General features: G+C 53.2%; 104 protein-coding genes and 3 pseudogenes (2 of these 107 cut by a window edge). 64 read left to right on the top strand and 43 right to left on the bottom strand.

What is annotated here, in order from left to right:
- From kdpD to EPIR_RS17135, 3 genes are all read left to right on the top strand, one after another.
- Window positions 1-1,358 carry the 3' portion of a two-component system sensor histidine kinase KdpD gene (gene kdpD / locus EPIR_RS17145; RefSeq protein WP_023656752.1) on the top strand. Its footprint begins 1,327 nt before the window's first position, so the window shows 1,358 of its 2,685 coding nt (coding positions 1,328-2,685); its start codon lies off the left edge, out of view; its stop codon occupies window positions 1,356-1,358.
- Window positions 1,359-1,875: 517 nt separating this feature from the next.
- Window positions 1,876-2,454 (top strand): cupin domain-containing protein, encoded by a 579-nt coding sequence (locus EPIR_RS17140; protein ID WP_023656751.1) that lies wholly within the window; start codon window positions 1,876-1,878, stop codon window positions 2,452-2,454.
- A 12-nt stretch (window positions 2,455-2,466) separates the two neighbouring features.
- A complete protein-coding gene (locus EPIR_RS17135; protein ID WP_023656750.1) occupies window positions 2,467-3,483 on the top strand; it encodes an SMP-30/gluconolactonase/LRE family protein in 1,017 nt (338 codons plus the stop codon).
- 68 nt (window positions 3,484-3,551) lie between these two features.
- Here the strand turns inward: EPIR_RS17135 and EPIR_RS17130 are convergent, their stop codons facing one another.
- Window positions 3,552-5,096 carry a methyl-accepting chemotaxis protein gene (locus EPIR_RS17130; protein WP_023656749.1) on the bottom strand — a complete coding sequence of 515 codons (1,545 nt, stop codon included), beginning with the start codon at window positions 5,094-5,096 and terminating at the stop codon, window positions 3,552-3,554.
- Window positions 5,097-5,331: 235 nt separating this feature from the next.
- Between EPIR_RS17130 and EPIR_RS17125 the strand changes: the two genes are divergently transcribed.
- Window positions 5,332-7,167, top strand: a complete 1,836-nt coding sequence (locus EPIR_RS17125; RefSeq protein ID WP_023656748.1) for an ABC transporter ATP-binding protein — start codon at window positions 5,332-5,334, stop codon at window positions 7,165-7,167.
- Window positions 7,168-7,198: 31 nt separating this feature from the next.
- Here EPIR_RS17125 and EPIR_RS17120 read toward each other — a convergent pair whose 3' ends face one another.
- Window positions 7,199-8,326 (bottom strand): GNAT family N-acetyltransferase, encoded by a 1,128-nt coding sequence (locus EPIR_RS17120; RefSeq protein ID WP_023656747.1) that lies wholly within the window; start codon window positions 8,324-8,326, stop codon window positions 7,199-7,201.
- Window positions 8,327-8,514: 188 nt separating this feature from the next.
- Here EPIR_RS17120 and EPIR_RS17115 point away from each other — a divergent pair, with 188 nt between their 5' ends.
- The gene (locus tag EPIR_RS17115) at window positions 8,515-9,417 is read left to right on the top strand and encodes a siderophore-interacting protein (RefSeq protein WP_023656746.1); all 903 of its coding nucleotides are present in this window, start codon (window positions 8,515-8,517) and stop codon (window positions 9,415-9,417) included.
- Here EPIR_RS17115 and EPIR_RS17110 read toward each other — a convergent pair.
- Window positions 9,414-10,322 (bottom strand): LysR family transcriptional regulator, encoded by a 909-nt coding sequence (locus EPIR_RS17110; protein ID WP_023656745.1) that lies wholly within the window; start codon window positions 10,320-10,322, stop codon window positions 9,414-9,416. The genes EPIR_RS17115 and EPIR_RS17110 overlap by 4 nt on opposite strands.
- Window positions 10,323-10,528: 206 nt before the next feature.
- On the opposite strand from EPIR_RS17110, the gene EPIR_RS17105 reads away from it, so the two are divergent.
- A complete protein-coding gene (locus EPIR_RS17105) occupies window positions 10,529-10,861 on the top strand; it encodes a helix-turn-helix domain-containing protein (RefSeq protein ID WP_023656744.1) in 333 nt (110 codons plus the stop codon).
- A gap of 50 nt (window positions 10,862-10,911) precedes the next feature.
- On the opposite strand, the gene EPIR_RS17100 is transcribed toward EPIR_RS17105, so the two are convergent.
- From EPIR_RS17100 to EPIR_RS17090, 3 genes are all read right to left on the bottom strand, one after another.
- Complete coding sequence (locus EPIR_RS17100; protein WP_167337191.1) at window positions 10,912-12,975, bottom strand: peptidase domain-containing ABC transporter; 2,064 nt, start codon at window positions 12,973-12,975, stop codon at window positions 10,912-10,914.
- 34 nt (window positions 12,976-13,009) lie between these two features.
- The gene (locus tag EPIR_RS17095; protein WP_023656742.1) at window positions 13,010-14,284 is read right to left on the bottom strand and encodes an HlyD family secretion protein; all 1,275 of its coding nucleotides are present in this window, start codon (window positions 14,282-14,284) and stop codon (window positions 13,010-13,012) included.
- 287 nt (window positions 14,285-14,571) lie between these two features.
- The gene (locus EPIR_RS17090; protein ID WP_072066060.1) at window positions 14,572-14,817 is read right to left on the bottom strand and encodes a hypothetical protein; all 246 of its coding nucleotides are present in this window, start codon (window positions 14,815-14,817) and stop codon (window positions 14,572-14,574) included.
- 871 nt (window positions 14,818-15,688) lie between these two features.
- Between EPIR_RS17090 and EPIR_RS19345 the strand changes: the two are divergent.
- From EPIR_RS19345 to EPIR_RS17060, 5 genes and pseudogenes are all read left to right on the top strand, one after another.
- A pseudogene (locus tag EPIR_RS19345) lies at window positions 15,689-16,129 on the top strand (DUF8093 domain-containing protein); the annotation flags it as partial.
- Entirely contained in the window at window positions 16,106-17,215 is a 1,110-nt protein-coding gene (locus EPIR_RS17075; protein WP_476729626.1) for a Tle-like phospholipase domain-containing protein, read from the top strand. The pseudogene EPIR_RS19345 and the gene EPIR_RS17075, both read left to right, overlap by 24 nt.
- Complete coding sequence (locus EPIR_RS17070) at window positions 17,212-17,952, top strand: ankyrin repeat domain-containing protein (protein ID WP_023656737.1); 741 nt, start codon at window positions 17,212-17,214, stop codon at window positions 17,950-17,952. The genes EPIR_RS17075 and EPIR_RS17070 overlap by 4 nt, the downstream gene beginning before the upstream one ends.
- A gap of 339 nt (window positions 17,953-18,291) precedes the next feature.
- Window positions 18,292-18,789, top strand: coding sequence for a TIGR00645 family protein (locus EPIR_RS17065; protein WP_023656736.1), 498 nt, complete (start codon window positions 18,292-18,294; stop codon window positions 18,787-18,789).
- Between the two features lie 268 nt (window positions 18,790-19,057).
- Entirely contained in the window at window positions 19,058-19,912 is an 855-nt protein-coding gene (locus tag EPIR_RS17060; protein WP_023656735.1) for an alpha/beta hydrolase, read from the top strand.
- A gap of 33 nt (window positions 19,913-19,945) precedes the next feature.
- On the opposite strand, the gene EPIR_RS17055 is transcribed toward EPIR_RS17060, so the two are convergent.
- The gene (locus EPIR_RS17055) at window positions 19,946-20,860 is read right to left on the bottom strand and encodes a LysR family transcriptional regulator (protein ID WP_023656734.1); all 915 of its coding nucleotides are present in this window, start codon (window positions 20,858-20,860) and stop codon (window positions 19,946-19,948) included.
- 121 nt (window positions 20,861-20,981) lie between these two features.
- On the opposite strand from EPIR_RS17055, the gene hpxD reads away from it, so the two are divergent.
- The 3 genes from hpxD to cybB all read left to right on the top strand — a co-directional run bounded on the left by hpxD (window position 20,982) and on the right by cybB (window position 23,643).
- Window positions 20,982-22,016: a molybdenum cofactor-independent xanthine hydroxylase subunit HpxD gene (hpxD, locus tag EPIR_RS17050; protein WP_023656733.1), complete on the top strand. Its 1,035-nt coding sequence runs from the start codon at window positions 20,982-20,984 to the stop codon at window positions 22,014-22,016.
- Between the two features lie 8 nt (window positions 22,017-22,024).
- Window positions 22,025-22,987 carry a PDR/VanB family oxidoreductase gene (locus EPIR_RS17045; protein WP_023656732.1) on the top strand — a complete coding sequence of 321 codons (963 nt, stop codon included), beginning with the start codon at window positions 22,025-22,027 and terminating at the stop codon, window positions 22,985-22,987.
- A 131-nt stretch (window positions 22,988-23,118) separates the two neighbouring features.
- Window positions 23,119-23,643, top strand: a complete 525-nt coding sequence (cybB, locus tag EPIR_RS17040) for a cytochrome b561 (protein ID WP_023656731.1) — start codon at window positions 23,119-23,121, stop codon at window positions 23,641-23,643.
- 99 nt (window positions 23,644-23,742) lie between these two features.
- Here the strand turns inward: cybB and EPIR_RS17035 are convergent, their stop codons facing one another.
- Complete coding sequence (locus EPIR_RS17035) at window positions 23,743-24,414, bottom strand: hypothetical protein (protein WP_023656730.1); 672 nt, start codon at window positions 24,412-24,414, stop codon at window positions 23,743-23,745.
- 539 nt (window positions 24,415-24,953) lie between these two features.
- A complete protein-coding gene (locus EPIR_RS17030) occupies window positions 24,954-25,775 on the bottom strand; it encodes an alpha/beta fold hydrolase (protein WP_023656729.1) in 822 nt (273 codons plus the stop codon).
- Between the two features lie 311 nt (window positions 25,776-26,086).
- On the opposite strand from EPIR_RS17030, the gene EPIR_RS17025 reads away from it, so the two are divergent.
- The 7 genes from EPIR_RS17025 (at window position 26,087) to EPIR_RS16995 (ending at window position 33,619) form a co-directional block, all read left to right on the top strand.
- Entirely contained in the window at window positions 26,087-26,401 is a 315-nt protein-coding gene (locus EPIR_RS17025; protein ID WP_023656728.1) for a DMT family transporter, read from the top strand.
- Window positions 26,402-26,601: 200 nt separating this feature from the next.
- A complete protein-coding gene (locus EPIR_RS17020) occupies window positions 26,602-27,312 on the top strand; it encodes a PilZ domain-containing protein (RefSeq protein WP_023656727.1) in 711 nt (236 codons plus the stop codon).
- A gap of 395 nt (window positions 27,313-27,707) precedes the next feature.
- The gene (locus EPIR_RS17015) at window positions 27,708-28,241 is read left to right on the top strand and encodes a fimbrial protein (RefSeq protein ID WP_023656726.1); all 534 of its coding nucleotides are present in this window, start codon (window positions 27,708-27,710) and stop codon (window positions 28,239-28,241) included.
- 51 nt (window positions 28,242-28,292) lie between these two features.
- Window positions 28,293-28,976 carry a fimbrial biogenesis chaperone gene (locus tag EPIR_RS17010; protein ID WP_023656725.1) on the top strand — a complete coding sequence of 228 codons (684 nt, stop codon included), beginning with the start codon at window positions 28,293-28,295 and terminating at the stop codon, window positions 28,974-28,976.
- 48 nt (window positions 28,977-29,024) lie between these two features.
- Window positions 29,025-31,613 (top strand): fimbria/pilus outer membrane usher protein, encoded by a 2,589-nt coding sequence (locus tag EPIR_RS17005; protein ID WP_023656724.1) that lies wholly within the window; start codon window positions 29,025-29,027, stop codon window positions 31,611-31,613.
- A 5-nt stretch (window positions 31,614-31,618) separates the two neighbouring features.
- Window positions 31,619-32,695: a fimbrial protein gene (locus EPIR_RS17000; protein ID WP_048697986.1), complete on the top strand. Its 1,077-nt coding sequence runs from the start codon at window positions 31,619-31,621 to the stop codon at window positions 32,693-32,695.
- A gap of 582 nt (window positions 32,696-33,277) precedes the next feature.
- On the top strand, window positions 33,278-33,619 hold the full coding sequence (locus EPIR_RS16995; protein WP_023656722.1) for a hypothetical protein: 342 nt from the start codon (window positions 33,278-33,280) through the stop codon (window positions 33,617-33,619).
- A 119-nt stretch (window positions 33,620-33,738) separates the two neighbouring features.
- Here EPIR_RS16995 and gorA read toward each other — a convergent pair whose 3' ends face one another.
- Window positions 33,739-35,091 carry a glutathione-disulfide reductase gene (gorA, locus tag EPIR_RS16990; protein WP_023656721.1) on the bottom strand — a complete coding sequence of 451 codons (1,353 nt, stop codon included), beginning with the start codon at window positions 35,089-35,091 and terminating at the stop codon, window positions 33,739-33,741.
- 224 nt (window positions 35,092-35,315) lie between these two features.
- On the opposite strand from gorA, the gene rnz reads away from it, so the two are divergent.
- Window positions 35,316-36,230, top strand: a complete 915-nt coding sequence (rnz, locus tag EPIR_RS16985) for a ribonuclease Z (protein ID WP_023656720.1) — start codon at window positions 35,316-35,318, stop codon at window positions 36,228-36,230.
- 66 nt (window positions 36,231-36,296) lie between these two features.
- On the opposite strand, the gene EPIR_RS16980 is transcribed toward rnz, so the two are convergent.
- On the bottom strand, window positions 36,297-37,139 hold the full coding sequence (locus EPIR_RS16980; RefSeq protein WP_023656719.1) for a 23S rRNA (adenine(2030)-N(6))-methyltransferase RlmJ: 843 nt from the start codon (window positions 37,137-37,139) through the stop codon (window positions 36,297-36,299).
- Between the two features lie 150 nt (window positions 37,140-37,289).
- On the opposite strand from EPIR_RS16980, the gene EPIR_RS16975 reads away from it, so the two are divergent.
- On the top strand, window positions 37,290-37,475 hold the full coding sequence (locus tag EPIR_RS16975) for a hypothetical protein (RefSeq protein WP_023656718.1): 186 nt from the start codon (window positions 37,290-37,292) through the stop codon (window positions 37,473-37,475).
- Between the two features lie 474 nt (window positions 37,476-37,949).
- Here the strand turns inward: EPIR_RS16975 and EPIR_RS16970 are convergent, their stop codons facing one another.
- Window positions 37,950-38,774, bottom strand: a complete 825-nt coding sequence (locus EPIR_RS16970; protein WP_023656717.1) for a CPBP family intramembrane glutamic endopeptidase — start codon at window positions 38,772-38,774, stop codon at window positions 37,950-37,952.
- 205 nt (window positions 38,775-38,979) lie between these two features.
- Here EPIR_RS16970 and prlC point away from each other — a divergent pair, with 205 nt between their 5' ends.
- Together prlC and rsmJ are read left to right on the top strand one after the other, a co-directional pair.
- A complete protein-coding gene (prlC, locus tag EPIR_RS16965; protein ID WP_023656716.1) occupies window positions 38,980-41,037 on the top strand; it encodes an oligopeptidase A in 2,058 nt (685 codons plus the stop codon).
- A 7-nt stretch (window positions 41,038-41,044) separates the two neighbouring features.
- Entirely contained in the window at window positions 41,045-41,797 is a 753-nt protein-coding gene (gene rsmJ, locus EPIR_RS16960; RefSeq protein ID WP_023656715.1) for a 16S rRNA (guanine(1516)-N(2))-methyltransferase RsmJ, read from the top strand.
- Window positions 41,798-41,818: 21 nt separating this feature from the next.
- Here rsmJ and uspA read toward each other — a convergent pair whose 3' ends face one another.
- Complete coding sequence (uspA, locus tag EPIR_RS16955; RefSeq protein ID WP_023656714.1) at window positions 41,819-42,256, bottom strand: universal stress protein UspA; 438 nt, start codon at window positions 42,254-42,256, stop codon at window positions 41,819-41,821.
- A 299-nt stretch (window positions 42,257-42,555) separates the two neighbouring features.
- On the opposite strand from uspA, the gene uspB reads away from it, so the two are divergent.
- Complete coding sequence (gene uspB, locus EPIR_RS16950; protein WP_023656713.1) at window positions 42,556-42,891, top strand: universal stress protein UspB; 336 nt, start codon at window positions 42,556-42,558, stop codon at window positions 42,889-42,891.
- A 66-nt stretch (window positions 42,892-42,957) separates the two neighbouring features.
- Here uspB and pitA read toward each other — a convergent pair whose 3' ends face one another.
- Entirely contained in the window at window positions 42,958-44,457 is a 1,500-nt protein-coding gene (pitA, locus tag EPIR_RS16945; RefSeq protein ID WP_157037547.1) for an inorganic phosphate transporter PitA, read from the bottom strand.
- A 242-nt stretch (window positions 44,458-44,699) separates the two neighbouring features.
- Between pitA and EPIR_RS16940 the strand changes: the two genes are divergently transcribed.
- Window positions 44,700-45,884 (top strand): BaiN/RdsA family NAD(P)/FAD-dependent oxidoreductase, encoded by a 1,185-nt coding sequence (locus EPIR_RS16940; protein ID WP_023656710.1) that lies wholly within the window; start codon window positions 44,700-44,702, stop codon window positions 45,882-45,884.
- Between the two features lie 137 nt (window positions 45,885-46,021).
- Here EPIR_RS16940 and EPIR_RS16935 read toward each other — a convergent pair whose 3' ends face one another.
- Entirely contained in the window at window positions 46,022-47,413 is a 1,392-nt protein-coding gene (locus EPIR_RS16935; protein WP_023656709.1) for an APC family permease, read from the bottom strand.
- Window positions 47,414-47,591: 178 nt separating this feature from the next.
- Window positions 47,592-48,425, bottom strand: a complete 834-nt coding sequence (locus EPIR_RS16930) for an AraC family transcriptional regulator (RefSeq protein ID WP_023656708.1) — start codon at window positions 48,423-48,425, stop codon at window positions 47,592-47,594.
- A 178-nt stretch (window positions 48,426-48,603) separates the two neighbouring features.
- On the opposite strand from EPIR_RS16930, the gene EPIR_RS16925 reads away from it, so the two are divergent.
- From EPIR_RS16925 to EPIR_RS16910, 4 genes are all read left to right on the top strand, one after another.
- Window positions 48,604-49,743 (top strand): ornithine cyclodeaminase family protein, encoded by a 1,140-nt coding sequence (locus EPIR_RS16925; RefSeq protein ID WP_023656707.1) that lies wholly within the window; start codon window positions 48,604-48,606, stop codon window positions 49,741-49,743.
- A 17-nt stretch (window positions 49,744-49,760) separates the two neighbouring features.
- Window positions 49,761-50,183 (top strand): RidA family protein, encoded by a 423-nt coding sequence (locus EPIR_RS16920; protein ID WP_048697983.1) that lies wholly within the window; start codon window positions 49,761-49,763, stop codon window positions 50,181-50,183.
- A gap of 20 nt (window positions 50,184-50,203) precedes the next feature.
- A complete protein-coding gene (locus tag EPIR_RS16915; protein WP_023656705.1) occupies window positions 50,204-51,496 on the top strand; it encodes an NAD(P)/FAD-dependent oxidoreductase in 1,293 nt (430 codons plus the stop codon).
- Between the two features lie 440 nt (window positions 51,497-51,936).
- Window positions 51,937-52,518, top strand: coding sequence for a LuxR C-terminal-related transcriptional regulator (locus tag EPIR_RS16910; RefSeq protein WP_023656704.1), 582 nt, complete (start codon window positions 51,937-51,939; stop codon window positions 52,516-52,518).
- A 189-nt stretch (window positions 52,519-52,707) separates the two neighbouring features.
- On the opposite strand, the gene ahr is transcribed toward EPIR_RS16910, so the two are convergent.
- The 12 genes from ahr to EPIR_RS16850 all read right to left on the bottom strand — a co-directional run bounded on the left by ahr (window position 52,708) and on the right by EPIR_RS16850 (window position 67,501).
- Window positions 52,708-53,724 carry an NADPH-dependent aldehyde reductase Ahr gene (gene ahr / locus EPIR_RS16905; protein WP_023656703.1) on the bottom strand — a complete coding sequence of 339 codons (1,017 nt, stop codon included), beginning with the start codon at window positions 53,722-53,724 and terminating at the stop codon, window positions 52,708-52,710.
- Between the two features lie 145 nt (window positions 53,725-53,869).
- The gene (locus tag EPIR_RS16900) at window positions 53,870-54,337 is read right to left on the bottom strand and encodes a hypothetical protein (protein ID WP_023656702.1); all 468 of its coding nucleotides are present in this window, start codon (window positions 54,335-54,337) and stop codon (window positions 53,870-53,872) included.
- Window positions 54,330-55,166 (bottom strand): winged helix-turn-helix domain-containing protein, encoded by an 837-nt coding sequence (locus EPIR_RS16895; protein WP_023656701.1) that lies wholly within the window; start codon window positions 55,164-55,166, stop codon window positions 54,330-54,332. Before EPIR_RS16895 ends, EPIR_RS16900 begins: the two co-directional genes overlap by 8 nt.
- A gap of 387 nt (window positions 55,167-55,553) precedes the next feature.
- Complete coding sequence (locus tag EPIR_RS16890; RefSeq protein ID WP_023656700.1) at window positions 55,554-56,474, bottom strand: hypothetical protein; 921 nt, start codon at window positions 56,472-56,474, stop codon at window positions 55,554-55,556.
- A 33-nt stretch (window positions 56,475-56,507) separates the two neighbouring features.
- Window positions 56,508-57,050, bottom strand: coding sequence for a fimbrial protein (locus tag EPIR_RS16885; protein WP_023656699.1), 543 nt, complete (start codon window positions 57,048-57,050; stop codon window positions 56,508-56,510).
- An 8-nt stretch (window positions 57,051-57,058) separates the two neighbouring features.
- Window positions 57,059-59,614: a fimbria/pilus outer membrane usher protein gene (locus tag EPIR_RS16880; protein ID WP_167337190.1), complete on the bottom strand. Its 2,556-nt coding sequence runs from the start codon at window positions 59,612-59,614 to the stop codon at window positions 57,059-57,061.
- Between the two features lie 221 nt (window positions 59,615-59,835).
- Complete coding sequence (locus EPIR_RS16875) at window positions 59,836-60,579, bottom strand: fimbria/pilus periplasmic chaperone (RefSeq protein WP_240987377.1); 744 nt, start codon at window positions 60,577-60,579, stop codon at window positions 59,836-59,838.
- A gap of 51 nt (window positions 60,580-60,630) precedes the next feature.
- Complete coding sequence (locus tag EPIR_RS16870) at window positions 60,631-61,236, bottom strand: fimbrial protein (protein ID WP_023656696.1); 606 nt, start codon at window positions 61,234-61,236, stop codon at window positions 60,631-60,633.
- A gap of 726 nt (window positions 61,237-61,962) precedes the next feature.
- A complete protein-coding gene (gene proP / locus EPIR_RS16865; RefSeq protein WP_048697977.1) occupies window positions 61,963-63,468 on the bottom strand; it encodes a glycine betaine/L-proline transporter ProP in 1,506 nt (501 codons plus the stop codon).
- A 204-nt stretch (window positions 63,469-63,672) separates the two neighbouring features.
- On the bottom strand, window positions 63,673-65,265 hold the full coding sequence (locus EPIR_RS16860) for an EAL domain-containing protein (protein ID WP_023656693.1): 1,593 nt from the start codon (window positions 65,263-65,265) through the stop codon (window positions 63,673-63,675).
- Window positions 65,266-65,480: 215 nt separating this feature from the next.
- Entirely contained in the window at window positions 65,481-66,518 is a 1,038-nt protein-coding gene (locus EPIR_RS16855; protein WP_023656692.1) for an AI-2E family transporter, read from the bottom strand.
- 167 nt (window positions 66,519-66,685) lie between these two features.
- Window positions 66,686-67,501 (bottom strand): TIM barrel protein, encoded by an 816-nt coding sequence (locus tag EPIR_RS16850; protein ID WP_023656691.1) that lies wholly within the window; start codon window positions 67,499-67,501, stop codon window positions 66,686-66,688.
- Between the two features lie 511 nt (window positions 67,502-68,012).
- Between EPIR_RS16850 and EPIR_RS16845 the strand changes: the two genes are divergently transcribed.
- Window positions 68,013-69,518 carry a CoA-acylating methylmalonate-semialdehyde dehydrogenase gene (locus EPIR_RS16845; protein ID WP_023656690.1) on the top strand — a complete coding sequence of 502 codons (1,506 nt, stop codon included), beginning with the start codon at window positions 68,013-68,015 and terminating at the stop codon, window positions 69,516-69,518.
- Window positions 69,519-69,565: 47 nt separating this feature from the next.
- The gene (gene iolB / locus EPIR_RS16840) at window positions 69,566-70,399 is read left to right on the top strand and encodes a 5-deoxy-glucuronate isomerase (protein WP_023656689.1); all 834 of its coding nucleotides are present in this window, start codon (window positions 69,566-69,568) and stop codon (window positions 70,397-70,399) included.
- A 53-nt stretch (window positions 70,400-70,452) separates the two neighbouring features.
- Here iolB and EPIR_RS16835 read toward each other — a convergent pair whose 3' ends face one another.
- Window positions 70,453-71,304, bottom strand: coding sequence for a MurR/RpiR family transcriptional regulator (locus EPIR_RS16835; protein ID WP_023656688.1), 852 nt, complete (start codon window positions 71,302-71,304; stop codon window positions 70,453-70,455).
- A gap of 217 nt (window positions 71,305-71,521) precedes the next feature.
- Entirely contained in the window at window positions 71,522-73,444 is a 1,923-nt protein-coding gene (locus EPIR_RS16830) for a bifunctional 5-dehydro-2-deoxygluconokinase/5-dehydro-2-deoxyphosphogluconate aldolase (protein WP_023656687.1), read from the bottom strand.
- 527 nt (window positions 73,445-73,971) lie between these two features.
- Between EPIR_RS16830 and iolD the strand changes: the two genes are divergently transcribed.
- The 4 genes from iolD to iolE all read left to right on the top strand — a co-directional run bounded on the left by iolD (window position 73,972) and on the right by iolE (window position 78,906).
- Complete coding sequence (gene iolD, locus EPIR_RS16825) at window positions 73,972-75,912, top strand: 3D-(3,5/4)-trihydroxycyclohexane-1,2-dione acylhydrolase (decyclizing) (RefSeq protein WP_023656685.1); 1,941 nt, start codon at window positions 73,972-73,974, stop codon at window positions 75,910-75,912.
- A 97-nt stretch (window positions 75,913-76,009) separates the two neighbouring features.
- Entirely contained in the window at window positions 76,010-77,020 is a 1,011-nt protein-coding gene (gene iolG, locus EPIR_RS16820; RefSeq protein ID WP_023656684.1) for a bifunctional inositol 2-dehydrogenase/D-chiro-inositol 1-dehydrogenase, read from the top strand.
- A 60-nt stretch (window positions 77,021-77,080) separates the two neighbouring features.
- Window positions 77,081-77,965, top strand: coding sequence for a sugar phosphate isomerase/epimerase family protein (locus EPIR_RS16815; RefSeq protein WP_023656683.1), 885 nt, complete (start codon window positions 77,081-77,083; stop codon window positions 77,963-77,965).
- A gap of 44 nt (window positions 77,966-78,009) precedes the next feature.
- Window positions 78,010-78,906, top strand: a complete 897-nt coding sequence (iolE, locus tag EPIR_RS16810) for a myo-inosose-2 dehydratase (RefSeq protein ID WP_023656682.1) — start codon at window positions 78,010-78,012, stop codon at window positions 78,904-78,906.
- 57 nt (window positions 78,907-78,963) lie between these two features.
- On the opposite strand, the gene EPIR_RS16805 is transcribed toward iolE, so the two are convergent.
- Window positions 78,964-79,518 (bottom strand): DcrB family lipoprotein, encoded by a 555-nt coding sequence (locus EPIR_RS16805; RefSeq protein WP_023656681.1) that lies wholly within the window; start codon window positions 79,516-79,518, stop codon window positions 78,964-78,966.
- A 140-nt stretch (window positions 79,519-79,658) separates the two neighbouring features.
- The gene (locus EPIR_RS16800; protein WP_023656680.1) at window positions 79,659-80,324 is read right to left on the bottom strand and encodes a 7-cyano-7-deazaguanine/7-aminomethyl-7-deazaguanine transporter; all 666 of its coding nucleotides are present in this window, start codon (window positions 80,322-80,324) and stop codon (window positions 79,659-79,661) included.
- A 251-nt stretch (window positions 80,325-80,575) separates the two neighbouring features.
- On the opposite strand from EPIR_RS16800, the gene tusA reads away from it, so the two are divergent.
- Complete coding sequence (gene tusA / locus EPIR_RS16795) at window positions 80,576-80,821, top strand: sulfurtransferase TusA (RefSeq protein WP_023656679.1); 246 nt, start codon at window positions 80,576-80,578, stop codon at window positions 80,819-80,821.
- Between the two features lie 4 nt (window positions 80,822-80,825).
- Here the strand turns inward: tusA and EPIR_RS16790 are convergent, their stop codons facing one another.
- Both EPIR_RS16790 and EPIR_RS16785 read right to left on the bottom strand, forming a co-directional pair.
- Window positions 80,826-83,081 carry a zinc/cadmium/mercury/lead-transporting ATPase gene (locus EPIR_RS16790; RefSeq protein ID WP_023656678.1) on the bottom strand — a complete coding sequence of 752 codons (2,256 nt, stop codon included), beginning with the start codon at window positions 83,079-83,081 and terminating at the stop codon, window positions 80,826-80,828.
- Between the two features lie 92 nt (window positions 83,082-83,173).
- A complete protein-coding gene (locus tag EPIR_RS16785) occupies window positions 83,174-83,800 on the bottom strand; it encodes a lysoplasmalogenase (RefSeq protein WP_023656677.1) in 627 nt (208 codons plus the stop codon).
- 146 nt (window positions 83,801-83,946) lie between these two features.
- Between EPIR_RS16785 and EPIR_RS16780 the strand changes: the two genes are divergently transcribed.
- Entirely contained in the window at window positions 83,947-84,306 is a 360-nt protein-coding gene (locus tag EPIR_RS16780; RefSeq protein ID WP_023656676.1) for a DUF2500 domain-containing protein, read from the top strand.
- Here EPIR_RS16780 and EPIR_RS16775 read toward each other — a convergent pair.
- Both EPIR_RS16775 and rsmD read right to left on the bottom strand, forming a co-directional pair.
- Window positions 84,303-84,572, bottom strand: a complete 270-nt coding sequence (locus EPIR_RS16775) for a DUF1145 family protein (protein ID WP_023656675.1) — start codon at window positions 84,570-84,572, stop codon at window positions 84,303-84,305. The genes EPIR_RS16780 and EPIR_RS16775 overlap by 4 nt on opposite strands.
- Complete coding sequence (gene rsmD / locus EPIR_RS16770; RefSeq protein WP_023656674.1) at window positions 84,562-85,167, bottom strand: 16S rRNA (guanine(966)-N(2))-methyltransferase; 606 nt, start codon at window positions 85,165-85,167, stop codon at window positions 84,562-84,564. Before rsmD ends, EPIR_RS16775 begins: the two co-directional genes overlap by 11 nt.
- Before the next feature lie 177 nt (window positions 85,168-85,344).
- On the opposite strand from rsmD, the gene ftsY reads away from it, so the two are divergent.
- From ftsY to rpoH, 4 genes are all read left to right on the top strand, one after another.
- Window positions 85,345-86,769, top strand: coding sequence for a signal recognition particle-docking protein FtsY (ftsY, locus tag EPIR_RS16765; protein WP_023656673.1), 1,425 nt, complete (start codon window positions 85,345-85,347; stop codon window positions 86,767-86,769).
- A 5-nt stretch (window positions 86,770-86,774) separates the two neighbouring features.
- Entirely contained in the window at window positions 86,775-87,440 is a 666-nt protein-coding gene (gene ftsE, locus EPIR_RS16760; protein ID WP_023656672.1) for a cell division ATP-binding protein FtsE, read from the top strand.
- Window positions 87,433-88,425, top strand: coding sequence for a permease-like cell division protein FtsX (gene ftsX, locus EPIR_RS16755; protein WP_023656671.1), 993 nt, complete (start codon window positions 87,433-87,435; stop codon window positions 88,423-88,425). Before ftsE ends, ftsX begins: the two co-directional genes overlap by 8 nt.
- 296 nt (window positions 88,426-88,721) lie before the next feature.
- The gene (gene rpoH / locus EPIR_RS16750) at window positions 88,722-89,576 is read left to right on the top strand and encodes an RNA polymerase sigma factor RpoH (protein ID WP_023656669.1); all 855 of its coding nucleotides are present in this window, start codon (window positions 88,722-88,724) and stop codon (window positions 89,574-89,576) included.
- A gap of 116 nt (window positions 89,577-89,692) precedes the next feature.
- On the opposite strand, the pseudogene EPIR_RS18825 reads toward rpoH, so the two are convergent.
- The 4 genes and pseudogenes from EPIR_RS18825 to panM all read right to left on the bottom strand — a co-directional run.
- Window positions 89,693-89,893: pseudogene (locus EPIR_RS18825) on the bottom strand (hypothetical protein); the annotation flags it as partial.
- An 83-nt stretch (window positions 89,894-89,976) separates the two neighbouring features.
- Entirely contained in the window at window positions 89,977-90,459 is a 483-nt protein-coding gene (locus EPIR_RS16740; protein ID WP_023656667.1) for a glycosyltransferase family protein, read from the bottom strand.
- A 203-nt stretch (window positions 90,460-90,662) separates the two neighbouring features.
- On the bottom strand, window positions 90,663-91,862 hold the full coding sequence (locus EPIR_RS16735; protein ID WP_202813334.1) for an MFS transporter: 1,200 nt from the start codon (window positions 91,860-91,862) through the stop codon (window positions 90,663-90,665).
- Between the two features lie 503 nt (window positions 91,863-92,365).
- The gene (gene panM / locus EPIR_RS16730) at window positions 92,366-92,779 is read right to left on the bottom strand and encodes an aspartate 1-decarboxylase autocleavage activator PanM (protein ID WP_023656665.1); all 414 of its coding nucleotides are present in this window, start codon (window positions 92,777-92,779) and stop codon (window positions 92,366-92,368) included.
- A gap of 492 nt (window positions 92,780-93,271) precedes the next feature.
- On the opposite strand from panM, the gene EPIR_RS16725 reads away from it, so the two are divergent.
- The 7 genes from EPIR_RS16725 (at window position 93,272) to EPIR_RS16700 (ending at window position 99,036) form a co-directional block, all read left to right on the top strand.
- Entirely contained in the window at window positions 93,272-94,387 is a 1,116-nt protein-coding gene (locus tag EPIR_RS16725) for a branched-chain amino acid ABC transporter substrate-binding protein (protein WP_023656663.1), read from the top strand.
- A gap of 86 nt (window positions 94,388-94,473) precedes the next feature.
- Window positions 94,474-95,400, top strand: a complete 927-nt coding sequence (gene livH, locus EPIR_RS16720) for a high-affinity branched-chain amino acid ABC transporter permease LivH (protein ID WP_023656662.1) — start codon at window positions 94,474-94,476, stop codon at window positions 95,398-95,400.
- Window positions 95,397-96,671, top strand: coding sequence for a high-affinity branched-chain amino acid ABC transporter permease LivM (locus EPIR_RS16715; RefSeq protein ID WP_023656661.1), 1,275 nt, complete (start codon window positions 95,397-95,399; stop codon window positions 96,669-96,671). The genes livH and EPIR_RS16715 overlap by 4 nt, the downstream gene beginning before the upstream one ends.
- Complete coding sequence (gene livG / locus EPIR_RS16710) at window positions 96,668-97,435, top strand: high-affinity branched-chain amino acid ABC transporter ATP-binding protein LivG (protein ID WP_023656660.1); 768 nt, start codon at window positions 96,668-96,670, stop codon at window positions 97,433-97,435. Before EPIR_RS16715 ends, livG begins: the two co-directional genes overlap by 4 nt.
- A gap of 1 nt (window position 97,436) precedes the next feature.
- Window positions 97,437-98,150: a high-affinity branched-chain amino acid ABC transporter ATP-binding protein LivF gene (livF, locus tag EPIR_RS16705; protein ID WP_023656659.1), complete on the top strand. Its 714-nt coding sequence runs from the start codon at window positions 97,437-97,439 to the stop codon at window positions 98,148-98,150.
- A gap of 75 nt (window positions 98,151-98,225) precedes the next feature.
- Window positions 98,226-98,366, top strand: a complete 141-nt coding sequence (locus EPIR_RS18820) for a hypothetical protein (RefSeq protein WP_157037546.1) — start codon at window positions 98,226-98,228, stop codon at window positions 98,364-98,366.
- 100 nt (window positions 98,367-98,466) lie between these two features.
- Complete coding sequence (locus EPIR_RS16700) at window positions 98,467-99,036, top strand: hypothetical protein (protein WP_240987376.1); 570 nt, start codon at window positions 98,467-98,469, stop codon at window positions 99,034-99,036.
- 470 nt (window positions 99,037-99,506) lie between these two features.
- Here the strand turns inward: EPIR_RS16700 and EPIR_RS16695 are convergent, their stop codons facing one another.
- A complete protein-coding gene (locus EPIR_RS16695; RefSeq protein WP_023656658.1) occupies window positions 99,507-100,451 on the bottom strand; it encodes a DUF2971 domain-containing protein in 945 nt (314 codons plus the stop codon).
- A gap of 206 nt (window positions 100,452-100,657) precedes the next feature.
- Between EPIR_RS16695 and EPIR_RS18470 the strand changes: the two are divergent.
- The 8 genes and pseudogenes from EPIR_RS18470 to ugpQ form a co-directional block, all read left to right on the top strand.
- Window positions 100,658-100,873, top strand: a pseudogene (locus EPIR_RS18470) (branched-chain amino acid ABC transporter ATP-binding protein); the annotation flags it as partial.
- 400 nt (window positions 100,874-101,273) lie between these two features.
- The gene (locus tag EPIR_RS16690; protein WP_023656655.1) at window positions 101,274-101,567 is read left to right on the top strand and encodes a BrnT family toxin; all 294 of its coding nucleotides are present in this window, start codon (window positions 101,274-101,276) and stop codon (window positions 101,565-101,567) included.
- Window positions 101,548-101,850, top strand: coding sequence for a BrnA antitoxin family protein (locus tag EPIR_RS16685; RefSeq protein WP_023656654.1), 303 nt, complete (start codon window positions 101,548-101,550; stop codon window positions 101,848-101,850). The genes EPIR_RS16690 and EPIR_RS16685 overlap by 20 nt, the downstream gene beginning before the upstream one ends.
- A 280-nt stretch (window positions 101,851-102,130) precedes the next feature.
- Complete coding sequence (gene ugpB / locus EPIR_RS16680) at window positions 102,131-103,447, top strand: sn-glycerol-3-phosphate ABC transporter substrate-binding protein UgpB (protein ID WP_023656653.1); 1,317 nt, start codon at window positions 102,131-102,133, stop codon at window positions 103,445-103,447.
- An 84-nt stretch (window positions 103,448-103,531) separates the two neighbouring features.
- The gene (ugpA, locus tag EPIR_RS16675; protein WP_023656652.1) at window positions 103,532-104,419 is read left to right on the top strand and encodes a sn-glycerol-3-phosphate ABC transporter permease UgpA; all 888 of its coding nucleotides are present in this window, start codon (window positions 103,532-103,534) and stop codon (window positions 104,417-104,419) included.
- Window positions 104,416-105,261 carry a sn-glycerol-3-phosphate ABC transporter permease UgpE gene (gene ugpE / locus EPIR_RS16670; RefSeq protein ID WP_023656651.1) on the top strand — a complete coding sequence of 282 codons (846 nt, stop codon included), beginning with the start codon at window positions 104,416-104,418 and terminating at the stop codon, window positions 105,259-105,261. The genes ugpA and ugpE overlap by 4 nt, the downstream gene beginning before the upstream one ends.
- Window positions 105,262-105,263: 2 nt before the next feature.
- Window positions 105,264-106,334 carry a sn-glycerol-3-phosphate import ATP-binding protein UgpC gene (locus EPIR_RS16665; protein WP_023656650.1) on the top strand — a complete coding sequence of 357 codons (1,071 nt, stop codon included), beginning with the start codon at window positions 105,264-105,266 and terminating at the stop codon, window positions 106,332-106,334.
- Window positions 106,334-107,074, top strand: coding sequence for a glycerophosphodiester phosphodiesterase (gene ugpQ / locus EPIR_RS16660; protein WP_023656649.1), 741 nt, complete (start codon window positions 106,334-106,336; stop codon window positions 107,072-107,074). The genes EPIR_RS16665 and ugpQ overlap by 1 nt, the downstream gene beginning before the upstream one ends.
- 33 nt (window positions 107,075-107,107) lie before the next feature.
- On the opposite strand, the gene EPIR_RS16655 is transcribed toward ugpQ, so the two are convergent.
- Complete coding sequence (locus EPIR_RS16655) at window positions 107,108-107,395, bottom strand: DUF2756 domain-containing protein (protein WP_023656648.1); 288 nt, start codon at window positions 107,393-107,395, stop codon at window positions 107,108-107,110.
- Window positions 107,396-107,548: 153 nt separating this feature from the next.
- On the opposite strand from EPIR_RS16655, the gene ggt reads away from it, so the two are divergent.
- Window positions 107,549-109,309 carry a gamma-glutamyltransferase gene (ggt, locus tag EPIR_RS16650; RefSeq protein ID WP_023656647.1) on the top strand — a complete coding sequence of 587 codons (1,761 nt, stop codon included), beginning with the start codon at window positions 107,549-107,551 and terminating at the stop codon, window positions 109,307-109,309.
- 44 nt (window positions 109,310-109,353) lie between these two features.
- Here the strand turns inward: ggt and EPIR_RS16645 are convergent, their stop codons facing one another.
- Window positions 109,354-109,848, bottom strand: a complete 495-nt coding sequence (locus tag EPIR_RS16645; protein WP_023656646.1) for a GNAT family N-acetyltransferase — start codon at window positions 109,846-109,848, stop codon at window positions 109,354-109,356.
- 366 nt (window positions 109,849-110,214) lie between these two features.
- Here EPIR_RS16645 and EPIR_RS16640 point away from each other — a divergent pair, with 366 nt between their 5' ends.
- From EPIR_RS16640 to asd, 5 genes are all read left to right on the top strand, one after another.
- Window positions 110,215-110,910 (top strand): pirin family protein, encoded by a 696-nt coding sequence (locus EPIR_RS16640; protein ID WP_023656644.1) that lies wholly within the window; start codon window positions 110,215-110,217, stop codon window positions 110,908-110,910.
- 188 nt (window positions 110,911-111,098) lie between these two features.
- Complete coding sequence (gene gntR / locus EPIR_RS16635; RefSeq protein WP_023656643.1) at window positions 111,099-112,094, top strand: gluconate operon transcriptional repressor GntR; 996 nt, start codon at window positions 111,099-111,101, stop codon at window positions 112,092-112,094.
- Between the two features lie 244 nt (window positions 112,095-112,338).
- A complete protein-coding gene (gene gntK, locus EPIR_RS16630; protein WP_023656641.1) occupies window positions 112,339-112,887 on the top strand; it encodes a gluconokinase in 549 nt (182 codons plus the stop codon).
- Window positions 112,884-114,224 carry a gluconate transporter gene (gene gntU / locus EPIR_RS16625; protein ID WP_023656640.1) on the top strand — a complete coding sequence of 447 codons (1,341 nt, stop codon included), beginning with the start codon at window positions 112,884-112,886 and terminating at the stop codon, window positions 114,222-114,224. Before gntK ends, gntU begins: the two co-directional genes overlap by 4 nt.
- A gap of 187 nt (window positions 114,225-114,411) precedes the next feature.
- Window positions 114,412-115,343, top strand: the 5' portion of a protein-coding gene (gene asd / locus EPIR_RS16620) for an aspartate-semialdehyde dehydrogenase (protein WP_023656639.1). Its footprint extends 178 nt past the window's final position; 932 of the gene's 1,110 nt are visible here — the first part of the coding sequence; its start codon is at window positions 114,412-114,414; its stop codon lies beyond the right edge, outside the window.

Genomic DNA, 115,343 nt, shown 5'->3' with positions numbered 1-115,343 from the left:
GCTGGCCATCGGTGGTGGCAACGTTACTGAATATCATCGCCTTCGACTTGGTGTTAGTCGCACCAACCGGAACGATGGTGGTGTCAGACGTGCAGTATCTGGTGACTTTTGGCGTGATGCTGGCGGTGGGGGTGATCGTCGGGAATTTAACCGCCGGAGTACGCTATCAGGCCCGGGTGGCGCGCTACCGCGAACAGCGGGCACATCATCTTTATGAGACGGCCAAAGCCCTCAGTCGTGCTTTGACACAGCGCGATATTGCCTCCACGTTACAGCGCAGCGTGGAGAGTACGCTACAGGCGCGCAGTGAGCTTTATCTGCCGGATGAGCACGGCGAGCTGGTACCGGTGGGCGCAGCACATCTTAGCGCGGTGCCGGACCGGGCGATTGCGCGCTGGAGCTTCGATAAGGGCCAGCCAGCGGGCGCGGGGACGGATACCCTGCCGGGCGTGCAGTGGCAGATGCTGCCACTGAAAAGCGGCAGCGATACGCTGGGTCTGCTGATTCTGGAACCTCTTAATCTGCGCCAGCTGATGATCCCGGAGCAGCAGCGGCTGGTGGAAACCTTTACCGTGCTGATCGCTAACGCGCTGGAACGTATGGCGCTCAGCCAGCGTGAAGCCGCCTCAAGGCTGGCAGCCGAGCGCGAACAGCTGCGCAATGCGCTGCTGTCGGCGCTGTCGCACGATCTGCGCACCCCGCTGACGGTGCTGTTTGGCCAGGCGGAGATCCTGACGCTCGATCTCGCCAGCGCAAACTCGCCCCACGCCGCGCAGGCCAGCGCGATGCGTGAACAAACGCTGAATACCATCCGGCTGGTGAACAATCTGCTGGATATGGCACGTCTGCAATCTGGTGGCTTTAACTTACGCCGCGAGTGGATGGCGTTGGACGAGCTGATTGGCAGCGCGCTGCGTCAGTTAGCCCCGCTGCTGGCCGACCGTCGCATTGCACTGGATCTACCTTCCGAGCTGCTGCTGATTGACGTTGACGGCCCGCTGATGGAGCGGGTGCTGATTAATCTGCTGGAGAACGCCCTGAAATATGCCGGTGACAAGGCGCAAATCGGTATCCGCGCGCGCGCCGTGGCGCAGCAGTTGGAACTGGAAGTGTGGGACAGCGGGCCGGGCATTGCGCAGGGCCAGCAACAGCTGATCTTTGAGAAATTCTCACGCGGTGATAAAGAATCGACGGTGCCGGGTGTTGGCCTCGGTCTGGCGATCTGTCAGGCGGTTATCACGCTGCATGAAGGCAAAATTCACGCGGAAAACCGGCCGCAGGGCGGGGTACGCTTTGTCATCTCTCTGCCGTTAACGACGCCGCCGGAGCTGGACGATTATACGGAAACCGTTGCGTAGATGGGTCTTTGCGTGTTGGCGGGGCAGCCAGGAAATGAACCGTGCCGGAAGCGGGATCTTTGAGATGAAAAAAAACCCGGTTTGGAAGACCAGGTTTTTTTCAGTTGCGGATACGGTTGGAGACCGCGCTCAGGAACCGGGTGCTGCATGTATCAACTCGCAAATCAATTCTAGCATTTCTGGTTGCCAGGTCAATATAGCATCACATCTGACCTGCCTATATGCTGACCAGGCGTGTTCGAAATGTGCAGTGCCAGCGGGTGAAAGATAACGTATTCTCCCGACCGGAAACGGGTGGAGCCGTCCGGTTTGCTCCCACTAAGAGGGTGCTGCATGTACAACTCGCATTGATACACGTCGCTACCACCAGTCGACAGTTCACCGCCAGACTATCATCCGCCCTCAACCCTCTGAATACCTCCCTTTTAGGCATATACCCTATCTGCCAGGGTTACAAAGCATGCGAGGATACACCTGTCTATAATAAGACTCTGGTGTTAATAACTAAGGGAATGTAATGAAAAACAGCATGCTACGCAGAGTGGCACTTATTTGTGGTTTTAGCGTTATGGCCTCTGCCGGGGCCAGTACTCAGGTGCGTGCCGTCCCGGGCGATTCCCATGAAATCACCGTCAGTGACGGCAAAACCCAGCCGCCGGTCAAATTTGCCACCGTCTGGGCCGACGATAAAGGCGCAACGCATATCGGCCACTGCCGCTTCGAAGGGCTGGAACATAAAAGCTATGCGCCGCCGTCTGCACCACAATGGATTGGCATCTCCCCTGACAAGGTTGAAAGCATTGCTTATGCCGTGTTGCCGCCGGGTTACGTTGGCAGCTGGCATCATGCACCTGGCCCGCAGTGGGTCATTACGCTGTCGGGCAAGTGGTCGGTTGAAACGACAGATGGCAGCACCCTGGTGCAAGGCCCCGGCGAAGTGCAGTTTAATGCCGATACCCCATCCCGGCCGCGTCCCGGCGATGACCGCGTGGGTCATATCACGCGCACCGTCGGGGATGAGCCAAACGTCCAGCTGATTATTAAACTTAAACCTGATGCCGATAAGGCCCGCACTCGCGGCGCATGTGCATATTAAGGAGCGATTGACATGTCTTATAGCTTAAAACCCTGGTTACTGAGTGCCGTTGGCAGCATCATTTTGCTTAATTCAGCCCAGAGCACGGCAGGCGATACGGATATCAAGCTGATTGCCGAACAGCCCGGCTTCTATGATCTTATCGCTAAACATCCCGTCGCACAGAAGATTGCCGATAACGGCAAATGGGTTGAAGGCCCGGCGTGCATCGCGCCTGACACGCTTATTTATAGTGATGTGAAGCGCAACGAGGTGATGAGCTGGTCAGAGAAGGACGGCCTGAAAAGCTGGCTTTCCCCGGCTGATTATCAGAATGGTCATGCCGTTGACGCAGAAGGGAGAGTTATCGCCGCTTCCCACGGAAAACGCGCCGTTGTGCGCCGTGAGCATGACGGTAGCTGGACAACCCTGATTGATTCATGGCAGGGAAAGCGCTTTCACAGCCCGAACGATGTCGCCGTGGCCCCGGATGGCGCGATCTGGTTTACCGATCCTAAATTCGGCATTCTGAGTAAGGAAGAGAGCGACGGAACGGGGAAACCGGAGATTGAAGGGGAATTTGTTTATCGCTATGACCCGGCAGTGAAAAAGCTATCGAAGATGAACACGCCGGATTTATATACGCCTAACGGGCTGGCGTTCTCCCCGGACGGCAAGCTGCTTTACGTGTCGGATGCGCAGCTGGGGCACGATGTTAACAACAAATCGCTGCAACACCGCATTATGGTTTATCCGGTCAACGCGCAGCAGACTGGAGAAGGCCGGGTGTTTACAGAGGTTTCACCGGGCGTTCCCGATGGCATTAAGGTTGATACCAAAGGCAATGTCTGGACCAGCAGCGAGGATGGCGTTCAGGTATTCTCACCGGCAGGGAAGCGCTTAGGGAAAGTACTTATCCCCGCGAAGGCCACCGCGAATCTGGCGCTGTGCACCGATGCGCAGAACCGTAACTGGATGTACGTGACCGCGACCGACCGGGTGCTGCGTGTACCGGTGCTGGTGAAAGGGGCAGATACGCTACACAAATAGCCCGTCAGTAAAGCCGTCAGGACGGTGCGAAAAAATGACGCCGTCCTGGCAGCGCAACAGGCAGCCGTTTACACGCTGAAGCGCTCCACCATCCCGCGTAGCGCATGTGCCTGTGCGGAAAGAGACTGTGAAGCAGAGGAGGACTCTTCCACCAGCGCGGCATTATTCTGCGTCACGCCATCCATCTGACTGACCGCCACGCTCACCTGAGAAATACCCTGTAGCTGTTCTGAAGAAGAAAGGGCTATCTCATCCATCGCGGTGGCCAGCTCGCCGACCCTGGCGACAATGTTCACAATACTTTTCCCGGTTTCCTCGGCGATGGTCGCACCGCTTTCTACCTGTGCTACCGTTCTCTCAATCAGTCCTTTGATCTCCTTTGCTGACAGCGCACTGCGCTGCGCCAGCGTTCTTACCTCCCCGGCGACCACCGCAAATCCACGGCCCTGTTCACCTGCGCGCGCCGCTTCGACGGCGGCATTCAATGCCAGAATATTGGTCTGGAAGGCTATCCCCTCAATGACGCTGATGATATCTCGCACCCTGACGGCGCTAAGAGAGATGTCACTCATGGTTTGAGTCATAAGCTGTACTTCAGCCTCGCCGCTGCGCGCCGCTTTAGCGGTCTCACGAGCTGATTGCGCCGTCTGCTGGGCCCCGGCGGCATTGCTTTTCACGGTTGCGGTCAACTGTTCCATACTGGCTGCGGTTTCCTGTAATGCCGCCGCCTGCTGCTCGGTCCGTGACGACAGCTCCGTATTGCCCGAGGCTATTTCGTCGGAGGCTAGCGCAACGGAAGCCGAGGCATCCTTAACCTGAGATACCAAACTGCGCAGGCGCTCTTGCATCACGTCCAGCGAGGCAAGCAGGCTGCTGCCGTCATGACGCCGTAATACGATCGATGTGGTGAGATCGCCACTGGCAATCGCGGCAGCCAGCTGCTGCGCCTGTCGTGGCTCGCCACCCAACTGGCGCGTCAACACCCGCACGGTGAACAGACAGATACAGACCGCTGCCACCACGGAGAGTAAAATCAGTGCGCTAAGCAGTAATAAAATATGCTGAGCGGCCTCGCTGTCTGCCTGCGCTTTGTCTTCAGCCGCTTTGGTTTGCAGGCTCGTGAGGCTATTCAGACTGGCGACCAAAATCTGTTGAGGGGGCCGCACCACTTGGGTCAGATAATCAGCGAACCCCTCTAGCTGATGCTGCTGGCCCATACGTGCGGCGTTTTCCAGCGCCGATAGGGCGGTTTTCTCGTTATCATTTACCCGACCCAGTAATTCCAGCTCTTCTGTCGAGGGCTGCGCGTGGATCATCGCGGCCAGGGCATCACGTTTTTGCAGGTAAACCGACTTCTGCTGCTGAAAACGCTCCCCCTCTGACGCTATCGCCTGCAGGTCGGAGAAAAGCGCCATATTTCTGACTTCGACCAGCATATTTCTCAAGGCGGTGCCCATTTCATTTGCCAGCACCATTTTTTTCATTTGCTGATTGACCACCTCATCCATGCCATGACGGGCCTTATTCAGGCCACTCCAGGCGATGGCGGAGCAGAGAAAAAAGATGCAAATCAGCAGGGAATAACCTGCTATCAGGCGGGTCGATATTTTCATACGTTTATCCAGATTGGCTGTGTGAAAAAAAGACTATCGGCATTTTATGGCCAGGAAACAGGGGGGAAGCGGAAGTTATTTCTGCGACAGGAACGGCACGCGGTCCGCCGGGCATAGTGGCGTGGTTGACGATTGCCGTGGCAACAATTTTTCACCATAAACCGGAGGGCGACTTCTGTCTGTGCCACTCATGCACTAAGCTGTAGGTTTACTGACCAGCAAGTGAGCCTGCCTTATGCCGTATCGCCGTTTTGAAAGGATCATCGACATCTTCAAGGATGCCCCGGCCGACACACCGCCTAACCGCGTCTGGGCTTTTTATCTGTTTTATCTGCGCCAGGTATGGCCGAGCTTCGCGCTGCTGCTGGTTATCGGACTCGTTGCATCGTTAATCGAAGTGGCGCTGTTCCGCTACCTCAGCCGGATTATCGACCTGGTGAATGCCGGCCCTGCCGTGACTTTTTTCAGCGATCACGGCGGCGAACTGCTGTGGATGGCGGCGGTGGCGCTGCTGCTGCGGCCGCTGTTTATTGGCCTGCACGATCTGCTGGTTCACCAGGCGATTAACCCCGGTATGACCAGCATGATCCGCTGGCAGCATCATAACTACGTGCTGCGCCAAAGCCTGAACTTCTTTCAGAACGATTTTGCCGGGCGTATTGCCCAGCGCATAATGCAAACTGGCAATGCCCTACGCGATTCGGCGGTGCAGGCGGTGGATGCGCTGTGGCATGTACTGATCTACGCCATCACCACCCTGGTGCTGTTTGCCGAGGCAGACTGGCGGCTGACCATTCCGCTGCTGATCTGGATCGTTGGCTATATTCTCTGCCTGCGCTACTTTGTGCCGCGCGTCAAAGCGCGCTCGGTGGCCTCTTCCGAATCCCGCTCACGTCTGATGGGCTTTATTGTCGATGGCTATACCAATATCACCACCCTGAAACTGTTCGCCCATAGCGATCTGGAGCGCCAGAATGCGCGTGAGGCGATTGGCGATCAGACGATAAAAACCCGCGACCAGGGGCGGATGGTCACCGGCATGGACGTGGTGGTCACCACGCTGAACGGCCTGCTGATCGTCAGCACCACCGGCCTGGCATTATGGCTGTGGACCCAGTCGCTGCTCAGCGTGGGGGCCATTGCGCTGGCAACCGGGCTGGTGATCCGCATCGTTAATATGTCCGGCTGGATTATGTGGGTGGTGAACGGTATTTTCGAGAATATCGGTATGGTGCAGGATGGCCTGAAAACGATTACCCAACCGGTCAACGTTAGCGATAAAGCGCAGGCCCCGGCGCTGCGGGTGGAAAAGGGCGAGATCCATTTTGACGCCGTTGACTTCAACTACGGCGGCGAGCGTACGGTGATCGACAACCTGCAACTGACCATCCGGCCGGGCGAAAAAATTGGGCTTATTGGCCCTTCCGGTGCCGGGAAATCGACGCTGGTCAATCTGCTGCTGCGGCTTTATGACCTGAACGGTGGGCGTATTACCATCGACGGGCAGAACATCGCCGACATCAGCCAGGAGAGCCTGCGTGCGCAGATTGGCATGATCACTCAGGATACCTCACTGCTGCACCGCTCAATTCGTGACAACCTGCTGTACGGACGCCCTAATGCCAGCGAAGAGGAACTACAGCAGGCGATCCACCGGGCGAAAGCGGATGAATTTATTCCGCTGCTGTCCGATCCGCAGGGGCGCACCGGTCTGGATGCCCATGTCGGTGAGCGCGGAGTGAAGCTCTCCGGCGGCCAGCGCCAGCGTATCGCCATTGCTCGCGTGCTGTTGAAAGATGCCCCTATTCTGATCATGGATGAAGCCACGTCGGCGCTGGACTCTGAAGTGGAAGCGGCGATCCAGGAGAGCCTGGAAAACCTGATGGGCGAAAAAACGGTGATCGCCATTGCGCACCGCCTCTCCACTATCGCCCGCATGGACAGACTGGTGGTGCTGGAGCAGGGCAGGATTGCTGAAATCGGCAGCCATAGTGAGCTGCTGGCACGCGGCGGACTGTATGCGCGCCTGTGGCGACATCAAACCGGCGGTTTTGTCGCCGAGGCGTCATAACCCGGCCCGGCTGGCCGGGCATAACCTGATTTCAGGGTGTTGCAAGACGATAGGGTAACGCTTCACGCGCCTCAACCACCCAGGCGCGGAGGCTTTCGCGCTCCTGGTGCAAAAAGCGGGCGACCGCATCGTGCAGGCCCGGGTGACGCAGCAGATGCCAGGACTCGGTCAGTACCGGCTCGAAGCCACGGATCAGCTTATGCTCGCCCTGTGCACCGGCATCGAAACGCGCCAGCCCGTGTGCGATAGCATATTCCATGCCCTGGTAAAAACAGGTCTCAAAATGCAGGCGGTTATACTCTTCCAGACATCCCCAGTAGCGGCCATAGAAGGTATCGCCGTCCACCAGGCTGAAAGCCATCGCCAGCGGGTTGCCCTGCTGGCTGGCGATGACTACGCGGATGGCGGCAGGCATACTCTCTGCCAGTAAACTGAAGAACAGGCGGTTAAGATAAGGTTGACGACCGCGCACACGGTAGGTATTGGCGTAGCAGGCATAGATAAAATCCCACTGCGCTTCACGCAGTTCCGCCCCCTGATACCAGATAAACTCTACGCCCTGGCTGGCGACCAGCTGGCGCTCTTTGCGTAGCTGTTTGCGTTTGCGCGAGGTGAGGGTATCAAGAAAATCCTGAAAATCGCGGTAGCCGCGATTGTGCCAGTGGTACTGGCAGCCAAGACGCAGCAGCCAGCGCCTGTCCTGCTGCAACAGCGGGTGCATGCGCCGATCGCTGAAGTTGATGTGCGCACTGTGCAGCGGCTCGGCATCCAAAAAACCGGGCAGCGCCTGCAATAGCCGTGCGGCGGCGGCATCATCACCCAGCAGCCGTGCGCCGCTTACCGGGCTGAAAGGCACCGCCGACAGCCATTTCGGATAATAAGGCACTCCGGCGCGCTGGCAGGCTTCCACCCAGCCCTGATCGAACACGTATTCACCCATCGAATGGCTTTTCGCATAGCCGGGCAGCGCCGCGCGTGGAACGCCATCTTCCATCCACAGCAGGTGCTGCGGCAGCCAGCCGTTGGCGCGGCTCACCGAACCACTCTGCTCCAGCGCATTGAGAAAAGCATGGCGTAAGAAGGGCTGATCGTTCGGCGTCAGGGCATCCCACTGGCTGGCCGGAATATCGGCCAGCCGTGTCAGGAGGGTCAGGGACATCGGTGTGCTCCGCACAGGTCACAGGGAAACCGCTACGTTGAACGCTTTTTGCTCGGGGATCAATCGGTTCTGTAGCGCGCACGGGTAAAGAATCCTCATTCTCATTCTCATTATCATTTGGCTTTGCTATTCTTTGCCCCTTCAGGCGCGTGGTACAACGTGCGGGGTTTTCAGGTTTATAAGGCGGAATGATGGCGGATGTTCAGGAATATCGCTTATTCAACGTAGTGCTGGCGCGTAAGCAGGTGCTTTCTCCTTCGATGCTGTGCTGCGTGTTCAGCGGTGATGATGTGCGCCAGATGAAGATGGAGGCGCCAGACCAGCGCGTCAAGCTGCTGTTCCCATCTCGCAACGGCACGCCTTCGGCGCTGAGTGGCATAAAATCCTGGTGGGAAACCGTCTGCGCCATGCCGGCAGAACTCCGCCCGATAGCGCGCACTTACACCTTGCGTCACGTCAATGCGCAGGCTGGCGAGTTTGAAGTAGAGTTTGTTATGCACGGAACGGAAGGGCCGGCATCTGCCTGGGCGCTGGCAGCGCAGCCGGGCGATCCTTTACAAATCATCGCGCCAAACGGTGCCTGTACCACGGACAGCGGCGGCTACGAGTGGAACCCGCAACGCAACGTTGAGCGGGCGCTGGTGGTTGCTGATGAAACCGCATTTCCGGCGGCAAAGGCCATCCTTGAGCAGCTGGCGGAATGGCGCAATCCGCCGCCACTACAAATGTTTCTGGAGCTACCTAAACGCGCTGACTGTATCGATCTTAGCCAATATCGCTTTGCTGACATTCACTGGCTGCCGCGTGACGAGAGCGGCGCGGCGCACGGTGAAGCGATGCTCAAAGCGGTCAGGCAGCATGCGGTATTGCCAGCGGCGGCGATGGAGCGTCAGGAGCTGTCAGAGGGTGATGAGGGCGACCTGCTGTGGGATCGTGCGGCAGGGGCTGATACCTGCTTTCATGGCTGGGTCGCCGCCGAGTCTAGCGCGGTGAAACAGGTGCGCCGCTATCTGATTGGCGAGCGCGGCCTCTCCCCTGAATGTATCAGCTTTATGGCTTACTGGAGCCGTGGCCCTCGTCGCAAATGTTAAGGTTCCATCAATAGCGGGCAGGCGGTTTTAAGGGTGTTGTAGAACCAGGTTTTGGCGGTGATATCGCCAATTTCAGGGTGACCATACAGGTAAACCTCAAGGTTAGGCAGCTCAAAGGGCAGTTCGACGATGCGTCCATTGCCGCGTGCTGCGTAGACTTTCGCCGCGCTGGAGGGCAACACCACCAGCAGTTCGCTACTGGCTATCAGTTCGCCCAGCGCGGCAAAGTGCGGCACTTCCAGGGCCACGCGACGTTCGAAACCGTACTCTTTAATCCGCTCTTCTACCAGGTAATGCCCGCTGCTGGCCGATACCACAATGTGCTGCTCATTCAGCCAGGCGGGCAGCGTCAGGGTTTCGCCAATACGCGGATGTTGGCAGTTCAGCAGGCAGACATAGCGTTCATCCATAATGCGGTCGCGTTGCGCCAGCGAAATGCGTTCGTTGCGGCTACAGAGCGCGGCATCGACATGACCTGTCAGCAGCCACTCATCCATTTTATGCATCTCCACCGGGATCACTTCCAGCCGCACGTTGGGGGCGACGGTACGCAGGTGTTTCACCAGCCGGGGCAGCAGCAAAAGCTCGCCGAGATCGGAGAGGGCGAGACGAAATCTGTGAAAAGATGTGTCCGGGGAAAAGCTACGCGTATCCGCTACTGCTTTTTCAATCCCGCTAAGCGATTTCTTAAAGACGTCATACAGCTGGCTGGCAATCGGTGTTGGCAGCATCCCTTTGCGACTGCGTTTAAACAGTTCGTTATCGGTCTCAACCCGCAGCCGGGCTAAGGCGTAGCTGGCCGAAGGCTGGGTGATAAACAGCCGTGCGGCGGCTCCACTGACGCTGCGGGTTTCATAAATTGCGATAAACACCCGCACCAGATTGAGATCCATCATGGCTGACATATAGCTCCGGTCTATTAGAGGAGATTCATATTATCTATTTGAACTATTTTAAACACTCCAATAACATCCCTTCCACGTTTTATTGATATTTAACGAGTTTTTTTTCATAACGAGTTTAATTCAATAAAATCAAGATAATAAAAATACGACTTTTACATTTATATCAGGGACAGGGCGGGTAATGCCCCACATCGCGGAGCAGTAAAATGAAAAACGAAATCGTTGATGTCATTGTTGACTGGATCGAATGCCATATCGAAGAAGGGCTGAATATTGAAGCGGTTGCGGCAAAATCAGGCTATTCGAAATGGCATTTACAACGCGCTTTTAAGGCGCAAAAGGGCATAACCCTGGCGACCTTTATTCGTGGCCGCCGCCTTGAACAGGCCGCGCAAAGCCTGGTGAGTTCGACCAAAAGTATTATGGCTATCTCAATGGATCTCGGCTTCTCTTCCCAGCAGTGTTTCCAGCGCGTGTTTAAAAAACATTTCCATATCACCCCACGCGATTACCGCATCCGGCATCGCCAGTTTCACTGAGTTGAATGGCAACAACAGTGCCAGACGGGGGAAAGCCACATCAGGTACGCTTATCCCCCAACCAGTGTTATCACTCTGTCTGCCGAGGCTATTGTCGTTTCACGGTGAGCGATGATAACCCGCGTGATGCAGAGGCTCTTGATGGCCTGATTCACTGCATTCTCGCTTTCCCTGTCCAGCGAGCTGGTCGCCTCATCCAGAAACAGGATGCCGGGTTTTTTATAAAGTGCCCGGGCGATGAACAGGCGTTGCCTCTGGCCGCCGGACAAACCTTCTCCCGGTTCGCCGATAAGCGTTTCATATCCCATAGGCATACGTATGATGACCTCATGCAGGTAGCTGGCTCTGGCACACTCCTGCATCCACTCTTCATCCATCTCATCGGTAAAACCGCATATATTCTCGCGCACAGAACCGGAGAATAGCTTGTCGTCCTGCATCACACAGGCGATCATCTTATGGTAGTTATTGATACCTAATTGCTGAATATCAGTACCGTTAACCTCGATACCGCCGCTATCGGGCGTAAATAATCCACACAAAACCTTCATTAGCGTGGTTTTCCCCACCCCGGACGGCCCGACGATAGCCACGTTTTCCCCCGGTGCAATGGCAATGTTCAGATCGCTGAAAATGGCTGGCGACTGGCTGTCATAACGGAACATCAGCGCGCGCGTAGTCAGCGAAGCCGGCTTCAGTTCGGCCTTGTGGGAGAGGTCAGGTTTGCGCATCTCCGGCGGGTGAAGGGCGATATCGGCAATACGCTCGTTGTGCAGGCTCATCATGCGCAGCCGCAGCAAAAACTCTGTCAGTGAACCGATCCGGTCAGAGAACTGCCCGCGAAAAGCGCCAAATGCGACGAACATACCAATGGTCATCTGATTGTCGATCACCAGGCTGGTGCCGATCCACAGGATCACCACCTGATCACAGGCTGCAACAAAAGTGTTGATACCACCAAACAGCATATCCATTTTTTTGACCCGAATACCGGTATTTACACTGTCGATTTCAAGATTGAGCCAGTGCATACTTCGGCGTTCCGTCATGCCCTGCATCTTGACCGTGGCAATGCCGTACAGTGTTTCCATAAAATACGAACTGGCCCGGGCGCCCCTCACCAGAGACTCCTCCGACAGTTGCCGATAATAACCGTAGGTCAGCAGGCGCAACAGCACGTACAGGGTGGTAAAGGCGATCACTATTCCGCTCAGCCAACCCCCATACAGAATCATCATCACCAGCACGCCGATAACCATAATGCTGTCCATGGTGGCACCGACGATGCTGTCGGTGAACGTGCCGCGTAGCGCTTCCAGCGAACCGAAGCGCGACTGGATGTCACCCAGCTTTCGCCGTTCAAAATAACCCAGCGGCAGACGTAGCAGATGGTTGAATAGTCCTGACTGCCACTGAACTCTAATCAGTGTCGACATCACCAAAGAAGACCAGGCGCGTACCATGCTGACCGACGCCCGCAACAGGATGAACATCATTAATCCGGCACAGATCAGGGTCAGCAGCCCGCGATCTCCGGCAGGTAGCGCGTGATCCATCACCAGTTGTGTGCCGATCGGCATCACCAGATTAATGGTTTCGATCACCAGTGACAGGCAAAATATTTTGCCAAGCACACCTCTCAGGCCGTGCACACGAGCAATCAGCGTACGCAGGCTAAAGCGGCTACGCACGGTGTCGGCGGTGAAATCGCTGCCTGGCCATGCCTCGAGCGCCACGCCGGTAAAGCTTTGCGACAGTTCGGCTTGACTCACAATCCGCCGCCCGCGAGCCGGGTCGTGCAGTACCACCCTGTTGCGCCTGATGCTTACCAGCACCACAAAATGGTTGAATTCCCAGTGCAGTATGCACGGAAGTTTAAGTGCGCCGAGATCGTCGAGATCCAGTGATAGCGGGCGCGTGGCCAGACCCATTCGATCGGCGATACCGATTAGCCCGGACAGCGTAGTGCCACGCGCCGACAGGCAGAACTGCCGACGTAATGCTATTAGATCGATGTTTTTGCCAAAGTGTCCGCAGATCATCGCGAGGCAAGCCAGTCCGCACTCCGAAGATTCGGTTTGATGGACTAGCGGGATGCGGCGACGTAAGCGCATGTCCAGCTGCCCGATTAATGTTTTTAAGCGGAGCTTACTCACTGACCAGCCCCTCTGTGCTGTGTTTCATATCGTAGAAAGGTGACAACATCCATTGATAAATTTTCCTTTTTTCAAGGAACAGGGTGCTTTGCGCCTTCATGCCATTTTCCAGGCTCAGGCGCTTACCGCTGTACGCAACACTCTGCTTTTCTGGCCTGACGATCACCTTGTAGTACGGGATGGCAGCTGTCGGTGCATCCCTGGGCGCGCCCTGCCAGGTCATCATTTCCTGCGGTGAGGCTGGCGTTTTTGAGATGACGGATACCGTGCCAGCGAACTGGCCGAATTTCTCTGCCGGGAAAGCTTCATAGCGAATATTGACCCGATCGCCCGCGTTGATGTAGGGGATGGCGTCATTAGGTACCCAGAGGATAAGTGAGTAATGGTCAACGTTGTACGGGGTGAGCTGCAACAGGCTGTCGCCCGTATTGACCATTTGCCCGACCGTGACGCTGAGCGAATCGATGTGGCCATCGGTCAGCGCACGCACGACGATCGCGCCGTCCGCATCGATGTTGAGCAGCTCTTTCTGTCGTTCGTAACGTTGCAGCTCCATCTGGTAGATCTGATTATCATAATCGGCTGCCTTGATGTGGATTTGGCTTTCCAACGCGGTGATTTGCAGTGCATTTTGCTCGTTTTGTCCGGACAGACCCAGCAGGCTACTTTGCTGCTGGTAATAGAGCGCCACCTGGTTGGTCAGCTGATCTTTATTGATAAGCCCTTTCGCCTGATATTGCCGATAATTCTCCATGTTCTCTTTTATGATGCGGGTCCCTTCCTGGGCACGGTGGATAATGTCGGTGGAGTGCTGAAATGCGCGGGTATACTGCGCTTTTTGCTTCTCCAGCATCTCGATGGTGTCTTTCTTGCTGCTTTCCAGCCGACTAATCATCTGCGTGATACGCGCCAGCTGGTTATTAATATCCCTGCGCTGGTTGTCACTGACCACACCGTTGCGGGTGCTTGTACTGACGTCGATTTGATAGACAGGGGAGCCAGCCTTGATCAGCTCCCCTTCGGTAACGAATTGTTTGACCACAACACCACGGACAGCGGAATAGACGTGAGCTGCACGGGGGTAGGTGGATATCTCACCTGTCACATTCACCCGCCGGTTATAGCTGCCGACGATAACAAAAGTCAGGAAAACGATAATGAAAAAGAGAGACAAACCCGCCACAATCCAAAAAGGAATGCCGGGGAGAAGGAGCGCCCTGCCGCGCCATTTTATCTTCTGATTATCAAGCGCTAACTGGCGAAACAAGGTATATGCTCCTTGATAATTTCATTCATGTTGGTATATAAAATGTGCCTTTTAAAATATCCTTACTAATTTAATTGTTGTTGAGTTTGTGTTAATAAACTCACTCTTTTGATAAAAGGAAATTACAATACCGGTAAAGGTAAAACTCAATAAAAATGAGAGTAAGCTGTTTTTTGTTAATATGTCATTGTGGGGGGGTAATAATATGGTTAAAGGGATCTCAACAATCGCAAATGTTTTTTTAACCGAATGCCGTTCACATGACCTATAGTATTTTCTGAAACCTGCTAGAAACAGACTTGATAACCACGCTCAATGCGGCAAAAGTGCGGGGGCGGTGGTGCTGGCATGGAACTGATAGCGACACCTAAGCCCCCAATAATACCCCCAGCTACCATTCCGTAAGGGCCGCCAGGAATACCAGCAATGATTCCTAAAATCACCATTTCACTAGCAGCATTTGCTACCGTCGCTGGCGCACCACCATCACCACCTGAAATGACACTTATCTCTCCAAAATTCAACGCTTTCATTTTAATCTCCGGTCAATTATTCACTGTGGGTGAAGTTATCGAGTACCTTTGAGAGAGACATTTTGACCAAACTGCGTAAGCCAAAAAAAACCACCAAAATAAGGATAATGTCGGGGAAGTTTTCATTCCCAATTAAACGAATGCTTGATGTATAAGCCAGAAACATTGTTAGTGCCAGGCTGATTAGATTAAAAGTTGCTGATTTCATGTATTCGCCAGTCAATGAATATCCAGTGCCGAATAAAATAGAGATGAGTGAAGAATAAGTAAAGCGTCCGATGATGCATATTTTGAATATTGAGAGGTTACTCACCTATTTTTATATTTACTCTCACCGGGTAATGTTTGTTCTGCTTTGATATTCACCCATTTTTTATTTATAGACCAGAGTATAAATTTCGGCTTCATCCTCTCTTTTAATCGAACGATTTTGATTGAATACAGGTAGTATATGGAATGCTTTTTCTTCGGTTAAGCGTGCTAATCCTGGCGGGTAATTAAATACGAACGCTGTTTTTTCTAAAAAAAAGCAGACTGTATTTTTCTGTTCAGATTCTGAACTGTTCAACTGACGGGAAAAGGCTGCTGCCTGAGGCTTCTCTTAGGTAACAAATGCGGATAAGGCGCTATCGTCTGCGGTATCACCACCTGAACAGTGTGCAGTTTGCCCTGCATGTTATGCGCTAGAATATATGCGACAATCCGAACGCGATGCTGCGGTGAGAAAAAGCGCGTCAGAGCCTGGTTGAACGCATCAAAAGAACACCGGTTGTCCACAAAAGACAGGCGGCAGCGGTTGCTTCAGCCCCGGGCCTGGCACACCATCACCGGTGGCTGCCGGAATACCTGATAGCTGCAATCATGATGTGGCATGAATACATGCAGAGAGAACAACGAAAGCATGAAACTGATATTTTTTTCCTTCGAAAGCACAGAGCCTGAGAACTTTTCACGCATTATCAACCCGGCAAACGTACGCAGTGAACTGGACCGCAACTATCTGTTCGGCGGTGCTGCACAGATGTAGATTTGCAGCCGCTATAACATCATGCGCAAAAGGCAATCGGGCAGAGATGTCCTGGGCTTGGCCGAGAACCCCGGCGTGAAGAGGCAAGTCTTTGATGAGATTAATCATGGCCGCCTGCTGGCGATTGACGAGGTTTTCGCCGTCTGGGCGCCGTTGAAGCACCCATTTTACATTGATGAAAAAGGAAAATTACAACGTTATCCGGGAAGCTACCTTCCTGCGATGTACCCGGTAGCGTGCATCATCAGGCGCTATGAAGAAATGGTCAGCCGTTACGCCAGACGCCCCAGGCCAACCACGCTTCCCTCTCGGCAGAATTTAACGAAGAAATCTCCATTACAGCAGGCGATAGCCACGGTAGCGGCCACCGTGGTGGCGACGGTGGACAGCATGCGCCCGATGACCAAGGCGGAGCGGTGGCAGGAGCGGAAATATCTGATCGATCGGGGAAGTCGTAGCATTTACCCGGATGCGATGATCGCCGCACGGAGGCTGGCAGAGAACAATATTGCCGTTGAAAAAGCGAAGCTGGCTCAGAATATCTATGGTGTTAAGGGCAATGCCATAAATGCCCTGAAATCTATGCCGGACGTTCCTGAGGGTTGGACTGATATCAGCAATGATAACAACGCGTTGTCATCACTTGGATTAACCCCTAAGATGCTTTACGACCAGTCAGAAAACCCGGACTTTTTTGCGCGGGTCTATTCACCGGATAAATCGATATTTGGCTCAGAGATGAATCCTACGCTGGTATTCAGAGGATCGAGAGCTCCGGAGCTTTCGGCTGGCATTGGAGATGTCGCAAAGAAAGTGCTATTCGAAGGGGATTACTCTGGAATTAAAAACATCAATGACTGGACTAATAATATTAACCAGGGGAGCGGATTTAATTCCGATTATTATAGGAAGGCTGTAAAAATAGGGATGAAATTATCTAAGTTACCAAATGGAATAGACATATCAGGTCACTCACTTGGTGGTGGTATGGCTTCTGCTGCTTCTATTGCCAGTGGGAAACCGGCATGGACATTTAATGCCGCAGGGGTAAATGCAGGCACGGTGGAGAAATATGGTGGAAACCTTGTTGGCAGCGCCAGGAACATACAGGCTTACCGGGTAGAGGGTGAGCTGCTGACGAAAATACAGGAAGTCAACCTATTAGAAGATTACAAAAGTGTCAATGGCAACCTTAATTTGTTGTCGGCAAAAGAGGGGGTGTCGTCAGCAATCCCGGATGCCGTGGGGATGAAACACACCCTGCCGGGAGGAAAGGGGTCATTACTCGACAGGCACGGTATTGACCAAGCGATTGACTGTATTGAAGACCAGAAAGACGAGGATATTGCCACAATCAGGGGCCGCATATGAAAAGAATACTAGTTGTAATCACGATATTACTTTCAGCATTGATGGTGCAGGGGTGTAAGAAAGGTATGGATTTAAAAGCGCAGGATTATTTCGAAGGGAAGCAGTTGGCTCTGGCAAAAGAAATTGAAAAAGGAGACGGGGGTGAAATAATAAAAATTTTGCCTGATATGAGCACAGAAGAGCTAAACCGGCCGGGGAAAGCGTCTATGACCCTGCTGTTCTGGGCAATAAACAGCTCACTCTATGATCAGGCCACGCCGGAGAGACTGCAGATAATAACCGAACTGGTTAAAGCAGGCGCAGATCCCTTACAGCCACAGCCCAATATGCCAGGCAGTCCGGCAGAGTCCATGATGCAGGCGGATAAAGGGATTTGGATAAAAGCGATTCTTGATGGAGGGTTATCGCCAAATGCCAGGGACAGAGTTCATCATGAGCCAATTATATTCGAAAGTTTTAATGCTAAAAATACTGAGACATTAAAAGTTTTAATTGATTACAGAGCTGATCTAAATATACAAGATTCTTTAAAAAGAACACCATTAATAAATGCGTTATATTCTGGTAAGATAGAACACATACAGCTTTTGTTATCAAATGGAGCAAACCCATTAATTAATGACAGATTCAGCGATAATTTTGTTTTATTACTTAATAAAGAGATTTCCGAAGGTGATAAAGAAAATAAATATATAAAGTCGTTAATTGAAATAAGGAAGTCCATTGGTGGAAGTTAGATCTGAAGATATAAAGTACAGGGTCTAAATGACTTGTGGGATGAATAGAATCGACCGATCTTACGACGAATGTCCTGGTGCAACATGACATCTGCCTGGCAAACCTGTCGGCGCTGCAAAAGCAGGGCCGGTCGATGCAGAACTGACGGCTGGCGATAAGTCATTTTATTATCGAGTTCGACGCTCGCCAGTGCATCCAATAGCGCCTTTAAGACGTTACTGCTGGTGTTATCATCGTGTAAAAATCATCCGATCCCACGTTTTAACTTTCGTCCGCTTGAAAAAATTCGGCGCTCTTCGGGTATACTATGCGCCCTGTTGAATCGTCATGTGGATGCTATGGAACGTATTGTTGAAAACCTGATTTATGCTTCGCGCTGGCTGCTGGCACCGATCTATCTTGGCCTGTCACTGGGGCTGCTGGCGCTGGCCATTAAGTTTTTCCAGGAGGTGTTTCATCTGCTGCCGCATGTGCTGAGCATGGCGGAAAACGATATGGTACTGGTGCTGCTATCAATGATCGATCTGACGCTGGTCGGTGGCCTGCTGGTGATGGTGATGCTTTCTGGCTATGAGAATTTTGTTTCCAAGCTCGATCTCGCCGAGCATAAAGAGAAGCTTAACTGGCTGGGCAAGATGGATTCCGGCTCGTTGAAGAATAAAGTCGCGGCGTCGATCGTTGCCATCTCCTCCATTCACCTGCTACGGGTGTTTATGGACGCGCGTAATATTCCCGATAACAAACTGCTGTGGTATGTGATTATTCACCTGACGTTTGTGCTGTCGGCATTTGTGATGGGCTATCTGGACAGAATGTCACGCAAAGAGAAGCTGTAACCGCATGCGGCCCGGTGCTTTCCGGGTCGTCATATCCCCTGGCCCCTCGCTTTACCCGCATAACCAAACCCACGAAGACGTCAATAATCTTCCACCAGATGATGAAATAAGTGTGACGGCAGTAGCATTTTTAAGCGCTTATGCTTACTATCGCGCCACTGGGCCAGGCTTCTATATTGCTTAGCATTCACGACTCGTTTCCTGCTGAGAATTCTGTATATGCACCATGATTAGTCGCCGTCGGTTATTAATGGGAACCGGGGCATTTATGTTTGCCATAAATACTGACAGCCTGTTCGCCAGCCAGAACTTTTTCCCGCTATGGCCCAACACGCCGCCGGGCGGCGGCGGGCCAGACGGCGCGCTGCGTATTTCCGCTAACGGCTCCTGGTCCAACATCTCCAGCCCGGGCATTCAGCGTTTTGTGCCGGAAAAGCCAAACGGTAAAGCGGTACTGATCGCCGCCGGAGGGGGATATCGCTGGATCGGCATGGGGCGTGAAGGGTGGCCGGTGGCCCACTGGCTTAACAGCAAAGGCTTCACCGCCTATGTGCTTAGCTATCGTCTGCCCGGCGAAAACTGGCAGGATGGCAAAGGTGTGTCGTTACAGGATGCGCAGCGGGCAATCCGTCTGGTGCATTCAATGGAAGGCAACGTCCATCTGCTCGGTTTCTCGGCCGGTGGTCACCTGCTGGGCATGGCCGCCGCACGGCCCGATTTTGCCTCATATCCGCCCCAGGATGCCATCGATCGGCTGGTGCCGAAAGCTAACAGCGTGGGGCTGATCTATCCGGTGATCACGCTTGAACCTCCTTACACCCATACCAATACCCATTTATCGTTGGTGGGTCATCACCCAACCCCGGCAGACGAAGCGTATTGGTCGGTGCAAAACTACGTCACCCGTGCCTTTCCCCCGCTGTTTCTGGCTCAGGCGGAGGATGACCCCACTTCTAATCCGCAAAACAGCGTCATTATGCATGATACCTGCCGCCGCCACGGGGTGCCGGTACAGATGATGCGTATTTCTCAGGGCGGTCACGGGTTCGGCCTCGGCAAGGTGGGATCGCCCGCCGCCATCTGGGATGAAGCCTGGGCGGTATGGCTGGCGGCACGTCACTGATCTGCCGCCGTGCGCATCAGCATTATTCGGATGTTACCGTTGCTCCCCGGCGAGATCTTCCAGTACCTGGCTCAAGTGCTGGATCACCACTTGGGCGGCGCGTGACAGCTGGCGTTTGGGTGCTACGCACAGCGCAAGGGTGAGCGGGCGCACGGGCTGACCATGCAAAGGTACAAACGCCAGCTCACCGCTTGCCACTTCCTGCCGGACATCCAGCAGGCTTAACACTGCCAGACCGGCTCCGGCGCAGACCAGCGATTTGATCAAACGAATATCGTTACAGCTGATGGTGGATTGCGGCGTGATACCGTATCGCCCGTATAGCATCGCGGTGCGTTCATGCACCATCAGCGGTGCCGTTGGCATAATATGGCGGTTTTCGCTGATTTGGCCGAAGGAGAGCGACGGCTGCCGCGCCAGCGGGTGATCGGCAGGCATCACCACCCCAATCGGCATTTCGCAGAATGCCCGCACTTCCAGCCCGCTGTGCGCCACCGGATCCAGCAGCAGGCCAAAATCGACCTCGGCGCTGACCACCCTGCCAACGATAGTCTGGCTGTCATGCACTGCCAGATCGAAGGTCAGCCACGGATAAACTTCAGCAACCCCGGCAAGAGCATTCACCACCACGCCTTCATTGAGTGCAGCAATCAGCGCCACGCTGACGTGCCCGCGCTTCAGCCCCTGTAGTTCATCAAAGCGCTGCCGGGTGCGGTGGAATTCGCGCTGCCAGCGCCGGATATCGTCATACAGCAGCTCCCCGGCGGTGGTCAGTTTAAGCCCGGCGGGCAGCCGCTCAAACAGCTGGGTGCCCATCATCTCCTCCGCCAGCAGGATCTGTCGATTTATCGCCGAGGCAGAAACATGCAGCTGCTCTGCCGCCTTACGCAGGCTGCCGCTGGTGACTACCGCAGCGAAGTAGTGGGAAAAACGCGAGAAAGGGTCCACGGGCTGCTCCTGTACGAATTTTTGCAGAGGATGGATGCATTATCTCTGATGGACTGCAACACCTCCGAGTATCCACAATGTCCTTAACGATAACAACCGCCCGTTAATCCAGGTGACCATCATGAAAGCCAAAATGACGCCCCCGCCGCACTGCACTTTTGAACCGGATGACTGGGAACGCCTGGCACGTCACTGGCATCCGGTGGCGCTTGCCGCTGATATCGGCCAGGCACCGGTAAAAGCGGTACTGCTGGATGAACAGCTGGTGATTTACCGTGTTAATGGCCAGGTGGTGGTGGCGCGTGACGTCTGCCCGCACCGTGGCGTGCCTTTGACGCTGGGCTTTCATGACCAGGCGGGGATTATCTGCCCCTACCACGGTTTGCGCTTTGGTGAAGGCGGGCGCTGTAATCGCATCCCGTCCAGCCCCGACCAGCCCATCCCGGCGAAGCTGCATCTGCTGACTTATCCGACCGAGGAGCGCTACGGGCTGATCTGGACCTGTCTGGCACCCGATGAAGGGGCCGTGCCGTCGCTGCCGGTGATGCCGCACTGGGAAGATGCCGGTTTCCAGCAGATTGTCTGCCCGCATTTTGACGTGGCCGGATTTGCCGGTCGCCAGGTGGAGGGCTTCCTGGATGTGGCGCATTTTGCGTGGATCCATACGGAAACCTTTGCTGACCCGGAAAATCAGGCGGTTCCGCCGTATAACCCGGTCGAAACACCTTATGGTTTTAGCGTCGATTACTGGAGTTCAGTCAGTAACTATTCTGCCGACTCCGAACGCCAGGCGCCGGAGGGATTCCAGTGGCTGCGCCACTTTGAGATGCATCTGCCGTTTACCGCTACCCTGACTATTCACTTTCCGCAGCAGGAGAGGCTGGTGATTATGAATGCGGCTTCCCCGGTATCAGCCCGCAAAACCCGGCTGTTTGCGCCTATTGCCCGCAATTTTGACCTGCACATCCCGGTAGAAGAGGTGCATGCCTTCAACCACCGGGTATTTGAAGAGGACAGGCTGATGGTGGAGACCCAGCGCCCGGAGCGGCTGCCGCTTGATTTAACGCTGGAAGCCCATATTCCTGCTGACCGCAGCTCAATAGCCTATCGTCGTGGCCTGAAAAAACAGGGCTTTGGCGACTTCTTCCTCGTTTAGGGGGCATTATGCAGACCATTGAAGTGGTGGTAGATGCGCTGGCACGGCAGGGCAATAATAACCTGGCACTGACGCTGGTGAGTGCAGACGGCAGTACGCTGCCCGTGTGGCAGGCCGGGGCGCATATCGATCTGCACCTTGCCGCTGGGCTAATCCGCCAGTATTCACTGACCGGAGATCCACAGCAGCGTGACAGCTGGCTGCTGTGCGTCAAGCGTGAAGAGGCATCGCGCGGAGGATCGCGCCTGGTGCATGAGCAGCTGCGCCCCGGTCAGCGCCTGACGGCCTCTTTGCCACGTTCGCTGTTTGCGCTACAACCCGCGCAGCACACGGTATTAATCGCTGGCGGAATTGGCATTACGCCGCTGCTGGCGATGGCCGAACAGCTGGACGCCAGCGGACAGAGTTTCGAGCTGCACTACTATGTCCGGCAGCGGGGTGATATCGCTTTTCGCCGCCGTTTGCAGCAGGGTTTTCGCCACGGTAGCGTGGCGCTGTGGTCCGGTTGTGAAGGGCACAGTCCGCGCCGCACCCTGCCGCCAGCATTACAGCATCCTGATGGCCAGCGCCTCTATTTGTGCGGCCCGCAGGGGTTTATGGGCCACATTCAGCAGCAGGCGTTGCAACAGGGATGGGCAGCGGATCGTATCCACAGCGAAGCTTTTGCCGCAGTCACCGCGTTGGACGGCCCGGCTGAAGGAGAAGGCTTTACTCTCACCTTGCAGGGCAGCGGGCAGTCGTTTTACGTGCCGCCGGAGAAGAGCATCGCCGTGGTGCTGTTGGAGAATGATATTGCCGTACCGCTCTCCTGTGAAATGGGCATTTGCGGTGCCTGCCTGACGCCGGTGATATCAGGGCAGCCCGATCACCGTGATACCGTACAATCGGCGGCAGAAAAAGCCTGCACCAGCCAGCAAATCGCCCTGTGCTGTTCGCGCAGCCGCACGCCGGAATTGGTGATTGATTTGTGAAAAGCAAAATGCAGAAATCTCTGATTTATCCCGGGATCGATATGAAGAAGCATGAGCAGGAAATTATCCTGATTTCCGGGTAATAACAGGCATGCTAATGTCACCCTGCGATATTTTAAGAGACCAGGATAATGATTAAAAAATATTCAGCGCCGCAAATGATTTTCCACTGGGTGACTGTATTACTGCTGATCGTGGCGTATGCAACCATTGAATTGAGATGGATGGCGGAAAAGGGCACCTGGCAGAGAAACGCGGTGATTGTGACTCATTTCAGCGCTGGCTTTTGCGTATTGCTTATTATGGCGGTTCGGCTGTACCTGCGAACGCGCTACAAAACCCCGCCAATCGTGCCTCCGTCGCCGCGCTGGCAGACCGGGCTATCGCATCTGGTGCATAGCTGCATTTATCTGCTGTTTATCGTGTTGCCCGTGCTGGGAATTGGCTCACGCTATCTTCGTGGTAAGGAGTGGTGGCTGTTCGGCATAAGCATGCCGGTGTCAGATAATCCGGCTCCTGAGCTTGCGAAAACACTGATTGGCTGGCACGAAACCCTGGCGCCGCTCGGTTACTGGCTGATCGGTCTGCATGCGCTGGCAGCCCTGTTTCACCACTATTTCCTGCGAGACAACACGCTGAAAAGGATGATGCCGTAAAGCATGTTAATCAAGAGGGGAAAATAAGTTGAAACTATTTTCTTGGATATATCAGGTGATAGGCTCTTACGAACAGCCTGCCACCGGTCCACAGAGAGATCAGCCAAAGAAAAAATGCTTCACTTTATCGCGCACACGTCCAATATAGTCCTTCAGCGTCAACGTTTTCTGAGGCTGGGTGAGCTGATAGAATTCATCTGCAAATCTGCGTGTCATTTGTTGTACATAGCCAAGCTGTTCATTGGCACGGTGTTTGATGTCAGCAGTAATAGCCAGTGCTTCTGCTTTACTCCGACTTTTCCCCTTCATATCAACCAGTGCGCCTGTTGGTGAAGTTATGAAGAAAAAATCCTCCAAGACCACTAGAGGCATTGTGACATGATATTCCCATCGTATCCTCTCATCGGGATGGTGAAATAACAGCTGGCTGCGACAGCGAGCGAGCAGCTCTGTTTTAAGCTTTCGATCAGAATCATCCAGTTCATCCTTCCAACTTGCAAGCTCAATGGCAGGTACTTGCAGCTCTGACTCCGAGCTCTGTGGATATCTATCGTGTAACAACATGTACTTTGATTCAACGATCATGCATAACGTATTAAGATAATTAGAGACGTTATAAAGAGCTTGAGTGCATTCCGACGACAGTGTCTCCAAGCGTGAAGTGCGGATCTCTAATGCCTTTTTACTGATCTCATTGCGTAGCGTGAAGCGCGCTGCCAGCCAGACACCGGTAAGGGTGACAAGCGGTGTAATCAGATCTTTAAGCTCCATAGGGCGATTATTCCTTCGTCTTTATGGCTGTTGTAGCCATTTGCTGGGATGAGTTGTTCAACGCACCATCATTTGCAGCTGTATTTATCATAATAATAAGCTTATTTTCAATAAACTTGGCTGGTATAACGTATTTGGATAAGGTGCATAACTGCAAAGACATTTCGCGGTGTGACCAAGAGTGCGTAAGCGATCTAAACCACGGCTGATTACTATCCAGTGCAGTAATTTTGAAGTAATAATATTCTGACACGCGTGGTGTATACCTAATCTCGCTGTCAGTATAAAGGTAATCGGCTCAGATGGTTGCCCGTGCGTATCCTGCGTACCGCTTTGCTCCCTTTTGCATGCTTCCGTTAATCAACAGAAAAACGATAATAGCAAGAGGCAGACAGCGAAGAACTTTTTCAGTTTCTTCATTGTCCGTTTACTCAAATGCGTTGATTATCCCAGCCTGTGAACTTGTGGGTCGCACGGTATCGTCAATTTGTTAGCGCCCCGGCCGTCGTAGCTGGGGCACAGTGCAGCTGTGCTGTGCGTTACCTCTGCTGTAAAAACGCCAGCAGATCCTGGTTGAGCTGGTCCTGATGGGTCACCGCAAAGCCGTGCGGAGCGTTGTCATACACTTTGAGTTTAGCGTTTTTAATCATCGTGGCGGCCAGTTTGCCGGTGGTTTCGAACGGGACGACCTGGTCGTGGCTGCCGTGGATCACCAGCGTCGGGACGTCGATTTTATTCATATCCGCACGGAAATCGGTCTCAGCGAAGGCGGTAACACAGTCGATGGTCCCCTTCAGCGAGGCTAACAGCGCGATATTCAGCGTCTGCGCCAGTACACCTTGTGAAACGGTTTGTCCGGCGTTGATCCCATAGAAAGGTGTGGCGAAATCGCTAATAAACTGCGCCCTGTCCTTACGGAGTCCTGCTCTAATTCCGTCAAACGCCGATTTCTCTACGCCTTCAGGGTGATCGGCGGTTTGTCCCAAGATTGGCGTAACCGCTCCGAGCAGTGCCAGCGCGCTGACGCGTTCGCTGCCATAGCGGCCAATATAGCGTGAAACGTCGCCGCCACCCATTGAGAAGCCAATCAGCGTCACCTCGTGCAGGTCCAGATGCCTTATCAGATCGTTAATATCCGAGGCAAAGGTATCATAGTTATAACCTTCCCACGGCTGATCCGAACGACCAAAACCCCGGCGGTCAAAAGCGATAACGCGGTAACCGCGTTCGGCAAGGAAGTTCATCTGGCTGTCCCACATGTCGGCATCCAACGGCCAGCCGTGGCTGAACAGCACCGGCTTACCGCTGCCCCAGTCTTTGTAATAAATTTGCGTGCCGTCCTGAGTATTAAATGTGCTCATTGTTGTCACCTCAAAAAGTTTTTGCGGCCAGGCCGATAAAGAAAATCAGGCCGTCATATGACGGCCTACCGATCAATTTTATCAGATATGACGAATTATGCCGGTAAAGTTGGAAGGGGTGACGCCGGTCGGCGCGTTAATTTTTGCCGCTAAGTGCTTAATCATTCGATGAATAAGTCGCTGATTTTTCTTTGTGGTGCTACATGCTGTTATTAGGTTTACACTCAATGCCTTATCTGGTTGAGGACGACTTCAACATTTTCAGATTTATATGACGGGACGACCCGCTTTCTAAACTTACGGAGTCAGTGATGGCGTGGTTAATCCTGTTCATCGCAGGTATATTTGAAATTGTCTGGTCGTTCGCCATGAAAGAGTCGCAGGGTTTCTCAAAATTGTGGCCTTCAGTGGTGACCATGGTTGGCATGCTGGTGAGTTTCGGCTGTCTGGCATGGGCAATGCGCGTGCTGCCGCTGGGCACCGCCTATACGGTCTGGACCGGTATTGGCGCAGTCGGCGCTTTTCTGCTGGGTATTTTTTTCCTCGGCGAGCCAGCCAGCACCATGCGATTAATCGCCGCAGCGTTAATCATTTCTGGCCTTATCCTGATGAAAGTCTCGTCGTAGGTATTTTCCGCCGTGACCCAACAGTATCGAGACGGTATATTTATTACGTGCTTCGTCATATCGTGTATGGTTATTAACACGGGTCCGTTCGATTTATATGATGGCACGCGGCTGGATGTGGTCGCGATATTTTTAACGGAACATTTGACTTAAGTGTTTATAATATTAAAGCTAACCACATAAAGGAATAATTAGGCCAGATGCCAACATTATCTTATCGGGGAACGACCAAAACTGACCGTTACGAAATCCTTGCTTTACTACGAGAAGCGATGAAAACGAGTGGCAGCGTTGAATTTACGCTTCAGGAGAGAACGCTAAGTTGTCAGTTTCTGCATATTGATTTACAGAGTTTTAGCATTGCCTTCACGGAAGAGCTGCGCGACATCACGACTCCGCTGGAGTTCGTCATTAAAGGGAGTAATGAAAGGATCGGTTTTACTACCGCAAGGCTTACTGAACAAAACGTTCCGGGTGGACTGGCGTTTCATTTTCCAGCCGAAATCACCCTTGCCCAACGTCGTAATGAAATCAGAATAACCATCGCTGAACGCCATCGTTTCTTTTGTGAAGGGCGGTTCCGCGATGGCTTTAGCCACAGGCTGCGGGTCAAAGACCTCTCGCGCAACGGCATCGGGCTGGTTTACGACCGGCCCCTACCCGAACTCACCCGTTCAGGCATGCTATTAAAAAATATGTTGTTGATATTGGGCGATCTCGGCCAGTTTTCGGTGGATTTAGATTTGCTAAGTATTAAGGAAATTACGTCACTGGACGAGGCGGACAGAGAATGTACACATCACATCTTCTCCTGTCAGTTCCACAAACCGTCCGCTGATTTTTCGCGCAAAATGGAAGAAATCGTGATGGATATCGTTCTGGAAGATAAACGGATCAAGCGTCTGCGCTAATGTTTTCATCAGCCAGTATTTCACCTTTCCATCATCGGCAGAGGTGCGTGAGATTTAACCAAAATCGATATAATTTAGCCTGCTTGCAGGTTTTTTTTTATTTTTTCTCCCTGAGAAAGCAAAATTTCTTGTTGTTTTTTTGTAAATATTTAGGTAGGAATATTCTTAAAATCAATTGATTGTATTCTTTGATTGTTTTTCTCTATTAATAAATGCATATAACGCAATTTTACGCATCAATCAGTGAAGGGCTCCAGGGTATATTCCCAGCGGGTAGTTATTTCTCGACAGCCGTCTGCGGTATCTGATTACAAAACAGAATGAAAAGGGATGGCCGGGTCGGGACACTTACATTCGCTTAAAAATTGATGCATTTGTCATTCGTGGAGAAGAAAATGAAAAAAATTTTGTTACCTATTGCTGCCGCAGCACTGACCCTGATGGCCGCTAATGCTCAGGCCGCTAACGGTACGGTTAAATTTACTGGCTCTATCGTGAAATCTGCCTGCGATGTCACTTCAGGCGATGCCAGCAAAGAAGTGTTTATCGGTAAATACCCAACCAGCGCATTCAAAAAAGTGGGTGATGTCACGGCCTCTAAAGCCTTCACCATTAACCTGGCTAACTGTGAAAGCGGTAACTACACGCTGCGTTTTGACGGCCCTACCGTCTCTGGTAACCCAAACTTATTGGCAGTTAACGCCGCCACTGGCGTGGGTATCGAAATTCTGGATAACAACGAAAAAACGCTCCCTATTAACCAGAGCTCCGATGCCAACTCACCGTGGGTCGCTATTGCCAGCACGGACAGTCAGAGTGCTAACGGCAGCGCCGCGTTTAACCTGAAAGCGCGTTACAAATCCTATAACACCGCAGTGACTGCCGGTGATGCTAATGCCAGCTCAAGCTTTACCATCGAGTACAAATAAACGGTCATTTTTGTGCCTGCCAGGGAAGGCACACTTTAAAAGGGTTGATAAATGAGAAAGTTATTCGCTGCCACCTTGTGCTTTTTCTCTCTGAATGCTGTTGCGGGCATTCAGGTCGATCAAACCCGCGTGATTTACAATGGCAATGCGAAATCGGCTTCACTGGATATTCACAACGATCAGCCTGATACCTATATGGTGCAAACCTGGCTGGACTATGGCGACAAAAGTCAAGTTCCACAGAATATGCCTATGCAGGTGATCCCGCCGATACTCAAGCTGGCCGGTAAAAAAGAGGCCGTGCTGCGCTTTGTCTACTCCGGTAATGGATTACCACAGGATCGCGAATCCCTTTTCTGGGTCAATATACAAGAGATCCCGCCAGCACCTAAGAATGAAAATGTATTGCAGATTGCAGTACGTACCCGCATCAAACTGTTTTACCGCCCAACGGGGCTGAATACCACCTTACCGCAGCAGATTGCCGCGCTGAAATGGCAGCGTCAGGGAAATCAGCTGATGGTTGAAAATAATGGGCCGCTGAATATTACGCTTGGTGTGATCAGCCTGACAGGGGGTGCCGGTAACAAACGGGAGATCAATGCCGATATGGTAAAAGCCTTTGATCGCATCAGCATCCCACTTCCAGCCGGGGCAGAAAATGCCAAACGGCTGAACTTTACCTACATCAACGATTTTGGTGGGAATACCCAGGTGAACGATATCAGCCTGTAATGTAACGGCTGGAACCTGGCGATTGATGGCGTTGGACAGGGATATCTTATGTGGTTCGCAGTGAAATATGGAGCAGCCGCAGGTAGAAGGGGCGCGAAATTACGCCTGCTTCAGACGCTTGCCTCAACGTTGTTATTACTTGGTATCTCGTCGGCGTCGGCTGAAGAAACCTTCAATACGTCTTTTATTCACGGCGATGCCTCGGCTGTCAGCGCGTTGTCCAACGGTGATGATATTCTTCCCGGCAGTTACCCTTTTGATATTTATCTCAACGGGCAGCGGGTGGATCATAAAACCGTAGATTTTCGTAAAATCTCGCCGGAAAAACCGATTCAGGTCTGTATCAGCGCCCATGACTACCTCGCGTATGGCGTCCAGCTCAATGAGAACGAAGGAACCCCGTCAGACTGCTTCGATCTTGCCCGTCATCTTGATGGCGCTAAGCTGTCCTATGATGCCAGCGTGCAGAAAATTGATATCCTGGTGCCGCAAATTTACCTGGTGCCGGTGGCTCAAGGCTCGCTTTCACCGCGTCTATACGACCACGGAATCGACGCCGGGTTTATTAACTATAATTTCAGTGGCTCCAATAACCGTTCGCGCACGACAGGCCTTAACAGCAATAATAATTATTATTTTTTGTCTACTAACAGTGGCTTAAATCTGGGGCAGTGGCGGTTACGTAATAATGCTAACTGGCAGCAGCAGTCCGGCAAAAGCCGCTGGCGACCCATCGCCAGCTGGGCAGAAACGGACATCATCCCCTGGCGTTCGCGTTTCCAGTTGGGCCAGCGCAGCACCAGTAACGCGGTATTTGATAGCTTCCAGTTTCGAGGCGTGCAGCTTTCGAGCGTCACCGACCTGCTGCCTGACAGCCTGCGAGGCTATGCCCCGGTGATACGCGGCATCGCCCGCACCAGCGCACGTATCGAGGTTCGTCAAAACGGTTATACGGTGTACAGCACCAACGTGGCCCCAGGGCCTTTTGTCCTCAATGATATTTATCCCAGCACGTCAAGCGGCGATCTACAGGTGACGGTTTTTGAAGCCGATGGCGCGAAGCAGGACTTCAGCGTGCCTTTTTCCTCCGTCACACATATGCTGCGCCAGGGCATCTGGGACTATGCCCTGACGGCGGGTAAATATCAGGATGGGACGACGAACTACCAGCCGCGTTTTATTCAGGGCACGCTCTCGCGAGGGATGAGCCATGATTTGACGCCTTATGGTGGCGTTCTTGTCGCCGATCACTACCGTTCTGGCGTACTGGGCGTGGGGAAAAGTTTAGGCATGCTTGGCGCGGCTTCTTTTGATACCGCCTGGTCGGATACCGAATTATATAATGGCGATCGCCAGCAGGGAGCCAGCTTCCGTTTCCTCTATTCGAAGTCGCTGAATGCGCTCGGGACTCAATTACAGATTGCCGGCTACCGTTACTCCACTTCAGGTTATTACGATTTCAGTGACATGGTCAGTGAACGCTCGAGCTATGAAAATGGCCGCTACCGCAATGAATACAGTGACAATACGCAGCCCGCTCAAGGTGTGCCCGGCTGGGCGGAAGATCGGCGCAAGTACTATTACACCGAGCGCTATAACAATAAGCGCCAGCGACTGGAGCTGACGCTTAATCAGCATCTTGGACCGGTTTCGTTGTATTCGAGTATCACCAATCAGACCTATTGGGGCAGTGGTAACCGTGACCGAACCTTTCAGCTGGGGATGAACAGCGTGGTCAAAGAGATAAGTTATGGCGTCTTTTTACAGGACACGCGCAGTAACTACGGTCAAAAAGATCGCAATATCACCTTTACGCTGTCAATGCCCTTTACGGTGTTCAGCGACAGGCAGGTTACGGCGAATATGAATCTGTCGCACGGCAAACAAAGTGGCGACAGCTATAGCACCGGCGTGAGTGGTACGCTGCTTGATGACAATCGTCTGAATTATTATCTGCAAACCGGCCATTCGCGCAGCGGCGGGCAGACCAGCACCGCCGATGCGGGTTATATGGGCAGCATGGGGAATGTCGAAGTGGGCTATACCCAGAGTGAGAGTTACCAGCAGGGCACGCTGAATCTGTCGGGAGGCGCGGTAGCCCACGGTGGCGGCGTCACCTTGTCTCAGCCTTTGCAAAATACGCTTGTGCTGGTTGAAGCAAAAAATGCCCGTGGTGTGCGTCTGGAGAACCAGCCCGGTGTGGCTATCGATCGTGCCGGTTATGCGGTGATGACTTCAGCTATGCCTTATCGCCACAACCGAGTTGCCCTGCGTACCGAGGATATTGGTGCCGGGCTGGATGTACCGCTGGCCGCTAAAGATGTGGTGCCGACCTACGGTGCGATCACCCGAGTTACCTTTGAGACGCGCAGCGGTCAAAGTTTATTAATCCACTTGCAGGGAACAGAAGAGCGTTCACCGGCGATGGGTGCGGCGGTATTTAATGCGACCGGCAGCAATGTGGGCACCGTTGGCACCAACGGAAGCACCTTTGTTTCCGGCGTCAACAGCGATGAACGTCTACAAATTAAATGGGGCGACAGTGTCGCAGAAACCTGCTGGGTAACGTTACCGGCCATAGAGAGCCGCCAGACGGTGGGCTATCAGGAACTCAATCTCCCCTGCAGGACTCAATAAAAAGGATGCTTTCTATGGTTGCGCAGTTTATCCGTGGATTAACCTACTTCGGCTTCGCATTGATGATGGCGATGTTTAGTCTGTTTTCACCCAGTGCTCTGGCGCTTTCTTGCTCGGACGCATCAAGCGGATCGCTTTCCCAGGTCATCGCTCTGGATCAGGCAATCAGCGTTTCAACCGCAAACTTAACGCCAGGCACCATCCTGTGGCGCTCACCCAGCTACACCTCTACTTTCCAGTGCCGGGATAGCGAAAATTATCCAAAAGGTGAAAACGCCTACCTGTATTGGGACCCGGCCAGCCAGATGCAGGGCATTCACCCGTCAATTGAGGTAGGAGTCACCTGGCGCAGTATTGATATAAAACCCAGTTCCGGCAGCAGAACTGACGTTGGTCGGGGAACCGAATGTCGTGCGGCGTGGGGATTTTGGGGTTGGAGTTGGGGATGGGGCTGCCGACCGCCGGCGCAATCATTAACCGTGACCGTGACCTATTCTGTTTATATTAAAGCGACCGGTAGCGCTCCACCGGCTAACGGCCGTATTAACAATACAGGCCAATATGCTGTGTTTCAGGTTGACGGCTTTTATGGCCTGAACAGTACGCCCAACAGTAATTTTCGTGCTTACGTCACCGGGCTGGGGAACATTCGTTTTATCTCCTGTACCCCGCAGGTCAGTGTCGTGGCAAATAATGGCAACACGGTGAATTTTGGCACCATTCCGGCACGCCGAGCGGTGGCAGGCACCGTTGAAAAACAGATGCCCTTCTCGGTAGTGGCAAACTTAACCAACGCCGGGCAGGATTGTCAGGGGCAGGTGCTGGTTGCCAGCTTCAGTACCACTTCGCCTGTCAGCGGAACGGATATTATTTTGCCCAGCACCAACAGCGGCTTTGGGATCTCGATCTCGACGGCCAGCACACCGGGCAATTTTATTCCGTTTAATACCAGCGTGCCGCTGGGTTCAGTGAATGGCAGCGTGGTGCAGAACGATTTCATTGCCAGCCTACGCTGGCTGAATAATTCACCTCAAACAGGGACATTCAACGCCTCGGCGAATGTCGATGTCACCTTCAAATGACGGAATGACAGTTTATTAGCAGAGATCACATCGTCTGGTGATCCGGCGGACGCGCGCAGAAATCACGCTAAAAGGCGAGTCACTGTCTGCGATGCCGTCCGTCACCGGTTACAGGTTTCATCCCACTTACCATGACGGTGGTCTGAAATGAGTATGGAAGCGTTAAAAGCCCCCCCTCCGACCCTCTTATCGACTGTCACCAGTTCGTTCCTCTCATCCGATCGTGGCACTCGCCATGATGTTTCATGAGTTATAGTTTATAGAGGTAACCATTATCCTATCTCAAATAAGCATGTGATTACTCTGTAAGCCCGTTAGTGCCAATCAATGGCTAGAAATTAATAGTTTTAAACATCAGACATTCATTCATTTATGTGCATGACGTGCCCGTTTTGTGTGTATGCTTAATAAGGCAGGCGTGATGCGGCAGGTGCACAGGCCCTTCGAAGTCTCGGGGTGTATTCGTCGTCAACTGTCTGGCTGGTATTAAAGCTACGTGGAAAACCGGAACAAATAGCGGGCAGGTTCTGAAGTCGTCAGTTCGCTTCCGGCAAGCATTGATGGGCAGATAGGGGGGATTAGATGATGTCTGGGAAAAATATTTCGGGCTGGTGTAAAGGCTTTCTGCTATCAGGAATGATGATGGTAGTGATGCAGGGTGGCGCATTAGCCAGCGAGCAGCGAGCGGTCGTTGCCAGTGGCCAGGTCAACTTCATCGGTCAAATTTATGAGCCTGCCTGCCGGATTCAGGTCGAAACGAGTAACGTCTCCAGCGACTGTTTTCACCAGGGGGAAATGGCACATCAACCTATCAATGTCTCAAGCGGCGACGTACGCACATTCAATCAGAACCGCGCCCGAGCGCAATTGAGCTGGCTTGACAGTGCACAACGTCAGGGAATTTTGACCGTTAGCTATCGGTGAACCCCAGCAGTTTTCTTCCGGGGTATATGCCGTCTTACAATGGATTGTGATCGGCGCAGCGCCGCCGTAGATGAAAGCGGGCTGGAGATCCAACCCGCTCCGCCATTGACAGCGTGCGATTATCGCATGGTGACAAACTCTTCCGACCCGGTTGGGTGAATCGCTACCGTGTTATCAAAGTCTTTTTTCGTTGCGCCCATTTTCAGCGCCACCGCGAAGCCCTGTAACATCTCATCCATCCCGTAGCCGATGCCGTGGATACCGACGATCTTCTCTTCTTTACCTACGCATACCAGTTTCATCCGGCACGGCTGGCGATGTTGCGTGACGGCGGTATACATCGCGGTAAACGACGATTGATACACTTTCACCTGGTCGTCGCCAAATTTCTCACGCGCTTCCGGCTCGTTCAGGCCCACGGTGCCGATCGGCGGGTGGCTGAAGACCACTGTCGGTACATTGCTGTAGTCCAGATGCTCGTCCGGCTTGTTGTTAAACAGGCGCTCGGAAAGGCGGCGTCCGGCAGCAACCGCCACCGGGGTCAGTTCTACCGCTCCGGTGTTATCGCCGACCGCATAGATGCCCTTCACGTTAGTGTTTTGATACTTATCAACGTTGATATAACCCTTTTCATTCAGCTGCACGCCGGTCACGTCCAGGTTCAGGTTATCCGTCATTGGCTCACGGCCAATCGCCCAGACCAGACAGTCGACGGTCTGCTCTTTGCCGTTTTCCAACTTCAGGGTCAGGCTGCCGTCGGCGTTTTTAACAACCGCTTCCGGCGTGGATTCGGTATGCAGCGTTGGGCCTTCGCTGTTCATCACTTCAACCAGCGTCTCGACAATCAGCGGATCGAAACTGCGCAGCGGTGCGTGTTTACGCACGTACAGATGAGTTTCAGAACCCAGCGCGTTCAGTACCCCGGCGATCTCAACCGCGATATAGCCCGCTCCGACTACGGCAGTCCGTTTTGGCAGTGATCCCAGCTCGAAGAAACCGTCGGAGTTAATGCCGTGTTCGGCCCCAGGGATGGCTGGCAGAATTGGACGGCCGCCGGTGGCGATCAAAATATGATCGGCGGTAATTTTCTCGCCGTTCACCTCAACGGTGTGCGCATCAACAAAGCGCGCAAATCCTTTGATCACGTCCACCTTATTTTTACCCAGCACGTTATCGTACGAGGTATGGATACGGTCGATATAGGCGCTACGATTTTTGACCAGCACGTCCCAGTTAAACTGATTGACGGTGGTATCAAAGCCGTAGTCCGGGCCGTAGTTGTGGATAGCCTCGGCAATCTGTGCCGCATGCCACATCACTTTTTTCGGTACACAGCCAACGTTAACGCAGGTGCCGCCGAGATCCTTCGCTTCGATCAGCGCACATTTCTGTCCGTACATAGCCGCACGGTTAATGGAGGCGATACCGCCGCTGCCGCCGCCGATGGCAAGATAGTCATAATGTTTGGTCATCGAATGTCCCAATTATTTAAATGAAAAGATTCAGCTACCCGAGAGTTTAACGCCACTCGGGCAAAACCCGCAAAGATTGCGTCTATGATTGTGATAGGAAGGAAGCCGCCTGCCATTTCAGTGAGCAGTGCGGCGACGCAACTCTCTGACCGTTGTGCGCTAAACTGGGCAACGGCGGAGCGAAAAACTCCGGTGGCATACACAATTAACGGAGTCTGCTAATTATGCATTTGCAGTTTTTAGGAACCGGGGCCGGTACGCCAAGCCGTGAGCGTAACGTGACCAGCATCGCGCTGAATTTGCAGGGCGTGCGTAATGCGACCTGGCTGTTTGACTGTGGCGAAGGTACGCAGCATCAGATCCTGCGCACGCCGATCAAGCCCGGCAGGGTCGAAAAGATCTTTATCACCCATCTGCACGGCGATCATATCTTTGGCCTGCCGGGACTGCTGACCAGCCGCTCAATGAATGGCTGTCTGGAACCCTTGACGCTGTACGGGCCACCGGGGATAAAAACCTTCGTTGAAACCACCCTCAGCCTGAGCGGTTCCTGGCTGACTTTCCCACTGGAAATTATCGAAATTGGCGCGGGAGAGGTGTTTCAGGACGCGCATTTTCGCGTCACCGCCTATCCGCTTACCCATCCGGTAGAGTGCTACGGCTACCGCATTGACGAGTTCGATAAGCCCGGCGCGCTGGATGCACCGAAGCTGGCGGCACACGGCGTCCCGGCGGGGCCTTATTTCTATGACCTTAAGCAAGGGCGCAGCGTGACGTTGGATGACGGGCGCGTTATCAACGGCTGGGACTATGTGGGTAGCAAGATCAAAGGGCGCAGTCTGGCGATTTTTGGCGATACCGCCCCGACGGCAGCGGCAGTTGAGCTGGCTGCCGGGGTTGATGTCATGGTGCATGAAGCCACGCTGGAAGTGGCGATGGAGGAGAAAGCCAACGGGCGCGGTCACTCTTCGACGGTACAGGCGGCACGGGTGGCACAGCAGAGTGGGGCAAAAAAATTAATTATTACGCATCTCAGTTCACGCTATTTGCATCATGACTATGAGCGTTTGCTGGCGGAATGCCGGGCAGTATTCCCGCACACCGAAATGGCGCACGACTTTGCGCTGTTTACCGTGTAAAACGCGTGGCGGACGGCCGCAACCGGCGCGGGATCGGCAATGCGATCCCGCGCCGGTCGTCAGCGATTATTCCGGCACAATCCAGCTGACTTTGGTGTGGCCAGTTCCCGCCGGTACCAGCACTTTATGTAGCCACGGCAGCACGTTTTTCATCTGCTGCTCCAGCTTCCACGGCGGATTAATCACAATCATACCGGAAGCCGTCATGCCGCGCTGATCGCTGTCCGGGCGTACCGCCAGCTCTATCTGCAAAATACGGCGGATGCCGGTGGCTTCCAGTTCGTTACACATGCGCTTGATTTGCTGGCGCATAACCACCGGATACCACAGTGCGAACACCCCGGTGCTAAAACGTTTGTAACCTTCCTGAATGCTTTTAACCACGTCCTGATAGTCGCTTTTCATCTCATAGGGCGGGTCGATCAGGATCAAACCACGGCGCGACAGCGGCGGCAGTTTGGATTTCATCTGCTGATAGCCGTCGGCACGTTCGGTGCGTGCGCGGTCGTCTTTCAGAAATTCATTGCGCAGCAGTGGATAGTCGCTGGAGTGCAGTTCGGTCAGCTGCAATTTGTCGAATTCGCGCAGCAGGAAACGGGCAATCAGCGGTGATCCCGGGTAATAACGCAGCTTGCCGCCTGGATTAAGATTTTTAACCACGCCGATATAGGCCGCCAGCTCTTCCGGTATGTTTTCCTGCTGCCAGATACGGGCGATGCCTTCCAGATACTCTCCTGTGCGCTCCGCATGTTCGCCGCTAAGCTGGTAGCGCCCGGCTCCGGCGTGGGTATCGAGATAGAGATAAGGTTTATCTTTCTCATTCAGCGAACTGATAATCAGGCTTTGTACGGTGTGTTTAAGAACATCGGCGTGATTGCCAGCATGAAAACTGTGGCGGTAACTGAGCATTTTTATTTATCCTGTTGATTTTATAAGGTTTTAATTGATGGTGAATCAATTTTCACAATTATTACCCCACGGATTACCTACAGAACGGCGCACAGCAGCGGATGCAGGGAAAAGCATGAGAACCTTTTAAGGCGAGGGATTATATCAGGGATGAGCGCCGTATGGGCTGCCGTTCTTCAGCTTTTGCCAGGTAAAACGGCATTGAGTGAGTCAGGTCTTGCTGCGCTTTATCAATACCAGGATGAAATTTCTCTAGCTCGCCTGTCGAATAACGATTTCATCGGGTTCATGAGAGGTTTTGATAAGGATGTTATCTATCAAGGAATAAAGTCATGAGTCAGAATCACATCAAACTTGCTCAAAGCCAGATCAGTCTCGTCATTAACTGCCGATTAAAATCATTGTCAGAGTAAATAAATATAACGCTGTGCTTGCGAAGTACGGGGATGATATATGAAGGTTATTCTTATCAATGCCTTATGAAATAAATGAGGCGCTATTACAGTCAGTATATTGATACATCGAATCGTTACTCTGAATATATAAAGTTTGCGCTGATAATTTCCTCTTTAATTAACGTTGAAGCTATCCCTTATGAAAAGGTTCGGAAAGCCAGTTCATCGTGTGGCCAGAAGAACGATATGGCGGGAGTCGATCCCCTGGCCCAAGTGAAGGTCAACAGCAGCGGTCGGAAAAACCCTAAGGCTTGTCACCACAAGTTATCAAGGCTGTGGAAAATACTTGGCAGCCTGAAGGCTGTCCGTTCCAACCGTTATCCACTTCGTGCCATTAAATGAACCCTCTGAGAATTCACTTTGCTAGCGGCTGTAACACCGGATAAGTGAAGAACAGCAGGTGCAACATATTAAAGGAAAAATGCATTAGAGTAGCGACCCAGAGCCGACCGCTCCACATCCATGCCAAGCCATAGATTATCCCGGCAAGCGTCGCAAACAGCACCAGCAGCAGGCCGCCAGAAAAATGCGCACAGCCGAATAGCAGTGCGGCAATCAACAGGGCTGGCTTATCGCCGAGCAGTTTGCTGAGTCGCTGCTGAACATAGCCGCGAAACAGCGCTTCTTCCGCCATCGAGACAAAAAACAGATTGGCCAGCATAAAGGCGCCCAGCCACTCCGGCAGATGCGGCTCCACCTTTATCCCCCCGGCAAGGGTCGCTGCCAGCAGCAGCAGCGGCATGGACATCAGCAGAACCAACCACCACACCGGGTTAGACGGGGCCTTTGCCGGGCGCTGTAACAGGCCGGGCAGGGCGGCCAGCAGTAGAAACGGGATCAGGGCTTTATCCAAGTTGTAATAGAAGGTAAACGGTGCGCTCTGCGGCCCGGCCTGTACGCCGGAAACGATCGGCAGATTATGGAAGCCGGGGATAAGATGCAGCATCAGAGCGACCGCGCAGGCGACCAGAATAAACTCCCCGGCCAGAGAAAATGGCCCAGGTTTTTTTTGCCAGCGACAATAAAGGGCGACAATGCCGATTAACACCAGTGCGATGATACCGGGCGCTAACAATGTCTGGTTACTGATAGCCAGTCCCAGCGCGACCAACAGCAGAATCATTGCGCCGCGCTGATAGAGGGGCAGCAGCAGCAGTGAGGCTGCCAAAACATACCACATAGATACACTCCCTGTTTGTAATGAAATCGTAGGGGATTTTAGGACGTGGCAGTATGCAATGCCCCTTTATAAGTGGCAAATCGTAAAGTGCCTAAAATGCAACAGAAACAGTGAATAGGGTAGCCTACGCACCGCAGCATTGATTTTCACGCCACTTACCCCCATGTTAAACGGATTGCCCATACAATGATTAAAGGACTGCGCTATGACCAATCCGTTACTCTCCTCTTTTACGCTCCCCCCTTTCTCTGCCATTAAACCTGAACATGTGGTGCCTGCCGTGACAGAGGCGCTGGATAAATGTCGCGCAGCGGTGGAGAAGGTGGTGGCCCAGGGAGCTCCCTACAGCTGGGATAACCTGGTGCAGCCTTTAGCGGAAGTGGATGACCATCTCAGCCGTCTGTTTTCACCGGTCAGCCATCTTAATTCGGTAAAAAACAGCCCGGAACTGCGTCAGGCCTATGAACAAACGCTGCCGCTGCTGTCTGAATACAGCACCTGGGTAGGTCAAAATGAGGGGCTGTATCAGGCTTATCGCGATCTGAAAGAGGGCGATAACTATGCACCTTTGGATATTGCGCAGAAAAAAGCGGTAGATAACGCCCTGCGTGACTTTGAGCTTTCCGGGATCGGGCTATCGAAAGAGAAACAGCAGCGCTATGGCGAAATTGCCGCGCGCCTGTCGGAGCTTGGCTCCACCTACAGTAACAACGTGCTTGATGCCACGATGGGCTGGAGCAAACTGATTGTGGACGAGAGTGAGCTTTCCGGTATGCCGGAGAGCGCGCTGGCGGCGGCGAAAGCCCAGGCTCAAGCCAAAGAACAGGATGGCTGGTTACTGACGCTGGATATTCCAAGCTATCTGCCGGTAATGACCTACTGCGACAACCAGGCGCTGCGTGAAGAGCTATATCGCGCCTATTCGACCCGCGCCTCCGATCAGGGGCCGAACGCCGGTCAGTGGGATAACAGCGCGGTGATGGCAGAAGAGCTGGCACTGCGCCATGAACTCGCCCAGCTGCTCGGTTTTGCCTCTTACGCCGACAAATCGCTGGCGACCAAAATGGCGGAAAACCCGGCACAGGTGACCGATTTCCTTAGCGACCTGGCGAAGCGCGCCCGCCCACAGGCCGAGCATGAGCTGGCCCAGCTGCGCGCCTTTGCCAAACAAGAGCACGGCGTTGATGAGCTGCAACCCTGGGATCTGACCTATTTTGGTGAAAAGCAGAAGCAGCATCTTTACGCCATCAGCGATGAGCAACTGCGCCCGTACTTCCCGGAGCAGCGTGCGCTGGGCGGCCTGTTCGAGGTGGTGAAACGCATCTACGGCATTACCGCCAAAGAGCGCCACGATGTTGATGTTTACCATGCGGACGTGCGTTTCTTCGACCTGTTCGACGAAAGCGGCGAGCTGCGCGGCAGTTTCTACCTTGACCTGTATGCGCGCGAGAACAAGCGCGGCGGGGCGTGGATGGATGATTGCGTAGGCCAGATGCGCAAAGCCGATGGCAGCCTTCAGAAACCGGTCGCCTACCTGACCTGCAACTTTAACCGCCCGGTGAGCGGCAAGCCTGCGCTGTTTACCCATAATGAAGTGACGACCCTGTTCCATGAGTTCGGCCACGGCCTGCACCATATGTTGACGCGCATTGAAACCCCGGGCGTGTCCGGTATTAACGGCGTGCCCTGGGATGCCGTTGAGTTGCCAAGCCAGTTTATGGAAAACTGGTGCTGGCAGCCGGAGGCGCTGGCGTTTATCTCCGGTCATTATGAAACGGGTGAACCGCTGCCGCAGGAGTTGCTGGACAAAATGCTGGCGGCTAAGAACTATCAGGCGGCGCTGTTTATCCTGCGTCAGCTGGAGTTCGGCCTGTTTGACTTCCGCCTGCACGCCGAGTTTGACCCGGCTAAAGGTGCGCAGATCCTTGATATGCTGAAAGAGATTAAAAAACAGGTTGCCGTGATGCCTGGACCAGAATGGGGCCGCTTCCCACATGCCTTTAGCCATATCTTTGCCGGAGGCTACGCGGCAGGGTACTACAGCTATTTGTGGGCCGATGTACTGGCGGCAGATGCCTGGTCGCGCTTCGAAGAGGAGGGGATCTTCAACCGTGAAACCGGGCAGTCCTTCCTGGATAACATCCTGACGCGGGGCGGGTCCGAAGAGCCAATGGCGCTATTCCGCCGTTTCCGAGGTCGTGAACCCAAGCTGGACGCGATGCTGGAACATTACGGTATTAAAGAACAGGGCAGCGAAGGATAAGTCATCAGTGAACATCTGTTTGTTAGATGAATCAGGCGCCGGAGACGGCGCCTTATCTGTTTTAGCCGCCCGCTGGCAGCTGGAACACGACGACAGCGCGCTGATGGCACTGGTTCTGACGCCACAGCATCTTGAGTTGCGCAAGCGTGATGAGCCTAAACTCGGCGGCATATTTGTTGATTTTGTCAGTGGGGCGATGGCGCATCGACGTAAATTTGGCGGTGGCCGGGGCGAAGCGGTGGCAAAAGCCGTTGGCATCAAAAGTGGCTATCTGCCGGATGTGGTCGATGCCACGGCGGGGCTGGGGCGCGATGCCTTTGTGCTGGCGGCGCTCGGCTGCCGTGTGCGGATGTTAGAACGCAACCCGGTGGTGGCGGCGCTGCTCGATGATGGTTTACGCCGTGGCTATGCGGATGCCGAAATCGGCCCCTGGCTGCGCGACAAGCTGACGCTGCTGCACGCTTCCAGCCTGTCGGCGCTCACCGATATCACGCCGCCGCCGGACGTGGTGTATCTTGATCCGATGTACCCACACAAGCAAAAAAGTGCGCTGGTGAAAAAAGAGATGCGCGTATTCCAGTCGCTGGTGGGGGCGGATGACGATGCGGATGGGCTGTTGCAGCCCGCGCGGACTTTGGCGAAGAAGCGCGTAGTGGTGAAGCGCCCGGACTACGCGCCGCCGTTAGCGGGCATCAATACGCCAAATGCGGTGACCACCAAAAGTCACCGATTTGATATCTATGCCCCGCTCACCCCGTGAGACAGGCCCGTCATGTCTGGGTTAGTCGTCGTCGTCGTCATTCAGTGGGACGATCAGCATATCAACATGAATCGTGTTGATCAGCTGGCGCGCCGAGGACATCAGCTTGCTCCAGAAATCCTGGTGATGGCCGCAAACCACTAAATCAACCTGATACTGCTTGATCGCATCGACCAGCACCTGACCGAGATCGCCGCTGCCGCTTAACGTTTCTGCAATGGGATAACCGGCGCTTGTCGACAGCTCGGTCAGGGCGCTGTGCGTCTCTTGGGACAGCCGCTTCTGCATATCGCCGAGGTTAACGTCAATCAGCCCGGTATACAGATCTGAATAGTTCACATCAACGTGGATCAACGAGACTTTCGCGTTGTAGGGGCGTGCCATTGATACGGCTCTGTCGACCAGCAGCTTGCTTTCAGGTGAAAGGTCGACGGCAATCAAAATGTGTTTATAGGACATATTTTTACTCCTGTGCGGGTGAGTGCTGACAGGCAGTATAGCGAAAATGTTGCCAATTGTTGTGGTGTAGCTCAGCCTTTATGCAAGGGAGTGCAATATCATCCTCCGACTATTTGATTGCAGATAGCGACATCACGCTGGAAAAAAAATAAACAGATCTTCTACACTGATCATTGACGGTGGCAATCGCCTTTTTTCCCGTCAATCGGTTTGCAACAATATGCGCAGTAGTCAAGGTAGGCGGTATCATCGTCAGGTGCTTCACGTATCTGTGCGATGAATGGGGCGGGAGGGAGATGATGATCAGCACCGTTTCGTTATTCTGGGCTCTTTGTTTCGTCTGTGTCATCAATATGGCACGCTATTACTCTTCTCTGCGTGCACTGCTGGTGGTGCTTCGTGGCTGCGATCCGCTGCTTTATCAGTATGTGGATGGGGCCGGATTCTTTACTTCTCATGGGCAGCCGAGTAAGCAGGTGCGGCTGATAGGCTATATCTGGGCGCAGCGCTATCTTGATCACCACGATGATGAGTTTATCCGCCGCTGTCAGCGGGTTCGTGGGCAATTTATGTTAACCAGTGCGCTTTGTGGGTTGGTAACGGTCGGCCTGATCGGGCTGGCCATCTGGCACTGACATTGGGGAAAAAAAAATGCCAGTCACATGGGTGACTGGCATCCGATTAACGTTCGCTCTTGCACATCAGATCAGTTTCAGCGCCAGCCAGTACAGGCAACCAGAAAGCAAAATCGAAATCGGCAGGGTAAAGACCCAGGCCAACAGGATATTCTTGATGGTGCGTCCCTGTACGCCGCCGCCGTCGACCAGCATGGTGCCCGCTACGGAGGAGGAGAGAACATGAGTCGTCGATACCGGCATCCCGGTATAGCTGGCTACCCCAATCGATACTGCCGCCGTCATCTGCGCAGACATCCCCTGAGCGTAAGTCATCCCTCTCTTGCCGATTTTCTCACCGATGGTGGTGGCAACACGACGCCAGCCAACCATTGTACCCAGCGACAGCGCTAAGGCTACGGCAACAATAATCCATATCGGGGCATACTCAACGGTATTCAGCAGATCGCCCTTCAGTTTGGTCAGGAAACGTTTGTCGTCAGACGAGGTTCCCGGCAGCTTGGCCGCTTTTTCTGCGGTATCCGAAATGCACATCAGCAGGCGACGCAGCTGGCTGCGCTGCTCCACGTTCAGAGCATCATAGCTGGAGAGGTTGTTCAGCAGCCCCTGTGCCAGATGGATAGCAGGCAGCGCGCGTGCCGCATCACAGTGGAACTCATGCGGCGCGGAAGGAACCTGTTCCGGCGTCGGCAGCGCAGGGGGAGACATCTCGATAACCTGCTTCAGAGAAGAGGCATGCTGCTGGTAATACTGTTCCAGGTGGTTGACCGCATCGCGTGTGCGGGTGATGTCATAACCGCTGGAGTTCATATTGACCACGAAACCAGCGGGTGCCACGCCGATCAGCACCAGCATAATCAGGCCGATACCTTTCTGACCGTCGTTTGCACCGTGCGAATAGCTGACGCCAATCGCCGAGACAATCAGGGCAATACGCGTCCAGAACGGCGGCTTTTTCTTGCCGTCGAGCTTTTCACGCTCTGCTGGCGTCATATGAATACGCCGACGTTTTTTATTCCCGCTCCAGTGGCGACGCAGGATATACACCAGACCACCCGCGATGACTAAGCCAACGATCGGTGAAATAACCAGCGACATAAAGATACCGATCATTTTGGGGATGTTCAGCGCATCCACCACCGAGGTGCCAGTCAGCAACGCGTTGGTGAGGCCGATACCAATGATGGCACCAATCAGGGTATGGGAACTGGAAGCCGGTAAGCCAAAATACCAGGTGCCGAGATTCCAGATGATGGCGGCAAGCAGCATGGAAAAGACCATAGCCAGCCCGTGCGCCGATCCGACGTTAAGCAGCAGGTCGGTGGGTAGCAGATGGACAATCGCGTAAGCCACGCTTAAACCGCCCAGCAGTACACCAAAGAAATTGAAAACTCCCGCCATGACGACCGCTAACTGCGAGCGCATTGCACGGGTGTAGATCACGGTAGCTACCGCGTTGGCCGTATCGTGGAAACCATTGATGGCCTCATAAAATAAGACAAACAACAGAGCAAGTATCAATAACAGGCCGGTATTTAAATCGAGACCAGCAAACAGATGTAGCATAAGCGTTACGCCATTTTGGAGGACATGAACGCGGCGCATTATCAGCGACAAACCGCACCCGGGGAAAGGGAAATATAGACTTTTTTTGACATTAATGCGTCAGTAAAGTGACGATTGCTGATGAAATTATTTTTAAATCATAAAGTTAAAAAAAAGTTTTGTCGCTGTTTTGGCATGAAGCTGGTATCCCTGCCGCCAACTCACTACAATCAGCGCTTTTACGGCCTGGCGTGGAGTGTGTGGTGGAAAAGTTTGACGTTATCGTAATTGGAGCCGGTGCGGCTGGCCTGTTTTGTGCGGCCGAGGCCGGGCAAAAAGGGCGGCGTGTGCTGCTGATCGATAACGGCAAAAAAGCCGGCCGTAAGATCTTGATGTCTGGCGGTGGGCGCTGTAATTTCACCAACCTCTATACTGAACCGTCTGCCTATTTGTCGCAAAACCCGCATTTTTGCAAATCTGCGCTGGCGCGTTATACCCAGTGGGATTTTATCGACCTGGTTAACCGTCATGGCATCGCCTGGCATGAAAAGACCCTCGGCCAGCTATTTTGCGATGATTCGGCACAGCAGGTGGCCGATCTACTGTTGAAAGAGTGTGAAGCCGGGCAGGTGATGCTGCGCCTGCGTAGTGAGGTGCTGGCTGTCACGCGCGATGCCATCGGCTATACGCTGGAGCTGAACGGCGCACAGGTGCAGGCGGAAAAACTGGTGATCGCCAGCGGGGGCCTGTCGATGCCGGGCCTGGGGGCATCGCCGTTCGGCTACAAGGTCGCGGAACAGTTTGGTTTAAAGGTGTTCCCGACCCGCGCCGGACTGGTGCCGTTCACCCTGCATAAACCTTTGTTGGAACAGTTGCAGGCCCTTTCTGGCGTGTCGGTGCCATCGACGATCGCCGCCGAAGACGGCACGGTCTTTAAAGAAGCGCTGCTGTTTACCCATCGTGGCCTGTCGGGGCCGGCAGTATTGCAACTGTCCAGTTACTGGCAGCCGGGGGAGTTTATTACGATAAACCTGTCGCCCGTGCAGGATATTGATGTGTTCCTGAACGACGAGCGCCGCGCTCACCCTAATCAAAGCCTGAAGAATACCCTCGCCAAGCTGCTGCCGAAGCGTCTTGTTGAGTGCCTACAGCTGCTGGGTATGATCCCCGAATGCACCCTGAAACAGCTGAACAGCCGCCAGCAAATTGAACTGGCCAGCGCCCTGCACCAGTGGCGCGTGCAGCCAAACGGCACCGAAGGCTATCGTACCGCCGAGGTGACGCTTGGCGGCGTCGACACCAGCCAGCTGTCGTCTAAAACGATGGAAGCACGCGATGTCCCCGGACTGTACTTCATTGGTGAAGTGGTTGATGTCAGCGGTTGGCTGGGGGGCTATAATTTCCAGTGGGCGTGGAGCTCGGCCTGGGCTTGCGCGCAGGCGTTGTGAGGTATACCGATCTGAAGCACGAACCTGAACGATTATGTTGGGCCAACATGATGGCGGCTGGGTAGCACAGGGTGATGAGCGGAACCCGCGTTATTTCCGCAACTTGTCATTTGATACGTCCAGACCAGCCGCAACCCTCAGGCCGCGCTACGCACCCGGCGCTTCACTGACAGCATATAACCCGCTGCGCAGCAGATAGCGATAAACCACGGGATCAGCTTGACCAGTGTCGAATCACTACCGCTTAGCAGCTGCAAATTGTTAACCACCAGAATAATGGTGATCGACATCGCGGATAATGCAATCAGCGGTGCCCAGAATACCTGCCAGGCACTGTAATCATGTATCGCTTTGCGGCGAAAGAACACGATGACGGCGGCGGATACCCCCACTTGGAGTACCAGAATCGACAGCGTCGCAATCGCCGATCCGAAGGCAAAAATCTGCGCCATTGGGTCGATGCCAACGCTGCCCATTCCCGCCAACAGCAGCAGCAGGATGACGCTGTGGAGGTGGCTGGCGTTATGCGGCGTGCCGTTAGTCGGGTGGGTGCTACACAGTTCTTTCCAGATAAGGCCATCACGGCTGATACTGAAAATATAGCGTGAAATATTGTTGTGGAAAGCCAGCGATGCCGCAAACAGGCTGGTGATCAGTAGTACCGCCATCGTATCGACCGCCCACTGGCCAACATATTGACGGGTAATATCAAAGATGAAATTGCCGGGGTCCTGCCGCGCAATTTGCACCAGCCGGTCGAAATCATAGGCCTGCACCAGCGACCAGCTGGTAAAGCAGAAGAAGGCGGTAATAATCAGCAGGGCGCAGACGGTGGCTCGCGGTACGGTTTTATGCGGATCGCGGCACTCTTCCGCGTAGATTGCCGTTGACTCAAAGCCGATAAATGAAGCGATAGCGAACACAAAAGCGATGCCGAGATTGCCGTGCATAAACACCGAAGGCTCAAACGAACTGATATTCAGCGGCCCGTTCTTTTTCACCAGCAGCATCACGTCAGTCAGTAACACAATCGCCACCTCTGCCAGCATCAGCACGCCCAGCAGTTTACCGCCGACCTCCACCCGCTTAATGCCCAGCACCCAGGCAATCACCACAAACAGCATACTGAGCAGCCACCACGGGACCTGCGCGCCGAGGTGCTGCTGCAAAAAGAGCTGGGTGAAGAAGCCAAGCATCGCCACCACGGCGGTCTGTACCGAAAAATAGGCAATCAGCGCCACGACAGATGCCGCAGCGCCGCAGTTTTCGCCCAGCCCCTTTGAAATATAGGTATAAAAAGCGCCCGAATCACTGACGTGGCGGCTCATTGCGATATATCCCACCGAGAAAACCATCAGGATGGCACAGGCCATAATGTAGATGACGGGAATGCCGCCGCCGTTACCGGTAAAAATGGCCACCGGCAATCCGCCGACCACCCCGGTCAAGGGAGATGCCGCAGCCACAACAAAGAACACCAGAGAAAATAAGCCGAGAGAATTTTTTCGTAAACCGGACGAGTTGCTCATTGCCAGCACCTTAGTTGTCAGTGAAAGAGGCTCGCAAGAGGTCTACTGAGCCACGAGACGGACTGGCATCATTTATCAGCAATGGCGGACACGGATAGAAAAAATCGGACAGTGCAGTGGTGCAACGCATGCACTTTTTAGGTGCCGATCGGCGATAAGCTGGCGCTCACTTTCGCCGTTAGTGACAACGAATACGATCGTTCCAGGCTGCCCGCAGCGTGCGACGCTGATAGTCCAGCGGCGTGGTGCTGACCAGTTTTTTGAATTCGCGCAGAAAATGAGACTGATCGCTGAATCCAAGATCCAGGGCGAGGTCGGAGCAGGACAGGTCGCCGGGCAGATGCAGATTATTTAACGCGGCCTGGCAGCGCATCATACGTCCGAATGTCTTTGGGGACATACCGGTATCCTGGCGAAACTGGCGCTGGATAGTGCGGCAGGTATAACCACTTAATGTCGCCAGCTGTTCAACGCGGATATTTCCCTTATGCTGCATGATTGTTTGGATGACCGAGCGGGTGACCGCCGAGGATTTACGCACCAGTCGCGGGGTAAACCAGGTATTAAACAGCGCGATCTGCTGCGAAAATAGCGCAGTATGCAGGATTTGTTCACAGGCGTGACGCGCGTCCGGCACCACATCAAAAAAATCAAATTCGTCATCGGTCAGTTCACAGGCCGTCACATCAAGAAAATCTGGCATCACGCCGGGTGCAAAGCGTACACCGAAATAGCGATGGTTACAGAACAGCGCTGCGCTGCGCGCCTCCAGCGTGGTTCCGCAGACTCTCGCCACGGGCCGTACCGCATCACAATCAAAAATGATATCCACGCAGCCGTCCGGCACGGCCAGCGTCATGCTGGCCGACGGTGCCACTTGAAAACTGTAGAAGTGGGAAATGGCCGGGTGGTTGCCGGGTATCAATGAATAATGCTGTGCCGCGCTGAGGACAAACCAGGGCTGTTCGGGATGGATCTCTGCACGATGAAGCGGATGCATGGCATGTGACATAGGCGAGTCCTGCAAATGAGATGACTCACTGGTGATGCAATCCGGGTGCCATTTTTTATTCGCTGATATCGCCGCGTGTCGCAAATCTTCAATACAGTCCGCTTTGCCGGGCGTTATTTTCAATCCGTATCGCAGCGTTTAATAAGATGTAACTCACTCATTTAACGGGGTAATCGGCATGTCTGACTCGACTAAAATTGATTTTATCTATCTTTCAGAACAGGACATGATCCGCGCCGGGGTAACGGATATGCCAGCCTGTGTGGACACGATGGAAGAGATGTTTGGCCTGCTCTGGCAGGGGGACTACCGCATGGCGGGTTCAAACAATGACTCGCACGGCGCGATGGTGACGTTCCCGGAAAACTCCCCGTTCCCAACCATGCCGAAGCCGACGGCCGACCGCCGCTTAATGGCGATGCCAGCCTATCTCGGCGGCAGCTTCTGTACCGCCGGGGTGAAGTGGTACGGCTCTAATATTGCTAACCGGGAGAGAGGGCTGCCGCGCTCGATTCTGATGTTCACCCTGAATGATGTGGAAACCGGAGCGCCGCTGGCGCATATGTCGGCCAACCTGCTGTCGGCGTACCGTACCGGCGCGATACCCGGCGTTGGCGCGCGTCATCTGGCACGTAAGGACTCGAAGGTGGTTGGTCTGCTGGGGCCGGGGGTGATGGGTAAAACCGTGATTGCCGCTTTTATCGCCGTTTGCCCGGAGATCGACACCATTAAGGTCAAAGGACGCGGCAAACAGAGCCTGGACTCCTTTATCTCTTGGGTCACGGTCACTTACCCACAAATCACCTCGATTGAAATTGTCGACAGCATTGAAGAGGTGGTACGTGGCTCCGATATTGTCACCTACTGCAATTCGGGTGAAGTGGGCGATCCGGCAACCTATCCGTTGGTGAAGCGGGAATGGGTTAAGCCTGGCGCATTCCTGGCGATGCCGGCGTCATGCAACATTGACGAGGGCATGGAACAGGCTGACGTGCGCAAGGTGCTCGACAATACGGGGCTTTATCATGCCTGGTTTGAGGAGGTGCCGAAGCCGGCTCACCATACTATCCCGGTGATCGGCGTGCGCTTTATGGACATGGTGGCGGAAGGGAAGATGACACATGAACAGCTGGAAGATATCGGCAAGATTATCGCTGGTGATGCTCCCGGTCGTCTGAACGACGAAGAGATCATCATGATGTCGGTCGGTGGTATGCCGGTTGAGGACGTGGCCTGGGGCACCGTGGTATATCGCAACGCATTGGAAAAAGGCATCGGCGTGAAGCTGAATCTCTGGGAATCTCCCGTATTAAGCTAACCCATCAGGAAAACATGATGACCCACATTATTAAAGTCAAAACAGGCTCCGTCCTCGAAGAGCAGGCGAGCTACTCACGCATCGTGGCGGTGGATAACTGGATTTTTGTTTCCAATACCGCCGGGCGTCATCCCCAGACCAAAATTATCCCGGAGGATGTCAGTGAGCAGACTCACCAGGTATTTGCCAATATCGCGCAGGCGCTGGCTGCCGTTGATGCTTCTCTTGCTGATGTGGTGATGTCACGGGTATTTATTCAGGACCCACGGGACGTGCAGACGGTGATGGCGATTATTGGCGAGAAGTTTCGCGGCGTCGACCCGGCAACCACCGTTACCTGCCCGCCGCTCGGCTCTACCGTTTATAAGGTCGAGCTGGAGGTGACGGCCTGGCGCGGGGCGGCAACGGCAGACGTGCAAAAAATAACTCTTGCTCTTTAACATGGATTAACAAGGTCACTATGGCTCCTGCAATCAATCCGGTTCAGACCGCATCGACCTTTCCTTCTGCCACCACCGTTGTGGTGATTGGCGGCGGGATCGTCGGACTCACGGCCGCATTGACGCTGGCTGAACGTAATATCCCCGTGGTGCTGCTGGAGAAAGGGCGTCTTGCGGGGGAGCAGTCTTCGCGCAATCTCGGATGGGTGCGCAAAACCAGTCGCGTAGCCGAAGATATCCCGCTGGCGCAGGCATCTGACCGCCTGTGGGCAGACATGCCGCAGCGCACCGGTTGTGATGTTGGCTATCGCCAGGCTGGCATTATGTTTATTGCCCGCACTCCGGCGCAGATGGCGATGCATGAAAGCTGGCTGAAATCAGTGGCGCATCTCGGTCTGGATTCGCATCTGCTGAGCGCAAATCAAATTGCGCAACGGGTGCCGGGAGGACGCGGCGCATGGGCTGGTGGCATCTTTACGCCTTCGGATGGTCGAGCGGAGCCAACGCTGGCCGCCAGTGCGATTGCCAACGCGGCAATCGCAAAGGGCGTGACGATAGTTGAGAATTGTGCGGTACGTTCGCTGGTGACCTCCGGCGGCAAGGTGAGCGGCGTTGTCACAGAAAAAGGTGAAATCAGCTGTGAACAGGTGCTGCTGGCCGGGGGGCTGTGGTCACGGCGTTTTCTCGGCAATCTCGGCATCTCGCTTCCCACGCTGCCACTGATCTGTTCGGTGCTACGTACCACGCCGATGGAGGGGCCAACGGATATCGCGGTAGGCGCTCCGGACTTCTCATTCCGCAAGCATTGTGACGGTGGCTTTATTATTACCCAGCGTGGCGCGCTGGATGCTTCTCTGACCCTCGACCATTTGCTGATTGGATCGCGCTATCTGGCGCAGCTGCGCGCCCAGCGTAGTTTCTTACGCATTTCGCTGGGCAAAAATTTCCTGCGCGATTTGGCACTGCCGCGCCGTTGGGCCGCTAATAAACGCTCACCGTTCGAATGCGTACGCACGATGGATCCACCGGCGAATTTAGCGTTGAACGCCGAAGCGATGGCGAATCTGATGAGCGCCTGGCCTGCGTTTGAGAACGCTAAAATTGCCGATGCCTGGGCCGGAGTGATTGACGTGACGCCGGACTCTAATCCGGTGATCGGCCCGGTAGCGCGCATGCCGGGACTGACGCTGGCAACCGGTTTTTCAGGACATGGGTTCGGAACTTCCCCGGCTGCCGGACAGCTGGCGGCGGATATCGTTTCCGCCTGTACACCGATAATTGATCCCAGACCTTATTGCTTCACGCGCTTTTAACCTCTGCTCGTTTTACCTTTATTGTCAGCCAGAATCGCCACGTTGCGACCTGGCTGATATACCCGCCCGCGACCTATCTTTAGATATTGCTTCTATGTTTCCCCTCTTATTTTTTTAACCTGTCGCTTCCCTCTAAACTGACCAGCCTTCATTTTTTCTTATGCAGTTGTGTTGAGTTCGGGTGAGGGTGGGTAAAGGGAAAAGAACGGCGAAGAGGCTTTGAGAGGTTAGGCTAATTATTTTAATAATATTAAAATCTATTTTTATCTCTTTAATAAATTCCATAAACACTTTAAATACAATCACTTAAACTTCATTTGTTTATTATTTTGTTATTTTTTTTATGGGTGGTTGTTTGCCCTTCTGTCTCAACTTAATATGGCCTGACTTTTCAAGTTAATCAATGGCTTATTTTTTTAAGAATCGCAGAAGGCTTTCTCATGCATGTTATTAGTGACTGTCGTTATTTCGAACTTGCAGTAAATTCAGTTTTTTTAAATGAAAATAAGGTGAGTCGCGAGCACGAAAAGCTGGTTGTTGTCGATATGCGCTATCTGACATACCCCGAAGAAGCCTTGAAGCAGATAATGAACTTCTCGAATTTATTTATCGGTCAGCATTTTGTCGTGGTCGGTAATAGTTCACTGTTTCCGTCAGATTTCTATGACAGTCATTTTTTTATCGATGCCAACGTGTGCATCACTGATTTTATTTATCAGTTACTGAAGTTGTCGCGGAAAAAAATCACCTTAGATCAATATAGTGCCAAGCTGACAGGACTGATCAACTACAAGGATAACTCCCAGGGTATCTTACTGACGAATATGGAAAGAAAAATCAGGTCAATGGTATTTAAAAATTTGCCTGTAGCGAACATGGCTTCGCGACTGATGCTGAGTCATAAAACGGTTTACTCCCATCTCAACAACATGAAAACCAAATACCAGGCGCACTCGTTGAGTTTTCTCTATCTCAAAATCCAGAATGGCGAGCTGCCGAAAAATAACAGAAGAGCGCGTTAACGCACTGTGCCTGCATAGTCTTGAACCGTCTATAAAACGAGTCCGTTTTTTCCAACCTGTGAGGTGAGCCATGCTCGCCGTTGATCGGCAGCATACGACCGGAAGAAGGCGACCCAAGAGCAGGTCGCCGGATATGCTTATTTGATGCAGGTTTATGCGCCTCTCTGGCTCATTATCTGTACAGTAAAATCAGAAATCCGCTTTTAACACCACGCGGAAGTTAGCCTTACCTTCGCGCACATGCTCCAGCGCTTGATTGATTTGCGACATGGGGAAGAACTCAACCTGTGGCGCGATATCACGGCGCGATGCCAGCTTGAGCAGCGAGCGCAGTTGGCCAGGAGAGCCGGTAGATGAGCCGGTCAAGGCTTTATCACCCGAGATCAAATCAAATGCACCCACCTGGAAGGGTTTCATCACCGCGCCAACGGTATGGAATTTGCCTTTCGGTGCCAGCGCATCAAAGTACGGCTTCCAGTCGAGATCCACGGCGACGGTACTTAGGATAAGATCGAAACGTCCAGCCTGAGCATTAAGGGCTTCCGGGTCACGGCTATTTATCACCTCGTCGGCACCCATATCCAGGATGGACTGTTTTTTATGCGGGGTAGAGCTAAACGCGACCACCTCCGCTCCCATTGCATGCAGGATCTTGATAGCGATATGACCCAGACCGCCAATGCCGATCACCCCGACGCGGCTGGTGGCGGTGATATTGCTCATCAGCAGCGGTTTGAATACCGTAATGCCGCCGCACAGCAGCGGGCCGGCAGTCGCGGCATCAAGGCTTTCCGGCAGAGGGATGACCCATTGCCAGTCGGCACGCATTTTGTTGGCGAAGCCACCGTTGTTAAGCACGGTCGGGGTGCTGCCCTGTTGGCAGTTGACCTGCTCACCGTTAATGCAGGCATCACAATGCTGGCAACTTTTCGCCGTCCAGCCAATACCAACGCGCTGTCCCAGCGACAGCCCTTTATCTTTTGCCGCCTCACCGAGCGCTGAAACGCGGCCAATCACTTCATGACCGGCGATGGTCGGATAGCGGGAAATTCCCCATTCATTGTCGATCATCGACAGATCGGAGTGGCAAACACCGCAGTATTCGACTTCGACTTCAACTTCTTCAGCAGATAACGCTTCGGCTTCAAACTCATAAAGCTCCAGCGCCTGCCCGGCTTTCATTGCCGCATAGCTTTTAATTTTCATCGATATCTCATTATCCGGTTGTGTTCAGCCATTGAGTGTAGCGGCTCAGAGGCGTAACCGGAAATCTCGCCACACAAACGGTTAAGCCACTATTCGGCGGGGTGTGCTAAAAAACTGCTATAAAATGAATAGCTTGAAGTGTGATTTACAGGTTTTTTTCACAGATAAATAGCGGGACCGTATGCGAGTAAATCAGCCAGCTATGGTTGCCATAAGGCTTTATCTCCAGCGTATGGGGAGTGCCCTCATCAATAAAAAAGGTCGGTAGCCAGGCTCTTTCTTTATCAGCAGGTAAAGTCATTTGTGGTGAGTTGATAATATGCCCAGACTTCAGCCGATAAAAATCTTCATCCCTATCGTAGGTAAAACTGACCGTTTTACTTAAATAACCCGCAATATCATGGCCTTCATACAGGACTCCAGAGAGAGACAGGGTTCCGTCTCCGCCATTTAACTGTTGTGCCGCTACCAGATTCAGCCTGTCGGCGTTTCTTTTGATGGAAACCTCTCCCCGGCAGTTTATCTTCTGCTCGCTACTTTGCTGGTGAGTGACGATAACGGCTGTGGCAATAATGACGACGATCAGCAGTGGGAATACTAGCAGCCTATTCATCAATCATATTTCCTATGTAATAGTCAGAGTGGCACCAAGAGTTCTCTTTTTCCAGTAGTGGATTCTGACAGATAAAAACAGAGGCTCTGTCAGCATTTTTATAGGTTGTGATATAAAAATATCGGTTCGCCTGGCAGGAGATATTTAGCACGGAGATAAACTTATGTATCTCTTCAGAACTCAATCGACTGTCACGGTTGACAAAAATAGAACAATTATCGCTGGTCATAAAAGGCACAAACAGACTATTTTTTTCAAGCGTTTCCGTCTTATTCATGTATAACAATGCCAACAAAAGTAAAAGCATAAGACCAATGCCACAAACGGCCATTTTTTTTATATTTTTTTCTTTGCTATCCGTCTTCTCAGTTTCATTTCGTCGCCTTGCGGGTTGCTCACTGACCTCGGGGGTTTGAGGTAAAACGACCTCTTTTACGGCAGGGGCATCGCTATCTGCGGCTGTAAGATCCGGCAAAGGCTCAGTGTCTGGCGAGTAGGTTTCCCGTACGATTTCCGTTAGCGGAGAAAGGAGAAATCCCCTGCGTGGCATAGTACGAATGATCTCTTCGTTCAGGCCACTTTTTTTAAGAGCGCGCCGCAGGTTAGAAATGTTTTGATAAAGAGACGTCGATGTTGGCTCCATGCCGAATCGACGCCAGGCAAAATCATAAAGCTGTTCGTGAGTGACCAGTTCGCCGATATTTATTATCAATAATTCGAGGCATAATGCAGCCGAGGCACTGACAGGGAACGAAGCGTTTTTCCCGGAAATGCTTTTTTTTTCGGGTTCAAAAGTGATTATCTTGTTGATCGTAAATTTTCTACTCAAACCATCTCCCCTAAATTTGCAGGTTTTAAATTAATTGTGTCAATATCAGGGTTTTATTATTTTATTCCTGCAATTATAGCACAGTTAAATAGCGGGCGACTTAGTGGTTTCAGGAGCAAATTTATTGCAGATTAACTCACATTATGTCAATAAGTTAATCAGTAAATAACTTTGACATAATGCAAATTATCATGATTATTATCTTGTGAAATGTAAGCATATAAGGCGATGGAAGATAAGTTATTTCCGCTCTTTTTTGGGCGATCCCCGTCATTCTCTAAATAAAACGCTATCGTCGGGATAACTCAATGCTGATATTTAAGGATCATGATGAGATCGTTGATATGTTTTATTGGCTTGCCGTATCAGAGCGGAAATAACACGTTTTTATTGTGGCTCTATCCTGATTGTCATTATCCCCTGGCTCTCGCCGGGTTGAGGGTTTTTTCCCGCGCCGGGAACCACCATAATACGGGTGCTCTCTCCATTTTGAGGCGCGTCAAATGAAGAGGTTCCCTGGCTTAAATCTATCGGTACAGCGCTGTTTTCGCGGAAAAGGCAGAAGCGTAATGAGTCATTGCCCGTTCCTACGCAGCCGTTCGATACCTTATTGGTTGTTATCGTTATTTTCTCGTTAAGGTTATTACCCGCACAGTGCCATTTCACCGGAAGCATTGCTTTTTTTTCCATTAATAACGCCCCTGGGGATTTCACCAGATCACCGTACTTGATATCACCCAAATCGACCAGGGTGTCGACGGAAACGGTACACTGTGCCTTAAAGGGAATTGTGCCTTTTATCTCCATATCCCAATGATTTTCGCCGATAGAAATGGCACGCTGGATCCAGATTTCTTCATTTTGCGGACAGGTATTTTCAATGATTAATCCGCTTGAGTTAATGCTATTCATTCTGACCGCATCGAGATCGGTCCATACGTTTCCCTCGACCGTAATATGACCGCTATCGACGAAAAAATTAGCCGGAAATGCGGTCATCCTGCCGCCAAGCCATCCGCCGCCTTTACGCTTGTACTCCACATCAATATAGGCGTTGCCGCTCCACCGAATACAATCCCTGTTGAGCTGATACGTATCCGCTCCCCAGGCAACCCACACGTTATCCTTGCCGATTGAAGCGGAGGATTGACTAGGGACATGCAGGTTTAATGTTGCCCTCCCGGTGCCTGCGGCACTGGTGAGCGATGCAGGCCAGGTAATATGGCCACCGTAATCGGCACATAAACCACCGGCAGATGCCATTGAAAGGAGAACATAAAAAAAATGGCGGACTATTTTTAGTTTCATGGAAGACCTGTTTGTCTCTATTTATTTGCTGAATTACTGATAATCAAACTCAAGGTTGACGACGCTCATAAAGTTGCCGGGGGTAACGCTATCTCTCGTGGAGACATAACCGGCGGAAAATACCAGGGTATTATTCTGACCCGCGCTCAGCCGAGCGCTGTCAGATACAGAACCGTCCGGATAAAACCGGCGGATGCCATCAGCGGTATAAAAATAGAGTCCTACGCCCGAAGCGGCATAACTGCCACTGGCGCTATTCTTAAACGCACTGCCATCATCTGCGTCAGACACCCCTTTGGCCGTCACCTTCACCTGCGTCGCCGCCGGATCGCAGTCTTTAAGCTGTATGGCGACTTTTTTATTCCCCAATGTTGTCCCTCTGACAGCGGCAAAATCGCGGACTGAAACGACGGGTAAGAAGACCGTTGGCGCGCGATCTTCAAGGCTACAGGTATTCGCCTTTACGGTGGCTTTCAAGGTAATGGTTGCCGTATCCATGGCGGCCCTGGCGCTGATGGCGCCAGACAACAGCAATACCGCCACCGAAATGCCTACTGCACGCGGTAGTAACGTCATTTTTTCCCTTATCTACAGTTAGCGTTGAATGAAATGATGCCGCTCTTCGCCGAATCTTTTGCCGTATGCCACGTAAAGTGACACTGTTGGTCGTTTTCGCCACCCCAGCGCGCAAGGCCCTCTCCGCTCACCGCCATGCCAGAGAGATAGACCTGCCCGTCATCGCCGACAATGCCGCTGCTTTCTCCTGCGGTCACAAAGCTACCGAACGGCAAGAATTTATTTTTATGACTCAGGGTCACTAACATGCTTTTGCCCACTCGGCCATTGAACGCCGCCTTGACCACGGCACCTTTCGTTGGCACCACGCGCATAACCGGATTGTCGACATCGGTTCCGTAATCCAGATCTTTTGCATCCAGCGCCACGCGGTTTTCGCGATAGGCCGATGCGAAAGGCTTAATTGCGTATCCTCGCCAATCAGTAGAAATACCCGTTTCATTTTCTACAGCGGTATATTTGATGCCCGGTGCGGCGACCAGGATATTGGTATCTCCTAACGTCTGGCCGACTGTCACCCCTTCACCGTGCAAAATGATCCCTCCTGCAAGGCCATAGCTTATCTGGCGGTAATCCTTACCATAGCTATATCCGGCATTACTGCTGCCGTATCTACTCTTATAAGTCTCGCTAAGGCTTCCTGAATTTCCGTTGCGCCCACTGTAGCCCTGGGTCATATTCCAGCTAAGTTTATTCTCATCAAAAGCCACCCCGCTCAGGCTCGACTGATGAGAGATATGTCCATTGTTATCACGGTTAATACTGTAATTAGCCCAGGTTTGTGAATTGGACATAAACGGCAGCGTATTTAACGGGAAGGAGACGTTAAAGTAGGCTGAACGATCGGGGCGCTGCGATGCGCCCGCAAAGTTATAATTGAACGTCAAACTGTAGCTGGCGCTGCCCCATGAGGCGTTCAGCCCCGTTTGCAGGGACTTTCTGGCATGAGGACTATGACGATAGGTTTCTTTTGTCCCTGACAGAAATATCGTCCCCAGCGAACCGACCTGTTGAGACATATTTAGCTGTATTTTGCTTTTTTTATGCTGTCGCAAATTAAAATAATTGCCGCAAGGTTTTCTGGTCAACGGAGCATGTTCATCTTGTAACGCTGTCTGGTGACAGGATTGATCGCGCCAGCCGGACATCTCCTGGCTGGCGGCTTCTTCCAACGTGTAAAAACCCGCAGTGGAATATCGGTAACCAGCAAGTTGGAAGGCTGTTCCTGTCGAATTCAAAGAACGCGCATACAAAAGACGCATAGAACGCCCCTGATATTGATCTCCGTTGGTTAGCGTGCTATTAGCCTGGGTAATATCCATCGAAATGGCACCGAGCCTGCCCAGATTCAGACCTGTCCCGCCGAGGAGAGAGGTATAGTTACGCGCAAGCTGCGTGCCCGTGTAGGCGGTGATATTATGCGCAAAGCCCCGCACCAGGGTTGCCTGCAAAAACGCCGGATGCTCATATCCCTGGCTATGGTTTTGATAGCGTCCCGCAGTCAGTGAGTATTGAGTTTGACCTTCGCGTTGCAACAAGGGCACCGAAGAGAAAGGAACCACAAAAGACGTTGTGCTGCCGTCCGCTTCGGTTATCAAAACATCCAGGTCGCCACTTGAATTGACCGCATACAGATCGTTAATCGTAAATGCGCCGGGCGGAACGTAAGTCTGATACACGTCATAGCCATTTTGGCGAACGATAACCTGTGCATTGGTGCGTGCATTGCCTCTGATTGTGGGGGCAAAACCACGCAGGCTGTCAGGATACATATTCTCATCGGTTGAAATCTGCACACCTCTGAAACTCACCGTGTCAAAGATATCTCCCCCTGTCGCCAGGTCGCCCAGCTGCACATGACTTTTCAAAGGGATCAACGAACGTTCAGCCCAGGTTTGCTGGTGTTGCCATTGGCTGTAACTGATCCCACGGCTGTGATACGCATTCCAGCTGCGATTGTCGCGTAATCGCCATGCGCCTATATTTATTCCCGTGTTCAGGTTTAAATAATGGCTGCGGGCCGTGCTGTTATGACTCTTCTTCTGATTGCCATTGAAGCTGTAATCCAGCAGTAGCGCGTTTATCCCTTCATCCCACCTTTCGGGAGAGATATAACCCTGCGCTTTATGCTGCATATGTGCTTGAGGAATGCTGATATCAAGACGCATCTTTTGAAAATTAAATGAAGTGGATGCGTTCTTGATAAATTGACCTGGCGAAAGGCACGCCTCATCTTTTATTGCGTTAAGGGCTGATAACGCATCAACGTTAACCCCCGCATCCGCTAAATCTGAGCGTGTCAGACAGGCCAGCAGGCCCGTATTATCTTTGACATATCCCGGTTGATGTTGTCCTGTTTCCTGGCTTTCATACGCCGTGAAGACCAGCTCTTTTTCAGTCCAATAGTGGTTATTGACAAAAATCGAGACGCGATACGTCCCAGGCATCTGCTGGCCATTTTTAGTGAAACGGCTTAGGTCTGCCACCCTATCGGGATCGTTTCCGATAAGCTCTGGCGCGAAATAAACCTCATCATTGGCCCGCACAGAAATAGAGCACAGCATGAGCAGAGCCAGAAATAACATACGGGTAATAAGCATTTCCCTTACTAATTGCCGTAATAAGTTTGTTTTCGACACGGGTTTACCATCCCTGAACACAATACAGATTCAGCCACAGAGCGCGCTTGAAAAATTATCCGCTTCGGCGCATGCCCCGATCTTATTGACCAGGATAACTCTTGTTCCCTACCGGCTTAATCTGTATAAAATGGACTATCACATGATTATTGCCGTAGCTGGATTTTTATTTCCGCAGTGACAGCACCAAAGTCATTAATCGTTCTGAACTTGACTTCATTATTGCTAAGGCTTTTTAAGGCGACCTGCTCACTGGTATGAGGCGCAATCATTCTGTCATCGACTTTTTGACCACCAATCGTTATCTGTGCCAGCGTCAGGTAATAAGGCGTTGGGTTTTCAATGGTTACCCCACTGCCCGTGCGTTGAAAGCGCATTTTTTCCGGGGCTTGCGCGGCAGGTAGCGTCAGACCTGACGGGCGATAAAACAGTTTAATGCGCGTTATTGCTGCCAGCATTAATACGTTTTGACCAGAAACCTTCGACTTATCAACGGATGGAATAGATTTAACGTTGAAATAGTAAAGCGTTTCACGCTCTTTATTTTGAGCACTCCCGTTATAAATCAGGCGTAGCGTATTTTCGTTATTCGGACCGCTAACATATAACGGCGGAGCAACAACAAAATCATGGCTTTTTTCACCCTTTGCATTTTCAACCCAAGACTGGACGAGAAAGCTGGATTTATCAGAGGTATTACGCAGCGACATGGTGACCTGCTTACTTTGCTCCGGATAAATGACGCGCGTACCGGTCAGCGTTATTCCCCCAGCCGATGACGACTGAGACATGAATAAGGCTAAAAGCGCGATTCCCCAGAAAAAGATATTTCGTATTGAAATAAAATACATACCATAACCTTTTAGAATTTTATGTATAAATCTGTGCATGCCTTACCGGCATGCACAGCAGAACGATACATCAGAGGGTGCTCGTTGAGATTACTCGTAGTTAACGCTGAAATTGACTACGGCGTTGGCGGAACCGGCTACCACTGCGTCACCAGTTGCGACGTAAGTCGCCGCAAACGGGATAAGATTGCTCCCGACATGCAGATTGCTGGAATTCGTTGCGGTTGAACCATTAATTTTCACAGGTACGTTATTTTGGCTGATTTGAATGCCCACGTTTTTCGCAACGGATTCTCCGCTACCGTTTGCGTTCAACGATAGTGTTGTGGAATCATCCCCCGCTGGCGCACCATTAAAGACAATTGAGGCTTTGGTATAATTTGCTGTCTCCGTCGGGTTCGCGCCGGGAGGGGTAAGATCACAGCCTGTCAGCTTGATATTGAAACCAACAGGTGAGCCTGTGCTCCCTTTTTTCCCGAGTGAATTGGCGGCAATTTGCCCCAGATTGACCATCTGCGACTCGGTATCGTTGTCTACCACACAAGGTGCGGAGACGACCGAACCGGTGAACTGGATCTTTCCACCGTCAACGGTCACTGGTTTGGGAGCAGCCGGTTCTGCCTTTGCGTACAAGGGTAATGCGCCCATAGTCAGTAACGAAACTACCGAAGCCAGCACGAAATTACTTTTCCCCATAATATTTCCTTTATTTATGACGTAAGTGTTTTCCAAAGAAATCAGCCACTATTAACTGTTTCCCATATTTACCGTAGCGAATGAAACTGCGATAAAACTTATAATCTAAATGTCAATGCAAACCCGTTAGCCAGTGAAACGTCCCGTGATGAATAGTGACTTCGATTATTTATTGTCACGGTAAATATCCTTTCAGGACGTTTCTTCACTCGAGGTACATTTATAAATCACGGGTGTTTAAAAATTGACAGGGATTCTAGAGCGGATTTCTCAATCAGGGAACTTTAAATTCTTTAGTTTATCTCTCTCATCGAATATTGTGATTAAGTCAATATAAATCAATGGGTTATTGATGGCTTGTGAAGAAGGTGAGATGAGCCTGAAGAGAAAAAAATAGAGAATAAAAGTATCTCATTACGGCTGTGGTGACAGGCTAATATATTTAGAGGTTTTTTCAGTGGCAGCAGGAAGATGAAAAGGAAAATGGTTTAAAGATATAAATAAACAGGTCTTGATAGGTTATTTCCTGTTCGTTAAGAAAATATGAATATGGAGTTATTTCTCTGCGCGTTGATTGAGATAGGTAATGAAGCCTGTTCTCTGCGCAGCGAGTTCAATTATGAGAGAAAATTCTGCCACTTTAATTTATTGCAATGAGTACAGATGCTGGCAATGCATGAGGAGGGAATTGACAGGGGCACAGCGTGCCGTGCCCCTTTAGAGAGGTTATTCGTTAATACGCGGATGCTGATTAATAAGATGGGAGCGCTTCGCTTCCAGCTCGGTAATCTGATCGTTTATATCTTCGATTTTCTGTTCGATATTATCGTGATGTTCTTGCAGGATCTCTTTAGCCTCCGCCATATCTGAAGCCGCAGGCGTTGCGCCACGCAGCGGCAGATTAGCGGTTTCCTTCATCATAATCCCGGTCACCAGGCCAATGACTGCCACCACCATCAGGTAGTAAGCCGGCATATACAGATTGCTGGTCGCTTCTACCAGCCAGGCAGCAGCGGTCGGCGTCAGGCCGGCAATCAGTACGGAGATGTTAAAGGCACTGGCCAGCGCGCTGTAGCGGATATGGGTTGGGAACATGGCTGGCAGGCTTGATGCCATCACCCCGGTGAAGCTGTTGAGGATCACCGCCAGTATCAGCAGTCCGGCAAAAATCAGCCCCATCACGCCGCTGTTGATCAGCATAAAGCACGGTATTGCCAGCGTCAGTAGCGCGATGCTGCCGATAATCACAAACGGGCGACGCCCAAATTTATCGCTCATCAGGCCCATCACCGGCTGTACAAACAGCATCCCCAGCATAATGGCGATGATGATCATCACGCCGTGATCTTCTGAATAATGCAGGTTATGCGACAGGTAGCTCGGCATGTAGGTCAGCAGCATGTAGTAGGTCACGTTGGTGGCAATCACCAGACCGACACAGGCTAACAGGCTTTTCCAATGTTTTGTCGCAATCTCTTTAAACGAGACTTTTGGACCGTCAGCCAGTCCTTCGCGATCGCCCTGCTCCAGCTTGTCAACATGCTGCTGGAACGCCGGGGTTTCTTCCAGCGCGTGGCGCAGGTAAAGCCCGATGATACCCAGCGGCAGCGCGACGAAGAACGGAATACGCCAGCCCCATTCAAGGAATTTCGCCTCACCGATGACGGCTGAAATCAGGACCACCAGTCCTGCACCCAACACGAAACCGGCGATAGAACCGAAGTCCAGCCAGCTGCCCATAAAGCCACGCTTACGGTCAGGCGAGTATTCAGCAACAAAAATGGAAGCCCCGGTATATTCGCCGCCCACCGAGAAGCCCTGTGCCATTTTACATAGCAGCAGCAGGATCGGCGCCCAGATACCAATCGAGGCATAAGACGGAATTAAACCAATACAGAAGGTACTGACCGACATGATAATAATGGTCATCGACAGTATTTTCTGACGGCCGTATTTATCCCCCAACGACCCGAAGAACAGGCCTCCTAATGGACGGATCAGGAAGGGAACGGAGAAGGTTGCCAGTGCGGCAATCATCTGTGTCCCTGGATCGGCTCCCGGAAAGAAAACTTGCCCCAGTGCATAGGCAACAAAACCATAAACGCCGAAGTCGAACCACTCCATAGCGTTGCCCAATGAGGCAGCTGTAATCGCCTTGCGTAATCTGGCATCGTCAATAATAGTGACGTCCTTTAACCCGATAGGCTTAACACGCTTCCTACGTAGTTTCATATCAAATACCCTGTCATTATCTGTTTTCCTGTTTAAAAACCCGTCATATTGTTCAGACGCCGCGTTTACAGCCTGAGTATGTAGGGGAATAAAACTAACGACAAAATGCACCATCGTCAGGCATTGGCAACATGCCAATGCAATACGGCAGCACACTCTGCCAGGTATCAGTATATCGTCTCTTCGCGTACTGACATAATTTCACTAAGAAACATCCGATGGCAGGTCAGAAAAGGGAGGGGCAGGATGGGGGTTTTGTTCTATCCACACCATCAGCGCAGCGCTGGATAGGGGACGCGCATAGTAAAAACCCTGTATAAACGCAACGCCGTGACTTTTGAGGTATTTCATCTGTAACGGAGTTTCTATTCCCTCTGCCACCACCTGTAGCGCCAGCTTGTGTGCCAGCTGAATAATGGTGTCCAGTATAGGTGTTTCCCCATAGGCTGATTCAATCGCGCCAACAAAACTTTTATCTATCTTCAGATAGTCCAGCGGGAAGGTTTGCAGATAGGTCAGGGAACAGTGGCCCGTACCAAAATCATCAATGGCGACACGAATGCCTTCACGGCGCAGCTCAGCCAGCTTATGTGCGACCCGATCGCCTTCGCTAATCAGACTGCGTTCCGTCAGTTCCAGCGTAATGATCGGTTGAAGATGGGCGATGCTCTGTGAGAACCCGCGAATGTCTTTAACAAAATCATCGTGCTGAAGATGATCCGCCGCCACGTTAATGCCGATATGAAAACCAGCAGGAACCTTCCAGCTGGCACAATCTCTCGCGATCAGTTGCAGCAAGTGCCGTGTCAGTGGAACGATCATGCCCTCGGCTTCGGCAGCAGCAATAAAAATATCGGGGCGTACCCAGCTACCGTCGAAACGCTGCCAGCGCATCAGTGCCTCAACCCCGGCTAACTGACCGCTTTCCAGGTGACAAACCGGCTGATAATGTACCGAAAACTCACCACATGCCATTCCCCGACGGAACTCATCGCGGTATGAGCTTCTGCGTCGCAGCCAGCTATTGGTGACGGCGACAAACAACACCGAGAGGATCGCCGCCATCGGCATAAAAGTGAGCAGTGTCTGGCGCCAGCTTTGCAGTGTTTCAGTACGCGGCGCGGAAATGCTGATAGCGATCGGATAATCGCTGGAACCACTGGTAAAAGTACGGGTTTTCCAGTTTTCTTGCTGATGGCTTAGGGAAGCTGCGTTGGCAATGGGGTAGCCTCCGCCGAACTGCATGGTGATGTAATAGCCAAGCTTCAGCCCCGTCACCCGCATAAGGTCAATCAGATACTGGCCATCAACCACGGCATAGCTGCCTGATCTGTCGGATGGCTGGCGCATAAATATCACCGCAGGACGATCCTGAACACCGAAGGTGCCGGCAAGAGAGAGCGTCCACCACGATTGATCGGACGAAGGGAGAGAATGGCGGATCATCCCTGCCACCGGGCCACGGCTGGCACCAAAGGCCGAAGAGCAATATACCGTGTTATCCTGGGTCAGACCGACCGAACGAAAATAGGGGGTGAGTGCGCCCAGCTTCTGCAATTGAGAGAGGACATCTTTGCAAGGCCGGTTGCCGAGTGTTTTCAGACTGTCGGTCACATCCCAGGCGAGATCGCTGATGTGTTCGGCCTGGCTTAACAGTGCAGCTGCGGTCATTTCCTGCTGGCGAGCCACCGTCTGACGCGCTTCAATAAAAGTAAAAAACAGGCAAAGCAGCAGCGGCAGCAGGCCGGCCACGACCAGCCAGATACGCTCATGATTAGGCTTTACAAATGCTTGCAAGCAGTTCCCCTGTGAGCGCGCGGCGGCGCACGAATAGGCCGAAGCGGCGGTGATTACTGCACTGATTATCCAATAATTATCGTCACGCCACAGCGCCGAGGCGACGATCGTCAATGCTGGTCAACAGCAGTATAGCGTTACCGGCTGTGACGACCGTAATATATATCAAATAACGGCAGCTTAGCGGAGGGGTTGCGCGAAGCCATTGCTCACGGCTAAGCCCGCTTACGTCCGTTGCCTAATAAAATGGCCAGCTTGCTGCCGCCCGGGGTGATTTCCATCAGAATTTTACTCACGCTGGTCAACGGCACCGACAGCAGCATTCCGACCGGGCCAAGCAGCCAACCCCAGAAAATGAGTGACAAAAACACCACCAGGCTCGACAGTCCAAGTCCGCGTCCTAATATCCGTGGCTCCAGCAGATTACCCAGCAGCATATGGATGCTGACAAATAGGGCGGCGACCAGCCCGGCCTCCAGCGGCGTATTCAGCAACAGCGCCTGTAATATCGGCGGAATTCCCGCAATCACCGGGCCAATATTAGGAATAAAGTTGAGTACAAAGGCCACGATGCCCCACAGCAGGGCAAACTTGATGCCCAGCGCCAGCAGAGCCAGCCATACCAGAACCCCGGTGACCAGACCGATCAGTGCTTTCAGCGTCAGATAGTGCGTCACGCCTTTCAGTGCCTTATGCAGTCCGGCGATATGGATTTGCGGATTGATTAGCGCATAACGCAGCTTATACGGCAGATGATGAACCTCAAAAAGCATAAAAATCACCGTCATGATCACCAGCACCAACTGCGTCATCGCACCGGAAAACTGTTTAAGCATGGTGGTGGCAACATCCATCATCGCGCCGGGGTCAAGCCGCTGAGCCAAGGATGAACTGGAGATATTCAGGTGAAAACGGGCGGCGAGATGCTGCAACACGCCGAGCTTCTGTGCTGATTGAGCCTGTAGCTGCGGATAGACTTCGTTGAACTCCTGTAGCGAACCGGCCACCATGATGACCAGCAGCGTCAGAACCAGCAGCATCACCACCATGACGAGGGTAATGGCCATTCCGCGCCGTACTCCACGGCGTATCAGCACGCTGACCAGTGGGTTGATGACGATAGCAAAAAACAGTGCCAGTAAAAAAGGCACCACAATTTCGGCTGACAGCTTGATACCGGCGAGGATCACCACCAGGGTGGCAAGCTTCAGTAAAATATTCTGTCCGACTTTCTCCTGTGGCAATGGATTCATTGCTCCTCCGTTTTCAACGTATGCGCAGCAAGTGTAGCGGCTGTGAAAATCGGCTCGGTGACTTTAAGAATCGTCGCTATGGTGGTCATCGGTAAGGGGGAAGGGGAGGGAGGAGAGCTATGTCCCCATGCTGCGTTGAGGCAGCATGGGTAACATTCTTTCGCTGGCTAGTCCTGCAATAGCGCGAGGCTCTGGCGGATCTCGCGTTCAATATCTGCCGCCTGCCAGTTTTCCATCGCCGGGGAAAAGGGTTCAAAGGCGTAAATGCCACGGTAGCCCATCTCCTCCAGGCGCTGTACCTGGCATACGCTTTTCAGCCGATCTTCCGGGTGCAGCATCAGGCGTTGGTCATCGGTCAGTTCATTGACCGGGCGTTTATCAACCACCCCTGACAGGTGCACCAGTCCAATCTGCTTAACATCTATTCCCTGCGCAAAATCCTGCTCCGCGCCTTCATACAGGTGGTGATGGAAGCTATCGACCAGTATCTTAAAGGGGACTCCCGCCTGGGCGATCAGCTGCTGCGCCAGACCGGCAGACCGCAGGGAACTGATCGAAAAGCCCAGTGGTTCAACCAGCCCATTGATCCCGTAGCGCGCAAACAGCGGGGCCAGCGTGCTCAACGCCTTTTGCGTATCGTCAGCGGAAATCTTTGTGCCGTCATTCAGTGGGCACATCACCAGCGCACCGGCACCGATTGCTTGCGCCGTCTGTAACAGGCTTTCGGCACGATCCAGCAGTTCATTATCGATCCGATTAAATGGATACAGCGCATTGATAGTGACGATGTCCAGCTCATACTCTTCTGCCAGTTTGCGTACCTGATGAGGGCTCAGGTTATCGGTAACGCTGCCGCTTTTCATATCGTTACGTAGTTCAATCTTATGCAGATCCAGCCTGCTTACCAGCTGGAAGAAGGCTTCGAGACTGAGAGCGGGAGCAATCTTACGGTTAATGCAAAATCGGGATGGATCGATAGCCATAGCAGGTTTCCTGTTCAGTCGGCTGGCCGCGTTAAAAGTGATACCCGCCATACATCGATCGGTGCGGTTCCCCCGCACAGCCAGGGTAGCGGTTATCTGTGCCTTACAGGAAAACATTTATTTCATATATCGTGAAACATGAAATTTAAATTTTTAGATGTGTCTCGCAGATTTTCACTCTTTCCGTGCTTATACCTGTTTCTTGCTCTATCAGGACGGGATTTGGCCCGCTTTTTTCCCAGTTTCTGACCATAACACCAGGCAGTATGCTGCCTGAGGTGCAGAATTTTTCCTCCGGTGCATGACGGGCTTTACCCTGTGCAAGAGTGAGATAAAAAAATGCGATCCATTTCGCTAAAAACAAATTTTCTAAACTTTGATATTTGAAAAATTTATTCCATTATCGTACTGTTTCTTTACGCATCAGGTTTTTGTCCGTCGCGGTGGCGTAAGGCAGTCACGCTGCATGACCGGCAACGCCTGGCCGACATCACATCCAAGAGGCCAGAACATGACTATCACAGGAAATTTTATTGGCGGTAAAACGTCTCCGAGCGCCAGCAACGAAACCATCCCGATTTACGATCCGGCAAGCGGTAAGCCGGTGCGTGAACTGACGCAAAGCACCCGTGAAGAAGTGGCACACGCCATCACGGTGGCCCATGATGCCTTTGATAGCTGGTCGCGCACCTCTCCGCTGCGCCGGGCGCGCATTCTGTTTAACTTTAAAACGTTGATGGAACAGCACCGCGATGAGCTGGCTGAACTGATTGTCAGTGAACACGGCAAAGTTTGGTCAGATGCGCAGGGTGAACTGACCCGTGGTCTGGAAGTGGTGGAGTTTGCCTGTGGTATTCCGCACCTGATAAAAGGCGAGAATTCGGCTGACGTGGGAACGGGCGTTGACAGCTACTCGCTGATGCAGCCACTGGGAGTGGTGGCGGGCATCACCCCGTTTAACTTCCCGGCGATGGTGCCATTGTGGATGTTCCCGATCGCGCTGGCCTGCGGTAACACCTTCGTATTGAAACCGCCAGCGCTCGACCCCTCTGCCTCGGTGCGTATGGCGGAACTGTTAAGCGAAGCGGGTCTGCCGGATGGCGTTTTTAACGTGATCCACAGCTCAAATGAAAACGCTGAACAGCTGTATAAAGACGCGCGCGTTCAGGCGGTCAGTTTTGTCGGTTCATCCACCGTCGCTGAGCATATCTACACCACTGCCAGCGCCCACGGCAAACGCGTGCAGGCATTCGGCGCAGCAAAAAATCATGCCATCGTTATGCCGGATGCCGATCTGGATGCCACCGTCAACGCGATTATGGGCGGTGCGTTTGGTTCAGCCGGTGAGCGTTGCATGGCGCTGCCGGTGGTGGTCGCGGTGGGTGATGATACTGCGGACAACCTGATTGCCGCATTGACGCCGTTGGTGCAAGCGCTGCGAGTGGGGCCGGGTATACACAGGGGCAACGATGAAAATGAAATGGGGCCGGTTATTTCCGCTGCACACCAGAAGAAAGTCGTGGGTTACATCGATAAAGGGGTGAGCGAGGGGGCAAAACTGGTGGTCGACGGGCGTGAGATCCAGGTTGCAGGTCATCCTGATGGTTACTACGTTGGCGGTACGCTGTTCGATAATGTGACAACAGATATGACTATCTGGCGTGAGGAGATCTTCGGGCCGGTACTGAGTATCGTGCGTGCGCCTGACTATCAAAGCGCGCTGACGCTGGTAAACAGCCACGAGTTCGGTAACGGCAGCGCCATATTTACCAGCAATGGCCATACCGGACGTGATTTTGTGCGTGAGGTGCAGGCGGGAATGGTCGGTGTTAACGTCCCGGTTCCGGTGCCGATGGCTTTCCACAGTTTTGGCGGCTGGAAACGGTCCGTCTTTGGTGCGCTGAACGTACATGGCCCGGACGGCGTGCGTTTCTATACCAGGATGAAGACGGCCACGGTGCGCTGGCCGAGTGGTCAGAAAACCGTCTCTGAATTCAGCATGCCAACGCTCGGCTAATTGCCGTCTTTATACGCCGTTTGTAGTGAGATAAGGAGCTGATTTCTATGTCATTGCTGCACAAAGTTAATCCGCCCGATGTGCAGGGGCGTATCCAGCATATTACCCCGCAAGGCGCTGGTTGGCGCTATGTCGGTTTTTCCGCTTACCAGTTGAAAAAAGGGCAGTCGCTGTCACTGGCAAGCGGTGATAAAGAGCTGTGTCTGGTTCTGGTTGCGGGCCTGGCATCGGTAAAAACCCGTCAGGCTGAATTCCCGCATATCGGTAAACGCCTGTCGCCGTTCGAACGTACGCCGCCTTACTCGGTGTATATTCCGCCTGATGAACAGGTAGACGTGCTGGCTGAATCCGATCTCGAGCTGGCGGTGTGCAGTGCGCCTGCGGTTTCCGGCAAACTGCCTGCACGTCTTATTGCGCCGCAGGACGTGGGCGTTGAGCAGCGCGGCAACGGGCGCAACCAGCGTCTGGTACACAATATTTTGCCTGACGATAAGCCGGCAGACAGTCTGCTGGTGGTGGAAGTGTATACCGACGAAGGCAACACCAGTTCTTATCCGAGCCATAAGCACGATCGTGAAGATTCAGACCAGGAAACCTATCTGGAAGAGACTTATTACCACCGTTTCAATCCGGAACGGGGTTATGCCATGCAGCGCATCTACACTGACGACCGTTCACTGGATGAGTGCATGGCACCCTATAACCGCGATGTAGTCACCGTGCCGCGCGGCTATCATCCGGTAGCGACTATCGCCGGGTATGATAACTATTATCTCAACGTGATGGCCGGGCCGGTGCGGCTATGGAAATTCAGCTGGGAAGAGGATCATGCCTGGGTAAACAGTGCAGATTATCCGCGTAAACGGTCATCCAGCGGTTAAAATTGATGTGAATGGCGTGATATGGCGGGTGACCGGATCGGCTCACCCGTTTTTTATGCTTTTGGCGCCTGGCCTGCGTTGTTCAGCGCCAGTGATACCGCCAGCGTCTGTGCCAGACACAGCGAAGCCACCTGGGAACGGAAGCCGTCGACCTGCGCTTCACGCACCACAAAACAGACATCGCTGAAGGCGGCTAATGGGCTGACCTGGCTATCGGTAATCGCTATCTGCTGCGCCCCGCGCTTCGCTCCCAGCTCCACCAGCTCTATCGCTTCGCTCGCATAAGGCGAGTAGCTGATGGCGATCACCACGTCTTTCGGGTTCACCATACTCAGCTGCTCGGCAAACATGCCGCCCAGCCCGTCGATCAGAAAGGCACGGCGTTCGAGATGACGCAGGGCATAGGTCAGATAAGACGCCACGCTAAACGAGCGGCGCAGGCCTATGACGTAGATGTTGTCTGCCCCATCAAGCAGCTTCACCGCTTTTTCCAGCTGTTCTGGATTGATCTGCATCGCCAACTGTTGCAGCGCCTGTGCATTCACCATGCTAAATACGTTGAGGATCTCCGCCGGGCTTTCCGGCGCGGCATGCGCTTCATCCGTTGCGGTCTGGCGGAACAGGCGTGCTCGTTCGGTATAGCTGACCGTCTCTTCCATCAGGTGCTGACGAAACACCTGCTTCATTTCATTGAAGCCGCTAAAGCCAAAGGCGTTGGAAAAGCGGATAAGCGTGGAAGGCGGTACGTCTGCCTGCTGGGCGATGGAGGCGACGGTATCAAAAGCGATGTTATTGCTGTTATCCAGAATATAGCGTGCCACCTGCTTCAGGCGCTTACTCAGGGTATCGTAGCGATGACGGATATCGTCCTGTAACAGAGAAAGCTGGGTAGGATTATTGGCCATTAAGCGACTCGCTAAAAGAAAAGAAAAATTTGCTGTAGGTCATTCTATCAGATGAACGATAAATTTCACTTGGTGAAGAAACCAGCAGCTTTTATTTCATCCGGTATGAGAAATAGTTCACGAAATTGTCGATTGTGGCGCAGAAATGATCTGATAAGGGCAGCTTCGTGTACGAACTGCCCCATTTTGCTTACACATATCCTGTGCCAAAGGTGTTTTACTGCAACGGGCGTACCTCACGCCAGTATCCGATAAGCGTCAGATAGTTGTTTTTCACCCTCTTAATCAGCGTGGCATCATCCAGTTCGTTCTGTAGCCATTGCCGCGAAGGCTGGGCAAAGATAGTGCGGCCGACCGCAAAGCCTTTGACCCACGGTGAGCGGGCAGCAGCGGCAAAACCGGTTTTCAATTTGGCTTCCGCTGCATCCAGGCCCAGAAGCAGTATGCCCCGGCAGTGTGGATCATGTTCTTCAATCAGTTCGCCAATGTCTTGCCAGCTGGCTGGGGACAACGGTGGCAGCTTCCACCAGTCCGGTTTAATGCCCATCTGGTAGAAGTGGTTCAGGATCTGCGCATAGTATTGCTCGTTTTTATCCGGGCTGCTTTCCGGCAGGATCACTTCCAGCAGCAGCTCATGCCCGGACTTGTTACAGCTCTTCCACACATCCAGCAGCAGTTCATCCTGTGCCTGGCGCATCTCTGCGTCGTCATGCGGATGGTAGAAGGTCAGGCATTTGACGACATGCTCCTGCGGCCAGTCGATCAGTTGGGAGCCGATATTGCCATGTTCCAGACGCAGCGGACGCGATCCGGGTAATTCAATGGGGCGGGCGATCCACCAGCCTGTGCCGGTTATCTCATTCAGGGCGGGCTGACCATAGGTGGTATCGGCCAGAATGCCGCAGCGGCCATTATCAAGGCCCGCCTCTTTTGCCGCCTCACGTGCCGCCCGTAGCAGCAGATTTTTCAGTTGGGGAATGCGCGTCTCATCCGCGCCCGCTTCTGCTGCCATATCGACCAGCTGTTTACGATGGTCGAAGGCGAAGATATTGAGTTCGTGCCAATGCTGCTTCCGGGTGGTCACGCGATGCAGGTGATTCAAACGACCGTCGAGATCCGGGCGCTTCACCGCCTGTTGGCGTCCGAGGAAGTCGTCAAGCTCCTCTTTGGTCGGCATCGCCGGAGCACAGCCGTGACGTGATACCACCAGCGCCCCGCAGGCGTTAGCGTAACGGCAGGCCTGTTCCCAGCTTTCATCGTTAAGCCAGCCGCGCAGCAGGCCGGACATAAAGGCATCACCTGCGCCCAGCACGTTCAGCACTTCAACACGCACCCCGCTGTGCAGTTTTGTCTGCTGCCAGGTGTCCGGGATCTCGCCTTCGAACACCACACAGCCCAGCGCCCCACGTTTGCATACCAGGGTGGCTTTCGTCGCCTGGCGGACATTTTTCAGGGCGGTCAGACTGTCGGTACTGCCGCCGGCAATATGAAACTCCTCTTCTGTTCCCACCACCAGGTCGAAGTAGTGCAACACGTCCTGTAGCTGCTGGGTGACGTGTGCCGACTCGACAAAGCGAGTCTCACCATCGCCCAGAGAGGTTAGCCCCCACAGCACCGGACGGTAATCAATATCCAGCGCGCTGCGCAGGCCGTGGCGGCGTGCGATCTCTAACGCTTTTAACACGGCGGCGCGGGTATCAGCATGCGACAGGTGAGTACCGGTCACGGCAACGGCGCGTGCAGAGGCGATATACTCCTCCTGAATATCGTCCGGCACCAGCCCCATATCGGCACAGTTATCGCGGTAAAACACCAGCGGAAAGGTCTCCTGATCCTTTATTCCGAGGATCACCAGACCGGTCAGGCGCGTTTTATCGGTGATCAGGCTCTGCGTATCGCAGCCAGCGCGCTGTAGCTCTTCGCGCAAGAAGCGGCCCATATGTTCATCACCGACCCGAGCCAGCATCGCGGATTTCAGTCCCTGAATCGCCGTACCGTAGGCAACATTGCCGGATGATCCACCCAGATACTTGGCAAAGGTGGTCTCGTCCTCAAGACGAGCACCGATTTGCTGACCATAAAGGTCGACGGCGATCCGCCCGATACAAATCACATCAAGTGGCTTCTGTTGTGTACCCATACCTGTTGTTTCCTCTGTATATGCACCCTGCATCCCGGCGCGCAAGCCGCTACGGATACGACGATATAAAACACTATAAGAAATAAAAATTCCAAATTCAATTTGAAATGAAATTATTGCCCCGAAAGTGTGAGGTGGTTAAAACTCTGCGACGGCTGGTGGGGTTGCGCGGCGTCAGTCAGTTATTTCACGCTATTTCTGCGGCGTGCCCGGCCCTTTTTTAAGATTAAACGCACACTTGAAAACATATTGAAATGAAACGATTTTTTCTGTTGTTGATGCGAGAGGGGATGATCGTTTCATTTGCCCTTTGCCGGGCAGGCAAGTTTCCTCGGTTGCAGCGCATAATTTGATCTCTCTCGCAAAATGAAATGTTTCTTCTGTAATGGTATTTAGTGAAAAAAATATTTGTTTATAATCGGCTCACGTTTCACTTAACGCTGTCGTTGCCTGGCATCCAGAGCAGCGACCTGATGCGTACCCGGCAGACCTGATAACAGGGCTGGCAAAAGAGAAAGGAACAGCAAATGGGCAAAATCAGATTAACCACCGCACAGGCGCTGGTCAGATTCCTCGACAACCAGTATCTGTCGGTGGACGGCGTGGAAAGCAAGTTTGTTAAAGGTATTTTCGCCATCTTTGGCCACGGCAACGTGCTGGGTTTGGGCCAGGCGCTGGAGCAGGACAGTGGCGATCTGGTGGTGTATCAGGGGCGTAATGAACAGGGCATGGCGCATGCGGCGACGGGATTTGCCAAACAGAGGCTGCGCCGCGAGATTATTGCCTGCACCTCCTCCGTTGGGCCGGGTGCGGCCAATATGCTGACTGCCGCCGCCACCGCCAGCGCTAACCGCATTCCTTTGCTGCTGCTGCCGGGTGATGTGTTCGCCAGCCGCCAGCCTGACCCGGTGCTGCAACAGATTGAACAGAGCCACGATTTAAGCATCAGCACCAACGATGCTTTCCGCGCCGTCAGCAAATACTGGGATCGTATCAGCCGACCTGAGCAGCTGATGAGTGCCTGTATCAACGCCATGCGCGTACTGACCGATCCGGCAGAAACCGGCGCGGTAACACTTTCCCTGCCGCAGGACGTTCAGGGTGAAGCCTATGATTATCCGGACTATTTCTTCCAGAAGCGCGTACATCGGCTCGATCGCCGTCTGCCGACCGAAGGAGAGCTGGCTGATGCGCTGTCGCTGATTGCCGGGAAGAAAAGGCCAATGATTATCTGCGGTGGCGGGGTGAAATACTCCGGCGCAGGCGATGCCTTACGCGCTTTTGTGGAACGCTATCAGATCCCATTTGCTGAAACCCAGGCCGGTAAAGGCACGATCCTGTCCGATCATCCGCTAAATGTCGGCGGCGTGGGGGAAACCGGCTGTCTGGCGGCGAACCTGCTGGCAAAAGAGGCCGATCTGGTGATCGGTATCGGCACGCGCTACACCGACTTCACTACCGCGTCGAAATGGATTTTCCAGCACCCGGATGCCAGCTACCTCAACATCAACGTCAGCCACTTCGATGCCTGTAAACTGGATGGCGTGCAGATGGTGGCGGATGCACGGGAAGCGCTGAATGCGATTAACGGCCGTCTGGCGGCCACGGGATTTCAGCATGGCTGGGGCGAAAAAGTCTCCCAGGCACAGAGCAGGCTGCTGAAAGAGACGCAACGTGTTTACTCGGCAGTCTACAGCGGTGACAATTTTATCCCAGAAATTGACGATAATATCGACCGTTCAGCGCTATACGCCGAATTTAACCGTCTCACCAACTCCTTTCTGACACAGAGCAGCGTATTGGGAACGCTCAATGAGCATCTGCCAGGCAATGCGGTGATCGTGGCGGCGGCGGGCAGCCTGCCGGGCGATCTGCAACGTATGTGGCGTACCAAAGATGACAACAGCTATCACGTCGAATATGGCTATTCCTGCATGGGCTATGAGGTCAATGCCGCACTGGGCGTCAAGCTGGCTGAGCCGCAGCGTGAGGTGTATGCCCTGGTGGGGGATGGCTCCTTTATGATGCTGCATTCCGAGCTGGTGACCTCGATTCAGGAGGGCGCAAAAATCAACGTGATCCTGCTGGATAACATGGCCAACGGCTGTATCAACAACCTGCAAATGGAACACGGTATGGACAGTTTCACCACCGAATTCCGTTTCCGCGACATCGAAGGCGGCAAGCTGAACGGTGGGCTGATCCCGGTTGACTTCGCGGCAATCGCGGCGGGCTACGGTTGTAAAACCTGGCGCGTGACCACGCTTGAGCAGCTGCATGCCGCGCTGATTGCCGCGCAGAAAGAGACGGTATCGACGCTGATCGATATTAAAGTTCTGCCAAAAACCATGATCCACAAATATTTCAGCTGGTGGCGCGTGGGCGGAGCCCAGGTCTCTAACTCGCCGCGCATTGATGCCGTCGCGCAGATGCTGAATGAACATATTGACCAGGCGCGTGAGTATTAATCACTGGGGCGTTTGTGTTTCATATCGAACGGGCGCTAACCTCGTCACCCGACTTGGCTCGGTTAGCCTGATTTCTCCTATATCGTAAGGAAAGGCCATGACATTAAGACTGGGTGTAATCGGAACGGGGGCTATCGGTCAGGAACATATCCGCCGCTGTAGCAAAGTGTTGCGGGGAGCGCAGGTGGTTGCCGTCTCTGATATCAACGTGGAAGGGGCTAAAGCGGTGCTGGCCCGTATCGGTATTGACGCGCAGGTATTTGCCGACGGTTACCAGGTGGTGAAATCACCGGATGTGGATGCATTGCTGGTGACCTCCTGGGATCCCACTCACGAAGAGTTTACCCTGGCTGCCATCGCGGCGGGCAAGCCGGTATTCTGCGAAAAACCGCTGGCAATGAGTGCTGAAGGCTGCCGCCGCATTGTTGATGCTGAAATCAAGTTTGGTAAACGTCTGGTGCAGGTGGGCTTTATGCGTCCTTACGACAGTGGCTATCGGGCGCTGAAAAACGTTATCAGCCAGGGGGACATTGGCGAACCGCTGATGCTGCACTGCGCGCACCGTAATCCCACCGTGCCGGAGAGTTACACCACCGATATGGCTATCACCAACACCCTGATCCACGAGCTGGACGTGCTGCGCTGGCTGACCGAAGACGAGTACAAGTCGGTGCAGGTGGTGTTCCCGCGCTCAACCCGTCATACACATGGCAAGCTGCGTGACCCGCAGGTGGTGTTGTTCGAAACCCGCAAAGGTATTCGCATTGACGTGGAGATCTTTGTCAACTGCGCCTACGGCTACGACATCCAGTGTGAAGTGGTCGGTGAAAACGGCATCGCCAGGCTGCCGGAGCCGTCCGCAGTACAGATGCGCAAAGATGCCCGGCTGTCGACGGCGATCCTTACCGATTGGAAAGATCGTTTTATCGCCGCCTATGACGTTGAACTGCAAGCCTTTATTAATGACGCCAGCGCCGGAAAACTGAACGGGCCATCCGCCTGGGACGGTTATGCCGCCTCTGTGGCTGCGGACGCCTGCCTGAAAGCGCAGGACAGCGGTGGCATTGAGCCGATTGAATTACCACAGCGTCCGGCGTTCTACCGCTAAACACGCTTGCGGGTGAGATAACGGCTAAACACCGTACTGCTTTTTATGACGGAGATTCTGATGAAAATTGCCTTTGACGTTGATGTCATTAAAGATTTGGGCATCACCAAAATGGTTCACCAGGTGGCTGACTGGGGTTACAAATATATTGAGCAGTCGCCCCATCCGCAGATCAACCCATTTTATAAACATCCGAAAGCCAGCCGTGAAATTATCACCGAGTACAAGAACGCGCTGCGCGCGACCGGGCTGGAAATCTCCTCTTATATCGTGGTGTACCGCTGGTCTGGCCCGGACGAAGCGCGCCGCCAGGCCGCCGTGCGTAACTGGAAACGGATGATTGAAATTGCGGTGGAAACCGGGGTGCAGGTGATCAATACCGAGCTTTCCGGCAACCCGAATGAGCCTGAAATCTGTGAAGAGATGTTTTATCGCTCAATGGAGGAACTGCTGCCGATTGTCGAGCGTGAAGGGATCCGCATTGAAATTCAGTCTCACCCGTGGGACTTCTGTGAAGAGAACAATGAGACCGCCGATCTGGTGAAATCGTTTCGCAGTGATAACGTCAAATATCTTTATAGCGTGCCGCATACCTTTTTCTACGACAAAGGCAAAGGGGATGTGAAGAGCATGCTGGAGTATGCCGGTGCAGATCTCTCGCATGTGCTGATCGCTGACACCATGAACCACACCAAACACTGCCGCTATATCGTGAATCCACCGGGCGTTGACGCCGTGGTTCACCAGCATGTCGGCGTGGGCGAGGGGGAAGTGGACTTCCCAACGCTGTTCCAGACATTGCGTGAGATGGATTTTGCCAACCGCACTTATCCGGTCGGAGGCGAATCGATTATCGCCTCTTCGCTGTTCGGTTATCCGGAAAAAATGAAATATCAGGCGGTGGAAACGCGCGAACTGATCGAACGCGAGCTGCTGTGCAAATAATTGCGCGGCAGCCAATGCCGCACGCTCAATCCTGGGGAACACGAATGGACAAAAATAAGGTCAAACTGGCGATTGCGCCGATCGGCTGGACCAACGATGACATGCCGGAGTTAGGCAAAGAGAACAGCTTCCAGCAGATTGTTAGTGAGATGGCGCTGGCGGGTTTTACCGGCAGCGAGGTGGGCAGCAAATATCCGCGCGACCCGGCGGTGTTGAAGCCGATGCTGGATATCCGTGGGCTTGAGATCGTCAATGCCTGGTTCAGTACCTTTTTTGCTAACGGCGACAGAGAAAAAACCCTTGATGAGTTTATCAATCATCGTGATTTTCTGCATGCGATGGGCGCTAAAGTCATCGGCTGTTCTGAGCAGAGTTTCAGTATTCAGGGTACCTCAAAAGCGGTACTGGAAGAGAAGCCCCACTTTAGCGATGAACAGTGGCGGCTGACGGTGGAAGGCTACAACGAGCTGGCAAAACTGGCGGCCGAAAAGGGCATGACCGTTGGCCTGCATCATCATATGGGCACCGCGATCCAAACCCGTGATGAGGTGGATCGCTTTATGGCACAGACCAATGATGACGTGTACCTGCTATTTGATACCGGCCACGCTTACTACTCGGAAGGCTCGCAGCAAGCCATGCTGGCCATGCTGGAAAAACACCTGGCGCGCATTAATCACGTGCATCTGAAGGACGTGCGTGACGAGATAGTGGCAGATGTGAAGGCGCAGCGGCTGTCATTCCTTGATGGCGTAAAGAGAGGAACCTTCACCGTACCGGGTGACGGCGTGATTAATTTCGATCCGGTATTCAAAATCCTCGACGATGCTGGCTACCGGGGCTGGATGGTGGTGGAAGCGGAACAGGACCCGGCGCTGGCGAACCCGTTTGAATATGCGCTAAAAGCGCGCCGGTACATTCGTCAACACGCCGGTTTGTAATCACATGCAGAAAGCCGCCTTTAGCGTTTGTGAAGGCGGCTTTTATACGCTGGCAGACTATTTCAGCGTGATGGAGTTAATAATACTTTCTGCTTCAGTCTGCGCCTGCTGCTGATTATCGGCGGGCAGGGTGATTTGCAGGGTCAGCAGCCTGCCGTCAATTTTGCCCAGTACTACGGAAGACCATGAGGACTGGTTGTTGGCAGAGATCACGCTGTCCAGCTGCTGTAGCGGGTGACCCTTCACGTCGATCGTTTTATTGGTCACCACCTGAAGCTGCGGATCGCGGCTGCGCTGCTGCGCTTCCAGGCGCTTCGCCAGGGTATCCAGCCCTTCACTGCTGTTGTCGCCTTCGATAACAATGATCGCCTTCTGGCCTGACTCATCGGCGTAAACGTGCATGTTATTGGCTTGTGTTCCGAGCTTGCCGCTCTTATCACTCATCCCCGGCGGTAACGTAAAGCTCATTTTGCCATTCATCAGCGTGACGTTCTGCGCCGACTGGCTGCTGCTGGCGCCCTGATTATCAGAAACTTTATCATTTTTGCCATCACAGGCCGCGAGGCCCGTGACCAGCACTGCAATTCCGGCATACTTCAGTAAGTTACGCATCAGAGTCCCTTTTTAAATTGGTCGCATGTCGCTAAGCATCGATACAAACGTATTCGCTGCATAAAAGCAACCCGCAGGTAGTGACAATATCACTACCTGAAGCCATCGGTGTAGGTGCTTCAGGTATGCAGAGTATCAGACTAGCCGAAATTCACCTGGGAACGATTAGATTTCTCTGTTAATTGCTTCAACGTCGCATTCAGCAGCAGGCCGTAAGCCGGCAGGAAGAACAGCATACAGATGAGGACTTTAAAGCTGTAATCCACCAGTGCAATCTCAACCCAGTGCGTCGCCATAAAGGGATCGGCGCTTTTATAGAATGCGATAAAGAAGAAGGCCAGCGTATCGCTGATATTACCAAGGAACATCGCCGCAGCGGGCGCTATCCACCATGTCGCTTTCTGGCGCAGGCGGTTAAATACCTGGATATCCAGCACCTGACCGAGCGCATAGGCCATAAAGCTGGCGCAGGCAATACGCGCCACAAACAGGTTCATCTGCCCAAGTGCCGCAAAGCCCTGCCATTCGCCCTGATAAAACAGCGCTGAAACCACATAGGAGACAAACAGTGCGGGCACCATCACCGCCAGAATAATGCGCCGCGCCAGCTGCGCGCCAAAAATTCGCACCGTCAGGTCGGTTGCCAGAAAGATAAACGGGAAGCTGAAAGCACCCCAGGTGGTATGCAAACCGAAAATAGTGACCGGTAGCTGCACCAGGTAGTTACTGGAAAGGATGATCAGCAGATGAAACAAAGATAGCCAGACCAGCGCGTACAGGCGCTGACGGGAACTGAATGCGAGCATATTGAGCCTTTTTGTATGTTATGGGGTGAGGGAACCCAGTCCTGTCCTTCATCTTTCACGCTGCGGCTGCGTGATGCCTTGCCGCAACGCGAAATCGGGTGGATATGTACGATTTTGCGGCATATTACCGATTTAGCCTGTCAATGCAACGGTTGATTTAAGCGCAAACGTTATCGTGGGCTGAGTGGTTGCGCCCGCTTTGACTCGGGGTAAAATAGCGCAAACTTTGCTTTTCCCTGATTGAGAGAACTATGAGCGACCCATTCGCTAATCCTGACCAAACCCTGGATACCCAGGGGCTGCGCTGCCCGGAACCGGTGATGATGGTGCGTAAAACCGTGCGCCATATGCAGAACGGCGAAACCCTGCTGATTATCGCCGACGATCCGGCCACCACCCGTGACATTCCCGGCTTTTGTCGCTTTATGGAACATACGCTGGTGGCACAGGCCATCGACGTGCCGCCCTATCAATATCTGCTGAAGAAAGGGCTGTAGCCTGTTATCTCTTACCGAGCAGACGCAGGGCGTTAGCAGTCACTAACGCTGTAGCGCCCGAATCGGCCAGCACGGCCAGCCACAATCCGGTAATTCCCAGCAGCGTGGTGATCAGGAACAGGGCTTTCAGCCCCAGTGCCAGCGCGATGTTCTGACGAATATTGGCGTGGGTGGCGCGCGACAGGCGGATCATCGTTGTCAGCCCGGCAAGGCGGTTATGAGGGAGTGCCGCATCGGCAGTTTCCAGCGCAACATCGCTGCCGCTGCCCATCGCTATACCGATAGTGGCGGCTTTCATCGCTGGCGCATCGTTGATGCCGTCACCCACCATCGCCACCGCCTGCTGTTGATGCAGCGCTCTGATGGCGTTGACCTTATCTTCCGGCAACAGGCCGGCGCGGTAATCAATGCCCAGCTCGGCGGCGATCGCTGCCGCCGCGCGCGGGTTGTCTCCGGTCAGCATTACGGCCTGTATATTCAGCTCCCGCAACTCTGCCAGCGCACTACGGGCATCGGCACGCAGCGTGTCGCGCAGGGTGAAGGTGGCCAGCATTTGCCGTTCATCGTGCAGTATCACCACGGTATTGCCGCCGTTCTCCAGCGCTTCTATTGCGGTACGCTGTGGGGCCAATAAATTTCCGGGCACTCTGTGCGGTGAACTTAAGGATAGTAAGCGGCCACTTACTATTGCCTGTATACCGCTTCCCGGCAGCGTACGCTGGTCTCTGGCCGCAGGGATCTCCAGCTGACGCGCATCGGCCGCCGCGACGATCGCCCGTGCTAAAGGATGCGATGAGCCTTGCTCAACGGCGGCGGCAATAGCCAGCAGCGAGTTTTCATCGCTGCCGTCCAGCGCAACGATGGCGGTGAGCTGGGGTTTTCCCTCGGTCAGAGTGCCGGTTTTATCGAAAGCAATCGTGCGCACGCTGCCGAGGCTTTCCAGCGCCGCGCCGCCCTTGATCAGCGCGCCACGGCGTGCGGCGGCGGCCAGTGCCGAGGTGACCGCCGCCGGAGTGGAGATCACCAGCGCACACGGACAGCCGATCAGCAGCAGCGTCAGTCCCTTGTAGATCCACGGCTGCCATGCCGCCGCCATCAGCAGCGGAGGCAGCAGCGCCACGACCAGCGCCAGCAACATAACGATTGGGGTATAAATGCGGCTAAAGCGAGTGAGGAAGCGCTCGATTGGCGCACGCCGCTCTCCGGCTTCTTCAATCAGATGCAGGATGCGGTCGATCGCGCTGTTCCCTGGCTCGGAGATGACTTCCAGCTGTACCAGGCGATCAACGCTCATACTGCCGGCGGCGATAGCTTCATCCCGCTGGCGATCGACCGGCACCGATTCCCCGGTCAGGGCGCTTTCATCAAAGCTGGCAAACGGCGTCAGCAACTTTGCATCGGCAGGCAGACGGCCTCCGGCGGCGACTTCAATCACGTCACCCGGCCGCAGGTCGCTTACCGCAACGCTTTCACGCTGGCCGGAGCGAACTCGCAGCGCCTGGTCAGGTTTCAGGGCCATCAGCGCCGTCACCCCCTTGCGCGCGCGACCGGCGGCAAATGACTCCAGCCTTTCGCCGAGCGTAAACAGCAGCAGCACCATCGCCGCTTCGGCGGTCGCGCCGATAAACAGCGCGCCAATGGCCGCAACGCTCATCAGGGTTTCAATGCTGAACGGTGAGCCGCTGCGTATCATGCGCAGAGCGCGACGCGCAACCGGCCAGACGCCAACCAGCGTAGTGATGGTAAAGGCAAAAGTCCCCGCAACAGGATGGATAATACCCAGCAGCCAGCTGGCCGCCATCAGCAGTGCCAGCAACATCGCGCTGCGGTTTTCCCGCCAGAAACTGGCTTCAACGACGGGTGCCGCCGCATCGCTGCGCTGAAGACGAAAGCCAATGCGTGCGACGGCCTGTTCGACCTGACTGCGCACATCATTGCTGGCATCAACCAGCAGTTTTTCGCTGGTAAAAACCACGCGCGCCGCGCTCACGTTGGCAAGATTTTTGACGGCGGTTTCAACTTTCTGCGCGCAGCTCGGGCAGTCCATGCCCTGCACCTGCCAGCTAAAGCGGACGGTTTGCGCCCGCCTGTCGCCCTCTTCTTCGGGGGGATCGGCCGGACTACAGGCGGTATCGCCACAGCAGGGCGTGTCTGCACTGATGGCGGTGACTTTTTTGATAACGGGACGCGAGCGGGTCGCGCATCCGTGCTGTTTGCGGGCGTGGTGGTGACCACAACCACAAGAAGAGTGCTGCTGCATAACGCCTCCTGGCCAGTAACGGCGGGCACCAGTACCCGCCGATAGCCATCTTACACTCTGGAGTCAACTCCAGAGTCAAGCGCGTTTAGCGATTACAGCCACAGGGAGCGAACGATCATAAAGTGACCGGCAAAGTAACAGGCGGCGATAATTGCGCTGTCTGCGCTGAAGCGGCGACGAAAATGGCTGATTATCCACACAATATTACCCAGCAGCAGCAGGTCGGCCCCGGCCATTAAGGTGAAACTATTATCGCTCGGGCGGAAAAAATACTGCTCGGTGCTGAGCCAGACCATCAGCAGCGCCATACCGATTAAGGTACCGATCGGCCAGCGCAACTCTTCCAGCCGGGTCCAGACGGTAGCCAGTACCAGCGCGCCGATAATCAGCAGCGTGAGCGGTATGGGCCAGAACAGGGCAAGCGTCATCTGGCTGGCAAAACAGAGCGTGTAGAGCAGATGTGACAGGAAAAATGCCCCGATGGCATACAGCATACGTTTGTTTGGCAGCAACATCAGCGCATCACCTGCCAGCGTGGCTATCAGTCCGGCCAGGATCAGGTAATCGGTGGTTTTCAATACCGGCGCTTGCCAGGCCCAGGCCAGCATTAACAGCAGGGTGACCGGTTTAAATACCCAGCGCTGCCACTGCGGGCCGCGATAGGAAGCATCCACATACAGCCAGCCGGAAAAGAGAACGGCAAGGAAAGACCAGATCATATGTTGTCCTTGTTAATGAAGAACTCGACAAATTCTGTCCCAGTGTAGGTTAACGACCAACAATGTGACAATCAGATGGCTCCGCTTGTATGCTGACAGGCGCGCTCTGCAACTCGACAACTTTGATATTCAGCAGGATGAACCCCATGAAGCCGCCCATTATCTTTTTGCTCGTATTGGTCATTATCGCCATCTTAGCGACACGTCAGTTTATCAAACAGCGGCGTGAGGTGGCGGTCAACGATGCCACGCCGCTGCGTAGCCTGATAGTAGAAGTAAAAAGCAAACGAGAATATCCGGCTCCCAATCGTCGTTCACGCCAGCGTGAACATATCCCTGTGGAAGATATGCGTTATGAGGCCTGGTTTCATCCGTTGAACGAGGCCGGTGACTTCAAACTGCAACTTAACGCCGGGGATTATCATCGAATGGATAAGGGCGCCCAGGGCGAGTTGCAGTTTAAAGGCACACGCTTTGTGAGTTTTACGCCCGGCGAAACCGATTAGCGTTTAGGTAAGTTCTTTTTTTGCCAGGCGAGTAGCTCAAACACGCCAAAGAAAAAGATTTTGGCCTGCATCACACCGCTGAGTTTAGCCGCTCCCGCTGGCTGAGTGGTGCGCATCAGTACCAGTTGCAGGCCGTGCATGATCACCATAAAGAACAGGGCAACGTTAACAAAATAGGTCAGCGGTTTCGGGAAGGGGTGTACCACGTTTAGCAGCAAAAAAGCCCAGACGAATACCATCAACAGACGGCCAGCGTTAATTAACATCTGCGTTATCCTTGTTTTCGGTGTGACGAATATACAGGCGATAAGCCACCTGGCCTGCGATCTTTTCACGATGCAGCTGCCAGTTTACTGGCACCGGCGGCAGGCCGTTTTCGACTTCGCTTTCGACATAGATCAGGGATTCATCGGCTAACCAGCCGTTGCTCTCCAGCAGCGTAAGCGTTTGTTCAAGCAGCCCTTTACGAAACGGTGGGTCAACAAATACCAGATGGTATGGCTCACCCGTCTGGGCGAGGAACTGCAACGTATTGCGATTAATGACGCGTGCGTTTTTCGCCCCGAGGGTAGCAAGGTTTTTTTCCAGCTGCTGCGCCACCGGTCGCTCCAGCTCCAGCAGGGTGGCGCTGGCGGCATGGCGCGACAGCGCTTCCAGGCCCAACGCGCCGCTGCCGGCAAAACAGTCAAGGCAGTTTGCCTGCTGGATATTCGCAGCCAGCCAGTTAAAAAGCGTTTCACGTACCCGATCGGTCGTGGGGCGCAGGCCCGCGCTATCGGGAACCGGTAACTTGCGGCCACGCCACTGACCACCAATAATGCGTATTTGCCCGGCTGCGCCGCTGCGGGGTTTCTTATTCATCTTGCTAAACTCTTAATAATTTGTTGCATAGTTTAACGGGCTAACCGCGTTGAGGAAACGTAAAAGGGTGCTGTAATGCGCTTTGCAGAAAGTGGTAGACTACGAAACTAATCGTTAAATTATTAGCTTATTTTTCCTGACAGAACGCTTTTTTCCCACGAGGAGTGTGGTTGCACCATGGCAAAGAATAAAAAACGTGGCTTTTTTTCCTGGCTTGGCCTGGGGCGTGACGAAAAGACGCAGCAGGAAGAGGTAAAAGAAACGTTAGAACAGCAGCCGTCTGCCGACACGCCAAAAGCGGATAACGCGAGTGAGAGTGCTCCCGAACGCGAAGCGGCAGAGCAACAGGCAGATAGCGCGCATGTAGCTGAACAGCCGGTGGAAGAGATGGCACCGCCAGCCGAACCCGAGCCGACGACTGAGCCTGTGGTTGTGCCAGCGACCGTGGTTGAAGAGTATCCCACGGCGCAGCAGAGCGAAGCAGAGGCGATTGATGAGGCGCAGCTGGAAGCATTAGCGCTGGCCACCGAGCCGGTTGATAAGGAGCTGGCGGCAGAAGTTGCGCAAGAACCCATTGTTGTAGAACCCGAAGCCGTAAGCGACATTATCGTGCCAGAGCCAGAGCCAGAGCCAGAGCCAGAGCCAGAGCCAGAGCCAGAAAAGGAGCAGGAACGCCCGACCAAAGAAGGCTTCTTTGCCCGTCTAAAACGCAGCCTGGTAAAAACCCGTACTAACCTCGGTTCCGGATTTATCAGTCTGTTCCGTGGCAAGAAAATCGACGACGATCTGTTTGAAGAACTGGAAGAACAGTTATTGATTGCCGACGTTGGGGTGGACACGACCCGCCGTATCATCAGCAACCTGACCAGTCAGGCCAGCCGTAAGCAGCTGCGCGATGCGGAAGCGCTCTATGGATTGCTGAAAACCGATATGGCTGAAATCCTGGCAAAAGTTGAATCGCCGTTAGATGTCAGCGGTAAAACGCCGTTTGTAATTCTGATGGTCGGCGTGAATGGCGTCGGGAAAACCACCACCATCGGCAAGCTGGCGCGTCAGTTCCAGGCCGAAGGTAAATCGGTGATGTTGGCTGCCGGTGATACCTTCCGCGCCGCTGCCGTTGAGCAGCTTCAGGTGTGGGGACAGCGTAACAATATTCCGGTGGTGGCACAGCATACCGGTGCCGATTCCGCTTCGGTGATTTTTGATGCCATCCAGGCGGCGAAGGCGCGTCATGTTGACGTTCTGATCGCCGATACCGCCGGTCGCTTACAGAATAAAGCGCACCTGATGGAAGAGCTGAAAAAAATCACCCGCGTGATGAAGAAGCTGGACGACAGCGCGCCCCATGAGGTGATGCTGACGATTGATGCCAGCACCGGACAGAATGCGATCAGCCAGACTAAACTGTTCCATGAGGCCGTTGGCCTGACCGGGATCACCCTGACCAAGCTGGACGGCACGGCAAAAGGTGGCGTGATCTTCTCGGTAGCGGATCAATTCAATATTCCTATTCGCTACATTGGCGTTGGCGAAGGCATTGAAGATTTACGATCGTTCAAGGCTGACGATTTTATAGAGGCACTTTTTGCCCGAGAGGACTAATTAGGATGATTCGCTTTGAAGAAGTCAGTAAGGCTTATCTCGGCGGTCGGCAAGCGTTGCAGGGAGTGGATTTCCATCTGCGCCCAGGCGAAATGGCGTTTCTGACCGGACATTCCGGGGCAGGGAAAAGTACCTTGTTGAAGCTGATCTGTGGCATTGAACGCCCCAGCGCCGGACATATCTGGTTTGGCGGTCATGATATCAGTCGTCTGAAAGGCCGGGAAGTCCCGTTCCTGCGTCGCCAGATCGGCATGATCTTTCAGGATCACCATCTGCTGATGGACCGCTCGGTATATGACAACGTGGCCATTCCGCTGATTATCGCCGGGGCCAGCGGTGAAGATATCCGCCGCCGCGTTTCTGCGGCGCTGGATAAAGTTGGCCTGCTCGATAAAGCAAAAAGTTTCCCCATCCAGCTTTCTGGCGGTGAGCAGCAGCGTGTCGGCATTGCCCGCGCGGTGGTGAACAAGCCTGCGGTGTTACTGGCCGATGAACCGACGGGCAACCTCGATGAGGCGCTGTCTGAAGATATTTTGCGCCTGTTCGAGGAGTTTAACCGCGTCGGCGTCACGGTACTGATGGCCAGCCATGATATGGGGCTTATCGCCAGCCGCAACTATCGGCAGATGACGCTAAACCAGGGGCGTTTGCACGGAGGTCATGGTGGTTAATAAACGCAATCCTCGCGCTTCCGCGCCAAAAGCGGTGAAGCACAAGCAGCCATCAAAAAGCAAAGCGCTTAAAGGCGGCTGGCAGGAACAGTGGCGCTACGCGATGCATGGTTCGCTGTCAGATCTGTGGCGTCAGCCGCTGGCAACGCTGTTGACGGTCATGGTGATTGCTATTTCCCTGACGCTGCCCAGCGTTTGCTATATGGTGTGGAAAAACGTCAACCAGGCGGCAGATCAGTGGTATCCGGCACCGCAGCTCACCGTTTATCTGAGTAAAACGCTGGATGACGATGCGGCTGAAAACGTCGTGGCGCAGCTGAAAAAAGAGGATGGGGTCGACAAGGTCAACTATCTGTCGCGTGAAGAGGCGATGGGTGAGTTTCGTAACTGGTCTGGCTTCGGCGGAGCGATGGACATGCTGGAGCAGAACCCGCTGCCAGCCGTGGCGATTATCACTCCGAAGCTAAACTTCCAGAATTCCGCCACGATGGATAACCTGCGTGACCGCGTGTCAAAGGTGCAGGGTATTGATGAAGTGAAGATGGATGACAGTTGGTTCGCCCGGCTGGCAGCGCTCACCGGACTGGTGGGCCAGGTGGCGGCAATGATTGGCATTCTGATGATTGCGGCGGTGTTCCTGGTGATTGGTAACAGTGTGCGCCTGAGCATTTTTGCCCGCCGCGACACCATTAACGTGCAAAAGCTGATCGGCGCAACCGACGGTTTTATTCTGCGGCCGTTCTTATACGGTGGAGCGCTACTCGGTTTTAGCGGGGCATTGCTGTCACTGGTGCTGTCTGCGGCGCTGTTGTTCAGGCTGGAGTCGGTGGTGACGCAGGTGGCATCGGTGTTTGGCACCTCCTTTGTTCTCCATGGGCTGGCGTGGGATGAAAGCCTGCTTTTACTGCTGATTTCCGCCATGATTGGTTGGGTCGCTGCCTGGCTGGCGACGGTACAACATTTACGTCGATTTACGCCGCAGTAATCCCTTCTCATGATTTTTGCTATAATCTTCCTCTGCTGCGTGAAGCCGCGACGCAGAGGGAGGTTATAAACGCTGTGACTTTTCCCTGTGGTTCTGCCGATTGCCGCGCATCACGGAACGGTTTATAGAATATCCACCGATAATATTGAACTTGTGGATAACTTTTGCGTCTTACTAATGAGAAAATGATTAATTCGTTAGCACAGATTGTGTTTAATTTTGCTGTCTGTTCACGTAGTCTTGTGGGCGGTTCATGGATTGACACCGCAATCATGCATAACAAAGAGAGGGTTTGAATGACCAAAGAAATGCAAACTTTAGCTATTGCTCCTTTAGGCAACCTGGATTCTTACATCCGGGCGGCTAATGCCCGGCCTATGCTGACGGCAGAAGAGGAAAAAGCGTTGGCTGAACGGCTGCATTACCAGGGCGATCTGGATGCAGCTAAGACGCTGATCCTGTCTCACCTGCGCTTTGTTGTTCATGTCGCTCGTAACTATTCCGGTTACGGACTGCCGCAGGCAGATCTGATCCAGGAAGGTAACATCGGCCTGATGAAAGCCGTGCGCCGTTTTAACCCGGAAGTGGGTGTGCGCCTGGTTTCCTTTGCCGTGCACTGGATTAAAGCCGAAATCCACGAGTACGTACTGCGCAACTGGCGTATCGTGAAGGTCGCTACCACCAAAGCACAGCGCAAGCTGTTCTTTAACCTGCGTAAAGCCAAGCAGCGTTTGGGCTGGTTCAACCAGGATGAGGTAGAAATGGTGGCGCGTGAGCTGGGCGTCAGCAGTAAAGACGTGCGTGAAATGGAATCGCGCATGGCCGCACAGGATATGACTTTTGACCCCGCGCCGGATGACGAGGGCGAAGGTCGTTCGATGGCACCAATGCTTTACCTACAGGATAAATCCTCTGACTTTGCTAACGGCATTGAGGAAGATAACTGGGAAGATCACGCGGCCGAGAAGCTGAGCGATGCGATGCAGGGGCTGGACGAACGCAGCCAGCACATCATTCGCGCTCGCTGGCTGGACGATGACAACAAAACCACGTTGCAGGAGTTGGCCGATCGTTATGGCGTTTCCGCCGAACGTGTACGCCAGCTGGAAAAGAACGCGATGAAAAAACTGCGCGTGGCTATCGAAGCGTAATATTACCGCTGCCCGAGCATTAAAGAAAAGCGCTTCCATCTTATAAAAACCCGCGATAGCCATCGCGGGTTTTTCAGATCAATGCCAGCTGGCGGCCAGCAGGGGGATTCGGGCTTGTTTTTAGGGGCGTTTCTCTCGTGTTTAAGGCGGTCAGTCAGCTGACCATTTGGTGCAGTTTCGATGCTAAGCTTGGTCAGCACACGGGAAAGCTGATTGAGATCGGTTTCGGTTTTAAGACCTTTAGCCAGTTCAGCAGCAAGTACCTTGAGTTTCTTTATCCTGCATAATTGACCTGTCTCCAATTTTGGTATGAACATATCAAAAACAGGCAATGACATCATCTCGTTTACCGCTTCCTGAAATACGGTGAAAACTCCGGGATCTCTCCTGAGTTTATGTGTCATACGTTTGGGTAAATTCTATGATAAAGATCGATATCAGAAGGGGTGTCAACCTCTCCCCAGGGGTGTATGTTCTGAGTGCCGAATATTTCATGACCAGTAATAATGAGTTTAGAAAAAAGGTTTGTCATGTCAATTTTAGCCATCTCATCATCGCTGAGTGATGAAATGAAGTTTTCAATCCAGCCCCATGCTTTAGGGGTGATTTTAAAAAGACCCATGTATTGACCTTGAACTTCCTCAAGACGATTAATTTTCCCGCCAATGTCTAAAATTCTTTCATTATCAATCCTGAAACTTTCCAGATCGGAAAGTGGGTCTTCATTTCTTTTCTGCCACAACTCTACCGCACAGGGATCGTAGGCAAGATTAATTTCGCCAGAACTATCGATAAGAGATTCAACCAGATGGTGCGAATAAAAAATATCACCGTAGCTTACAATACAGGTTTCTGCCTTAAGCCATTCACCAGCACATAACAATGAGCTGAAAATACTGGTTCTTTCCCAACGTTCATTAATAAAGAGCTTGTGTTCTCTGACTTATCCTGGCATCGATATTGGGAGCAGAACACGCTTAGAACCATAAATTTTACGAACGGAAAAGCCGACGTTAATATGCCCATGTGTTTTTATCCTTAATGAATTATTGTCATATCCCCTTTTCTAGAGAGGCAGGCATTGATCTATATTTTTCCCTTACTCAGTAATATGTAGCATAAGAAGTATACGGCTGAATAAATGATGGCAACGACATACAAGTGAGAATATTGCGTGACTACTGATCCAATAAATATTGAGGCGATCATTCCAATATAGACGCCCGCATATTGCATAGCGGCAATCATAGGCATATCCTTGACATCACTCTTCAAAACAATATCTGACTGCAATTTGAAAAATGCCAATTCAAAAAAGAATATGTACATAAAGTAAGAGAAGTAGCTAATTGAAACATTAATACCAAGCGATGTGATAATCATGAACAGGGCGCTGGCCACGGCCATGTATAGCGGGTTGAATTTTACTCCTCTTCGGTTATAGATGAAGTAAAATACCGCGCCGCTCAGGGCTGCCCCACTATTGACTAACTGAAGGTACCCAACAAAATTTTCCGGTAAGTTTAAAATATGCGATGGCAGCGTCACGCGGGATACATTAAAAAAACCTTGAAAGAAGGTGATGAAAACGATGAAATTCAGAAATGCTTTTTTTAATGGTGCATTTAGCGAAAGCAGGACAATAAACGTTTTCAGTGACCTTTTTTGCTTTTTGTCTTCCTGATGCAGGTTAAGTTTAGGTAACAGGAAAGATGCCAGTACCGAGATAATGAACAACACCGAAATCATCGACATCGCCAGTTGTGGTGACATTTCTCCCTTAATACTTCCCATCAACATGCCTGCCAGCCCACCCGCGATAAACTGCGCAGTTAGCGTCAGGGGGACGGTGGTTTCAATTTTGTCACCACTGAAATAATGCTTGATAGCAACAATACGACCCACCCGTTGCAGTGCGTCAATTGAGCCAATCAATAGTCCTCCCAGAAGCGCAAGAACAGGCAGTATATGAAGCAAACTGAATATAATCAGTGTGCAAAAGGCTGCGGCCAAATTGCTTATCATGAGTAATTGACGAGGAGAGGACTTTTCCGCAATACCCTGCACCTGATTGACAAAAATGACGGGTAAGATCATCGGCGCATAGAGCACTGCCTGCGAAAGTATAATATTGCCAGTAATGTGATAGACATACCATGAAAGATAGATATAACATAAGGTTGAGGCACTTATGGAGCAGAGATTAACTGCCCAGATTAATCGACTTATCCATAATGGCGAGTGAAATTTTATCGCGCGGGCTTCCATGGCAAGTACCTTCATCATATTTTCGCCATTTCATCAAAATGAAATATAAGGCGTTTATCATGGTAAATATTAAGAATTCTAACCTATATGTTTGTTATATATATGTCAATTGATGTCAGCGTGCCGCTATCACACTCCAGATATTCGAAGCTATAATATTTATAATCATCGTTTAGCCACATTTTAAGCTAAGTAATTATAGTTATATGGTTTTTTATTTTGTGGTGAGAGGATAAAAAGTATTTATATTGACGCCAAATTCCTTGCAAACATGCCATTCTAAAATTTTCAATTAAATAAATATGATAATTAACCATGCTGATGATTTGTCGGCTCTGATATGCCAATCCGTTACAGTTTGCTTTTTAAGTAAACTGACATCTAACTTGTTGAATTTTTAAAGCATGTTCACAAGGCGTTTTTCAGTCTATTGATGGTTTCATCAAATTAATCAGATCCAGAGCGATTTCTCCTGTAACAGGCACGCTTTCTGGCTTACCTACCTTAGGAAGGGGCGTCCATCACATCACTACACCTTTCTGCTGGCAGCGGTACACCCACTCATCCGCTTGGCGAACGAATCCGGCACTGTGCATAAAGGCGGCAATCACCGCAGGGGCTGATGTGCCATCAGCGGCAATCGACCAATGCTCAACGTACGGATTCTGCACCTGAATATCTTCCAGCAGGTACAGGCCAACGCCGCGTCTGCGGGTCACTTCGCGCACTTCCAGCTGCGACATTCGTGCCTGTGTCCCTGATATCAGTACGATGACCGCTGCAAGCAGGCGATCGTTAAAACGTGCGGCATACAGTTGATGATGTTCATCCAGCCGTGCGGCCAGCGCATCAATATCGGCCTGCGGCCAGATTTTTCTTATATCGCTACGATCCTGTTCAGATAACTGTTGCAGGCGGACGATCGTCAGTTTCATTGAATAACCCGATGCTGAGAAAGGCATATTGTAGCGAAGTTGACCAGACTTGAGCGTTTTTGTTTTCTGTACGAAAACGAGGGGATCTGCGGAAGGCAACCCGCTTTTCCGAGCAAACTCATATTGGTTGCTATTTAACCAGCATAATACGCTAGATTGATGGCGAAAACACCCTCATTTGTGCCAGTAGATTATCCTGCAAAATCCACCGCATACTGAATATGAAGGTTGATTTACAGCAGAAAATTCCTGTTTAATGACCTGAAACTAAAGATATATTGACAATAAATGCGGTATTTTGTGCTAACTGACTAAAACATAACGCGTTATCACGGATCTTACTGCAAATAATAAATAACCCGACAGATCCCACGCCGTAGCAAGATGGCATGACGTTATCTCAGGAACGTCATGTTCAGAGTGACACAGGTTGTCAACGCCGCTGCGGTTTCAGGATCCGAGGGCGCAAACACAACAGGTGGGGAAGTGAAAATGAAAATCTCTAAAGGTCATGCGTTACTGGCAAGCTGTATGGCACTGGTTATCAGCCAGGCGGCGTTGGCGAAAGACATCAAAGTGGCGATTGTTGGCGCCATGTCCGGCCCGGTGGCGCAATATGGTGATATGGAGTTCACCGGTGCCAAACAGGCGATTGCGGATATCAATGCCAGAGGCGGCGTGAACGGCAATAAGCTGGTTGGCGTGGAGTATGACGATGCCTGCGATCCAAAACAGGCGGTCGCGGTCGCCAACAAGGTGATCAATGACGGCATTCGTTATGTCATCGGCCATTTGTGTTCCTCTTCCACTCAGCCCGCATCAGACATCTATGAAGATGAAGGCGTGCTGATGATTACGCCAGCCGCGACCGCGCCTGATCTCACCTCCCGTGGCTATAAACTGATTATGCGCACCACCGGTCTGGATTCTGACCAGGGCCCGACAGCGGCCAAATATATTCTCAGCGACGTTAAGCCGCAGCGCATTGCCGTGGTTCACGACAAGCAGCAGTACGGTGAAGGCCTGGCGCGTTCGGTGCAGGACAGCCTGAAGAAAGCGGGCGGCAACGTGGTGCTGTTTGAGGGTATCACCGCCGGCGATAAAGACTTCTCAACGCTGGTGGCACGCCTGAAGAAAGAGAACGTCGATTTCGTCTACTTTGGCGGTTACTACCCGGAAATGGGGCAAATTCTGCGTCAGGCGCGCGCCGCCGGACTGAAGACCCAGTTTATGGGGCCGGAAGGCGTGGGTAACTCCTCGCTGTCTAACATCGCCGGAGCGGCTTCGGAAGGGATGCTGGTCACACTGCCAAAACGCTATGACCAGGTTCCGGCGAACCAGGCCATCGTCGATGCGCTGAAAGCGAAAAAGCAAAACCCAACCGGGCCGTTTGTCTGGACTACCTATGCCGCATTACAGTCTCTAACGGCTGGCATGGCGCGGAGTAAAAGCGAAGAGCCAGCAGATATTGCGAAGAACCTTAAAGAAGGCGCAACGGTTCCGACCGTCATGGGCGACCTGAGCTGGAACGAGAAGGGCGATCTGAAAGGCTTCGAGTTTGGCGTCTTTAAATGGCACGCGGACGGCTCCTCAGACGCCGTTAAGTAAGCCGGGTTATTTCTGGCAATAACGCCCGGTGAACTGTGCCGGGCGTTTTTGTTACCCCCGAGCGGGGACAGGTAAGGGTTGATAGTATGTCCGAGCAGTTTCTCTACTTCCTGCAACAAATGTTCAACGGCGTCACGTTGGGCAGCACCTATGCGCTGATCGCCATTGGATACACGATGGTGTACGGCATCATCGGCATGATCAATTTCGCCCACGGCGAAGTGTATATGATCGGCAGTTATGTCTCGTTTATCGTCATCGCCGCGTTGATGATGATGGGCATTGATACCAGCTGGCTGCTGATTGGCTGCGGCTTCGTGGTCGCGGTGGTGATTGCCTCCTGTTACGGCTGGAGCATTGAGCGCGTGGCGTATAAGCCGGTACGATCCTCTAAGCGCCTGATCGCCCTGATCTCGGCGATCGGCATGTCGATATTCCTACAAAACTACGTCAGCCTGACGCAGGGTTCGCGTGATTTGGCGCTGCCGAGCCTGGTGACCGGACAGTGGACGCTGGGCGTCAGTAACGGCTTCGCCGCCACTATCTCCACCATGCAGCTGGTGATTTGGGGGGTGACTTTCCTTGCCATGCTGGCTTTGACGCTGTTTATCCGTTACTCGCGTATGGGTCGCGCCTGCCGTGCCTGCGCCGAAGATCTGAAAATGGCCAGCCTGCTGGGGATCAACACCGACCGCGTGATCTCACTCACCTTTGTTATCGGCGCGGCAATGGCGGCGGTGGCCGGGGTGCTGCTGGGCCAGTTCTACGGGGTGATCAACCCCTATATCGGCTTTTTGGCCGGGATGAAAGCCTTTACCGCAGCGGTACTTGGCGGCATCGGCAGTATTCCTGGCGCTATGCTGGGTGGTCTGATCCTCGGCATTGCCGAAGCGCTCACCTCAGCCTATCTCAGCACCGAATATAAAGACGTGGTGTCGTTCGCGCTGCTGATTGTGGTGCTGCTGGTGATGCCAACCGGTATACTTGGGCGTCCGGAGGTTGAGAAAGTATGAAGAAGCTCAATCTGCTTAACGCCGTGGCATCCGCGCTGATGCTGCTGGTACTGGCGGCGTTCTTTATGGGGCTGCGCCTCAATCTTGACGGTACGCGTCTGGTGGTGAATAACGCCGGAGAGGTGCGCTGGAACTGGATCGCCCTCGGCTGCGGCGTGGTGTTTCTGTTCCAGCTGCTGCGCCCATTATTGCACAGCGGTCTGAAAAAAGTGTCCGGCCCGGCACTGGTGCTGCCGGGGATTGATGGTTCAACGGTGAAGCAGAAACTGCTGCTGCTGGCGCTGATCGTTGCCGCAGCGCTGTGGCCGTTTCTGGTCTCACGCGGCACGGTGGATATTGCCACCCTGACGCTGATTTACGTCATGCTGGGGCTGGGACTGAATGTGGTGGTCGGCCTCTCCGGGCTGCTGGTGCTCGGCTACGGCGGCTTCTATGCCATCGGCGCTTACACTTTCGCGCTGTTAAATCACTACTACGGCCTGGGGTTCTGGCAGTCTCTGCCGCTGGCGGGGCTGGTCGCGGCGGCCTTTGGCCTGCTGCTCGGTTTCCCGGTATTGCGTCTGCGCGGTGACTACCTGGCGATTGTGACGCTTGGATTCGGTGAAATCGTGCGCATTTTGCTGCTCAACAATACCGAAATAACCGGTGGGCCAAACGGCATCAGCCAGATCCCTAAACCGACCTTCTTTGGGCTGGAATTCAACCGCAGTGTGCGCGACGGCGGCTGGGACACCTTCCACCACTTCTTTGGTCTGGAGTACGATCCGGGCGACAGAATCATCTTCCTGTATCTGGTGGCGCTGCTGCTGGTGGTCATCACCCTGTTTGTGATCAACCGCCTGCTGCGTATGCCGCTGGGCCGCGCCTGGGAAGCGCTGCGCGAGGATGAGATCGCCTGTCGCTCGCTGGGCCTTAGCCCGACGCGGATTAAACTGACCGCCTTTACCATCAGCGCCGCCTTTGCGGGTTTCGCCGGTAGCCTGTTTGCCGCGCGCCAGGGCTTTGTCAGCCCGGAGTCCTTCACCTTTGCCGAGTCCGCTTTTGTGCTGGCGATTGTGGTACTGGGCGGAATGGGCTCGCAGTTTGCGGTGATCCTCGCCGCCGTGCTGCTGGTGGTATCGCGTGAGCTGATGCGTGATCTTAATGAATACAGCATGCTGGTACTCGGTGGCCTGATGGTATTGATGATGATCTGGCGTCCGCAGGGGCTGCTGCCGATGAAACGTCCACACCTGAAGTTGAAACAGGCGCAGCAGGGAGAACAGCCATGAGCCAGTCTTTGTTAGCCGTTGAGGGCCTGAAGATGCGCTTTGGCGGTCTGCTGGCGGTGAATAACGTCGAACTGGCGCTGCACCCGCAGGAAATCGTCTCGCTGATTGGCCCTAACGGTGCCGGAAAAACCACGGTGTTTAACTGCCTTACCGGGTTCTATCGCCCGACGGGCGGCTCCATCCGGCTGGGTGACCAGCAGCTGGCGGGATTACCGGGGCAGAAGATTGCGCGTATGGGCATTGTGCGTACCTTTCAGCATGTGCGCCTGTTTCGTGAAATGACGGTGATTGAAAACCTGCTTGTGGCCCAGCATCAGCACCTGAAAAGCGGTGTGTTCTCCGGCCTGCTGAAAACGCCCGGCTTCCGCCAGGCGGAAAACGATGCGCTGGAGCGCGCGGCCAGTTGGCTGGACCGCGTCGGGCTGCTGGCGCTGGCCAACCGTCAGGCCGGGAACCTTGCCTACGGGCAGCAGCGCCGTCTGGAGATTGCCCGCTGCATGGTGACCCGCCCACAGATCCTGATGCTGGATGAACCTGCGGCAGGGCTTAACCCGAAAGAGACCCACGAGCTGGACGAGCTGATCGCCGAGCTGCGCCAGCAACACAAGGTCTCGATACTGTTAATTGAACACGATATGAAACTGGTAATGGGTATTTCAGACCGTATCTACGTGGTAAATCAGGGCACGCCGCTGGCCCACGGTACGCCGGAGGAGATCCGCGAAAACCCGGATGTGATCCGCGCTTATCTGGGGGAGGCATAACATGAGTGATGCAATGTTATCGCTGAATAATGTCAGCGCCCACTACGGCAAAATCCAGGCACTGCATAACGTCAACCTGCATATCCGTCAGGGCGAAATTGTCACGCTGATAGGCGCTAACGGGGCGGGTAAAACCACCATCCTCGGCACCCTGTGCGGTGAACCGCGTGCCTCGCAGGGGTCGATTACCTTTGATGGTAAGGATATCACCGACTGGCAGACGGCACGCATTATGCGCGAGGCGATTGCTATTGTCCCGGAGGGCCGCCGCGTCTTTGCCCGCATGACGGTGGAAGAGAACCTGGCGATGGGCGGTTTCTTTGCCGAACGCCAGCAGTATCAGCAGCGTATCCGGCGCGTCTATGAGCTGTTTCCCCGGCTGTATGAGCGCCGTGTCCAGCGTGCCGGAACCATGTCCGGCGGCGAGCAGCAGATGTTGGCGATTGGCCGGGCGCTGATGAGCCAGCCGCGCCTGCTGCTGCTGGATGAACCCTCGCTCGGGCTGGCACCGATTATCATCCAGCAGATTTTCGACACCATCGAACAGCTGCGCCAGGAAGGCATGACGATTTTCCTGGTGGAGCAGAATGCTAACCAGGCGCTGAAGCTGGCCGACCGGGGTTATGTGCTGGAAAACGGTCATGTGGTGCTGGAAGACAGCGGCGCGGCGCTATTAGCCAATGAAGCGGTAAGAAGCGCTTATCTGGGGGGATGATTGGGCGGGGTTTGTGCTCGTTATCTCTGTAAGGGGAGGGGGAGGGTAATCTGGCCCCCTGACCTGAAGAGTCACATGCAAGTGTTGCTGGCGCTTTCGTTCGCTAAAGCGCAGCCAGCTGACGGCAATGCATTGCCTGCTGGGAGCGGTGGCTACATTCTCGATTTCAGATATCATCTTTATGATGTTTTACCCGCACTCATATCAGGGATCTGATAAAATAGAGGCTGAGATAACCCCCTACGCGAATCTCAAAATTCGCTAATGCATTAGGTAGAGGACAGGGAATGTACTCAAACACAGCAATTGTAGCAAAATGCGAGCTGACAACTTTATCGGCATTTCACTGGAACAAGCGTTGGCCGGCGTTAGGGATGCAATGCTGGAACAGGCTAAAAATATTCAGACTGGCGCGACCAGACTAAGTTTTTACGCCAGCTGTTTTACCAGCAACTATCAAGACGTCTGCGCAAATCAGAAAGCTGAAGATATACGCTTTTCTCTAAATATTGTAGGTCTGCTCAGCAAACGAAACGTCATTGAACGGATGATCAGGATTTACGTTGACCTTCTGCTACAGAACATGACACCAGAACGCCTCCGGAACATCAAAAAATCCTTATCGCATAAGGGGGCATCCTTTGTGTCAGGTTCATTGACGAATCAAACTATCGGTGCTGCTATTATTGCCGCAGCCTGTTACTCATTTAGCATGAAAACAGCGATAGACAGTGTCCTGTTAAGATACAGTACATTAGCAATATCTTTGACCGGCTTATACGCTTACGTACAAAAAGCAGCAGATGCGGCCAACAGACTTAAACAACAAAACGGTACTACTACAGCATACTCTACGCAGAAAAACTGGAAATGCTGTATTTTTTGATAGATCCCATCATTAGCAGAAATCCTCCCCTGATACGTATTCGCTCATCAGATGAAGAGATAACAAGCACCATTATGCGGATGATTCGATGAATTTTTTTTAAAAGATGGTTGACCTGGCAGCTACGATACCTCGCCAGCATTATCATTTGTGCCGTGCTCATTATTGGGTTCGCTGCGTCAGGCGGCATGTTCTGGCCCGACTATGCATGGGGCGCGACAGCACTCTTTACGGTGGTAATAATATGGCTATTTTCCCGCTGGAAATAGCCTGTTTACTGGAAAAACGCCGCATTACCAAGGTGTCTGGCAAATTTTCTACGTGAGTATGAATATCGCCACAGTATCAGCTGACGTCTGGCTAACTTGGAAGCATTTTGGCTATTGCACATGCATTAGATTAGGATTGGGGAGCTTGTCACTCTTCCTGAAGGTCTTAATAAAAATATCAGTACAACGCTAAAATACTACCTATGATTTAGTATTCTCAATGATTTCTGCTGGTTTGAAGTTAATTCTGAATTCATTTTCATCCGGATAAGCCTGATAAAATCCATTTATTTTTTCATTAAAAAAAGAATAAAACTTGCCATTAAAATAATCCGAATCGCTTACATCGTTCTCACGAAAATAATCATCGGTGCTGCTTTTGCAACCAAAGTACAGTCCACTTAATTTTCCAATATCCATTTTTAAAAGAAACAGGCAATCAGGCCCCTCATGTCGCCATATTTTATGCAAGACATCACACTGACCGGTTCCAAGTAGGTAGCTTATGCTAAGGCCAGTTACTTTAAACCTATATATCTCATTGTCATCTTTACCAGGAATTTCTTCAATTAATCTACCAGCTACCGGGATTTCAGATATTTCATTCATCCCCTTTCTGGTTAGTAAAATTTCTGTCACCTCTGTGAAAGGAATAATAAACCTATATTCAAATTCCTTATCCCAATCTTCCGATTTGCAAAAATAAAGCGTTTCAATAACTCTATTTAAATCGCCGTTAAAATTATGGAAAGGTCTTGTTTTTTTGTAGTTTATATGACCATAGTAAAAACCCGTTGGATTCTCGATATGACTACCCTGCCAGACATTGGCATTTCCGAAAAATAATGATTTTGGATCGTTTTCATCGAATGTGAATTCTGCCATTACACCCCTGTGATTATCAGAATAATGTGACCACATGTATATGTTACTTTTATCACCACTCATGGAAATACAACCAGACATATTTACGAACTCTTCAAACTCATGTTGTTTCTCAGGCGAAAGTAAAAATTTTTCTAGGTCGTTTTGGCTTAATTTGAACTCGAAAGGGTCATTCTGTGAGTATGATTTAGTAAGCCTGAGTGAGTGGGATTTTGCGAAAGAATTAAAAGTACTCATACTCATGTATTTGTATAATTTCATAATAACCGGATTCCTGTTTTTACATCTTATTATTCTAACACATGCAAATGGAAATGCTTATGAGGTCAGAAAATCAAATCTGCATTGGTAAAACGTCAAGAGAAAAAATATATTTTATTAAGCCCATGCGGCCATCATGATCAGCTTCTGCAAACATTCGCAGCACTGGCCGATCCCGTCAGTGGTGATTGTTTTTGTGATGTCACGGGCTGGCACCGATTATCATTCAGCAGATTTTCGACACCATCGAACAGCTGCGCCAGGAGGGTATGACCATTTTCCTGGTGGAGCAGAATGCTAACCAGGCACTGAAGCTGGCCGACCGGGGCTATGTGCTGGAAAACGGACATGTGGTGCTGGAAGACAGCGGCGCGGCGCTGTTAGCCAATGAAGCGGTGAGAAGCGCTTCATTGGGGGGATGATTGGGCGGGTTGGCCTGAGCCCGTTATGCGGTGCAAAGGGTGAACCCGGCTATGACTGAAATCTGTATGGATTTAACAATACGGTTGTTATCGAACCTCGATATCGATCTGATCAATACAACTCTGCGCTTGACTGTGATTTCCTGCTGTATACCACTGGCCTGATTGTAAAGTGATCTCTGTCAGGCCATCTACAGGGATACAGCGCCAGTTGAATGTGGAGCCAGGCGTCACTGTGCCTTTGCTGCTTTCCCCACCAAATTGATAGAACAAAGCTTGTTTTCGCCCCTTTTTTGAGCCCAGAGCATGATGGCACATCTCGCGATAGTATCCTTGGTAAAATGCCGTTATTTGTATATACTATTATGTATATACAAAACAGTATTGCCACGGCAGGCCTATGGAGATGGATTTTGAATGGGATTTAGTCAAGGCTGAATCGAATTTACGCAAGCACGGTATTCGCTTTGAAGAGGCTGCACTGGTTTTTGAGGATCCTTTTCACCTTTCAGTGCAGGACCGCTTTGAAAATGGTGAGTACCGCTGGCAAACCATCGGAGCTGTAAGAGGATGCTTAGTGGTTCTTGTAGCCCATACGATACGCTTTGAAGACGGTACCGAGATCATTCGCATAATCAGCGCTCGCAGAGCCGATCGGAAAGAGAGGAAAACTTATGAGCACAGTGAGATATAAACGAAACGAGCTTCCATCCCTTACTGAGAAACGAAAAGCCGAGCTGAAATCACTGTCTGAGCAGCCTGACAGCCAGATTGATGACAGCGATGTCGGCACGCTGGATGATTCATCCTGGCAGAACGCTGTGCGTGGACAGTTTTATCGTCCCGTCAAGAAGCATGCTTCAGTCAGAATTGATGCCGATGTTTTGGAATGGCTTAAAGAACCTGGCAAAGGCTATCAGACAAGGCTTAACGCAATTTTGCGAGAAGCGATGATGCGTAACCAGCAGCTGAAATAATTTTTTATCCGGCAAGGGATCGCGTTTTCAGCGCACATCCGCTTACCGCCCTGTCGTCTCTTTTAGCAGGGAACAATAGGGCGGCAGGCTGTATAAAGAGAGGCGTCGTAGCTCCACGAAGCGCTAAAAATCGTGCGAAAATAGTGAGTTCGGTCAGGGTTGGTCGTCACCCGGCGGTCATAAAAGCGTTATATTTCTGTCATTTCCCCATGTCATGTTACCTGCCAATTACAGCAATGCGCGTCTTCGCGCCTGATAACACCGTGGACAGGAAACCGACATGCCATCTTTATCATTCCGTCACAATGCACTTAGCCTGATAGTTGGGCTGGCTTTCAGCACCAGCGCGCTGGCCGCCACCGACATTCCTTTCTGGCATTCGATGGAAGGCGAGCTAGGGGTAGAAGTTAACTCGCTGGCGACCCGTTTCAATGAAACGCACCCTGATTACCGCATCGTTCCTACCTATAAAGGCAATTACGAACAGAGCCTGGCCGCCGGAATTGCGGCGGTGCGCACGGGAAAAGCCCCGGCGATCCTACAGGTCTATGAGGTCGGCACGGCAACCATGATGGCGTCAAAAGCCATTGTGCCGGTGTATGAAGTGTTCAAAAACGCCGGTATTGCCCTGGATGCTAAGCAGTTTGTGCCAGCGGTGGCGGGTTATTACAGCGATGCCAACGGGCAGCTGATCTCGCAACCGTTTAACAGCTCCACCCCGGTGCTGTACTACAACAAAGATGCGTTTAAAAAAGCCGGTCTGGACCCGGAGCAGCCGCCAAAAACCTGGCAGCAGCTGGCGCAGGATACCGCCGCGCTGCGTAAAGCGGGTATGGCCTGCGGCTATGCCAGCGGCTGGCAGGGCTGGATCCAGATTGAGAACTTCAGCGCCTGGCATGGTCAGCCGGTAGCAACGAAAAACAACGGTTTTGACGGCACCGATGCGCGACTGGCGTTTAACAAGCCGCTACAGGTGCGCCATATCGCCATGCTGGAAGAGATGAATAAAAAGGGCGATTTCACCTACTTCGGGCGCAAAGATGAGCCAACCGCCAAGTTCTATAACGGCGACTGCGGCATCACCACCGCCTCTTCAGGCTCGCTGGCGGACATCCGCAAATACGCCAAATTTAACTTCGGCGTTGGCATGATGCCATACGATGACGGCGTGGCAAACGCGCCGCAGAATGCCATTATCGGCGGTGCCAGCCTGTGGGCGATGAAGGGCAAAGATGCCGCAACCTATAAAGGCGTCGCCGAGTTTATGCAGTTCCTCGCCCAGCCGGAAATTGCCGCCGAATGGCACCAGAAGACCGGCTATCTGCCGATCACCACCGCCGCTTACGATCTGACCCGCAAACAGGGCTTCTATCAGCAGCATCCGGGCGCGGATATAGCCACCCGCCAGATGCTGAACAAAGACCCGCTGCCTTACACCAAAGGGATGCGTCTCGGCAATATGCCACAAATCCGCACCATCGTGGATGAAGAGCTGGAAGGGGTTTGGACAGGAAAACAGGCTCCGCAGGCAGCGCTGGATAACGCCGTCAGGCGCGGTAACGAATTGCTGTCGCGCTTCGAGCAGCAGAGCAAATAACCGCACGCCACGCTTCACTTATCCGCCCGCCAGTGGCGATCCCCTGCGGGGCCGCCACTGCGACTTTGATACGAGAGTACTTTGATGTCCCAACCCCGTCCCGTTTTCCGCAGCGGCGTGCTGCCTTATTTGCTGGTGCTGCCGCAGCTGTTGATCACCGCCATCTTCTTTATCTGGCCAGCTGGCGAAGCGTTGTGGTATTCGCTACAAAGCATCGATCCGTTCGGCATTTCCAGCACGTTCGTCGGGCTGGAGAACTTCACGCGGCTGTTTGCTGACGATTACTACCTCGACTCCTTCTGGACCACGCTGAAATTCAGCACGCTGGTCACGGTATGCGGCATGAGCTTCTCACTGCTGCTGGCGGCGCTGGTCGATTATATCGTGCGTCTGAAAAAGACGTATCAGACGTTGCTGCTACTGCCCTATGCGGTGGCACCGGTGGTGGCAGCGGTATTGTGGATGTTTCTGTTTAACCCTGGACTTGGCCTGTTCAGTCACCTGCTGAACCACATTGGCTACCGCTGGAACTATGCGCAAAACAGCGGTCAGGCGATGTTCCTGATCGTGCTGGCCTCTATCTGGCAGCAGATGAGCTATAACTTCCTGTTTTTCTTCGCCGCGCTTCAGTCGATCCCCAAATCCCTGACGGAAGCCGCAGCGATTGACGGAGCCGGCCCGGTACGCCGCTTCTTCAGCCTGTCGCTGCCGCTGATTACCCCGGTCAGTTTCTTTCTGCTGGTGGTCAACCTGGTGTATGCCTTCTTTGATACTTTCCCGGTCATCGATGCCATCACCGGCGGCGGCCCGGTACAGGCGACCACCACCCTGATTTATAAAATTTACCGTGAAGGCTTTGCCGGACTCGATCTCTCCTCGTCGGCGGCGCAGTCGGTGGTGCTGATGCTGTTGGTTATCGGGCTTACGGTGGTTCAGTTCCGCTTTGTTGAGCGTAAGGTGCGTTACCAATGATTGAAAACCGACGAGGGCTGGATATCTTCAGCCATACCCTGCTGATTCTGGCTATTTTAGTCATTCTGTTTCCGCTTTACGTGGCGTTTGTCGCCGCCACGCTGGACAACCAGGCGGTTTATCAGGTGCCGATGACGCTGATCCCCGGCTCGCATTTATGGGAAAACGTCAGCCGTATCTGGCAGCACGGCGTTAACGGCAGCGGCCCGGCGTTTAGCGTGCTGATGCTGAACAGCCTGGTGATGGCGTTTTGCATCACGCTGGGGAAAATCAGCGTCTCGATGCTGTCGGCGTTCGCGCTGGTGTGGTTCCGCTTCCCGCTGCGTAACCTGTTCTTCTGGATGATTTTTATCACTCTGATGCTGCCGGTGGAAGTGCGCATATTTCCGACGGTACAGGTGATTGCCGACCTGAACATGCTCGACAGCTACAGCGGATTAACCCTGCCGCTGATGGCTTCAGCCACGGCGACCTTCCTGTTTCGTCAGTTCTTTATGTCGCTGCCAGATGAGCTGATGGAAGCCGCCCGTATCGACGGGGCCGGCCCGCTGCGTTTCTTCCGCGACGTGGTGCTGCCGTTGTCGAAAACGAATCTGGCGGCGCTGTTCGTGATCACCTTTATTTACGGCTGGAACCAGTATCTGTGGCCGCTATTGATCGTGAACGAAGCCTCCCTCGGTACGGCGGTAGCGGGGATCAAAAGCATGATCTCCAGCAGCGGCTCGCCCACCCAGTGGAATGAGGTAATGGCGGCGATGCTGTTAACGCTGATCCCGCCGGTGGTGATTGTTTTTGTGATGCAGCGCGCCTTTGTGCGCGGTCTGGTTGAGAGTGAGAAATAAGCATGGCGGGTCTAAGACTTCAGGCAGTAACCAAATCCTGGGACGGTAAAACCCAGGTCATTCAGCCGCTGGATGTGACCATCCATGACGGGGAGTTTATGGTGATAGTCGGCCCGTCCGGCTGCGGAAAATCAACCCTGCTGCGCATGGTTGCCGGGCTTGAGCGCGTCACCAGTGGCGATATCTGGATCGACACGCGGCGCGTGACGGAAGAAGAACCGAAAGATCGCGGTATCGCGATGGTGTTTCAGAACTATGCGCTTTACCCGCATATGAGCGTGGAAGAAAACATGGCCTGGGGCCTGAAAATCCGCGGTATGGGCAAAGAGCAGATCCGCAAACGCGTGCTGGAAGCGGCCCGTAGTCTGGAGCTGGAAGCGCTGTTGCAGCGCCGTCCACGCGAACTCTCCGGCGGGCAGCGGCAGCGTGTGGCGATGGGGCGTGCCATCGTGCGTGAACCGGCGGTATTCCTGTTTGATGAACCGTTGTCCAATCTCGATGCGCGCCTGCGTGTACAGATGCGCCTTGAATTGCAGCAGCTGCACCGCCGTCTGAACACCACCAGCCTGTATGTCACGCACGATCAGGTCGAGGCGATGACGCTGGCGCAGCGGGTGATGGTGATGAATAAGGGCGTGCTGGAGCAGCTTGGCACCCCGATCGAAATCTATGAACGTCCGGCGACGCGCTTTGTCGCCAGCTTTATCGGTGCGCCAGCAATGAATTTGCTGGAAGGTCAGGTTAACCGTGACGGTTCATGTTTTACCCTTAGCGACAGCATCGCCCTGCCGCTGGATGATGCGCAGGCGCGCTGGGCCGACCGCCGGTTGACGTTAGGGATCCGCCCGGAGCATATTGAACTATCCTCAAAGCAGGACGGCGGTATTCCGCTGGTGGTAGAGACGCTGGAAATGCTGGGGGCGGATAATCTCGTCCACGGCAGACTGGGTGGCAGTAAGCTGGTGGTACGCCTGCCGCACTCGCTGCGCCCGCCGATGGGCAGCACCCTGTGGCTGCATCTGCCGCCGCGATCGCTGCACTTTTTTGATGAAAACCAACAACGGATGGAATAATGACTGTGAGCTGGCCCTACCCACCGATTGTCGCCCATCGCGGCGGCGGCAAACTGGCACCGGAAAATACCCTGGCCGCCATCGACGTTGGTGCGCAGCTGGGCCACAGGATGATCGAGTTTGATGCCAAGCTGTCGCAGGATGGCGAAATCTTCCTGCTGCACGATGATACCCTGGATCGTACCAGCAATGGCTGGGGCGTAGCGGGGCAGCTGCCGTGGAACAAGCTGATACAGCTGGATGCCGGGAGCTGGTTTGGCGAGGCGTTCAGCGAAGAGCGTTTGCCGCTGCTGGCCGAGGTAGCAGCCCGCTGCCGTCAGCACCGGCTGATGGCCAATATCGAAATTAAACCGACCAGCGGCCTGGAGAGCGAAACCGGGCGCGCGGTGGCGCTGGCCGCGCGGGTGATGTGGCAGGGACAGGTGGCTCCGCTGCTGTCATCATTCTCTTATCAGGCGCTGGAAGCCGCACGCCAGGCGGCACCCGAACTGCCGCGCGGACTGCTGTTGGATCAATGGGAAGCGCAGTGGCAGGAGATGACCACGGCGCTGGACTGTACCTCGATCCATCTTAATCATCAGTTGCTGAATGCAGAACGCGTCTCCCAGTTAAAACGGGCAGGCTTACGCATTCTGGTGTACACGGTGAACAGGCCCGAGCGTGCGCGTGAGCTGCTGCATTGGGGCGTTGATGCGATCTGCACCGATCGTATTGATGTGATTGGGCCGGACTTCCACTAAGGGGGCGGATCGCAACTACCGATCCGCCGCTGCTTAATTTGCTGGCGTGTTCAGTTGCTGATTAGGCTGCGAGTTCAGCGTACGCCGTGTGGCGCTGTCACGCTGTTCCTGAATTTTACGTTGCAGATCCTGCTGCTGGCGCTGCTGGTCCTGTTGCAGCTTCAGCTTCTCCCGCGATTGCTGGTTCTGCATCTGTTGCTGTAGCCGCTGAGTGCTGGGATTGTACCCCGGCTGCTGCGAATTATTCCCATTATTCAACATGTTGGCCATCCCGCTCAGTGGCAGCATGGCGGCAAAAACGACGAGCCATTGCATTTTCATTTTCACTCCTCCGTGTTACTCATTCAGTTTAATGCACCTGTTACTCCCTGGCTCCAGGAGCGCTCCCAATTCGCGTTATTGTTCGCTTTTTATCCTTTTTTATGCTTATTTATCAATGGCAAACACAGTGTAAATAAATATAAAGGATAAAAAATGATGATACAAAGTTCATTAAAGCGCCTTTCAGGGGGGCTGTTAATCACTCTGTTGGTAAGCCAGGGAGCGCTGGCCACGACTGCGGCAGCACCTGCTGCCGCGCCGGTTTCCTATGGCGTCGGCACGGACACCTTCCATCCGGTCAGGGCGCAGCACGGCATGGTGGCCTCCGTGGATGCCACCGCCACCGCCGTTGGCGTGAAAATTCTTCAGCAGGGGGGGAATGCCGTTGATGCCGCCGTGGCCGTTGGCTATGCGCTGGCCGTGACGCATCCGCAGGCGGGTAATCTTGGCGGTGGCGGGTTCATGCTGCTGCGCACCGCGTCCGGCCATACCACCTCAATCGATTTCCGTGAGATGGCCCCGGTACGCGCCAGCCGTAATATGTTCCTTGATGCGGCGGGTAACGCAGACAGCAAAAAATCACTCACCTCACCACTGGCCTCCGGCGTGCCCGGTACCGTGGCGGGGTTTGCCCTGGCAAATAAAGAGTACGGTACTCTGCCGCTCAGCCAGCTGATCAAGCCCGCGCTGGATCTGGCGCGTAACGGCATTGTGGTCAATGATTCACTGGCCGACGATCTCAATGTTTATGGTAAAGAGGTGCTGTTAGGCCATGCCAACAGCAAGGCCATTTTCTTTAAGGCCGACGGCACACCATATCGTCAGGGTGAAAAGCTGGTGCAGCGCAATCTGGCCCACAGCCTGGAACTGATTTCCCGCCAGGGGCCGGACGCTTTCTACAAGGGAAAAATTGCCGACGAGATCGCCGGTGAAATGGAACAGCACGGCGGGCTGATCGCTAAAACCGATCTGGCGAACTATCGCGCCATAGAGCGTAAGCCGGTTGGCGGAACCTATCGCGGTTATCAGGTGTTCTCCATGCCGCCGCCGTCCTCTGGCGGTGTGCATATTGTGCAGATCCTTAATATTCTGGAAAACTTTGACCTGGCCAAAATGGGCTTCGGCAGTGCCGATGCGATGCAGGTGATGGCCGAGGCGGAAAAATACGCCTACGCCGATCGCTCGCAATACCTCGGTGACCCGGATTTCGTCAAGGTACCCATGCAGGCGCTGACCAGCAAAGCCTATGCGAAATCGCTGGCACAGCAGATCGACGTGGCTAAAGCGCGCCCTTCCGCTGAGATCAAGCCGGGCAAACTGGCCCCGTATGAAAGCGATCAGACCACACATTTCTCGGTGGTGGATAAAGACGGCAATGCGGTGGCGGTGACCTATACGCTGAACACCAATTTCGGTAGCGGTATTGTCGCCGGTAACAGCGGTATTCTGCTGAACAACGAAATGGATGATTTCTCTGCCAAGCCGGGAACGCCGAACGTCTATGGCCTGGTGGGTGGTGAAGCCAATGCGGTGCAGCCCTATAAACGCCCGCTCTCTTCCATGTCGCCGACCATTGTGGTCAAAGACGGTAAGACCTGGCTGGTCACCGGCAGCCCGGGCGGTAGCCGTATTATCACCACCGTGTTGCAAATGGTGGTGAACAGCATCGATTTTGGGATGAACGTTGCCGAAGCCACCAATGCACCGCGTTTCCACCACCAATGGCTGCCGGATCAGCTGCGGGTAGAAAAGGGCTTCAGCCCGGATACGCTGAAACTGCTGACTGCAAAGGGGCAGAATGTGAAGGTGATGTCGACGATGGGCAGCAGCCAGAGCATCATGCTGGCACCGGACGGCATGCGCTATGGTGCGTCCGATCCGCGTACCATTGATGATTTAACCGCAGGATATTAAATCTTAGCCGTGGCGGGGAGAATAAGCACCTCCCCGCATGACCATCATGGGCGGAGCCGCGCCATAAACAGCGCATCAACCTGCTGGCCGTTACGCAGCGCAAAACGCCGGGCGCGGCCTTCGGTTTCAAAACCAAACCGCTCATACAGCCCGATAGCCGCCTGATTATCGGCAAATACCGTCAGTTCAACGCGATCAACCCCCAGCCAGTTATCACACAGATCAAGAATGGCGCACATCATGGCTTTTGCCACGCCTTTACCGCGATGATGACTATCGACGCCAAGACCGAAACTGGCAGTATGGCGGCGGCGCGCTGGCCCATTAATATATAACGTGACTTGGCCAACAATGCGATCTTCAATGCAGGCGACCAGCATATGTGTCCCCTCTGGTATCTTGCTAATGCGCTCCTGCCATTTTTGAAGCGAGGGGTGAGGGAGCTGTAGCGTATCGGCAAGGGTGCCTGGCTGGCTATATAGCTCAAGCAGCGCCCCGGCATCTTCGGTAACCACATGTCGAATCACGATCTCACTCATCTCGCCACTCGTCGCTTATTGAAATCCTCTTTAAAATCAGGGTTTTTCCGCATCAAAGCAAGAAAAAATTAATCATAAAATGACTTTACAAATACGAATGATAATGATTATTATTGCTATGCGTTTTCAGAGGGACACACGGTACCCGCTGAAAAAGCACGACATTGCTCACATTGCTTCCAATATTTTTAGCCAGCACGGGTGCTGGCTTTTTTTTGCCCGTTATTTACTCCCCCGTTGTGCTCATTCCACTCATAACCTGCCGCCAGTTACGTCGAATAATTTGAACAGAGAAGACAGTTTTCTCCGCTATCATCCGGCTTGCTCCGGGTTCAGACTGGGTGAAAACCTAGAGGAGAACGGAATATGATTTATCTACGTAAAGCACAAGATCGCGGACATGCTAATCATGGCTGGCTGGACAGCTATCACACCTTCTCTTTCGCGGATTACTACGATGCCAATTTTATGGGCTTTTCGGCGCTGCGGGTGATTAACGAAGATGTGATCGATGCCGGAAAGGGGTTTGGTACACATCCCCATAAGGATATGGAAATTCTCACCTATGTGCTGTCCGGCACCGTTGAGCATCAGGACAGTATGGGCAACAAAGAGCAGATCCCGGCGGGTGAGTTTCAGATTATGAGCGCCGGTACCGGCGTGCGTCACTCGGAGTACAACGCCAGCGAAACCGTGCCGCTGCATCTGTATCAGATTTGGATTATCCCAGAGCGTAGCGGGATTGAGCCGCGTTATGAGCAGCGCCGTTTTGATGATGCTCAGGGCCGTCAGCTTGTGCTTTCGCCGGATGCGCGTGAGGGATCGCTGAAAGTGAACCAGGATATGACGCTGTCGCGCTGGGCGTTGCAGGCGGGCGAGCAGGGCAGTATTGATGTTGCTGACGGTCGCCGCATCTGGATCCAGGTGGTGAAAGGTGAAGTGACTATTAACGGTCAGCAGGCAACCACCAGCGATGCCCTGGCCATTTGGGATGAGCCATCCCTTGCGCTCACCGCCGATGGCGCTGCTGAAATCCTGGTGTTTGATCTGCCAGCGGTGTAAATGGTGTTTTTCCCTTCGAGGGTGCGCTCAGCCGCACCCTTTTTTAGCGATTTATCCAGCGTGGTAGCGCTTTTCCCCCGTGCTAAAAGCTAAATTTGTGAGGTTGATTCATCGGTTAGCTTCAGGTTAACGTCAATTGCCCGCTTTTTGTTACACTCCGCACAACACGTTCCCGCCAGCTGAAGAAAATGAAGAAAAAAAGACCAGGATTACAGGATGTTGCCGATCGCGTCGGCATCACAAAAATGACCGTTAGCCGTTATCTGCGTCATCCTGATCAGGTCTCTGCCGCGTTGCAGAGCAGGATCGCCGCCGCGCTGGATGAACTCGGTTATATTCCCAATCGCGCCCCGGATATGCTTTCCAATGCCACCAGTCGGGCGATTGGCGTGCTGTTGCCTTCTCTGACCAACCAGGTCTTTGCCGACGTGCTGCACGGTATTGAAACCGTGACCGATCGGGCGGGTTATCAGACGATGTTGGGCCACTTTGGCTACAGTGCCGAGAAAGAAGAGCTACAGCTGCGTTCTCTGCTGGCGTGGAATATTGACGGGCTGATCCTCACCGAACGCACCCACACCGCTGCCAGCCTGCGTATGATTGAAACCGCCGGGATTCCGGTGGTGGAGACAATGGATTGTACCTCGCCCTTTCTTGATATGGCGGTAGGGATTGATAACGTGGAGGCGGCGCGGCAGATGACCCAGGCTATCCTGCAAAAAGGCCATCGGCACACGGTGTACCTTGGTGCTCGCCTCGACGAGCGCACCTTGCAGAAAGAGCAGGGTTATCGTCTCGCTATGCTGGAAGCCGGGCTGGAGCCAAAGAGCGTGATGATGGAAGAGGCATCCTCGTTTTCCGCCGGGGCCATGCTGCTATGCGAGGCGCAGAAGCGCTATCCGCAAACCGACAGCCTGTTCTGTACCAATGACGATCTGGCGGTGGGCGCGATGTTCGAGTGCCAGCGTCAGGGGCTGCGCGTGCCGCAGCAGATGGCTATCGCCGGATTTCACGGCCATGATATCGCGCGGGTGGTGACCCCCCGACTGGCCACGGTGCAAACGCCGCGTGAACGTATCGGTCATCAGGCGGCGGAGCTGCTGCTTGCGCGCATCCGTGGGGAACGCGTGATACCGCAACCTGTGGATGTCGGATTTACCCTTTGTCCTGGCGAAAGTATCTGACCTCGTCCCGATCGTGATAGCTGTGCTGGCAGCGGTTGGCACTGGAGCGTGGTGAAATAACCACGCTGTGCGGTCGTATTACCCCTTTGTGCCACTTCCTGTCTGATTCTGCTTGTTTTTTGACGCCCTTCACATTTACCAGTTTTTTCCGATAAGAATGTTGCCATCACCCATTCACGCACTAACAATGTTACCGATAACAATGCAGCTGAATGGGCTGCTCATCTCTGCCGGAGCAACAATAATGAATACATCTTCTCCGTCCAATCATGTGTTTGTGCTGATGGGCGTATCCGGTAGCGGCAAGTCCGCCGTTGCCAATGCGGTGGCTTATCAGCTGAAGGCGGCCTTCCTCGACGGTGACTTCCTGCATCCACGCGTCAACATTGAAAAAATGTCCGCCGGTCATCCGCTCAATGATGACGACCGTCGTCCGTGGTTGCAGGCGATCAACGATGCCGCGTTTGCCATGCAGCGCACGAATGCCGTTTCATTGATTGTCTGCTCGGCGCTGAAAAAGAGTTATCGCGATATTCTGCGTAAGGGGAATCCGAACCTTTCATTCGTTTATCTGAAAGGGGATTTCGATACCATCGAATCGCGCCTCCGCGCGCGCAGAGGGCACTTCTTTAAACCCCAGATGCTGGTCACACAGTTTGCTACGCTGGAGCAGCCGGGTGACGATGAGAGCGACGTGCGGGTGGTCGATATTCATCAGTCGCTGGATGAGGTTGTTGCCACCACCCTGAAAACCATTGATACAGCCATCACACAAATAAGCAGGGCACCATGAGTACTGCAACGCTGGTCTTAACCGCAGCGGGTTCGGTGCTGCTGCTGCTGTTTTTGGTGATGAAAGCGCGTATGCACGCTTTCGTGGCGCTGATGCTGGTCTCCATCGGTGCCGGGCTGTTTTCCGGCATGCCGCTGGATAAAATCGCCGAGACCATGCAAAAAGGCATGGGCGGCACTCTCGGCTTTCTGGCGATCGTCGTTGCGCTTGGGGCGATGTTCGGCAAAATCCTGCATGAAACCGGCGCGGTTGATCAAATCGCTATCCGCATGCTGAAAACCTTTGGTGAAAGTCGTGCCCATTACGCGATGGGGATTGCCGGACTGATTTGCGCATTGCCGCTATTTTTTGAAGTGGCGGTGGTCTTGTTAATCAGTATCGCTTTCGCCGTGGCGCGCCGCACGGGGGATAACCTGGTGAAGCTGGTTATCCCGCTGTTTGCCGGGGTGGCTGCCTCTGCGGCCTTCCTGCTGCCTGGTCCGGCTCCAATGCTGCTGGCATCGCAGATGCACGCCGATTTTGGCTGGATGATCCTGCTGGGGCTGTGCGCCGCCATTCCGGGGATGCTGATTGCCGGGCCGCTGTTTGGCCGTTTTATCAGTCAGCACGTCAAGTTTGGTCTGCCTGCTGAAGGTGATCACCCGGAGTTTGATGAAAGCAAACTGCCGTCATTTGGCTTCAGCCTGTCGCTGATCCTGTTCCCGCTGATTCTGGTGGGATTAAAGACCATCGGCGCACGTTTCACCACGCCGGGCACCAGCCTGTACGAGTGGCTGGGGGTTATTGGACATCCGTTCACCGCCATTCTGCTGGCCTGTCTGGTGGCCATTTATGGCCTGGCGTATCGTCAGGGCATGGACAAAGAGCGCGTGATGCAGATTTGCGGCGCGGCGCTACAGCCTGCGGGTATTATCCTGCTGGTTATCGGTGCGGGTGGTGTCTTCAAGCAGGTGCTGGTGGATTCCGGCGTTGGCCCGGCACTGGGCAATGCGCTGACCGGGGCCGGTTTACCGGTAGCGCTGGCATGTTTTGTGCTGGCGGGAGCGGTACGTATCATCCAGGGTTCTGCCACCGTTGCCTGTCTGACCGCCGTCGGCCTGATTATGCCGGTGATTGAGCCGCTGCACTATTCCGGCGCACAGATGGCCGCCCTGTCGATCTGTATTGCCGGTGGCTCAATTATTTTTAGCCACGTTAACGATGCCGGTTTCTGGCTGTTTGGCCGCTTTACCGGGGCTACCGAAGGGCAGACGCTGAAAACCTGGACGCTGATGGAAACTATCCTCGGCACCGTGGGGGCGATTATCGGTATGGTGGCCTTTGAGCTGTTGTCATAAGCCCCGGCGGCGCTGCCGCTCATGCTCACCAGGCCGGTGATTATAAGCAGCGCTGCTAAAAAAAATGGGCTTATCGAATTAATTCACTTGCCACTTTTTCTGCAACTTGTAAGGTTTAACTCTGATTTTTTTAACTCTAACAGGTCAGGCGCTGCTGATAAGTCAGGTAGCCTGAAGCAGGTTTAACATGAAAACAGTAGGGCTGATAGGCTGGCGCGGCATGGTGGGTTCCGTGCTGATGCAGCGGATGAGCGAAGAACGTGATTTTGATGTGATTCGCCCGGTGTTTTTCTCTACCTCCCAGCATGGACAGACGGCACCCGCGTTTGGCGGGCAGTCAGCGGGGACCTTGCAGGATGCCAGCGATATTGAAGCGCTGAAGGCGCTGGATATCATTATCACCTGCCAGGGGGGCGACTACACCAGCGACATCTATCCCAAGCTGCGCGCTGCGGGCTGGCAGGGTTACTGGATTGATGCGGCTTCCACTCTGCGCATGGCGGACGATGCGATTATTATCCTCGACCCGGTTAACCATCAGGTGATCCATGACGGTCTGGATCGCGGAGTGAAAACCTTTGTTGGCGGTAACTGCACCGTCAGTCTGATGCTGATGTCGCTGGGCGGCCTGTTTGCCAACAATCTGGTGGAGTGGGCCTCTGTTGCTACCTATCAGGCGGCTTCCGGTGGCGGGGCGCGTCATATGCGCGAACTGCTCACCCAGATGGGGATGCTGCACGACAATGTGGCAAAAGAGCTGCAAAATCCGGCTTCTGCCATCCTTGATATTGAGCGCAAGGTGACTGAGATGGGCCGTAGCGGCGTGCTGCCAACCGACAACTTCGGCGTGCCGTTGGCCGGCAGTCTGATCCCGTGGATCGACAAACAGTTGGACAATGGTCAGACGCGCGAGGAGTGGAAGGGTCAGGCTGAAACCAACAAAATCCTGCGCACCAGCGATACTATCCCGGTTGATGGTTTGTGCGTACGCGTGGGTGCGCTACGCTGCCACAGCCAGGCATTTACCCTGAAGCTGAAAAAAGATCTGCCGCTGGCGGAAATCGAACAGCTTCTGGGCGCACATAATCCGTGGGTAAAAGTTGTGCCAAACGATCGTGA

This window comes from Erwinia piriflorinigrans CFBP 5888 (assembly GCF_001050515.1).
Classification (GTDB): Bacteria; Pseudomonadota; Gammaproteobacteria; order Enterobacterales; family Enterobacteriaceae; genus Erwinia; species Erwinia piriflorinigrans.
This window is presented reverse-complemented; position numbering and strand designations above follow the sequence as displayed.

Excerpts from the sequence above, each read along its gene's own strand:
- EPIR_RS16645 (WP_023656646.1), bottom strand. The coding sequence starts at position 109,848 with ATGAGTGAGATCGTGATTCGACATGTGGTTACCGAAGATGCCGGGGCG.
- EPIR_RS17090 (WP_072066060.1), bottom strand. The coding sequence starts at position 14,817 with ATGAAAGCGTTGAATTTTGGAGAGATAAGTGTCATTTCAGGTGGTGAT.
- cybB (WP_023656731.1), top strand. The coding sequence starts at position 23,119 with ATGATTAAAAAATATTCAGCGCCGCAAATGATTTTCCACTGGGTGACT.
- livF (WP_023656659.1), top strand. The coding sequence starts at position 97,437 with ATGAGTGATGCAATGTTATCGCTGAATAATGTCAGCGCCCACTACGGC.
- EPIR_RS17035 (WP_023656730.1), bottom strand. The coding sequence starts at position 24,414 with ATGGAGCTTAAAGATCTGATTACACCGCTTGTCACCCTTACCGGTGTC.
- livH (WP_023656662.1), top strand. The coding sequence starts at position 94,474 with ATGTCCGAGCAGTTTCTCTACTTCCTGCAACAAATGTTCAACGGCGTC.
- ugpB (WP_023656653.1), top strand. The coding sequence starts at position 102,131 with ATGCCATCTTTATCATTCCGTCACAATGCACTTAGCCTGATAGTTGGG.
- livG (WP_023656660.1), top strand. The coding sequence starts at position 96,668 with ATGAGCCAGTCTTTGTTAGCCGTTGAGGGCCTGAAGATGCGCTTTGGC.
- EPIR_RS17005 (WP_023656724.1), top strand. The coding sequence starts at position 29,025 with ATGTGGTTCGCAGTGAAATATGGAGCAGCCGCAGGTAGAAGGGGCGCG.
- EPIR_RS16845 (WP_023656690.1), top strand. The coding sequence starts at position 68,013 with ATGACTATCACAGGAAATTTTATTGGCGGTAAAACGTCTCCGAGCGCC.
- iolE (WP_023656682.1), top strand. The coding sequence starts at position 78,010 with ATGGACAAAAATAAGGTCAAACTGGCGATTGCGCCGATCGGCTGGACC.
- tusA (WP_023656679.1), top strand. The coding sequence starts at position 80,576 with ATGAGCGACCCATTCGCTAATCCTGACCAAACCCTGGATACCCAGGGG.
- EPIR_RS16685 (WP_023656654.1), top strand. The coding sequence starts at position 101,548 with ATGAGCACAGTGAGATATAAACGAAACGAGCTTCCATCCCTTACTGAG.
- EPIR_RS16850 (WP_023656691.1), bottom strand. The coding sequence starts at position 67,501 with ATGGCTATCGATCCATCCCGATTTTGCATTAACCGTAAGATTGCTCCC.
- EPIR_RS16925 (WP_023656707.1), top strand. The coding sequence starts at position 48,604 with ATGTCTGACTCGACTAAAATTGATTTTATCTATCTTTCAGAACAGGAC.
- EPIR_RS16885 (WP_023656699.1), bottom strand. The coding sequence starts at position 57,050 with ATGACGTTACTACCGCGTGCAGTAGGCATTTCGGTGGCGGTATTGCTG.
- EPIR_RS16815 (WP_023656683.1), top strand. The coding sequence starts at position 77,081 with ATGAAAATTGCCTTTGACGTTGATGTCATTAAAGATTTGGGCATCACC.
- hpxD (WP_023656733.1), top strand. The coding sequence starts at position 20,982 with ATGAAAGCCAAAATGACGCCCCCGCCGCACTGCACTTTTGAACCGGAT.
- EPIR_RS17125 (WP_023656748.1), top strand. The coding sequence starts at position 5,332 with ATGCCGTATCGCCGTTTTGAAAGGATCATCGACATCTTCAAGGATGCC.
- EPIR_RS16780 (WP_023656676.1), top strand. The coding sequence starts at position 83,947 with ATGAAGCCGCCCATTATCTTTTTGCTCGTATTGGTCATTATCGCCATC.
- EPIR_RS17105 (WP_023656744.1), top strand. The coding sequence starts at position 10,529 with ATGAAAAACGAAATCGTTGATGTCATTGTTGACTGGATCGAATGCCAT.
- ugpA (WP_023656652.1), top strand. The coding sequence starts at position 103,532 with ATGTCCCAACCCCGTCCCGTTTTCCGCAGCGGCGTGCTGCCTTATTTG.
- EPIR_RS16880 (WP_167337190.1), bottom strand. The coding sequence starts at position 59,614 with ATGCTGTGCTCTATTTCTGTGCGGGCCAATGATGAGGTTTATTTCGCG.
- EPIR_RS16875 (WP_240987377.1), bottom strand. The coding sequence starts at position 60,579 with ATGCACAGATTTATACATAAAATTCTAAAAGGTTATGGTATGTATTTT.
- ftsE (WP_023656672.1), top strand. The coding sequence starts at position 86,775 with ATGATTCGCTTTGAAGAAGTCAGTAAGGCTTATCTCGGCGGTCGGCAA.
- EPIR_RS16695 (WP_023656658.1), bottom strand. The coding sequence starts at position 100,451 with ATGAAATTATACAAATACATGAGTATGAGTACTTTTAATTCTTTCGCA.
- iolB (WP_023656689.1), top strand. The coding sequence starts at position 69,566 with ATGTCATTGCTGCACAAAGTTAATCCGCCCGATGTGCAGGGGCGTATC.
- EPIR_RS16915 (WP_023656705.1), top strand. The coding sequence starts at position 50,204 with ATGGCTCCTGCAATCAATCCGGTTCAGACCGCATCGACCTTTCCTTCT.
- EPIR_RS16715 (WP_023656661.1), top strand. The coding sequence starts at position 95,397 with ATGAAGAAGCTCAATCTGCTTAACGCCGTGGCATCCGCGCTGATGCTG.
- EPIR_RS16975 (WP_023656718.1), top strand. The coding sequence starts at position 37,290 with ATGAGCGCCGTATGGGCTGCCGTTCTTCAGCTTTTGCCAGGTAAAACG.
- EPIR_RS16930 (WP_023656708.1), bottom strand. The coding sequence starts at position 48,425 with ATGTCACATGCCATGCATCCGCTTCATCGTGCAGAGATCCATCCCGAA.
- EPIR_RS16655 (WP_023656648.1), bottom strand. The coding sequence starts at position 107,395 with ATGAAAATGCAATGGCTCGTCGTTTTTGCCGCCATGCTGCCACTGAGC.
- EPIR_RS16900 (WP_023656702.1), bottom strand. The coding sequence starts at position 54,337 with ATGAATAGGCTGCTAGTATTCCCACTGCTGATCGTCGTCATTATTGCC.
- EPIR_RS17060 (WP_023656735.1), top strand. The coding sequence starts at position 19,058 with ATGTTTGCCATAAATACTGACAGCCTGTTCGCCAGCCAGAACTTTTTC.
- EPIR_RS17120 (WP_023656747.1), bottom strand. The coding sequence starts at position 8,326 with ATGTCCCTGACCCTCCTGACACGGCTGGCCGATATTCCGGCCAGCCAG.
- EPIR_RS16830 (WP_023656687.1), bottom strand. The coding sequence starts at position 73,444 with ATGGGTACACAACAGAAGCCACTTGATGTGATTTGTATCGGGCGGATC.
- EPIR_RS16690 (WP_023656655.1), top strand. The coding sequence starts at position 101,274 with ATGGAGATGGATTTTGAATGGGATTTAGTCAAGGCTGAATCGAATTTA.
- EPIR_RS17010 (WP_023656725.1), top strand. The coding sequence starts at position 28,293 with ATGAGAAAGTTATTCGCTGCCACCTTGTGCTTTTTCTCTCTGAATGCT.
- rnz (WP_023656720.1), top strand. The coding sequence starts at position 35,316 with ATGCATTTGCAGTTTTTAGGAACCGGGGCCGGTACGCCAAGCCGTGAG.
- EPIR_RS16855 (WP_023656692.1), bottom strand. The coding sequence starts at position 66,518 with ATGAATCCATTGCCACAGGAGAAAGTCGGACAGAATATTTTACTGAAG.
- EPIR_RS17030 (WP_023656729.1), bottom strand. The coding sequence starts at position 25,775 with ATGAGCACATTTAATACTCAGGACGGCACGCAAATTTATTACAAAGAC.
- gorA (WP_023656721.1), bottom strand. The coding sequence starts at position 35,091 with ATGACCAAACATTATGACTATCTTGCCATCGGCGGCGGCAGCGGCGGT.
- rpoH (WP_023656669.1), top strand. The coding sequence starts at position 88,722 with ATGACCAAAGAAATGCAAACTTTAGCTATTGCTCCTTTAGGCAACCTG.
- EPIR_RS16920 (WP_048697983.1), top strand. The coding sequence starts at position 49,761 with ATGACCCACATTATTAAAGTCAAAACAGGCTCCGTCCTCGAAGAGCAG.
- EPIR_RS17140 (WP_023656751.1), top strand. The coding sequence starts at position 1,876 with ATGAAAAACAGCATGCTACGCAGAGTGGCACTTATTTGTGGTTTTAGC.
- EPIR_RS16775 (WP_023656675.1), bottom strand. The coding sequence starts at position 84,572 with ATGTTAATTAACGCTGGCCGTCTGTTGATGGTATTCGTCTGGGCTTTT.
- ggt (WP_023656647.1), top strand. The coding sequence starts at position 107,549 with ATGATGATACAAAGTTCATTAAAGCGCCTTTCAGGGGGGCTGTTAATC.
- EPIR_RS16700 (WP_240987376.1), top strand. The coding sequence starts at position 98,467 with ATGCGAGCTGACAACTTTATCGGCATTTCACTGGAACAAGCGTTGGCC.
- gntU (WP_023656640.1), top strand. The coding sequence starts at position 112,884 with ATGAGTACTGCAACGCTGGTCTTAACCGCAGCGGGTTCGGTGCTGCTG.
- gntR (WP_023656643.1), top strand. The coding sequence starts at position 111,099 with ATGAAGAAAAAAAGACCAGGATTACAGGATGTTGCCGATCGCGTCGGC.
- prlC (WP_023656716.1), top strand. The coding sequence starts at position 38,980 with ATGACCAATCCGTTACTCTCCTCTTTTACGCTCCCCCCTTTCTCTGCC.
- EPIR_RS17075 (WP_476729626.1), top strand. The coding sequence starts at position 16,106 with ATGGTCAGCCGTTACGCCAGACGCCCCAGGCCAACCACGCTTCCCTCT.
- EPIR_RS16980 (WP_023656719.1), bottom strand. The coding sequence starts at position 37,139 with ATGCTCAGTTACCGCCACAGTTTTCATGCTGGCAATCACGCCGATGTT.
- proP (WP_048697977.1), bottom strand. The coding sequence starts at position 63,468 with ATGAAACTACGTAGGAAGCGTGTTAAGCCTATCGGGTTAAAGGACGTC.
- EPIR_RS16890 (WP_023656700.1), bottom strand. The coding sequence starts at position 56,474 with ATGAAACTAAAAATAGTCCGCCATTTTTTTTATGTTCTCCTTTCAATG.
- EPIR_RS17135 (WP_023656750.1), top strand. The coding sequence starts at position 2,467 with ATGTCTTATAGCTTAAAACCCTGGTTACTGAGTGCCGTTGGCAGCATC.
- pitA (WP_157037547.1), bottom strand. The coding sequence starts at position 44,457 with ATGCTACATCTGTTTGCTGGTCTCGATTTAAATACCGGCCTGTTATTG.
- EPIR_RS16735 (WP_202813334.1), bottom strand. The coding sequence starts at position 91,862 with ATGATGAAGGTACTTGCCATGGAAGCCCGCGCGATAAAATTTCACTCG.
- EPIR_RS16995 (WP_023656722.1), top strand. The coding sequence starts at position 33,278 with ATGATGTCTGGGAAAAATATTTCGGGCTGGTGTAAAGGCTTTCTGCTA.
- panM (WP_023656665.1), bottom strand. The coding sequence starts at position 92,779 with ATGAAACTGACGATCGTCCGCCTGCAACAGTTATCTGAACAGGATCGT.
- iolD (WP_023656685.1), top strand. The coding sequence starts at position 73,972 with ATGGGCAAAATCAGATTAACCACCGCACAGGCGCTGGTCAGATTCCTC.
- uspB (WP_023656713.1), top strand. The coding sequence starts at position 42,556 with ATGATCAGCACCGTTTCGTTATTCTGGGCTCTTTGTTTCGTCTGTGTC.
- rsmD (WP_023656674.1), bottom strand. The coding sequence starts at position 85,167 with ATGAATAAGAAACCCCGCAGCGGCGCAGCCGGGCAAATACGCATTATT.
- EPIR_RS16785 (WP_023656677.1), bottom strand. The coding sequence starts at position 83,800 with ATGATCTGGTCTTTCCTTGCCGTTCTCTTTTCCGGCTGGCTGTATGTG.
- iolG (WP_023656684.1), top strand. The coding sequence starts at position 76,010 with ATGACATTAAGACTGGGTGTAATCGGAACGGGGGCTATCGGTCAGGAA.
- uspA (WP_023656714.1), bottom strand. The coding sequence starts at position 42,256 with ATGTCCTATAAACACATTTTGATTGCCGTCGACCTTTCACCTGAAAGC.
- EPIR_RS16725 (WP_023656663.1), top strand. The coding sequence starts at position 93,272 with ATGAAAATCTCTAAAGGTCATGCGTTACTGGCAAGCTGTATGGCACTG.
- ahr (WP_023656703.1), bottom strand. The coding sequence starts at position 53,724 with ATGAAAATTAAAAGCTATGCGGCAATGAAAGCCGGGCAGGCGCTGGAG.
- EPIR_RS16800 (WP_023656680.1), bottom strand. The coding sequence starts at position 80,324 with ATGCTCGCATTCAGTTCCCGTCAGCGCCTGTACGCGCTGGTCTGGCTA.
- EPIR_RS17070 (WP_023656737.1), top strand. The coding sequence starts at position 17,212 with ATGAAAAGAATACTAGTTGTAATCACGATATTACTTTCAGCATTGATG.
- ugpE (WP_023656651.1), top strand. The coding sequence starts at position 104,416 with ATGATTGAAAACCGACGAGGGCTGGATATCTTCAGCCATACCCTGCTG.
- EPIR_RS17065 (WP_023656736.1), top strand. The coding sequence starts at position 18,292 with ATGGAACGTATTGTTGAAAACCTGATTTATGCTTCGCGCTGGCTGCTG.
- EPIR_RS17025 (WP_023656728.1), top strand. The coding sequence starts at position 26,087 with ATGGCGTGGTTAATCCTGTTCATCGCAGGTATATTTGAAATTGTCTGG.
- EPIR_RS17100 (WP_167337191.1), bottom strand. The coding sequence starts at position 12,975 with ATGCGCTTACGTCGCCGCATCCCGCTAGTCCATCAAACCGAATCTTCG.
- EPIR_RS16835 (WP_023656688.1), bottom strand. The coding sequence starts at position 71,304 with ATGGCCAATAATCCTACCCAGCTTTCTCTGTTACAGGACGATATCCGT.
- EPIR_RS16910 (WP_023656704.1), top strand. The coding sequence starts at position 51,937 with ATGCATGTTATTAGTGACTGTCGTTATTTCGAACTTGCAGTAAATTCA.
- EPIR_RS17000 (WP_048697986.1), top strand. The coding sequence starts at position 31,619 with ATGCTTTCTATGGTTGCGCAGTTTATCCGTGGATTAACCTACTTCGGC.
- EPIR_RS16640 (WP_023656644.1), top strand. The coding sequence starts at position 110,215 with ATGATTTATCTACGTAAAGCACAAGATCGCGGACATGCTAATCATGGC.
- EPIR_RS17020 (WP_023656727.1), top strand. The coding sequence starts at position 26,602 with ATGCCAACATTATCTTATCGGGGAACGACCAAAACTGACCGTTACGAA.
- EPIR_RS16805 (WP_023656681.1), bottom strand. The coding sequence starts at position 79,518 with ATGCGTAACTTACTGAAGTATGCCGGAATTGCAGTGCTGGTCACGGGC.
- EPIR_RS16665 (WP_023656650.1), top strand. The coding sequence starts at position 105,264 with ATGGCGGGTCTAAGACTTCAGGCAGTAACCAAATCCTGGGACGGTAAA.
- EPIR_RS17115 (WP_023656746.1), top strand. The coding sequence starts at position 8,515 with ATGATGGCGGATGTTCAGGAATATCGCTTATTCAACGTAGTGCTGGCG.
- EPIR_RS16935 (WP_023656709.1), bottom strand. The coding sequence starts at position 47,413 with ATGAGCAACTCGTCCGGTTTACGAAAAAATTCTCTCGGCTTATTTTCT.
- gntK (WP_023656641.1), top strand. The coding sequence starts at position 112,339 with ATGAATACATCTTCTCCGTCCAATCATGTGTTTGTGCTGATGGGCGTA.
- EPIR_RS17045 (WP_023656732.1), top strand. The coding sequence starts at position 22,025 with ATGCAGACCATTGAAGTGGTGGTAGATGCGCTGGCACGGCAGGGCAAT.
- EPIR_RS16970 (WP_023656717.1), bottom strand. The coding sequence starts at position 38,774 with ATGTGGTATGTTTTGGCAGCCTCACTGCTGCTGCTGCCCCTCTATCAG.
- EPIR_RS17015 (WP_023656726.1), top strand. The coding sequence starts at position 27,708 with ATGAAAAAAATTTTGTTACCTATTGCTGCCGCAGCACTGACCCTGATG.
- EPIR_RS18820 (WP_157037546.1), top strand. The coding sequence starts at position 98,226 with ATGCAAGTGTTGCTGGCGCTTTCGTTCGCTAAAGCGCAGCCAGCTGAC.
- EPIR_RS17130 (WP_023656749.1), bottom strand. The coding sequence starts at position 5,096 with ATGAAAATATCGACCCGCCTGATAGCAGGTTATTCCCTGCTGATTTGC.
- ugpQ (WP_023656649.1), top strand. The coding sequence starts at position 106,334 with ATGACTGTGAGCTGGCCCTACCCACCGATTGTCGCCCATCGCGGCGGC.
- EPIR_RS16790 (WP_023656678.1), bottom strand. The coding sequence starts at position 83,081 with ATGCAGCAGCACTCTTCTTGTGGTTGTGGTCACCACCACGCCCGCAAA.
- EPIR_RS17110 (WP_023656745.1), bottom strand. The coding sequence starts at position 10,322 with ATGTCAGCCATGATGGATCTCAATCTGGTGCGGGTGTTTATCGCAATT.
- EPIR_RS16870 (WP_023656696.1), bottom strand. The coding sequence starts at position 61,236 with ATGGGGAAAAGTAATTTCGTGCTGGCTTCGGTAGTTTCGTTACTGACT.
- ftsY (WP_023656673.1), top strand. The coding sequence starts at position 85,345 with ATGGCAAAGAATAAAAAACGTGGCTTTTTTTCCTGGCTTGGCCTGGGG.